This is a genomic window from Pseudomonas sp. MF6396 (assembly GCF_002018915.1).
In the GTDB taxonomy this organism is placed as follows: domain Bacteria; phylum Pseudomonadota; class Gammaproteobacteria; order Pseudomonadales; family Pseudomonadaceae; genus Aquipseudomonas; species Aquipseudomonas palmensis.
Genome location: NZ_MVOK01000009.1, coordinates 1 through 112538, shown reverse-complemented (window position 1 = coordinate 112538; position 112538 = coordinate 1). Strand labels below are relative to the sequence as shown.

111 protein-coding genes and 1 pseudogene (1 of these 112 running past the window's edge) are annotated in these 112538 nt (G+C 63.8%); 44 read left to right on the top strand and 68 right to left on the bottom strand.

Features of this window, described 5'->3' with window-relative positions:
* On the top strand, positions 1–246 hold the 3' end of the coding sequence (locus MF6396_RS11580; protein WP_054914584.1) for an NAD(P)/FAD-dependent oxidoreductase. It extends 999 nt beyond the left edge of the window; only the last 246 of its 1245 coding nucleotides appear in the window; its start codon lies off the left edge, out of view; its stop codon occupies positions 244–246.
* Positions 247–265: 19 nt separating this feature from the next.
* Positions 266–1054 carry an amino acid ABC transporter ATP-binding protein gene (locus tag MF6396_RS11575; protein ID WP_043861496.1) on the top strand — a complete coding sequence of 263 codons (789 nt, stop codon included), beginning with the start codon at positions 266–268 and terminating at the stop codon, positions 1052–1054.
* Positions 1055–1153: 99 nt separating this feature from the next.
* Here MF6396_RS11575 and MF6396_RS11570 read toward each other — a convergent pair whose 3' ends face one another.
* Positions 1154–1447, bottom strand: coding sequence for a hypothetical protein (locus MF6396_RS11570; RefSeq protein ID WP_078480362.1), 294 nt, complete (start codon positions 1445–1447; stop codon positions 1154–1156).
* A gap of 158 nt (positions 1448–1605) precedes the next feature.
* Positions 1606–3336, bottom strand: a complete 1731-nt coding sequence (locus MF6396_RS11565) for a hypothetical protein (RefSeq protein ID WP_078480361.1) — start codon at positions 3334–3336, stop codon at positions 1606–1608.
* 197 nt (positions 3337–3533) lie between these two features.
* On the opposite strand from MF6396_RS11565, the gene MF6396_RS29215 reads away from it, so the two are divergent.
* From MF6396_RS29215 to MF6396_RS11540, 5 genes are all read left to right on the top strand, one after another.
* Positions 3534–4325, top strand: a complete 792-nt coding sequence (locus tag MF6396_RS29215; protein WP_153046083.1) for a hypothetical protein — start codon at positions 3534–3536, stop codon at positions 4323–4325.
* Positions 4326–4327: 2 nt separating this feature from the next.
* On the top strand, positions 4328–5968 hold the full coding sequence (locus tag MF6396_RS11555; protein ID WP_078480359.1) for a hypothetical protein: 1641 nt from the start codon (positions 4328–4330) through the stop codon (positions 5966–5968).
* A gap of 37 nt (positions 5969–6005) precedes the next feature.
* Complete coding sequence (locus MF6396_RS11550; RefSeq protein ID WP_058540130.1) at positions 6006–6644, top strand: glycine zipper domain-containing protein; 639 nt, start codon at positions 6006–6008, stop codon at positions 6642–6644.
* 30 nt (positions 6645–6674) lie between these two features.
* The gene (locus MF6396_RS11545; RefSeq protein WP_054914589.1) at positions 6675–7136 is read left to right on the top strand and encodes a DUF4870 family protein; all 462 of its coding nucleotides are present in this window, start codon (positions 6675–6677) and stop codon (positions 7134–7136) included.
* 306 nt (positions 7137–7442) lie between these two features.
* The gene (locus MF6396_RS11540; RefSeq protein WP_043861344.1) at positions 7443–8258 is read left to right on the top strand and encodes a gamma-glutamyl-gamma-aminobutyrate hydrolase family protein; all 816 of its coding nucleotides are present in this window, start codon (positions 7443–7445) and stop codon (positions 8256–8258) included.
* Here the strand turns inward: MF6396_RS11540 and MF6396_RS11535 are convergent.
* On the bottom strand, positions 8248–9162 hold the full coding sequence (locus MF6396_RS11535; RefSeq protein WP_078480357.1) for a LysR family transcriptional regulator: 915 nt from the start codon (positions 9160–9162) through the stop codon (positions 8248–8250). The genes MF6396_RS11540 and MF6396_RS11535 overlap by 11 nt on opposite strands.
* 112 nt (positions 9163–9274) lie before the next feature.
* On the opposite strand from MF6396_RS11535, the gene araD1 reads away from it, so the two are divergent.
* From araD1 to MF6396_RS11515, 4 genes are all read left to right on the top strand, one after another.
* A complete protein-coding gene (gene araD1 / locus MF6396_RS11530; RefSeq protein ID WP_078480356.1) occupies positions 9275–10273 on the top strand; it encodes an AraD1 family protein in 999 nt (332 codons plus the stop codon).
* A gap of 63 nt (positions 10274–10336) precedes the next feature.
* The gene (locus MF6396_RS11525) at positions 10337–11653 is read left to right on the top strand and encodes an MFS transporter (RefSeq protein ID WP_443217204.1); all 1317 of its coding nucleotides are present in this window, start codon (positions 10337–10339) and stop codon (positions 11651–11653) included.
* A gap of 30 nt (positions 11654–11683) precedes the next feature.
* Positions 11684–13240, top strand: coding sequence for a UxaA family hydrolase (locus tag MF6396_RS11520; RefSeq protein ID WP_054914593.1), 1557 nt, complete (start codon positions 11684–11686; stop codon positions 13238–13240).
* A gap of 31 nt (positions 13241–13271) precedes the next feature.
* Entirely contained in the window at positions 13272–14858 is a 1587-nt protein-coding gene (locus tag MF6396_RS11515; protein WP_078480353.1) for an aldehyde dehydrogenase (NADP(+)), read from the top strand.
* Positions 14859–14925: 67 nt separating this feature from the next.
* Here the strand turns inward: MF6396_RS11515 and MF6396_RS11510 are convergent, their stop codons facing one another.
* Positions 14926–16548, bottom strand: a complete 1623-nt coding sequence (locus MF6396_RS11510; RefSeq protein ID WP_153046082.1) for an ankyrin repeat domain-containing protein — start codon at positions 16546–16548, stop codon at positions 14926–14928.
* Between the two features lie 34 nt (positions 16549–16582).
* Positions 16583–16912: a hypothetical protein gene (locus tag MF6396_RS11505; protein ID WP_043861351.1), complete on the bottom strand. Its 330-nt coding sequence runs from the start codon at positions 16910–16912 to the stop codon at positions 16583–16585.
* 319 nt (positions 16913–17231) lie between these two features.
* On the opposite strand from MF6396_RS11505, the gene MF6396_RS11500 reads away from it, so the two are divergent.
* Positions 17232–18305, top strand: a complete 1074-nt coding sequence (locus tag MF6396_RS11500) for an NAD(P)-dependent alcohol dehydrogenase (RefSeq protein ID WP_043861352.1) — start codon at positions 17232–17234, stop codon at positions 18303–18305.
* A gap of 9 nt (positions 18306–18314) precedes the next feature.
* Here the strand turns inward: MF6396_RS11500 and MF6396_RS11495 are convergent, their stop codons facing one another.
* Positions 18315–19337 carry a hypothetical protein gene (locus MF6396_RS11495; RefSeq protein WP_043861353.1) on the bottom strand — a complete coding sequence of 341 codons (1023 nt, stop codon included), beginning with the start codon at positions 19335–19337 and terminating at the stop codon, positions 18315–18317.
* A gap of 125 nt (positions 19338–19462) precedes the next feature.
* Here MF6396_RS11495 and thpR point away from each other — a divergent pair, with 125 nt between their 5' ends.
* Positions 19463–20005, top strand: a complete 543-nt coding sequence (thpR, locus tag MF6396_RS11490; RefSeq protein WP_043861354.1) for an RNA 2',3'-cyclic phosphodiesterase — start codon at positions 19463–19465, stop codon at positions 20003–20005.
* A gap of 44 nt (positions 20006–20049) precedes the next feature.
* Complete coding sequence (locus tag MF6396_RS11485) at positions 20050–20760, top strand: hypothetical protein (RefSeq protein ID WP_078480350.1); 711 nt, start codon at positions 20050–20052, stop codon at positions 20758–20760.
* A gap of 150 nt (positions 20761–20910) precedes the next feature.
* On the opposite strand, the gene MF6396_RS11480 is transcribed toward MF6396_RS11485, so the two are convergent.
* The 4 genes from MF6396_RS11480 to MF6396_RS11465 all read right to left on the bottom strand — a co-directional run bounded on the left by MF6396_RS11480 (position 20911) and on the right by MF6396_RS11465 (position 24701).
* Positions 20911–21804 carry an AraC family transcriptional regulator gene (locus MF6396_RS11480; protein ID WP_054914598.1) on the bottom strand — a complete coding sequence of 298 codons (894 nt, stop codon included), beginning with the start codon at positions 21802–21804 and terminating at the stop codon, positions 20911–20913.
* Positions 21805–21909: 105 nt separating this feature from the next.
* The gene (locus tag MF6396_RS11475) at positions 21910–22257 is read right to left on the bottom strand and encodes a cupin domain-containing protein (RefSeq protein WP_043861356.1); all 348 of its coding nucleotides are present in this window, start codon (positions 22255–22257) and stop codon (positions 21910–21912) included.
* Positions 22258–22266: 9 nt separating this feature from the next.
* The gene (locus tag MF6396_RS11470) at positions 22267–23673 is read right to left on the bottom strand and encodes an NAD(P)/FAD-dependent oxidoreductase (RefSeq protein WP_078480349.1); all 1407 of its coding nucleotides are present in this window, start codon (positions 23671–23673) and stop codon (positions 22267–22269) included.
* Positions 23670–24701, bottom strand: a complete 1032-nt coding sequence (locus MF6396_RS11465; RefSeq protein ID WP_078480347.1) for an ABC transporter substrate-binding protein — start codon at positions 24699–24701, stop codon at positions 23670–23672. Before MF6396_RS11465 ends, MF6396_RS11470 begins: the two co-directional genes overlap by 4 nt.
* Before the next feature lie 176 nt (positions 24702–24877).
* Between MF6396_RS11465 and MF6396_RS11460 the strand changes: the two genes are divergently transcribed.
* Positions 24878–26359 (top strand): PucR family transcriptional regulator, encoded by a 1482-nt coding sequence (locus MF6396_RS11460; RefSeq protein ID WP_078480346.1) that lies wholly within the window; start codon positions 24878–24880, stop codon positions 26357–26359.
* Between the two features lie 3 nt (positions 26360–26362).
* Here MF6396_RS11460 and MF6396_RS11455 read toward each other — a convergent pair whose 3' ends face one another.
* The 8 genes from MF6396_RS11455 to MF6396_RS11420 all read right to left on the bottom strand — a co-directional run bounded on the left by MF6396_RS11455 (position 26363) and on the right by MF6396_RS11420 (position 33825).
* Positions 26363–27301, bottom strand: a complete 939-nt coding sequence (locus MF6396_RS11455) for a LysR family transcriptional regulator (RefSeq protein ID WP_078480344.1) — start codon at positions 27299–27301, stop codon at positions 26363–26365.
* A gap of 27 nt (positions 27302–27328) precedes the next feature.
* Positions 27329–28303 (bottom strand): quinone oxidoreductase family protein, encoded by a 975-nt coding sequence (locus MF6396_RS11450; protein ID WP_078480343.1) that lies wholly within the window; start codon positions 28301–28303, stop codon positions 27329–27331.
* A gap of 124 nt (positions 28304–28427) precedes the next feature.
* Entirely contained in the window at positions 28428–28736 is a 309-nt protein-coding gene (locus MF6396_RS11445; protein ID WP_043861362.1) for an AzlD domain-containing protein, read from the bottom strand.
* Positions 28726–29442 carry an AzlC family ABC transporter permease gene (locus tag MF6396_RS11440; protein WP_043861363.1) on the bottom strand — a complete coding sequence of 239 codons (717 nt, stop codon included), beginning with the start codon at positions 29440–29442 and terminating at the stop codon, positions 28726–28728. The genes MF6396_RS11445 and MF6396_RS11440 overlap by 11 nt, the downstream gene beginning before the upstream one ends.
* 161 nt (positions 29443–29603) lie before the next feature.
* A complete protein-coding gene (locus MF6396_RS11435; protein WP_078480341.1) occupies positions 29604–30101 on the bottom strand; it encodes a VOC family protein in 498 nt (165 codons plus the stop codon).
* Between the two features lie 37 nt (positions 30102–30138).
* Positions 30139–31077: a DNA-binding transcriptional regulator DsdC gene (gene dsdC, locus MF6396_RS11430; RefSeq protein WP_054914605.1), complete on the bottom strand. Its 939-nt coding sequence runs from the start codon at positions 31075–31077 to the stop codon at positions 30139–30141.
* A gap of 14 nt (positions 31078–31091) precedes the next feature.
* On the bottom strand, positions 31092–32444 hold the full coding sequence (locus tag MF6396_RS11425; protein WP_078480340.1) for a D-serine ammonia-lyase: 1353 nt from the start codon (positions 32442–32444) through the stop codon (positions 31092–31094).
* 37 nt (positions 32445–32481) lie between these two features.
* On the bottom strand, positions 32482–33825 hold the full coding sequence (locus MF6396_RS11420; RefSeq protein WP_078480339.1) for a GntT/GntP/DsdX family permease: 1344 nt from the start codon (positions 33823–33825) through the stop codon (positions 32482–32484).
* 217 nt (positions 33826–34042) lie between these two features.
* On the opposite strand from MF6396_RS11420, the gene MF6396_RS11415 reads away from it, so the two are divergent.
* Positions 34043–35761 carry an amidase gene (locus tag MF6396_RS11415; protein ID WP_058540113.1) on the top strand — a complete coding sequence of 573 codons (1719 nt, stop codon included), beginning with the start codon at positions 34043–34045 and terminating at the stop codon, positions 35759–35761.
* A 145-nt stretch (positions 35762–35906) separates the two neighbouring features.
* On the opposite strand, the gene MF6396_RS11410 is transcribed toward MF6396_RS11415, so the two are convergent.
* From MF6396_RS11410 to MF6396_RS11390, 5 genes are all read right to left on the bottom strand, one after another.
* Positions 35907–37142, bottom strand: coding sequence for a saccharopine dehydrogenase family protein (locus MF6396_RS11410; RefSeq protein WP_043861369.1), 1236 nt, complete (start codon positions 37140–37142; stop codon positions 35907–35909).
* A 26-nt stretch (positions 37143–37168) separates the two neighbouring features.
* Complete coding sequence (gene nspC / locus MF6396_RS11405) at positions 37169–38266, bottom strand: carboxynorspermidine decarboxylase (RefSeq protein WP_043861418.1); 1098 nt, start codon at positions 38264–38266, stop codon at positions 37169–37171.
* A gap of 157 nt (positions 38267–38423) precedes the next feature.
* On the bottom strand, positions 38424–40829 hold the full coding sequence (locus tag MF6396_RS11400; protein WP_078480337.1) for a TonB-dependent siderophore receptor: 2406 nt from the start codon (positions 40827–40829) through the stop codon (positions 38424–38426).
* 110 nt (positions 40830–40939) lie between these two features.
* Entirely contained in the window at positions 40940–41905 is a 966-nt protein-coding gene (locus tag MF6396_RS11395; protein ID WP_078480336.1) for a DUF4880 domain-containing protein, read from the bottom strand.
* Entirely contained in the window at positions 41902–42411 is a 510-nt protein-coding gene (locus tag MF6396_RS11390) for a sigma-70 family RNA polymerase sigma factor (RefSeq protein WP_043861372.1), read from the bottom strand. Before MF6396_RS11390 ends, MF6396_RS11395 begins: the two co-directional genes overlap by 4 nt.
* A gap of 166 nt (positions 42412–42577) precedes the next feature.
* Here MF6396_RS11390 and MF6396_RS11385 point away from each other — a divergent pair, with 166 nt between their 5' ends.
* Complete coding sequence (locus MF6396_RS11385) at positions 42578–43324, top strand: hypothetical protein (RefSeq protein WP_078480335.1); 747 nt, start codon at positions 42578–42580, stop codon at positions 43322–43324.
* A gap of 55 nt (positions 43325–43379) precedes the next feature.
* Here MF6396_RS11385 and MF6396_RS11380 read toward each other — a convergent pair whose 3' ends face one another.
* Positions 43380–43811, bottom strand: coding sequence for a hypothetical protein (locus MF6396_RS11380; protein ID WP_078480334.1), 432 nt, complete (start codon positions 43809–43811; stop codon positions 43380–43382).
* Positions 43812–43861: 50 nt separating this feature from the next.
* Complete coding sequence (locus MF6396_RS11375; protein ID WP_043861375.1) at positions 43862–44158, bottom strand: DUF3144 domain-containing protein; 297 nt, start codon at positions 44156–44158, stop codon at positions 43862–43864.
* Positions 44159–44379: 221 nt separating this feature from the next.
* Here MF6396_RS11375 and MF6396_RS11370 point away from each other — a divergent pair, with 221 nt between their 5' ends.
* On the top strand, positions 44380–46056 hold the full coding sequence (locus MF6396_RS11370) for an MFS transporter (RefSeq protein WP_078480333.1): 1677 nt from the start codon (positions 44380–44382) through the stop codon (positions 46054–46056).
* 41 nt (positions 46057–46097) lie between these two features.
* Here the strand turns inward: MF6396_RS11370 and MF6396_RS11365 are convergent, their stop codons facing one another.
* On the bottom strand, positions 46098–47330 hold the full coding sequence (locus MF6396_RS11365) for a M20/M25/M40 family metallo-hydrolase (RefSeq protein ID WP_078480332.1): 1233 nt from the start codon (positions 47328–47330) through the stop codon (positions 46098–46100).
* Between the two features lie 106 nt (positions 47331–47436).
* Between MF6396_RS11365 and MF6396_RS11360 the strand changes: the two genes are divergently transcribed.
* The 3 genes from MF6396_RS11360 to MF6396_RS11350 all read left to right on the top strand — a co-directional run bounded on the left by MF6396_RS11360 (position 47437) and on the right by MF6396_RS11350 (position 49707).
* Positions 47437–47838, top strand: a complete 402-nt coding sequence (locus MF6396_RS11360) for a GFA family protein (RefSeq protein ID WP_043861378.1) — start codon at positions 47437–47439, stop codon at positions 47836–47838.
* A gap of 137 nt (positions 47839–47975) precedes the next feature.
* Complete coding sequence (locus tag MF6396_RS11355) at positions 47976–49154, top strand: GGDEF domain-containing protein (protein ID WP_177346322.1); 1179 nt, start codon at positions 47976–47978, stop codon at positions 49152–49154.
* Positions 49155–49185: 31 nt separating this feature from the next.
* A complete protein-coding gene (locus tag MF6396_RS11350) occupies positions 49186–49707 on the top strand; it encodes a GNAT family N-acetyltransferase (RefSeq protein WP_078480437.1) in 522 nt (173 codons plus the stop codon).
* A gap of 35 nt (positions 49708–49742) precedes the next feature.
* Here MF6396_RS11350 and MF6396_RS11345 read toward each other — a convergent pair whose 3' ends face one another.
* Entirely contained in the window at positions 49743–50342 is a 600-nt protein-coding gene (locus MF6396_RS11345) for a DMP19 family protein (RefSeq protein WP_058540104.1), read from the bottom strand.
* 184 nt (positions 50343–50526) lie between these two features.
* Between MF6396_RS11345 and MF6396_RS29025 the strand changes: the two are divergent.
* The 7 genes and pseudogenes from MF6396_RS29025 to MF6396_RS11315 all read left to right on the top strand — a co-directional run.
* Positions 50527–51069 (top strand): annotated as a pseudogene (locus tag MF6396_RS29025) (GNAT family N-acetyltransferase); the annotation flags it as partial.
* 36 nt (positions 51070–51105) lie between these two features.
* On the top strand, positions 51106–51438 hold the full coding sequence (locus tag MF6396_RS29020; RefSeq protein WP_443217205.1) for a nuclear transport factor 2 family protein: 333 nt from the start codon (positions 51106–51108) through the stop codon (positions 51436–51438).
* A 90-nt stretch (positions 51439–51528) separates the two neighbouring features.
* Positions 51529–52152, top strand: a complete 624-nt coding sequence (locus tag MF6396_RS11335) for an SMI1/KNR4 family protein (protein WP_054914615.1) — start codon at positions 51529–51531, stop codon at positions 52150–52152.
* 19 nt (positions 52153–52171) lie between these two features.
* Positions 52172–52690, top strand: a complete 519-nt coding sequence (locus tag MF6396_RS11330; RefSeq protein ID WP_043861382.1) for a GrpB family protein — start codon at positions 52172–52174, stop codon at positions 52688–52690.
* A 100-nt stretch (positions 52691–52790) separates the two neighbouring features.
* On the top strand, positions 52791–53372 hold the full coding sequence (locus MF6396_RS11325; RefSeq protein ID WP_078480329.1) for a hypothetical protein: 582 nt from the start codon (positions 52791–52793) through the stop codon (positions 53370–53372).
* Between the two features lie 174 nt (positions 53373–53546).
* A complete protein-coding gene (locus MF6396_RS11320; RefSeq protein ID WP_043861384.1) occupies positions 53547–53843 on the top strand; it encodes a hypothetical protein in 297 nt (98 codons plus the stop codon).
* A gap of 97 nt (positions 53844–53940) precedes the next feature.
* Positions 53941–54465, top strand: coding sequence for a M15 family metallopeptidase (locus MF6396_RS11315; RefSeq protein ID WP_078480328.1), 525 nt, complete (start codon positions 53941–53943; stop codon positions 54463–54465).
* Position 54466: 1 nt separating this feature from the next.
* Here MF6396_RS11315 and MF6396_RS11310 read toward each other — a convergent pair whose 3' ends face one another.
* Complete coding sequence (locus MF6396_RS11310; RefSeq protein WP_078480327.1) at positions 54467–55672, bottom strand: MFS transporter; 1206 nt, start codon at positions 55670–55672, stop codon at positions 54467–54469.
* Positions 55673–55809: 137 nt separating this feature from the next.
* On the opposite strand from MF6396_RS11310, the gene MF6396_RS11305 reads away from it, so the two are divergent.
* Positions 55810–56397: a TetR/AcrR family transcriptional regulator gene (locus MF6396_RS11305; RefSeq protein WP_054914619.1), complete on the top strand. Its 588-nt coding sequence runs from the start codon at positions 55810–55812 to the stop codon at positions 56395–56397.
* Positions 56398–56445: 48 nt separating this feature from the next.
* Here the strand turns inward: MF6396_RS11305 and MF6396_RS11300 are convergent, their stop codons facing one another.
* The 4 genes from MF6396_RS11300 to MF6396_RS11285 are packed head-to-tail and all read right to left on the bottom strand — an operon-like array spanning position 56446 to position 62573.
* Positions 56446–56931 (bottom strand): DUF2165 family protein, encoded by a 486-nt coding sequence (locus MF6396_RS11300; protein ID WP_078480326.1) that lies wholly within the window; start codon positions 56929–56931, stop codon positions 56446–56448.
* A gap of 13 nt (positions 56932–56944) precedes the next feature.
* Complete coding sequence (locus MF6396_RS11295; protein ID WP_078480325.1) at positions 56945–58381, bottom strand: efflux transporter outer membrane subunit; 1437 nt, start codon at positions 58379–58381, stop codon at positions 56945–56947.
* Entirely contained in the window at positions 58378–61479 is a 3102-nt protein-coding gene (locus MF6396_RS11290; protein WP_043861391.1) for a MexW/MexI family multidrug efflux RND transporter permease subunit, read from the bottom strand. Before MF6396_RS11290 ends, MF6396_RS11295 begins: the two co-directional genes overlap by 4 nt.
* A complete protein-coding gene (locus MF6396_RS11285) occupies positions 61476–62573 on the bottom strand; it encodes an efflux RND transporter periplasmic adaptor subunit (RefSeq protein WP_078480324.1) in 1098 nt (365 codons plus the stop codon). The genes MF6396_RS11290 and MF6396_RS11285 overlap by 4 nt, the downstream gene beginning before the upstream one ends.
* Positions 62574–62728: 155 nt before the next feature.
* Here MF6396_RS11285 and soxR point away from each other — a divergent pair, with 155 nt between their 5' ends.
* Together soxR and MF6396_RS28665 are read left to right on the top strand one after the other, a co-directional pair.
* Positions 62729–63181 (top strand): redox-sensitive transcriptional activator SoxR, encoded by a 453-nt coding sequence (soxR, locus tag MF6396_RS11280; RefSeq protein ID WP_054914623.1) that lies wholly within the window; start codon positions 62729–62731, stop codon positions 63179–63181.
* A gap of 288 nt (positions 63182–63469) precedes the next feature.
* On the top strand, positions 63470–63619 hold the full coding sequence (locus tag MF6396_RS28665) for a hypothetical protein (protein WP_161493033.1): 150 nt from the start codon (positions 63470–63472) through the stop codon (positions 63617–63619).
* Here MF6396_RS28665 and MF6396_RS11275 read toward each other — a convergent pair.
* The 6 genes from MF6396_RS11275 to MF6396_RS11255 all read right to left on the bottom strand — a co-directional run bounded on the left by MF6396_RS11275 (position 63603) and on the right by MF6396_RS11255 (position 67970).
* Complete coding sequence (locus MF6396_RS11275) at positions 63603–64823, bottom strand: NYN domain-containing protein (protein WP_161493032.1); 1221 nt, start codon at positions 64821–64823, stop codon at positions 63603–63605. The genes MF6396_RS28665 and MF6396_RS11275 overlap by 17 nt on opposite strands.
* 29 nt (positions 64824–64852) lie before the next feature.
* Positions 64853–64996, bottom strand: a complete 144-nt coding sequence (locus MF6396_RS28790; RefSeq protein WP_167400193.1) for a hypothetical protein — start codon at positions 64994–64996, stop codon at positions 64853–64855.
* The gene (locus tag MF6396_RS11270; RefSeq protein WP_043861395.1) at positions 64993–65811 is read right to left on the bottom strand and encodes a zinc-ribbon domain-containing protein; all 819 of its coding nucleotides are present in this window, start codon (positions 65809–65811) and stop codon (positions 64993–64995) included. The genes MF6396_RS28790 and MF6396_RS11270 overlap by 4 nt, the downstream gene beginning before the upstream one ends.
* A 25-nt stretch (positions 65812–65836) precedes the next feature.
* Positions 65837–66454, bottom strand: coding sequence for a helix-turn-helix domain-containing protein (locus MF6396_RS11265; RefSeq protein ID WP_043861396.1), 618 nt, complete (start codon positions 66452–66454; stop codon positions 65837–65839).
* 108 nt (positions 66455–66562) lie between these two features.
* Positions 66563–67363: an aminoglycoside phosphotransferase family protein gene (locus MF6396_RS11260; protein WP_078480322.1), complete on the bottom strand. Its 801-nt coding sequence runs from the start codon at positions 67361–67363 to the stop codon at positions 66563–66565.
* Entirely contained in the window at positions 67356–67970 is a 615-nt protein-coding gene (locus tag MF6396_RS11255; RefSeq protein WP_078480321.1) for a hypothetical protein, read from the bottom strand. Before MF6396_RS11255 ends, MF6396_RS11260 begins: the two co-directional genes overlap by 8 nt.
* Before the next feature lie 217 nt (positions 67971–68187).
* Between MF6396_RS11255 and MF6396_RS11250 the strand changes: the two genes are divergently transcribed.
* Entirely contained in the window at positions 68188–68877 is a 690-nt protein-coding gene (locus MF6396_RS11250; protein WP_078480320.1) for a B3/B4 domain-containing protein, read from the top strand.
* Positions 68878–68894: 17 nt separating this feature from the next.
* Here MF6396_RS11250 and MF6396_RS11245 read toward each other — a convergent pair whose 3' ends face one another.
* The 4 genes from MF6396_RS11245 to MF6396_RS11230 form a co-directional block, all read right to left on the bottom strand.
* Positions 68895–69380 (bottom strand): AAA family ATPase, encoded by a 486-nt coding sequence (locus MF6396_RS11245; protein WP_078480319.1) that lies wholly within the window; start codon positions 69378–69380, stop codon positions 68895–68897.
* Between the two features lie 69 nt (positions 69381–69449).
* Positions 69450–69881, bottom strand: coding sequence for a carboxymuconolactone decarboxylase family protein (locus MF6396_RS11240; protein WP_043861401.1), 432 nt, complete (start codon positions 69879–69881; stop codon positions 69450–69452).
* A 27-nt stretch (positions 69882–69908) separates the two neighbouring features.
* Entirely contained in the window at positions 69909–70529 is a 621-nt protein-coding gene (locus MF6396_RS11235) for an FMN-dependent NADH-azoreductase (protein ID WP_078480318.1), read from the bottom strand.
* The gene (locus MF6396_RS11230; protein WP_078480317.1) at positions 70526–70972 is read right to left on the bottom strand and encodes a GNAT family N-acetyltransferase; all 447 of its coding nucleotides are present in this window, start codon (positions 70970–70972) and stop codon (positions 70526–70528) included. The genes MF6396_RS11235 and MF6396_RS11230 overlap by 4 nt, the downstream gene beginning before the upstream one ends.
* An 89-nt stretch (positions 70973–71061) precedes the next feature.
* Between MF6396_RS11230 and pdxR the strand changes: the two genes are divergently transcribed.
* Both pdxR and MF6396_RS11220 read left to right on the top strand, forming a co-directional pair.
* Positions 71062–72459, top strand: coding sequence for a MocR-like pyridoxine biosynthesis transcription factor PdxR (gene pdxR, locus MF6396_RS11225; protein ID WP_058540087.1), 1398 nt, complete (start codon positions 71062–71064; stop codon positions 72457–72459).
* 95 nt (positions 72460–72554) lie between these two features.
* On the top strand, positions 72555–73424 hold the full coding sequence (locus MF6396_RS11220; RefSeq protein ID WP_078480316.1) for an AraC family transcriptional regulator: 870 nt from the start codon (positions 72555–72557) through the stop codon (positions 73422–73424).
* Between the two features lie 124 nt (positions 73425–73548).
* Here the strand turns inward: MF6396_RS11220 and MF6396_RS11215 are convergent, their stop codons facing one another.
* Together MF6396_RS11215 and MF6396_RS11210 are read right to left on the bottom strand one after the other, a co-directional pair.
* The gene (locus MF6396_RS11215) at positions 73549–74496 is read right to left on the bottom strand and encodes a FecR domain-containing protein (protein ID WP_078480436.1); all 948 of its coding nucleotides are present in this window, start codon (positions 74494–74496) and stop codon (positions 73549–73551) included.
* Positions 74493–75008, bottom strand: coding sequence for a sigma-70 family RNA polymerase sigma factor (locus MF6396_RS11210; protein WP_054914633.1), 516 nt, complete (start codon positions 75006–75008; stop codon positions 74493–74495). The genes MF6396_RS11215 and MF6396_RS11210 overlap by 4 nt, the downstream gene beginning before the upstream one ends.
* Positions 75009–75195: 187 nt before the next feature.
* Here MF6396_RS11210 and MF6396_RS11205 point away from each other — a divergent pair, with 187 nt between their 5' ends.
* Positions 75196–77643, top strand: coding sequence for a TonB-dependent siderophore receptor (locus MF6396_RS11205; protein WP_078480315.1), 2448 nt, complete (start codon positions 75196–75198; stop codon positions 77641–77643).
* A gap of 173 nt (positions 77644–77816) precedes the next feature.
* Here the strand turns inward: MF6396_RS11205 and MF6396_RS11200 are convergent, their stop codons facing one another.
* The 4 genes from MF6396_RS11200 to MF6396_RS11185 all read right to left on the bottom strand — a co-directional run bounded on the left by MF6396_RS11200 (position 77817) and on the right by MF6396_RS11185 (position 80560).
* Complete coding sequence (locus MF6396_RS11200) at positions 77817–79040, bottom strand: amidohydrolase family protein (RefSeq protein ID WP_078480314.1); 1224 nt, start codon at positions 79038–79040, stop codon at positions 77817–77819.
* Positions 79041–79101: 61 nt separating this feature from the next.
* The gene (locus MF6396_RS11195; RefSeq protein WP_078480313.1) at positions 79102–79341 is read right to left on the bottom strand and encodes a DUF2790 domain-containing protein; all 240 of its coding nucleotides are present in this window, start codon (positions 79339–79341) and stop codon (positions 79102–79104) included.
* Positions 79342–79418: 77 nt separating this feature from the next.
* Positions 79419–79889 (bottom strand): cyanase, encoded by a 471-nt coding sequence (gene cynS / locus MF6396_RS11190; RefSeq protein WP_043861410.1) that lies wholly within the window; start codon positions 79887–79889, stop codon positions 79419–79421.
* A 29-nt stretch (positions 79890–79918) separates the two neighbouring features.
* Positions 79919–80560 carry a carbonic anhydrase gene (locus MF6396_RS11185; protein ID WP_054914637.1) on the bottom strand — a complete coding sequence of 214 codons (642 nt, stop codon included), beginning with the start codon at positions 80558–80560 and terminating at the stop codon, positions 79919–79921.
* Positions 80561–80671: 111 nt separating this feature from the next.
* On the opposite strand from MF6396_RS11185, the gene cynR reads away from it, so the two are divergent.
* The 3 genes from cynR (at position 80672) to MF6396_RS11170 (ending at position 83291) form a co-directional block, all read left to right on the top strand.
* Complete coding sequence (gene cynR, locus MF6396_RS11180; protein WP_078480312.1) at positions 80672–81571, top strand: transcriptional regulator CynR; 900 nt, start codon at positions 80672–80674, stop codon at positions 81569–81571.
* A 136-nt stretch (positions 81572–81707) separates the two neighbouring features.
* Entirely contained in the window at positions 81708–82712 is a 1005-nt protein-coding gene (locus MF6396_RS11175) for a GGDEF domain-containing protein (protein WP_078480311.1), read from the top strand.
* Positions 82713–82922: 210 nt separating this feature from the next.
* Positions 82923–83291 (top strand): hypothetical protein, encoded by a 369-nt coding sequence (locus MF6396_RS11170; protein WP_078480310.1) that lies wholly within the window; start codon positions 82923–82925, stop codon positions 83289–83291.
* Between the two features lie 534 nt (positions 83292–83825).
* Here MF6396_RS11170 and MF6396_RS11165 read toward each other — a convergent pair.
* Positions 83826–84464 carry a poly-gamma-glutamate hydrolase family protein gene (locus MF6396_RS11165; protein ID WP_238596432.1) on the bottom strand — a complete coding sequence of 213 codons (639 nt, stop codon included), beginning with the start codon at positions 84462–84464 and terminating at the stop codon, positions 83826–83828.
* 496 nt (positions 84465–84960) lie between these two features.
* Here MF6396_RS11165 and MF6396_RS11160 point away from each other — a divergent pair, with 496 nt between their 5' ends.
* A complete protein-coding gene (locus MF6396_RS11160) occupies positions 84961–85269 on the top strand; it encodes a DUF3077 domain-containing protein (RefSeq protein ID WP_078480308.1) in 309 nt (102 codons plus the stop codon).
* 344 nt (positions 85270–85613) lie between these two features.
* On the top strand, positions 85614–88049 hold the full coding sequence (locus MF6396_RS11155) for a membrane-bound PQQ-dependent dehydrogenase, glucose/quinate/shikimate family (protein ID WP_078480307.1): 2436 nt from the start codon (positions 85614–85616) through the stop codon (positions 88047–88049).
* Between the two features lie 65 nt (positions 88050–88114).
* On the opposite strand, the gene MF6396_RS11150 is transcribed toward MF6396_RS11155, so the two are convergent.
* The 5 genes from MF6396_RS11150 to MF6396_RS11130 all read right to left on the bottom strand — a co-directional run bounded on the left by MF6396_RS11150 (position 88115) and on the right by MF6396_RS11130 (position 95969).
* Positions 88115–89569, bottom strand: a complete 1455-nt coding sequence (locus tag MF6396_RS11150; RefSeq protein ID WP_078480306.1) for an efflux transporter outer membrane subunit — start codon at positions 89567–89569, stop codon at positions 88115–88117.
* Positions 89566–92742 carry an efflux RND transporter permease subunit gene (locus MF6396_RS11145; RefSeq protein ID WP_078480305.1) on the bottom strand — a complete coding sequence of 1059 codons (3177 nt, stop codon included), beginning with the start codon at positions 92740–92742 and terminating at the stop codon, positions 89566–89568. The genes MF6396_RS11150 and MF6396_RS11145 overlap by 4 nt, the downstream gene beginning before the upstream one ends.
* A complete protein-coding gene (locus tag MF6396_RS11140) occupies positions 92739–93896 on the bottom strand; it encodes an efflux RND transporter periplasmic adaptor subunit (RefSeq protein ID WP_078480304.1) in 1158 nt (385 codons plus the stop codon). Before MF6396_RS11140 ends, MF6396_RS11145 begins: the two co-directional genes overlap by 4 nt.
* Before the next feature lie 120 nt (positions 93897–94016).
* Positions 94017–94919 (bottom strand): GGDEF domain-containing protein, encoded by a 903-nt coding sequence (locus MF6396_RS11135; protein ID WP_078480303.1) that lies wholly within the window; start codon positions 94917–94919, stop codon positions 94017–94019.
* Between the two features lie 177 nt (positions 94920–95096).
* Entirely contained in the window at positions 95097–95969 is an 873-nt protein-coding gene (locus MF6396_RS11130) for a universal stress protein (RefSeq protein WP_058540078.1), read from the bottom strand.
* Between the two features lie 333 nt (positions 95970–96302).
* On the opposite strand from MF6396_RS11130, the gene MF6396_RS11125 reads away from it, so the two are divergent.
* The 3 genes from MF6396_RS11125 (at position 96303) to MF6396_RS11115 (ending at position 98260) form a co-directional block, all read left to right on the top strand.
* Positions 96303–96725 (top strand): NUDIX hydrolase, encoded by a 423-nt coding sequence (locus tag MF6396_RS11125; protein WP_078480302.1) that lies wholly within the window; start codon positions 96303–96305, stop codon positions 96723–96725.
* 310 nt (positions 96726–97035) lie between these two features.
* Positions 97036–97683 carry a hypothetical protein gene (locus tag MF6396_RS11120; protein WP_196932420.1) on the top strand — a complete coding sequence of 216 codons (648 nt, stop codon included), beginning with the start codon at positions 97036–97038 and terminating at the stop codon, positions 97681–97683.
* Complete coding sequence (locus MF6396_RS11115; protein ID WP_143516649.1) at positions 97676–98260, top strand: hypothetical protein; 585 nt, start codon at positions 97676–97678, stop codon at positions 98258–98260. Before MF6396_RS11120 ends, MF6396_RS11115 begins: the two co-directional genes overlap by 8 nt.
* Before the next feature lie 100 nt (positions 98261–98360).
* Here MF6396_RS11115 and MF6396_RS11110 read toward each other — a convergent pair whose 3' ends face one another.
* Complete coding sequence (locus MF6396_RS11110) at positions 98361–99587, bottom strand: MFS transporter (RefSeq protein WP_043859956.1); 1227 nt, start codon at positions 99585–99587, stop codon at positions 98361–98363.
* Positions 99588–99940: 353 nt separating this feature from the next.
* On the opposite strand from MF6396_RS11110, the gene MF6396_RS11105 reads away from it, so the two are divergent.
* Complete coding sequence (locus MF6396_RS11105) at positions 99941–100189, top strand: hypothetical protein (protein ID WP_231390615.1); 249 nt, start codon at positions 99941–99943, stop codon at positions 100187–100189.
* A 59-nt stretch (positions 100190–100248) separates the two neighbouring features.
* On the opposite strand, the gene MF6396_RS11100 is transcribed toward MF6396_RS11105, so the two are convergent.
* The 13 genes from MF6396_RS11100 to MF6396_RS29015 form a co-directional block, all read right to left on the bottom strand.
* Positions 100249–100818, bottom strand: coding sequence for a DJ-1/PfpI family protein (locus tag MF6396_RS11100; RefSeq protein WP_078480301.1), 570 nt, complete (start codon positions 100816–100818; stop codon positions 100249–100251).
* A gap of 86 nt (positions 100819–100904) precedes the next feature.
* The gene (locus MF6396_RS11095) at positions 100905–102239 is read right to left on the bottom strand and encodes a di-heme oxidoreductase family protein (RefSeq protein WP_202971262.1); all 1335 of its coding nucleotides are present in this window, start codon (positions 102237–102239) and stop codon (positions 100905–100907) included.
* Positions 102236–103537: an ABC transporter substrate-binding protein gene (locus MF6396_RS11090; protein ID WP_078480300.1), complete on the bottom strand. Its 1302-nt coding sequence runs from the start codon at positions 103535–103537 to the stop codon at positions 102236–102238. The genes MF6396_RS11095 and MF6396_RS11090 overlap by 4 nt, the downstream gene beginning before the upstream one ends.
* Positions 103524–105566, bottom strand: a complete 2043-nt coding sequence (locus tag MF6396_RS11085; protein WP_078480299.1) for a TonB-dependent receptor plug domain-containing protein — start codon at positions 105564–105566, stop codon at positions 103524–103526. Before MF6396_RS11085 ends, MF6396_RS11090 begins: the two co-directional genes overlap by 14 nt.
* Before the next feature lie 320 nt (positions 105567–105886).
* The gene (locus tag MF6396_RS11080) at positions 105887–106402 is read right to left on the bottom strand and encodes a hypothetical protein (RefSeq protein WP_153046079.1); all 516 of its coding nucleotides are present in this window, start codon (positions 106400–106402) and stop codon (positions 105887–105889) included.
* 60 nt (positions 106403–106462) lie between these two features.
* Positions 106463–106759 carry an RHS repeat domain-containing protein gene (locus MF6396_RS11075; RefSeq protein ID WP_196932416.1) on the bottom strand — a complete coding sequence of 99 codons (297 nt, stop codon included), beginning with the start codon at positions 106757–106759 and terminating at the stop codon, positions 106463–106465.
* A gap of 198 nt (positions 106760–106957) precedes the next feature.
* The gene (locus tag MF6396_RS11070) at positions 106958–107407 is read right to left on the bottom strand and encodes a hypothetical protein (protein WP_078480297.1); all 450 of its coding nucleotides are present in this window, start codon (positions 107405–107407) and stop codon (positions 106958–106960) included.
* A gap of 352 nt (positions 107408–107759) precedes the next feature.
* Positions 107760–108377, bottom strand: a complete 618-nt coding sequence (locus MF6396_RS28440) for a hypothetical protein (protein WP_153046078.1) — start codon at positions 108375–108377, stop codon at positions 107760–107762.
* Between the two features lie 1107 nt (positions 108378–109484).
* Complete coding sequence (locus MF6396_RS28435) at positions 109485–109796, bottom strand: hypothetical protein (protein ID WP_153046077.1); 312 nt, start codon at positions 109794–109796, stop codon at positions 109485–109487.
* Between the two features lie 157 nt (positions 109797–109953).
* Positions 109954–110175, bottom strand: coding sequence for a hypothetical protein (locus MF6396_RS11060; RefSeq protein ID WP_196932413.1), 222 nt, complete (start codon positions 110173–110175; stop codon positions 109954–109956).
* Positions 110176–110242: 67 nt separating this feature from the next.
* The gene (locus MF6396_RS11055; RefSeq protein WP_202971261.1) at positions 110243–110746 is read right to left on the bottom strand and encodes a hypothetical protein; all 504 of its coding nucleotides are present in this window, start codon (positions 110744–110746) and stop codon (positions 110243–110245) included.
* Between the two features lie 555 nt (positions 110747–111301).
* A complete protein-coding gene (locus MF6396_RS28430; RefSeq protein ID WP_153046076.1) occupies positions 111302–111727 on the bottom strand; it encodes a hypothetical protein in 426 nt (141 codons plus the stop codon).
* A 5-nt stretch (positions 111728–111732) separates the two neighbouring features.
* Positions 111733–112538 (bottom strand): RHS repeat domain-containing protein (locus MF6396_RS29015; protein ID WP_238596431.1); only part of this gene is annotated, 806 nt, incomplete at its 5' end.

Here is a 112538-nt window from a genome sequence, read left to right as displayed (position 1 = left end):
CAGCTGTTCCCGCTGGGCGAGCGCACCCAGGACGCGCCGTGGCTGGGCCGACGCCCCTGCCTGCCGGACATGCGCCCGGTGATCGGCCCGGCGCCGCGGCACAAGGGCCTGTGGTTCAACTTCGGCCACGCCCACCACGGCCTCACCCTGGGCCCGGTATGCGGGCGCCTGCTGGCAGAAATGATTACCGGCGAGAACACCTTTACCGACCCGACGCCCTATGGCGCCGACCGCTTCGAACACTGAGATCGCGGAGAACAACAACATGACCGCACCACTGAGCCTTGCCGCTGCACGCCCCGACACGCACCCCGACCCGCGCAAGGTCGTGGTGAGCATCGACGGGCTGAACAAGTTCTATGGCGACTTTCACGTACTGCGCGACGTCGACCTCAAGGTGCGTGAAGGTGAGCGCATCGTGCTGTGCGGGCCGTCCGGCTCGGGCAAGTCGACGCTGATCCGCTGCATCAACCGCCTGGAGATCGCCGAAAAAGGCACCCTGCTGGTCAACGACACCGACCTGGCGCTGACCACGCGCCAGGCCGCCGAGGTGCGCAGCGAGATCGGCATGGTGTTCCAGCACTTCAACCTGTTCCCGCACATGAGCGTGCTCGACAACTGCACCCTGGCGCCGATGAGCGTGCGCGGCCTGTCGCGCAAGGAGGCCGAGGAGCGGGCACGGTTCTACCTGAACAAGGTGGGCATCGAGAGCCAGGCGGGCAAGTACCCCAGCCAGCTGTCGGGCGGGCAGCAGCAGCGCGTGGCAATCGCCCGGGCGCTGTGCATGAAGCCAAAGATCATGCTGTTCGACGAGCCGACCTCGGCACTGGACCCGGAGATGGTCGCCGAAGTGCTGGATGTGCTGGTCAAGCTTGCCGACACCGGCATGACCATGCTGTGTGTGACCCACGAAATGGGCTTTGCGCGACAGGTGGCCGAGCGCGTGCTGTTTCTGGACGGCGGGCAGATCATCGAGGATGCCCCGCCCGAGGCGTTCTTCAACAACCCGCAGAGTGATCGGGCCAAGGGCTTCCTGGCGCAGATTCTGCACTGAAGCCGCTGACCTTTCGCGGGTCACGCCCGCTCCCACAGGGGCTCACGCCGGCCTTGTAGGAGCGGGCTTGCCCCGCGAAGAGCCCACCACGTACTACGCCTAGCGCGCCTGCATCTTCGACTTGATGAACCCGGCCACGAACGTCAGCACTGCGCCGCCGGCACCACCGCCGACAATGCTGCTGATGATCGCCGCCATGTCCAGCGACCCGCCAGCCCCCATGGTGGCCCCTGGCTCACCGGTGATCGCGGCCAGTATCTGGCCCACGATCACCCCGCCCACCCCGCCAAAGATCGAATTGAGCAACGGCCCCATGCTCTGCTTGCTCATGCCGGCGGCATTGCCGCCTACCACACCACTGATGACCTGAATGACCAGACTCACGATGTCCATGGCTATACCCCTGCGCAGCGCTGATTGAGTGACGGCTCAGCTGCGACTACGACTACAGGCACTACCGGCGGCATCGAGACGTCTCGATCCGATCAACGACAGCCAGCTGTTGCGGATACGCGAAGTATAGGACAGGTACACGCCCTGCCCTTGCCCCCTCACACGTCGAAGTTCATGCGCCGCAGCCGCGCATCGATGGCCGGCGCGTTGAGCGCGCGGTTGAACACCAGGGCCAGCAGCAGCGACAGCGGCACCAGCGTGGGCAAGGCCCCCAGCATGCCGACCAGCGCATTGGGCAGCATGTGCTGCAGGCGTGGCCCGTCCCGCAGCAGGGCGATCGGCGTGTCCGGGAACAACGCCAGCAGCGGCATCAGGCAGAAGGCCAGCACCACGGCGGCCAGCAGCCGATTGCCCGGGCCCTTGCCCATGAAGCGGTTCATGCGGTGCCACAGCATGTCCTTGAACAGCCAGGTGCACAGCAGCCCCACGCCCACCAGCATCACCCCGTTGATCGGGCTGGTGAACGGCAGCACCAGGTAATGCTTGAACATGGCCCACACCGTGGCCGGGCCATCGGACCTGAACAGCACCTGCGGCCCGCCGAACTTCACCTCCAGAAGCTTGCCCGCGCTGAAAAAGAACAGCACCAGCATCAGCAGGCTCAGCCGCCAGAAGTAACCCAGCGCACGGCGCAGCACCAGCCTGGGCTCCAATTTGCTGCGCAGGGCCGTCTGCTGGTCCGAGGCGTTCTTGCGCAGCGCGAAGAAGCGATTGGCCTGCTCGGGGCTGACCGTGCCGTTTTTCACGTCCGACAGCTGGCTGACGTAATTCACGTGTCCAGACTCCTCGATCATGCGCCGGGCCACCGAACGCTCACTGGCCAGGGCCACCTGTTCGATGTCTGCCGGGTTTTCCAACTGCTCGATCACCCTGTCGAAGTAGCTGGCGGCCAGCCCGTCATCGAACACCACATGCCGGTAGCGGCCAAGCATGTTGCAACGGATGCTGCGCCGTCCGGCACGCACCTGGGCCTGGCTGTAATAGCAGGTGCCGTCCACGCTCAGTACCAGGTCGCCCTTCTCGGGTGTGTTGTCCGGGTAATAGGGCGCGGCGAACCCTTCGGCAGCCCGCTCGATGGTTTCGGGCTCATCCCCCCACTCGTCGACGTAAGGCTTGAGCCAGGTATCGTTGGACTTCAGGTGTACCGAATTGCCGACTGCCTTGGCCGACACCTCCAGGGTGTAGCGGGTGCAGATGAACTTGTCGCCCAAACAGCCGCCGCAGGTCACCTGCCCCCCCATGCAGCCGCACGCCACAGAGCCGCCCACACAACTGGGGCAGTTGTCGCCGCCTGCGCCCATGCAGTAGGCACAACTGCCACTGCCGGTGCGGCCGGAGCCGCCACAGCCCCAGCACTGCGTGCGGCCCTTGCCGCTGCAACTGCTGCATCTTAGCTTGCAACTGCCGTTGCACGCGGTGCAGCGCTGCTTGCCGTAACCGCTGCAGGTGCCGCAGGTATGGCTGGTGTAGAGCGGGTCCAGGGCAAACAGCTTCACCTGCTGGCTGCGCAGAAAATGCGCGGGATTGCTGCCCAGCCCCTTGAGCACACGGTTCTTGTAATGCGCCGCGCCCCTGCCCAGCAGCACTTGACGCTGCTCGGCCATCGACTGCTCGAGCTGGTGTTCGCTCACCGAATTGATCCGCAGCCCCACCGAAGCCGACTCGCGGCGCACTTCGGTCACCAGGCTCCAGCGCCGGCTCACGCTCACCGCGCGCCCCTTGTCCTCGCCCTGCTGCACGGTCAGCTCGAGATCGGAGGTGTCATAGCCGCACCCCTGCAGGCGGCTGCGCAGTGCTTGCTCCACGGTGCGGGTGAATGCCTGGGTCATCGTCTACTCCGTCTCAATGCGCGCGTCCTGTTTTCGCCTGCTGGCGTAATGCCACAGAATGCCACGCCGCCCCTGGCGTGCGCTACGCGTCACGTTTCGGTTGTCAGCAATTCTTGTATGAAACTGCCCAATATGTAGCCCTGTGCTACCATCCCGCGCAGCGGGTCACGCGCGCCATCAGTACAGGGAAGCACTCTTTGAAACACCACACCCCCTCACGTTTCAGCGCACTCGCCCTGGCCTGCTGGCTAATGGCCGGGCTCGCCTTCCAGGCATCCGGCGCGCTGGCCGACCAGTTGATCGGCACCCACCCCTCGGCTGCCGGCCCGATCAACCACATGGAAACCCCGCAGGGGCACGCCTACCTCACGCTGCCCCAGCGCAAGCTGCAATTGCAGCTGCCAGCGCAGTGGCGCGAAACCAATGTGGAGGGCACCTACGACCTGCAGGGCGAAACCGCCGTGGTGCTCAGCTACCGCACGCCGCAATGCGACTCGCAAAGCGCGCTGGTGGTGTTGTCCGGCACCTCGGCGTGGGGGCCTTACCGCCTGGGCGGCTGTTCCGACATGCTGGCCTTGCAGCGCGCCGAAGACGGCAAAAGCCTGGTGGCGATGCAGCTCAACGGCACGCAGTCGGCGGCCTGGACCTACTCGTCGCTCGACCGGCAGTTCCGCGGCCCGCTGCGGGTCGACCTGCCGAACCTGCTCAAGGGCCTGGCCAAGGCGACACCAGCCCCTGCCAGGGCCGCAGCGCCACGCCCTGCACCCGTCCAGCACGCCGTGGCCCCGACGCCCCCGCCGCAACCCAGGCCCGCGCCCGCGGTGGCCAGGGTCGAAGCCAAACCGCCAAAGCCTGCCCCGGCAGCAGCGCCATCGGCCGCGCCGCAGGTCACGCCCCAGGTCGCCACTGAAGTGGTCGACCGCGCCAAAACCGCGGCGCCGGCCCAGCGCCGGGTGACGCTCGACCTGACCTCCGAGCTGGAACACTAGCCGTGAACAGCCGCCTGTCGCCCGACCTGACGGGCCGGCCATGGCGCGAGTGGCTGCGCCGGCCTGTCGTGGCACGTGCGTCAACGCCCCGCCAGCAGCAACGCTTCGTGGCCCGCCTGATGCTGGGGCTGACGCTGTGTTACCTGCTCGTCGAGATGGGCTTCAACGCACGCCTGCTGGATGTGGTGGGCGGGCTGGCCAGCCCCGCCCAGGTCGAGTCGATCGAATTCTACGGACGCCTGATCGCCGGCACCGCCGTGGCCCTGCTGGGCCTGGGCTGGGTACTGAAAAGGGCCTGCAGCCAGTACTGGAGCCTGGGCCGCACGCTGGCCTGGTCTGCGCTGACGGTGGGCAGCTGCCTGCTGGTGGTGTTTTATGCGCAGCTGGCCCTGATCAACCACCTGGTCGCCACCTCCACCCCGCAGGAGCGTGCCCGCGCCGTGCTGGGCGTGCCCATCAGCTACCTGTTGGTGCATCGCGAGTTCGGCCTGAAGGGGCTGGAGCTGGGCACCGACGACTACAAGCGCCCCGAGGGCAAGACCCTGCTGGCCACCCTGCCGATTCTGTTGCAGTCGGTCGATCGCCTCGAAGAGCGGGTGCGCCAGCAGGGCCTGGCCTTCTTCGAACTGTTCGCCGAAACCCGCCGCGGCCCGCTGGCCGACAACTACCAGCGTTACCGCGAGGCCCTGGCCGAGCTGGACGAGCTGTACGGCAACTACCGCCAGGGCAGCCAGCGCTACCTGGACGCCACCAGCCCGGCCGCCATCGCCCGGCATCAGCAGCAGGCCTGGGACGATTACGTGCAGACCCTCAAGCAGCGCAATCGCCGCCTGACCCCAGGCAACGTGCCGCGCCGGCACTGGCCGCAGGTGCGCCGCATGCTGGATGACAAGGGCATTCAGGTGAGTGACAACTGGCAACCCGGCGACCGCGCCGGCTTCAACCTGGCCGTGGCCAAGCGCGTGCAGGGCCATGCCAGCGGCGCCTACGGCACCGAGCTGTTCAAGCATATCCAGGGCGACTGGATCAAACCCGGCCTGTCGCGCCAGGGGTTCTTCGCCGACCCGGCGATCCAGCAGCGCTGGCGTAGCGCGCTGTACCTGCCCGACAGCCTGTCACTCAAGCCCGACTGGTCGCTCGACGCCTATGAACAGGCGATCTACCGCCCGACCCTGCGCCTGGATGCCCAGCAACTGCTCGAAGAACGCCTGGTCGAGCCGGCCCGCTATGGCGAGCGCAACGACAAGGCCGACATCGGCCGCGACAGCTACCGCGCCCTGATCGTGCCGATGATCGCCCTGCTGTTCTCGTTGCTGGGGGCCTTCACCCACCTGTTCAAATGCACCCTGTTCGCCCTGCGCGCCGTGCGCCCGGTGCCGCGCCGCGCCTACTGGGGTGCGCTGGCGGTGTACGCGGTGGTGGTGCTGGCGCTGCCGATGCCGTTCAGCAACAAGGTCACCGAACAGCCGCTGTTTCTCACCCTCAAGCAGCGAGGCGCCAGCACCCTGGGCGCCATGGGCTGGGTGATCGCCCACGGTGCGCAGTGGACCGCCCAGGTGCAGCCGCTGTTCTACCCGCTCAACGAAGCGATACGCCTGCACCTGCTGCAAGGCCTGAGCTACGGCTACCACGACAACGACTGATGACAGCGCCCCGCCACGGCCTGAGAGGAGCCCCACCTTGACCCGCTCGACCACCCTTACCCTTGTACTTCTGGCTGGCAGCGTGCTGCTCGGCGGCTGCCAGAACTCGCAGATGGGCAGCACCGCACTGGGCGGTGCTGCCGGCTGCCTGGGCGGCGCGATCATTGCGGTCGGCACCGGCGGCAAGCCCGGTGTGGGCTGCGCCATTGGTGCCGCGCTGGGCGCCCCCAGTGGCTACTACATCGGCCGCCAGAAAGACCTGCAGCAGGCCCGGCAGGTGCAGGCCGACATCGAGCGCCAGTCTGCCGACGTAGCCGCCGTGCAGGTCAGTACCCGCCAGGTCGCGGTGCCGGCCGACGAGCGCAATGCGGTGGGCGCCGCCAGCATCGATGCCGTCGACTCCATGCAGGTGAACGTACCCCAGGCCCTGGTCAACAAGCGCGACAAGCGCCTCAAGGAGCCCCTGGGCCGTGTCGGCAGCTACGTGTCCGGTGCCCGCAGCAAGGCCAATGTGGTGGTCACCACCCGCAGCAAGGGCGACTTCAACTACATCGTCAGAACCATCAAGAGCGGCTACAACGGCAAGGTCGCCACCGACAAGGTCACCTACCAGTACCGCGAGCAGACCCGCGGCACCCAGTCGGCGATTCAGGTCATGCACGACGCCCAGGCTTAAGCCTTCCAACTCCAGTGGAGAACAGCAAGCATGCAGGATTTCAAGATTCAACGCCCCGACCCGGATGGCCGCGCAAAGCCGCAGAGCAAGCCGCAAAGCCAACCGCAGCAGCCCGACAGCACCGACCACACGGCCTACTACAAGCCGCGCCACCGCCAGGCGCAGCAGAACCAGAGCACCTACACCCGCAGCAGCGACAACGGCCCGATGCTGGTCTACGTGCTGTACCTCATCAGCCTGCTGGTGGTGGTCACCGCGCCTGCCGGGCTGGTCTACGCCTACCAGAGCCGCGCTGGCGCAAATGACCTGGACCGCAGCCACTACACCTTCCAGATCCGCATGTTCTGGATCGGCCTGTTGCTGCTGGGGGTGGGCGTCATCGGCATACCCTTCGTGTTCGGCTGGTTCGTGCTGGTCGGCTGGGCTGTCTGGTTGCTGTACGCAATCACCACCGGCATGCGGCGCTGGCGCAAGGGCCAGCCGGCCAGCTGAGGCCTGGTTGCCTACGCCGAAAGTCGTACGTTAAATATAATGAACTACCAAGCACGCTAACAATTGACATTAATCCTTATAAAACAAGGTGTTGGGTTATATTCCTAGAAACAACATAAGGAAATTAGCCTGCCACAGGGTAAAGCCGTTTGACATATTTAACGGCTCTGGCAAGCTATGTCACAGGTTTCGACCGGGAGTCGTCCTTCCAGGCGCTCTCGGCAGTGCTCGAAACCTCAGGTAGCGTCAGCGGTTCCCGATGCGCCTGCACAACAATGACAGGCCGAGCCTGTCCCAAGGTGACATATGCCCAACAGCAACATTGGCAATAAGAATCAGACCCTGCGCAAGCCTGTCGTGCTCATGACCATGGGTGCCCAGGAACGCAAGGGCCATGCCTACCAGGTAATGACCCACAAATACATCCAACCCCTGGTCGACCATGCCGGATGCGTGCCGGTTCTGGTTCCGACCTGCTGCGGTACCGAAGACCTCGAGCAGTACCTGGACATGGCCGACGGCGTGTACCTGACCGGTGCCGGCAGCAACATCGACCCGGCGCTGTATGGCCAGGAGAACGAAACCCCGGGCAAGGCCCAGGACCGCGACCGCGACCTGTTCGACCTGCCGCTGGTGCAACTGGCCATCGCCCGTGGCCTGCCTATCTTCGGTATCTGCCGCGGCATGCAGGAAATCAACGTGGCACTGGGCGGCGACATCTACCAGAAGGTCTATGCCGAGCCAGGCTTCAACGATCACCGGGAGAACCCCGACGATCCGGTTGATGTGCAGTACAGCCAGGTTCACAGCGTGCGCCTGGAAGCCGGCAGTTGGCTGCGCGAACTGCTGCAGAGCGATGAAATCCGCGTCAACTCGCTGCATGGCCAGGGCCTGAAGACCCTGGGTGAAGGCCTCGAGCCACTGGCACGTGCCGAAGACGGGCTGGTGGAAGCGATCCATGCACCAAGCCTGTCGCCGTTCCTGTTCGCGGTGCAATGGCACCCGGAATGGCAGGCGGCGCAGAACCCGGACTCGGTGAAGATGTTCGAAGCCTTCGGCCAGGCCTGCCGCCAGCAGGCAGCCAAGGGTCAGGCGGCGAAGAAGGTCGGCTCTACGGCCTGATTCGCGCCAACCGTTTCGCCGGCACCGGCAGTTCCACCCCCTTGCGCGTGACCACCTCATAGGGCTCGCTGCGCGAGTTCAATTCCAGCGGCAGTTGCGCCAGCATCCCATGCTCGAGCGCGATCCTGGCCGAGTCCCACGGCATCACCGCCACCAGCCCACGGTCCTGCAACAGCAACGTGAGCGTGGTAAAAGTTGATGAAGTTTCAATGGGATACAGCGGAAAGCTCAAACCCGCCTCACGAAATTCACGCTCCAGCGTCAAGCGCATCGGCATGTTCACCGGAAACACCACCCAGCGTGAATCGGCCAACGCCTCGAGCCTCAACTCGGCACACCCCACCAGCGGGTGCTGCAGATTGGCCACCACCACCAACTGCTCCTGATGCCTGGCCCGGCTCACATAGGCGCCCGGTCGCGGGCTCACGCTGGTTCGGCAGATCACCACATCCAGACGGCCCTGATCGAGCAAGCTGAGCAGGCGGTCGCTGGTGTCCTCGACGATCGATACCGACAGGTCCGGCTGGCTCTCGCGCAGACGCGCCAGGCCCTCCACCAGCATCGGTACCGCCCCCATGATCGACCCCACCGACAGCCGCCCGCCGTGGCCCTGCAGAATACCGATCATCTCTTCGCGCAGGTGCGCCAGGTCGGTATTGATCAGGCGCGCATAACGCACCACGCAGCGCCCCAGGTCATTGGCCTCCAGCCCCTTGCTGGTGCGCTCGAACAGCACCGCGCCCAGGGTCGATTCGATTTCATTGAGGGCCTTGGTCGCGCCCGGCTGGGTAATCGACAGGGCCTGGGCGGCCTTGTGGATCGAGCCCAGCTCGTCGAGGCTGATCAGCAGGCGCAACTGGCGCATGCGCAGGCGCGAAGCCATGGTAGTCAGGGGTGGCAGCATAGGTGATTACTTTTGGTTATCCCTCGGTCAACAGCTGTCATTAGGCAGCAAAGCCACGCAAATTTAAAGTGTCGGACAACAGCCCTCCCCACAAGAACAATCAGGAGTCAGCATGCGTCTGATCCAATTCGAAACCCCTGCAGCCGCGCGTCACGTCGGCGTCATCGAAGGCGACCTGATCCAGGTGGTACGCAATACCCGCACCATGCGTGAACTGGCCCTGGCCGCGATTCGCAACACCCGCAGCCTGTGCGACGAAGTGCTCGCCCGCGGCCTGGACGCCACCGCCCACAGTTACGCCCAGGCCCTGGCCGACTGCCGGGTGCTGCCGCCGCTGGACCACGACGACCCCGCCCACTGCCTGATCAGCGGCACCGGCCTGACCCACCTGGGCAGCGCCTCGACCCGCGACAAGATGCACCAGCAGAAAATCGACGACAGCACCGCCCTGACCGACACCGCCCGCATCTTCCAGTGGGGCATCGAAGGCGGCCGCCCGCCCTCCGGCACCGCCGGTGTGCAGCCGGAATGGTTCTACAAGGGCGACGGCTCGATCGTGGTACGCCCCGGCCAGCCGTTCCAGAGCCCCGCCTTTGCCGAAGACAGCGGCGAAGAGCCCGAGCTGGCCGGCCTGTACGTGATCGGCGATGACGGCCAGCCCTACCGGGTAGGCTTCGCCATCGGCAACGAGTTCTCCGACCATGTGATGGAGCGGCGCAACTACCTGTACCTGGCCCACTCCAAGCTGCGCAACTGCTCCTACGGCCCCGAGTTGCGGGTCGGCGAGCTGCCCGGTCACCTGGGCGGCGTCAGCCGTATCCACCGCGGTGATAACCTGCTGTGGGAAAAGGAATTCCTCAGCGGCGAGGACAACATGTGCCATTCGCTGGAGAACCTGGAGTACCACCACTTCAAGTACACCCAGTTCCTGCGTCCGGGCGATGTGCACGTGCACTTCTTCGGCACCGCGACCCTGTCGTTCGCCGACCAGGTCAAGGCCGCGCCCGGCGACGTGTTCGAAATCAGCCTGCCCGAGTTCGGCGCCCCGCTGCGCAATGGCATCAGCGTGACGCCTTCGGCCATCTCACCCGGCGAGGTGAAAGCGCTCTGAACCGCAGGCGGCGCCCCGCGCGCCGCCGCGGCATTTCATAACAACCATAAGAGTGAGATGAGCATGAAAGACACCTCCTTGCAGGCCGCCCCGGCACCTGCCCTGGCTGCCACCGATGCCCAGCGGCCCACCACCGTGCGCTGGCGCATCTTCCTGATCCTGCTGTTGCTGGCCGCGATCAACTACATCGACCGCGCCTCGCTGTCGGTGGCGCTGCCGCTGATCTCGGCGGAATTCGAACTGACCCCGGCCATGGAAGGCCTGATTCTCAGCGCGTTCTTCTGGTCGTACGCACTGATGCAGATCCCCAGCGGCATGCTGCTGGACCGTTTCCAGGTGCGCAACATCATCGGCGCCGCCACCATCGGCTGGGGGGCCTTCCAGGCACTGGCCGGCGGCGCGCACAACTGGATCACCCTGCTGATCACCCGCGTCGGCCTGGGTGTGGCCGAATCGCCGATCATGCCGGCCGGGGCCAAGCTCAACGGCGCCTGGCTGACCCCCAACGAGCGTGGGCGTGGCGCCACCCTGGTGGACGGCGGCGCACCGCTGGGCACCGCATTCGGCGCGATCATCATCGCCGGCCTGATCACCTGGTTCGACTCCTGGCGCATCGCCTTCGTGATCGCCGGGGTGGGCACCATCGTGGTCGGCATCTGGGCCTGGTGGTACATCCGCAACCACCCTTCCGAGCACCCCAAGGTCAACGCCGCCGAGCTGGACTACATCAACCAGGCCAACGCGGTGGCCAGCGACGGCAACGGGCGCAAGGCGATCCTCAAGGAGTTGCTCAAGAGCCGCTCGGTACTGGCCATGTTCGCCGGCTATGCCTGCTACAACAGCGTGTTCTACGGCCTGCTGACCTGGATGCCGAGCTACCTGCACCAGGCCCACAACCTGGACATCAAGGCCATGGGCGGCGCCACCTTCCTGATCTTCATGTGCGGCTTCGTCGGCGAGCTGATCGGCGGCTGGATCGCCGACAAGTGGAAAGCCAGCGGCGGCCAGCCCAACACCGTGATGCGCAGCATGTTCGCAGGCGCCGCCGCCGTGGCTGCCCTGTGCAGCCTGCTGGTGGCCTACACCCCGGATGCCGCGCGGGTCATCGCCCTGCTGTGCGTCGCGCTGTTCTTCATCCGTTGGTGCGGCATGTACTGGTGCCTGCCGGCGATCCTGGGCGGCAAGTCCAAGGCCGGCATCCTGGGCGGCAGCATGAACTTCTGCGGCAACATGGTCGGCGTACTGGTGCCGATCCTGATCGGCCTGATCGTGCAGTTCACCGGCTCCTACTTCCTGGCCCTGATCTTCTTCGTGGTCATGGCCTTCGGCCTGATGCTGTTCTCCGGCCTGATCGACTATCGCGAGCGCGGCCTGGCGTAAGCCCGGCCCACGCCTCTGGAGATGACTGAGATGCAACTCATTACAACAACAGGCAGCGACAGCGCCGCCAATGCCGTGATCCGCCTCAACCCGCTGGACGACGTGCTCATCGCCCGCCAGCCCCTGCCCAAGGGCCTGCACCTGCAGGCCGAGCACATCGAGGTGCTGCAGGCCATCCCGGCCGGGCACAAGGTGGCGGTGCGCGCCATCGCCCCCGGCCAGCCGCTGCGCCGCTACGGGCAGATCATCGGCTTTGCCAGCCAGCCCATCGCCGCCGGCGAGCATGTGCACGTGCACAACCTGGCCATGGGCGACTTTGCCCGCGACTACGCCTTCGGCGTGGACGCCAGGGGTACACCGGCCAGCACCGACGATACCTTCATGGGCATCGTGCGCGCCGACGGCCGGGTGGCCACGCGCAACTACATCGGCATCCTCACCTCGGTGAACTGCTCGGCCACCGTGGCACGCGCCATCGCCGACCATTTTCGCCGCGACATCCACCCCGAGGCGCTCGCGCCCTACCCCAACGTGGACGGCGTGGTGGCCCTGACCCACGGCGTGGGCTGCGCGGTCGACCCCGGCGGCGAGGCACTGGCGATGCTGCAGCGCACCCTGGGCGGGTACGCGGTGCATGCCAACTTCGCCTCGGTGCTGATGATCGGCCTGGGCTGCGAGACCAACCAGATCCCCGACCTGCTGGCTGCCCAGGGCCTGAACAGCAGCCACACCCTGCGCACCTTCACCATCCAGGGCACCGGCGGCACCACGCGCACCATTGCCAGCGGCATCGCCCAGGTCAAGTCGCTGCTGGCCGAAGCCGATCAGGTGCGTCGCGAGCCGGTCAGCGTCAGGCACCTGACCGTCGGCCTGCAATGTGGCGGCTCCGACGGCTATTCGGGCATCACCGCCAACCCGGCACTGGGCAATGCGGTGGATCGCCTGGTGGCGGCCGGTGGCACCGCGATACTGTCCGAAACCCCGGAAATCTATGGCGCCGAGCACCTGCTCACGCGCCGTGCGGTCAGCCGCGAAGTGGGCGAAAAGCTGATCGCGCGCATCCACTGGTGGGAAGCCTACTGCGAGCGCATGGGCGCCGAACTGAACAACAACCCCTCGGCCGGCAACAAGGCCGGCGGGCTCACCACCATTCTCGAAAAATCCCTGGGCGCCGTGGCCAAGGCCGGCTCCAGCGACCTGATGGACGTCTACGAATACGCCGAACCGGTGCGTGCCCACGGCCTGGTGTTCATGGACACCCCCGGCTACGACCCGATCTCGGCCACCGGCCAGGTCGCCGGCGGCGCCAACCTGATCGCCTTCACCACCGGGCGCGGTTCGGCCTACGGCTGCGCACCGTCGCCCTCGATCAAGCTGGCCACCAACACCCGCCTGTGGGAAACCCAGGAAGACGACATGGACGTGAACTGCGGCGGCATCGCCGACGCCAGCACCACCATCGAGGAACGCGGCGAACACATCTACCGCCTGATGCTGCGCATTGCCTCGGGCGAGCGCAGCAAGAGCGAACAACATGGCTACGGCCAGAACGAATTCGTGCCCTGGCAGATCGGCGCCATCACCTGAGCCCCTGCCCTCAACCGACAAGGACCCCGCAATGACCTCTGTTCTCGGCCACAACTACATCGCCGGCCAGCGCAGCGCTGCCGGCACCACCGTACTGCAGAGCCTGGATGCGAGCACCGGCGAAGCGCTGGCGTGCACCTTCATCCAGGCCACTGCCGAAGAAGTGGACGCCGCCGCCAAGGCTGCCGCCAGCGCCTACCCGCAGTTCCGTACGCTGCCTGCGACGCGGCGCGCCGAATTTCTTGATGCCATCGCCGACGAGCTGGACGGACTGGGCGATGACTTCATCGCCACGGTATGCCGCGAAACCGCCCTGCCCGCTGCACGCATCCAGGGCGAACGCGGGCGCACCAGCGGGCAGCTGCGCCTGTTCGCCAACGTGCTGCGCCGTGGCGACTTCCACGGGGCACGCATCGACCGCGCGCTGCCAGAGCGCCAGCCACTGCCGCGCCCGGACCTGCGCCAGTACCGCATCGGCCTGGGGCCGGTGGCGGTGTTCGGCGCCAGCAACTTTCCGCTGGCCTTCTCCACGGCCGGCGGCGATACCGCCTCGGCGCTGGCCGCTGGCTGCCCGGTGGTGTTCAAGGCTCACAGCGGGCACATGGCCACCGCCGAATGGGTGGCCGATGCGATCCTGCGCGCTGCACAGCGCACCGGCATGCCGGCGGGGGTATTCAACATGATCTATGGCGCAGGCGTGGGGGAATGGCTGGTGCGCCACCCGGCGATCCAGGCGGTGGGCTTCACCGGCTCGCTCAAGGGCGGCAACGCCCTGTGCAAAATGGCCGCCGAGCGCCCGCAGCCGATCCCGGTGTTCGCCGAGATGTCGAGCATCAACCCCGTCATCCTGCTGCCACAGGCGCTGCAGGTGCGTGGGGCGGCCATCGCCCGCGAGCTGACCGGTTCGGTGACCCTGGGCTGCGGGCAGTTCTGCACCAACCCCGGCCTGATCATCGGCGTGCGCTCGCCGGCGTTCAGTGACTTTGTGCACGCCTTCGTCGCACAGATGGCCGAACAGCCTGCACAGACCATGCTCAATGCCGGGGCACTGGCCAGTTATGCCAAGGGGCTGGAGCACCTGCACCGCCATCCTGGCCTCACGCACCTGGCAGGGGCCGCGCAGAACGGGCGCCAGGCGCAACCCCAGCTGTTCAAGGCCGATGTGAACTTGTTGCTGCAAGGTGATGATTTGCTTCAGGAAGAAGTGTTCGGCCCAGCCACCATCGTTATCGAGGTAGAGGACGATGCGCAGCTGGCGCTGGCATTGCAAGGGCTGCGCGGACAACTGACCGCCACCCTGATCGGCGAGCAGGCCGAGTTGCTCGAATACCGCTGGCTGGGTGAGTTGCTGGTGGAAAAGGTCGGGCGGGTTCTGCTCAATGGCTATCCGACGGGGGTCGAGGTGTGCGATGCGATGGTGCATGGCGGACCGTACCCGGCCACGTCCGATGCCCGGGGCACCTCGGTGGGTTCACTGGCGATCGATCGGTTCCTGCGCCCGGTGTGCTTGCAGAACTACCCCGATGCACTGCTGCCCGAAGCGTTGCAGAATGCCAATCCGCTGGGAATCCAGCGGCTGGTCGATGGCGTCATGAGCCGCGAGGCTGTCGGCGCCTGATGCGGGCGCCTTCGCCGGCAAGGCCGGCTCCTGCACCTGCAGGGGCCAGCCTTCCCGGCAACTGGGGTCAACCCTTGTTGGCAGCCAGGCTGTCAACCAGCATTGCGCTCTGCGCATCGCTGGCTTCGATCATCAGCTGCTTCAGGCTCTTGTCGAAGCCCGGGAACGGCGCTTCGAAGTTGAACGTGGACTTGCCCAGCAGCCCGCCCACGTACTGGATACGCGCCGCGTCCCAGCTCACCTGCTTCTGACGGCCCAGGCGCGGGTCGCGCAGGAACACCAGTTGCACCGGGGTAACGCCCGAATAGTCCGCCTTGTCCAGATCGGCACCGGCCGCGATCAGCGCATTGGCCACGGTCTTGTCACGCTGCGTGATGCAGTAGTGCAAAGCAGTCTGGCCCGCGTAGTTCACCGCGTTGATGTCCTGGCTGGCGATCAGGCGCTGGCCCAGTTCCGGGCGCTCCTTGGTCAGGCTGTTGCTCTTGCACAGCTCGTGCAGCGGCGTGTTGCCGAACAGGTTGGCCGTCTTGGCATTGGACAAGGCCAGCAGCTGGTCGAAGTGCGCGTCCGAGCAATCGCGCCACGCGTTCTTCAGGCACATCATCAGCCGGGTATTGCCCTCTGCGGTGGTCTTGAGCGGGTCGGCGCCCAGGCTCACCAGCATGTCGTAGGCATTCTCGGCCACATAGTGGACCGGCAGCTCGGCTTCGGCGACCAGCGGCTTGTTCAGGTCGATGTCAGAGGCCTGCAGCAGGTACTTGAGCGACTCCACATCGGCCACGTAGCCGTCACGGGTAGACTTGCCGGCCAGCGCTTCCTTGAGCTTGTAGTGGTTGGGCGGCACGTCCTGGTACGGCACCAGCACCTGTACATCCAGCTCGCGGTAGATCACGGTCTTGCCGGTGTCCTGCCCCGCCGCGTAGGTTTCGCGTTTTTCGACGGTCTTTTCCGGCCAGTCGGGCGAGACGAAGTACTGGATCGAATCGCCATCGCGCTGGCCATCCTTGTAGGCAGTGACCTTACGCAGACGGTAGGTGCCGTCGTCGAGCAGCACGAACTCCTCCTGCAGGCCCTCCAGCTTGCCCTGGTTGTAGTGCTTGCGCTCCTGCAACTGGCCGGTCGGGTAGAAGGTTTCCTGCACGCCATCGAGCTGGCCGCTGCCGTCCTTGTCATAGTTGGCGACCACGGCCGGCACCTGCTCGCCATTGACCACGCGCCAGGCCGATTGGGCCAGGGTGCGACCGTTCTGCTTGCTGCCCTCTTCGTGCACCGTGACCTGTTCGCGGGTCTGCAGGCCGCTGGCGCAGTCGAACTGGCTCTCGGTCTGCTTCTTGCCGGCGATGACGATGCGCTGCTGCGGCTTTTTCTCGCCGCCGCTGCAATACACGGTCGTGGTGCCGGTCAGCTGGCCGTCATCGAGTTGCGCCTCGATGGCCACCGAGCCGTCGGCATTGTGGGTAACCCAGTCGCCCTGGACCTTGCCGTTCTTGACCTTGAACTCGGAGATCAGCGTGTCGCCTTCCTTCCAGATGATGGTGCCGGACACCGGCTCCTTGGTCTTCTTGTCCACATAGATGGCAGTGGGCTTGCCCTTGCTGCCCTTGGAGGTGGTGACCTCGTCCCACTGGTAACTCGACCCGCAGCCAGCCAGCAACGCGGCAATGCCTGATACAGCCAGTACTTTTTTCACAGAACGTCCTTGGAGTTGAATGTGGCGTGGGGAGTTACTTGATGCGGGTCAGGGTCATGCTGACCAGCTCACCGCCGTCCAGCACCACCAGGCGGTTGCCGTTGTCTTCGACGCGCGCGTTCATCACCGCGGTGCCGTTCTTGTCGCGGGCGACGACGGTGTCACCGTCACGCTTCCACTCGTCGATCTCGTACTTGTCGCCCAGCAGGGTGATGTAGTCCTCGTCCAATTCTGCGGTACCCACGTTGCTCTTGAAGCCCATCACGCTGGCCTGCACGTTGAACTTGCCTTCGATGGCATCGCTGCCGCAGCCGGCCAGGGCGGCGAACAGCGAGGTGAGCACCAGCGTCTTGATGATTTTCATTAACCGAGTCCTTAGCACGTATCTGTCTTGTGGGTTGCACGCTGGCACTTTCATATCAACCTGCCAGCATGAGCAACCTATGACCCTGTCCTACAATTTAAGTTCACCTCACAAACAACTTTAGATTATTTGAATAACTATCTGTTTTAAAACAAATGATGATGAAAATAGCCTGGGAACCCGGTGATTTGTTTTCTACGCAGATGAGCCCCGCCATGGCCTATGCTCATCAGCTTGACCCGGATCAACAGCCCGCCGCCCGTGCAGGCGCACCCTGCCCCATGAAGTTGCGCGTGTACCCCCTTGAGGAGAAACGACCATGGCCCGCATGAAAGCTGCAATCTTTGTCGAAAAGAACCGCATCGTGCTCGATGAAAAACCGATCCCCGAGGTCGGCCCCTCGGACGCCCTGATCCGCATCACCACCACCACCCTGTGCGGCACCGACGTGCATATCCTGCGCGGCGAGTACCCGGTGGAAAAGGGCCTGACCATCGGCCATGAACCGGTCGGCATCATCGAAAAGCTCGGCGCCCAGGTTAAGGGCTTCACCGAGGGCCAGCGCGTCATCGCCGGCGCCATCACCCCCAGCGGCCACAGCTATGCCTGCCTGTGTGGCTGTTCGTCCCAGGACGGCCCCGGCACGCCGCACGGTTTCAAGCCGGCCGGCGGCTGGAAGTTCGGCAACACCATCGACGGCTGCCAGGCCGAATACGTGCTGGTGCCGGACGCCATGGCCAACCTCTCGCCGATCCCGGACGGGCTGAGTGACGAACAGGTACTGATGTGCCCCGACATCATGTCCACCGGGTTCTCCGGGGCCGAGCGCGGCGGCGTGCGTATCGGCGACACGGTGGCAGTGTTCGCCCTGGGCCCGATCGGCCTGTGCGCGGTGGCCGGGGCCAAGCTGATGGGCGCCACCACCATCATCGGCGTCGACACCGTGCCCGCGCGTCTTTCGGTAGCCCGCCAGCTGGGCGCCACCCACGTGGTGGACTTCAAGCAGGGCAACGTGGTGGACCAGATCATGGCCCTCACCCACGGCCGTGGCGTAGACGTGAGCATCGAGGCGCTGGGCACCCAGTCGACCTTCGAGTCGGCGCTGCGCATCCTGCGCCCGGGCGGCACGCTGTCGAGCCTGGGGGTGTATTCCTCGGACCTGACCATTCCGCTGTCGGCCTTTGGCGCCGGGCTTGGCGACTACAGCATCGTCAGCACCCTGTGCCCCGGCGGCAAGGAGCGCATGCGCCGCCTGATGGAGGTGGTGGCCAGCGGCAGCGTCGACCTCAAGCCGCTGGTGACCCACCGCTACAAGCTCGACGACATCGAGGCGGCCTACGAACTGTTCGCGCACCAGCGCGACGGCGTGATGAAAGTCGCGATCACTCCATGAGCACCGCCATCAGGGCTGCATCGCCGGCAAGCCGCTGCTGAGCACCAGGCTGTCGCGGATCTGCCCCGACAGCGCATTGACCCCCGCCATCACCCCGGTGGCGGGGTTCTGCATCAGGCCCTGCCATTCCTCGTTGAGCGCCACATTGAGGATCACCCGCAGCTGCTCGACCATGGCCGGGCGCTCGCTTTCGTGCATCATCGCGCCGATGCCCGCCGAGGCCACCGAGATCAGCGCCCCCACCGCCTTGCCCACCGCAGCCGCCACCGCGCTGGCCGCGCCGCGCGGCACCAGCGTTGCTTCGAGCTGGGCGCTGGCGCGCTTGGCCACCGACGACAGGCCCGTGTCGGACGGCGCCTGGCCTGCCGCCACCGCAGCCTTCTGGATCTGCTCGTTCAACGCCAGGTAGGCCGGCAGGGTCAGCAGTGGCTGGGCTGTGATCAGCTGATGCACCGAGGCGTCGCGTGCGGCCGGCGGGCCGAGGGCGATGGCGGGAATGCGGTTCAGGTGCAGGGCGAACTGGTCGGGGGCGGCGCGGTAGCGCTGGCCGATACCTTGCAGCTGCTGGCCGAGCAGTTGCACGTACAGTTGGGTGGCGCGCTCGCGGATCAGCTGCGGGTTGATTTCCCTGGCCACCGGCTCCAGCACCCGTTCGCGGTACTGCTCCTGCAGGTAGAGCGCCAGGCGGTCCTCGCCGGGCGCGGTCTGCTGGTTCTTGCTGACCTTGTACCAGGCCACCTTGAGGGTCAGCCACTGCTGGGTCCAGTAGCCGGTGAACCACGGAATGAAGTCCGCCTCGGTACGCGCGTGCACTGCGTCTTTCCATACCTTCATGGAGCGTCGCGCATAGTCCTGGGCGGAACGGCTGGCGCCCTCGGAGGCGTCGATGATGTCCCAGTCGACACGTTGCCAGGCGGCCTGGGACAGCACCACCGGGGGTTGCGGCGCTGGTGTCGGCCGGGACCGGGCGCAACCGCCGATGGCCAGCAACAGTGCAAGGGTGCACAGGGCGAGCAGGATGCGCTGGTTCAAGGTCGGCCCCCCGGTGCAGTGAAGCGCTTGCCTGGAGTATAGCGAGCGGCGCGGGAACCACGGCTGGCCTTGGTCGGCGCTGCTCGGTACCCTGTCGGCACCTGCACACATTCAAGGGAGCTTCCATGCGAGGTGAACTGCGAACCCCGGGCGAGCCGTTCAAGCGCCTGTTCATCGCCCTGCCCTGTACCGAGCAGCAATGCCGGGCCATCGGCAAATGGCGCAGCACACTGGGGATCACCCGTGGTCGTCCGGTGCCTGCGGCCAATTTTCACCTGACGCTGATGTTCCTTGGGGAAGTCGGCGTCTCGCGCCTGCCTGCGCTGTGCGACGCCATGGCGGCGGTGCCGCGCCCCGAAGGCCCGCTGCGCCTGGAGCTGGACCGGCTGGTCGCATGGCACCGCGCTGATGCACTGGTGCTGGAGCCCACGCAGACGCCGGTGGCCTTGCGTCAATGGGTGTATGCCCTGCAGCAGGCGTTGCTGCCGCTGGGCGTGGAAGACAGCGTGCGTGAGTTTCGTGCGCACCTGACGCTGGTGCGCGACTACCCGGGTGATGTACCGGAGACGCCGGAGCCACCGGCGTTCAGATTGAACATCGACGATTTCGTGTTGTTCGAGTCCAGTGGCGGCCGCTACAAGCCGATAGCGCAGTGGCCGCTGGCGTGAACCCCTGCCGACCGTGGTGTCGGCGCTGACTGGCAAGGAAGAGCATGTATTACTGGAACAAGGACAATTTCGAAGGCCTCAGGCGCATTGGCGAGGTCTATGCCTCCCGTGAAGGCTTTGCCGGTTTCTCGCGGTATTGCCTGCTGCGCGAACAGGGCCTGAAAAAGCCGGCGCTCAAGGCGCTGGACGAGTTTCTCGACGGTGCGCGTCAGCGGGAGGTGGGCCAGCAGCGGGCGATTGTCTGCGAGATTGCCGACCTTGCCTTCAGCAACAGTGGCGCGCATCAGTTGTTGTCGCATGCCTTGACCCGCTACCTCAGGCAGGTGCTGCGAGCCTGGTGCGACGAGGGTCCGGCGTTGGCCGAGCCTTATCGCTGGATGGGCAAGCTGACGGGCGAGTCGGCGTGGCTCCAGGCGGCACTGGCGCACGACCCGCAGGATCAGGTGGCGTTGCGGCAGTTGGCGCTGGATGAGCTGGGCGAGGTTGATTTCATGGTTCATCACCTGCATGAGTCGGTGTTTCTGGGTGACATTACCGTTGCGGCGACGAAGCTTGCGCGTGCCAGTGCGCTGGCGCGGCTGATCGAGGCCGAGACGACCCGCAGTTACATTGATGGTGAAGTGTGCAGCCTGCGTGAAATGCTCGAAGCCTGGGCGCAGTATCAGGCGGGTGATCGGGCGGTGGGGTTTGCCCAGTGGTGCGAGGCGCAGGCGCATGAGTTCCGGTTCCTGAAGAGCTACTACTACACCGAATGAGCGGTGGCCCACCGTCGCCCTCAAGATCCCGCGCCGCCCGCGCGGCGCTTCGCCGGCAAGGCCGGCTCCTACATCGGTTGCAACGCAGCCTTGCTCGCCCCCCTGTAGGAGCCGGCCTTGCCGGCGAACGAGCGCCACGCGCTCGCCTCCCTAGAGATAAGCCTGCTCCCGCCCCGGGCTGCGTTCGAAATGCCGCTTGTACTCGCGGCTGAACTGCGACGTGCTCTGATACCCCACCCGATGCGCCACCTGCGCCACACCCAACCCCTCGCCTATCAACATCTGCTGCGCCTTGAGCAAACGCAACCGCTTGAGGTACTGGATCGGCGACAGCAACGTGCAGCGCTTGAAGTGCTCATGAAACGTCGAGGTACTCATGTTCGCCCGCCCCGCCAACGCCTCCACGCTCAACGGCTCGGCGTAATGCTCGCGCAAATGGCTGAGGGCTGCAGCGATGCGCGCAAAATGCCCCTGCTGCTCCACCAGCGCCCGCAGCACCCCGGCCTGCGGCCCACGCAAGGCCACGTACAACACCTCGCGCACCCGCGCCGCCCCCATCACCCGGCTTTCCAGCGGGTCGTGCAGGCAACGCAGCAGCCGCTCCACGCTCTCGCGCATCGGCGCATCCAGCGCCGCTGATGTCATGGACTCGGGCGTCTGCGCCGCCACCACCTGGCCAGCCCCCAACCCCATGCTCTGCACCAGCTCGCTCAGCACCGTGCGGTCGATCGCCACCGACACGCCCAGCAGGGGTTCATCTTCGGTGGCGAAGGTTTCGCACATGAACGGCACCGACAGTGCCTGCACCAGGTAGTGGCCAGCCCCATATTCCAGGGTGCGCGGCCCCAGCCGGGCCAGTTTGCTGCCCTGGGCCAGGATCATCAGGCTCGGTTCGTAGATCTGCGGGCTGCTCGCCACGTAGTGGCTCCAGGACAACACCTGCACCTGCGGCAGGTGGGTGTCGACCGGGCCCGGGCGGGTGGCAAGGGGTTGGATCAGGGCGCAAAGCGTGGCATTGGCATCGGCGTGGCAGGTGAGCTGCATGGGGTACCGCATCAGAGGATCAGACACGCGCATCATCGCAGATTCGCTGCCCACCGCCACTACCGCACGCCCGATCCCGGAGGATCAGGCAGGACTATCGGAGCATTAACCCAGGATCAGGTAGGTCTTGCGTACCGTCTGGCGCACGTCCCAGGTGCCCTGGCTGTTGGCGGCAAAGTACAGCGCATCGCCGGCACCGAACGGGATCGGTTCGCCACCCTCGGGGGTGAAGCTGCCCTCGCCGCTGATGATATAGCTGTACTCGGCCTGCACCACCTGGCGCCGGAAGCGCCCCGGCGTGCATTCCCACAAGCCGGTGCTGGCGCCCTGCCCAGCCAGCTCCTGGTGCAACGCGGTACGCGCCATGGCCACCGGCTCGCCCAGGGGGGCGCCGACTGCCGCGCTGGGGCCGAAGGCGGTGTCGTCTTCAAGGTGAATCAGTACAGGGTTCATGTGCAGTCCTCAGGATTTGTCTTCAAGCCCGGCCGGAGCCAGGCGGGCCAGCATGCAGTCGAGACGGCCGGCGGTGTGGCCGGCCATTTCGGCGCGCTCCTTGCGTATCACGGCGTTGCGCACCAGCGAACCGCCCACATACCGCAGCGGCTCCGGCGGGAAAGCCTTGCAGCGGCGCCCCACCAGCGCACAGGTGCTCCAGGCATCCTTGCGCCCCAGGGCCAGGCTGGCCAGGATGCGCCCGCCCAGGCGGCTGGGGCCCACGCCGTTGCCGCTCCAGCCGATGCCGTAGTGGATGTTGCCCTGCTCGCCCAGGCCGCCGAAGGTCGGCAGGCTGTCGTAGGTGCGGTCGATGGGCCCCGACCAGGTATGGGTGATGCGCACGTCATCGAGCATCGGGTAGGTACGGCGCAGGTCGGCCTCGGTCAGCGCGATGCTGCCCGGGTCGTGGCTGAACACCGGCCCGATCCTGCCGCCGTAGGCTATCGCCCCGGTGCCCTTGCCGAAGGCGATACGGCCATCCACGGTGGTGCGGTAGTAGTCGACCATCAGTTGCGAATCGGTGATCGACTCGGCGCCGGTCCAGCCCATCTGTTCCAGGCGGGTCGCCACCGGCTCGGTGAGCACGATGGAACTGTTGACCGGGGTGATCAGGCGCGCCAGTTGCGGCAAGGCAGCCGCCCAGGCATTGGTGGCCAGCACCACCGAGCCGGCACGGATGCGCGCCTGCGGGGTCAGCACCTGCACCGGTGTGCCGGGCTGGATATCGCTGACCGCAGTACCCTCGGCAATCACCACCCCCGCCTCCAGCGCCACCCGGCGCATGCCGCGCACCAGGGCGCCGGGTTGCACGGTGGCGTTGCTGCGCTCGAACACGCCGGCCAGGTGCACCTTCGAGCCACAACGGCGCGCCACCTCGGCAGCCGGCACCCGCTCGAACGGCGTTACCCCAAGGCGGGCACAGGCGGCCAGCGTGGCGTTCCAGGTGTCGATGTGCGCGGGGCTGGTGGCCGTCCACAGCCAGCCCTTCTGGCGAAAGTGCGCGTCGATCTGGTGCTGCTGGCAGAACTCGCCCAGCTCGCTGATCGCGCGCTCGGCGCTGTGCCCCAGAAACAGCGCCTGCTCCGGGGTGCAGAAGCTCGCCAGGGTGCCCACCTTGGGCCACCACGACATCACGAAGCCGCCGTTGCGCCCCGAGGCGCCCCCGCCGCACACGTCCTGTTCCAGCACCATCACGCGGATATCCGGCTCATGCTCCTTGAGGGTCAGGGCGGTCCACAGGCCGACGAAGCCGCCACCGACGATCACCACATCGACGTCGTGCTCACCCTGCAGCGCCGGGCCGGGTTTGAGGCTGGGCTCGGCGCTTTCCAGCCAGTAGCTGCGTTTGAGCGGTGCGCTGGGGGTCAGTTTCATGAGCGTGCCGCCCAGGCGTTGAAGCGCTGTTCGAGCAGTTCGCCGTGGTCGGCCCAGAAGCTTGCGTTCATCGGCAACTGGCCTTGCAGGTTGGGGCTGCCGGTGGGCAGCTCGCTGACCCGCTGCTCGCTCAGCAGGACCAAGGCCTCGCGGTTGACCGGCCCGTAGGCGATCTGTTCGGCGTAGCCCTTCTGCTGCTCGGCCTTGAGGGTGTGGTTGATGAACTTCAGTGCTTCGTCGCGCTTCTTGGCCCCACGCGGGATGGCCCAGGCGTCCATGTCATAGATGCCGCCATTCCACACGATGCGCAGCGGGGTCTGGCTCTGCACCGCGCTGATCCGGCCGCTGTAGGCCGAGCTCATCACCACATCGCCCGAGGCCAGGTATTGCGGCGGCTGGGCGCCGGCCTCCCACCACTGGATGCTCGACTTGATCTGGTCGAGCTTGGCGAAGGCGCGGTCCTGGCCTTCACGGGTGGCCAGCAGGGTGTAGACATCGGCCGCCGGCACGCCGTCGGCCAGCAGGGCGAATTCCAGGGTATACATGGCGCCCTTGCGCAGCCCGCGCTTGCCGGGGAATTTCTCCAGGTTCCAGAAGTCGTCCCAGCTGGTGGGGGCCACCTTGAGCTTGTCGGCGTTGTAGGCGATCACCGTCGACCACACGAAAAAGCCCACGCCGCACGGCTGTACCGCACCGGGCAGCAGTTGCGCGGCCACGGCCGGGTCCGGGGCGAACTCTTCGAGCAGGCCTTCTTCACAGGCGCGTGCCAGCTCGGGCATCTCCATCTCGACCACGTCCCACGAGACGCTGCCGGTATCGACCATCACCTTGACCTTGGCCATCTCGCCATTGAACTCGCCGGCCGCGATGCGGGTGCCGGTCTGTGCCTGGTAGGTGTCATAGAAGGCCGCCACCTGTGCGGCCTTGTTGGCCCCGCCGTGGGACACCACGGTGAGGTCGGCCAGCGCCGATGTGCTGCACGCAGCGGCAGCGATCAGGGTGAGCGAAAAGGCCAGATTCTTGTGCATTGTTATGTTCTCCGGGTCGGGATGGCTCAGTAGGCCAAGTGTCGAGCCGCAGCCGGGTCGCCACAATCAGACGCAAACAAGATTCAGCCGCGCACCTTCATACGTTCGTACAAAGCCGTTCAAAGGCGCGCCATGCCCGGTTACACTGGCCGTCACCCTGCCCCGGAAGCTGCCCCATGGCCCTGTCTGTCAGCGACATCATCGCCCTGCCCGAACTGCGCACCCGCGTCATCAGCGGTGCCGCAGGGCTGGGCAAGCCGGTACGCTGGGCCCACGTGTGCGAACTGGCCGACCCCAGCGAATGGCTGGGCGACGCCGACCTGCTGATGACCACCGGCATCGGCATACCCGCCGATGCCGATGCCCAGCGCGCGTACGTGGAAAACCTCGCGGCCGCTGGCCTGGCGGGCATGATGATCGGCGAGAACATGCAGGCCCCGGCCAACCTCGAGGCCTTGATGGAGCGGGCCGACGCCCTGGACTTTGCGGTGATGTTCACCCACTACGGCGTGCCCTTCGCCGCCGTCACGCGGGCCATCGTCGATGCCGGCCAGCAGGAGGAGCAGGCGCGCCGCAATGCCATCACCCGGGTCTACGAAAGTGCCCGCATGAGCATCCAGGGGCTGGGCCTGGGCGCACTGCTCAAGCGCCTGGAAAAGGACGTGCAGGCGCGCCTGACCCTGCTCGACGCCGCCTCGCTCGCGCCCTGGCGCGACGCACTGGGCGGCCTGCCGGCAAGCCAGCGCCAATGGCTGGCAGCCCGCCAGCGCGACACCTCGGGCAACCGACCGGTGGTGCAGCGCCATGCGCTGGAGGCGGGCGAGCTGCTGGTGATGGCGCTGCCGTCCCAGGCCGACTGCCTGCTGGTGGCCGAAGGTGACGGGCTGCTCGACTACGGCCTGTTGCACCATGTGGTGGCGGTGCTGGGCATCGAGCTGGAGCGCCTGCGGGTCGACAACGAGCGCAACCTGCGCCTGGGCTCCGAGCTGCTGGACGACCTGTTGCAGCAGCGTCTGCCGGCGCATCAGGCACAACAGCGCCTGGCCGCCTTCGACATCGGCGCTGAACAGGCCTGCCTGCTGCTCGGCCGCGCCGCCGGGGTGTCACCGGCGGCCTGCGACGAAGCCCTGCAACGCGAGGGTCGTCGCGTGCTGATTCGGGTTCAGGGCGATGACCTGATCGTGCTCGGCGCCGCCGAGTGCATCCCGCAGTTGCAGGCGCAACTGCAGGCGCCGCGGGGGGTGAGCAACCCGCTGGGCCACGCCGGGCGCAGTGTCGAGGCGCTGCGCGAGGCGCGCCTGGCACTGGCCCACACCAGCGCCGCGCAACCGCTGGTGACCTACGCCCAGGCCGGCGCCAGCGTACCGTGGCTGGCGCAGAGCCTGGATGAAGCCGAACGTACCTTCCGCAACGTACTGGGCCCGCTGGCCGACTACGACAGCCAGCAGAACACCCAGCTGCTGCACACCCTGCAGGTGTTTCTGCAACACAACCGCTCGTGGCTGGCGGCGGCCGCGCAGCTGCACGTGCACAAGCAGACGCTGGTGTACCGCATGCGCCGCATCGAAGAGATCACCGGCCGCTCGCTGGACAGTACCGAGGACGTGGCCACGCTGTGGTTCGCCTTGCGCGCGGCGCGCATGGCGGGGCTGGCCTGAGGGCTAGGCGGCAGACGCCCCAGCGTGCTGCCATGGCGCCCCCTTGGCAAAGGCCGCCTCCATCCAGTGCTTGAACGCCAGGGTAGTGGCCGTGGTGAAGCGCGCCGAAGGCCGCATCAGGTAGATGCCCGACGCCGAGTCCAGCTGCCACTGGGGCAGCACGCGCACCAGGCGCCCCTCGGCCAGGTCCTGGTGCATCATCCAGTCGCCACCGGCCAGAATCCCCACGCCGCAGCGCGCCGCCGCCAGCAGTGCCTCGTTGTCATTGCTGATCAGGCTGCCCTGCACCCGCACCGTCTGCTGCCCGCCCTGCCCGTTCAGGCGCCAGTCGGGGAACGAACGCAAGCCGCTGAAACCCAGGCAATTGTGCCTGGCCAGGTCGGATGGCCGTTGCGGTGCGCCGTGACGATGCAGATAGGCCGGCGCAGCACACAGGATGCGCGTGTGCTCGCACAGCTTGCGCGCCACCAGCCGGTTGTCGGCCAGCTCGCCGACGCGCACGGCCACGTCGAAGCCTTCGCCCACGATATCGACGAAGCGGTCGGCATAGTCGACGTCGACGGTCACCTCGGGGTAGGCCAGGGAAAACCCGGCCACCAGCGGGCTCAGCCAGCGCCGGCCCATCGCCCCCGGCAGCGCCACGCGTAGACGCCCGCGCACCTGCGCCGCACCGTTGCAGGCCTCGAGTTCGGCCGTGCTGATCAGGCTGGCGGCATGCTGCAGGCGCTCCACCAGCCGCGTGCCCTCGTCGGTGAAGCGCAGTTGCCGGGTGGTTCGCTCCACCAGGCGGATACCCAGGCGCTGCTCCAGAGCCGCCAGGCGCTTGGACAGCACCGAGGCATGGCGTTGCAGCACCCGGCCGGCGGCAGCGAACGAGCCGTGCTCGTGCAGCGCCAGCAAGGTGGCAAATTCATCGGCCTGACGGCTGTCGAAAGGGTCCATCGGTGAGTTCGGCCTCGTGCGCGTCGGTCAGGGGATCAGCACGACCGCCCCCTGGGACCGGCCTTGCTCGATGGCAGCATGGGCGCTGGCCACGTCGGCCAGGGGGTAGCGTTGCCATATGTGCGGCTGGATGATACCCGCCGCCAGTGCATCCAGCACATCCTGTGCGCGCTGCTGGTACTCCTGGGGGCTGGCGGTATGTGCCGCCAGTGACGGCCGGGTGAGGAACAGCGAGCCCTTGGCGTTCAGCGTGCCCACCTCGACCGCAGGGGGCGCGCCGCTGGTGGCGCCGAACGACACCAGCGTGCCGCGCGGGCGCAGGCTGTCCAGCGACGCCTCCCAGCTCACCCGGCCGACCGAGTCGTAGACCACATCGACCTTGTGGCCCTGGGTCAGCTCGCTCACCTGGGCCGCCAACGTGGCTGCGTCGAACACCAGCACCGCATTGCAGCCGGCCGCCTTGGCGCGCTCGACGCTTTGCGCCCTGGACACCACACCAATCACATGGGCGCCCAGGTGCCTGGCCCACGGCACCATGATCTGCCCTACCGCCCCCGCCGCACCGTAGATCAGCACACGCGTGCCGGGGCCTACCGGGTAGCTCGCCTTGAGCAGGTACTGGGCGGTGATGCCCTTGAACAGCACGGCAGCCGCGTCTTCGAACGACACGGCAGCGGGCAGCCTGACCAGGCGCTCGGCCGGGTACAGGCGTGCACTGGCATAGCCACCCAGCGGCCCGGTGGCATAGGCCACACGGTCGCCCACGGCCACCTCGGTCACGCCCGCCCCCAGCGCCAGCACGGTGCCGGCACCTTCCAGGCCCAGCGCGGACGGCAAGGCAATCGGCACGGTGCCCTTGCGCTGGTTGATGTCCAGCGGGTTGACGCCGATCGCGGCCTGTTCAAGCCACACCTGGCCCGGGCCTGGCGCTTGCACGGCGCCGGCCTGAAGCTGCATCACCTCGGGGGCGCCTACCGCCTGGAGCGTGATTGAAGTCACCATGATGTTGCCTCTTGCAGTGGTTGAAGGTCTGCAAAGGCTAATTAGCGCACCCGTAAACGACAATACAGCGCCATTGCCGAACATATGTGCACCTGATGCAGCAATGCCAGGTGCCCTTCGCCCCCTACAGCGCCCGCACCAGCGCCGCTGCCACAATGCCTGCCGCAATCGCCGGCAGCGGCTTTTTCACCAGCAGCATCACCACCGCCGTGCTCAGCAGCGCCAGGCGTGCGCCGTTGTCGCCGTTCACCGCCAACGGCGTCAGCACCGCCACCAGCACCGAGCCGGACATCGCGCTGATGAACTGCTGCACGCGGTAGTTGATGGGCACGAACGACATCACGAACACACCCCCCCAACGGGTGGCCAGGGTCACCAGGCCCATGATCACCACCAGCAGCAGCGTGCCGGCGCCCGCAGTTTCAACGTTCATGCTTGTTCTCCATCCACACCACACCCAGAATGCCGCCCGCCAGCGCGCCCACCACCACGTGGCTGTTCTCCGGCAGGTACCAGTAGGCCAGCAGCGATGAACCGGCCGCCACGATCCAGATCATCAGCATGCGCAGGCTCTTGTGCCCGCCCAGCACCATCGCCAGCAGAAAGCAGCCCATCACCATGTCCAGGCCCAGGCTGACCGGGTCGTGGATCGCATTGCCGAAATGCAGCCCCAGCCAACTGCCCAGGCACCACGCCGACCACAGCGCGATACCGCCGCCCAGCACCAGGCCCAGGCCCGGCTTGCCGGCGTTCAATGCCTGCATGGCCATCGCCCAGTTGGCGTCGGACACCACCAGCATCACGCCGTAGCGCCGGGCAGTGGGCAGCTCGCGCAGCCAGGGGTACAGCGTGGCGCCCATCAGCAGGTGACGGGCATTGATGGCGAACACGGTGATAATCAGCGGCACCAGCGGTACCTGCTCGCCCCACAGTTCCAGCGCGGCGAACTGCGAAGCGCCGGCGAACACCAGTGCGCTCATCAGCAGGGTCGCCGCGTCCCCCAGCCCGGTCTGGGCTGCAGCGAGGCCGAAGGCCACACCGAATACCACGACGAACAGGGAAATCGGCAAGAGTTGCTTGAAGCCAGCCCAGACGTCGCTCCACGCAAGCCTGGATAGATGCTTCTCTACGGTTGACAAGGCACAGCCTCCTTCGTGTGGCGATCTTGTCATGCACCGGCCCGAAGGGGCGCATGCCGAACCGCTCGTTTTATAGTGACGCACGCGCGCGCTGGCGTGCGGGCGCTACTATGCCCGCACACACGCGCGTCACAAAGCCTGTTGTGCAGTTGTCGGCGAATTTACTCTCGCGTCGGTGCCTGGGGTCGCAAGGCGGCCTCGATGGCGGCGATGTCTATCTTGTCCATCTGCATCATCGCGTCGAAGGCACGCTTGGCCGCAGCCGGGTCGGGGTGGCTGATCGCGGCGGTCAGCGTGCGCGGGGTGATCTGCCACGACAGCCCCCACTTGTCCTTGCACCAGCCGCACACGCTGGCCTGGCCGCCGTTGCCGATGATCGCCTGCCACAGGCGGTCGGTCTCGGCCTGGTCGTCGGTGGCCACCTGGAACGAGAACGCCTCGCTGTGATGGAAGGCCGAGCCGCCATTGAGGCCCAGGCACGGGATGCCCATGACCGTGAATTCCACGGTCAGCACATCGCCCTGCTTGCCGGCAGGGAAGTCGCCGGGGGCACGGTGCACGGCGCCCACCGCGCTGTCGGGAAAGATGCTGGCGTAAAAGGTGGCAGCCTCCAGCGCCGCGCCATCGTACCAGAGGCAGATCGTGTTCTTGCTGTTCATCGTGGTTCTCCACAGAAAAGCGACAGACCTCTGCAGTCTAGTCGCCCGCGGCGCAACCCTTGAGCCAGTCGATCAGTACCTGCACCCGCCGGGGCAACGGGTCGCGCGGCGGGTGAACCAGAAAGTAGTCATAGCGCCCCGGCTGGGAAAACCCGCCGAACGGCAGCACCAGCTCGCCCTGGTCGATACGCGCCTGCACCAGGCGCTGGCGGCCGATGGCGATACCGGCGTGGTGGATGGCCGCCGTCACGCACAGGTCCGACCGATCGAAGGTCAGGCCGCGCTGCGGCAAGGCGTCCAGCAGCCCCTGCTGGCCAGCCCACAATTGCCACTCGGCATCGAACACCGCGTTCTCCCAGGCCAGTGCATCGTGCAGCAAAGTGCACTGGCGCAGATTGGCGGGGTTGTCGAACAGCTGGTGCAGCTCGGCATAGCGCGGGCTGCACACCGGGGCGATGGTCTCGCTCATCAGCGCATGGCTGACCAGGCCGGGAAACTCGCCATTGGCGTACAGCAGCGCCAGGTCGATGTTGTGCGTGCGAAAGTCGACCGCATCGTTGCCCACCCGCACGTCCAGCGCGATATTCGGGTAGCGCTGGTGGAAGTCGGCCAGGCGCGGCACCAGCCAGCATTGCGCTGCGGACGGGCGCGCGTACAACGCCACCGCCCCGCGCAGCTCGGCCTCGGGCGATGGCTCCAGGGCATCGCCCAGCTGCTCCATCACCCCCTGCAGTATCGCGAACACCCGCTCGCCCTCGGCTGTCAGGCGTATGCGCCGGGTCAGCCGCTCGAACAGGCGCAGCGCCAGGGCCTGCTCCAGGCGGGCGATACGGTGGCTCACCGCGCTGGGGGTCAGGCACAGCTCCTCGGCTGCCTGGGCAAAGCTCAGGTGCCGCGCCGCCACCAGAAAGGTGTGCAGGTTGGCAAATTGCGAGCTGTTCAGGCGTGCGCTCAAACGCGGGGGCAGGTTCAGCATCGGGGCAGGTTCCGCTAGTGTCCGGCCAGCAGTGTACGGCCCTGCGCCAGATACGCCTGCATTTCATCGTCCGGCACCATGCTGCCGCCGGTGCCCCACACCAGGTGCGTGGCATTGGCCAGGCGCTGCGCGCTCAGGCCCAGGCGCTGGCGATAGCCCTGCCGTTCCCCGGTCACCCGCAGGAACCCCGGCAGCCCGGCCAGCGCCGAGGGTTCCAGGCGATGGCCCTCGATGGCTTCAAGTTGCGCCAGTTGCCGATACAGCTGCTCGTCGGGAACGGTGTAATAGCCGTCGATCAGGCGCTGCATGGAGCGCCCGACAAACCCGGACGGGCGCCCCACCGCCAGGCCGTCGGCGGCCGTGCGGTTGTCGATGCCGAAGTCGTACACGCTGACCTGCTCGTGCAGCCCGGTGTACACCCCCAGCAGCATGCAGGGCGAATGGGTCGGCTCGGCGAACACGCAGTGCACCGCGTCGGCGAAGATCTGCTTCAGACCGAATGCCACCCCGCCAGGGCCACCACCAACGCCGCATGGCAGGTAGACGAACAGCGGGTGCTCGGCATCCACCCTGATGCCCGCCGCCTCGAGCTGGCGTTGCAGGCGACGCGCCGCCACCGCGTAGCCGAGGAACAGGTTGATGGAGTTTTCGTCATCGACGAAATGGCAGCGCGGGTCGGCCTCGGCCTGCTGGCGCCCCTGCTCCACCGCCACGCTGTAGTCGGACGCATACTCGATCACCTCCACCCCGCAACTGCGCAGGCGGTCCTTCTTCCACTGCCGGGCGTCGGCCGACATGTGCACGCTGGCCTTGAAGCCCAGGCGCGCACTCATGATGCCGATGGACAGGCCCAGGTTGCCGGTGGAGCCGACCGCCACGCTGTACTGGCCGAAAAATGCCCGCGCGCGGTCGCTGTCGAGGCTGGCGTAGTCATCCCCAGGCTGCAGGATGCCCGCCGCCAATGCGAGGTCTTCGGCGTGCTTGAGCACCTCGTAGATACCGCCGCGCGCCTTGATCGAGCCGGAGATCGGCAGCAGGTTGTCGGCCTTGAGCCACAGCGCGCCCTGCACGGGTACCTGCGCTTCGGCGCACAGCGCGGCCTGCACCTGCGCCAACGGCAGCAGGGGCGACTCGATGATGCCCTTGCTCACCGCCGTCTGCGGGAAGGCCGAGGCAATGTAGCTGGCAAAACGCTCCAGCCGCGCGCTGGCGTCGTCCACATCGGCCAGGGTCAGCGGCACGTCGCCCAGCGCCTGCGCTGTCGGGGCCAGGCCCGGGTTGAACCAGGTGGTCGGTTGCAGGCTCACCAGGTCGGTGATCAAGGGGTGGCTGTGTTGCCACTGGTCCAGGGTCTTGTCGTGAATCATGCGGTTCTCCAGAAAAGTGACGGTAGTACGGGCAGGCTCATACCCAGTGCGACAGCAACAGGGTCATGCCCAGGGCCACGACCGAAGCCAGCAGTGTCGCGGCGGTGAATTTTTTGAGCGCCTCGCCCAGCGACACGCCCAGGTATTCCTTGACCACCCAGAACGCCGAGTCGGTGACGGTAGTCCAGCCAATCGCGCCGGCGCCAATGGCAATGATCACGATCTCGCGGTTCTGCCCCGGCATCGCGTCCAGCAGCGGCAGCACCATGCCGGCGGCGCTGACCATTGCCACGGTGGCCGAGCCGACCGCCAGGTGCATCAGCCCGGCGACGAACCAGGCCAGCAGGATCGGGTTCAGGTCCCACTGCGACAGGGTGCTGGCCAGCACCTTGCCGACCCCGCTGTCGATCAGTACGCCATTGAAGGCACCGCCGGCACCGATGATCAACAGGATACTGGCCAGCGGGGTGAAGGAGCCGGCAGTCAGCGCCTGCAACCGCGCCATGCCCAGGCCACGGCGCAGGCCCAGTGCCCAGTAGGCGAAGCACACCGCGATGGCCAGGGCAGTGAGCGGGTTGCCGAGGAACATCATCAGCCGGTACAGCCCGGCCTCGGGCGCCAGGGTCATGCTGGCCAGGGTCTTGCCCACCATCAGCAGCAGCGGCAGCAGAATCACCAGCAGGGTCAGGCCCAGGCCCGGCATCGACTGGCCAGCGGCTGGCGTGGCGGCAGGCTCTGGCGCGGCCTGCGCGTCGGGCGCCGCGTGCCGCGGGCACACCAGCGTGGCCCATACCGGGCCGGCAATCACCGCGGTCGGCAGGCCGACGATCAGCCCGTACAGGATCACCTTGCCCACGTCGCCCCCCAGCAGCTGGGTGATGGCCATTGCCGCCGGGTGCGGCGGCAGCATGCAGTGCACGGTCATCAGCGATACGGCCAGTGGCAGGCCGACGTAGAGGATGTTGAGCCGGGTCTGGCGGGCCACCACGTAGATCAGTGGTATCAGCAACACGAAACCGACTTCGAAAAACACCGGTATGCCCACCACGAAGCCCACCAGCATCATGGCCCACGCCGTGCGCTGTTCACCCAGGGCGTCGAGCAGCGAGCGCGCAATGCGTTCGGCGCCGCCCGACACCTCCAGCAGTTTGCCCAGGATGCTGCCCAGGCCGATCACCGCCGCAAGAAAACCCAGGGTGCCGCCCATGCCCTTCTCGAACGAATCGGCGATGGCCGGCAGCGGCATGCCGGCCCCGGCGCCCACCACAAAACTGGCCAGCATCAGGGCCAGGAACGAGTGCACCCGAAACCTGACCACCAGCACCACGATCAGGCCGATGGCCGCCATCAATATCAGTAACAAACCTGCGTCTTCGTGCATGACTTCGCCTTTATTTGTTTTAGTGAGCGATTGCCGCGCAGGGCGCGGTCGGAGGCGATTAGGCGGCACGCAGGCAGGCCTTTACAAAGGATGGTTTTTCAGCGCACAGGTGATCTGAGGTCATCTGCCAGGGCCCTCGCCGGGCGGACACCTGAACCTTAAACCGCTATGATTCCCGCCATCACTCATGACCCCTTTGGCCGCTGGTAACCACCGCATGATCGAAGTCACCGAAGTTTCCATTGCGCAGCTGCGCGCCGCCCTCGAATCGGGCCAGACCACCTCGGTCGAGCTGGTGAAGGCCTACCTCGCCCGCATCGATGCCTACGACGGCGCAGACACGCCCACCGCGCTCAATGCGGTGGTGGTACGCAACCCCGAAGCCCTGCGCGAAGCCCAGGCATCCGACGAGCGTCGTGCCCAGGGCAAGCCCCTCGGCCCGCTCGACGGCATCCCCTACACCGCCAAGGACAGTTACCTGGTCAAGGGCATGACCGCCGCCTCCGGCAGCCCGGCCTTCGCCAACCTGGTGGCCTACCGCGACGCCTTCACCATCGAGCGCCTGCGCGGCGCCGGGGCGATCTGCCTGGGCAAGACCAACATGCCGCCCATGGCCAACGGCGGCATGCAGCGCGGCGTGTATGGCCGGGCCGAAAGCCCGTACAACGCCGCCTACCTCACCGCACCCTTCGCCTCGGGCTCGTCCAACGGCGCGGGCACGGCCACGGCGGCCAGCTTCGCCGCGTTCGGCCTGGCCGAGGAAACCTGGTCCAGCGGCCGCGGCCCGGCCTCCAACAATGGCCTGTGCGCCTACACCCCTTCGCGCGGGGTGATCTCGGTGCGCGGCAACTGGCCGCTGACGCCGACCATGGACGTGGTGGTGCCCTTCGCCCGCACCATGGCCGACCTGCTCGAAGTGCTCGACGTGGTGGTGGCCGAAGACCCCGACACCCGTGGCGACCTGTGGCGCCTGCAGCCCTGGGTGCCGATCCCCAGCGTGGCCTCGGTGCGCCCCGCCGCCTACCCGCAACTGGCGGCGGACAGCGCGGCGCTGGCCGGCAAGCGCTTCGGCATCCCGCGCATGTACATCAACAAGGACCCGGATGCCGGCACCTCGGACAGCCCCGGCATCGGCGGCCCGACCGGCCAGCGCATCAACACGCGGCCTTCGGTGATCGCACTGTGGGAGGCGGCGCGCAAGGCACTGGAAGCGGCCGGCGCCGAGGTGCTCGAAGTGGATTTCCCGCTGGTATCGAACTGCGAGGGCGACCGCCCAGGTGCGCCCACCGTGTTCAATCGCGGCCTGGTGTCCAAGGCATTCCTGCACCATGAACTGTGGGACCTGACGGCCTGGGCCTTCGACGACTTCCTGCAGGCCAACGGCGACCCGCAGCTCAACCGCCTGGTGGACGTGGACGGGCCGAAGATCTTCCCCCACGACCCCGGCACCCTGCCCAACCGCGAGGGCGACCTGGCGGCGGGCATGGACGAGTATGTGCGCATGGCCGAGCGCGGCATCACGCCGTGGGACCAGATCGCTACCCTGCCCGATGGCCTGCGCGGGCTGGAGCAGACGCGGCGCATCGACCTGGAAGACTGGATGGACAGGCTGGGGCTGGATGCGGTGCTGTTCCCGACGGTGGCCGATGTGGCCCCGGCCGATGCCGATGTGAACCCGGCCTCGGCGGATATTGCCTGGAGCAACGGGGTGTGGGTGGCCAACGGCAACCTGGCGATCCGTCACCTTGGGGTGCCGACGGTGACGGTGCCGATGGGGGTGATGGCGGACATCGGCATGCCGGTGGGGCTGACCTTCGCCGGGCGGGCGTATGATGACTCGGCGTTGCTGCGCCTGGCCTCGGCGTTCGAGGCTACGGGTTCAAAGCGCTTGATACCGCCGCGAACCCCGATGCTGGTGGGTGGCCGTTTATCTTGAGTTGATTGGTCTGGCCTCTTCGCCAGCAACGCTGGCTCCTACGGGTTTGGTAGGTCTGTAGGAGCCAGCCTTGCTGGCGAAGGGCACAACACAAAAAAGGGGGACGCCATCACGGCGCCCCCCTTTTTTTGTCAGCCTGAACCCATCAGTTCCAGGGACGATCGCCGTTCTCGTCCTTGATGCGGGTCGGCAGGCCCATCACGTCCAACGCCTTCAGGAACGGCTCGGCCGGCAGTTCCTCGACGTTGGCCATGCGCTGCACGTCCCACTCGCCACGGGCCACCAGCAGGGCCGCCGCCACCGGCGGCACGCCCGCGGTGTAGGAGATGCCCTGGCTGTCGGTCTCGGCATAGGCCTCTTCGTGATCAGCCACGTTGTAGATGAACACTTCGCGTGGCTGGCCGTCCTTGGTGCCCTTGACCAGGTCGCCAATGCAGGTCTTGCCGGTGTAGCCCGGCGCCAGCGAAGACGGATCCGGCAGCACGGCCTTGACCACCTTGAGCGGCACCACTTCCAGGCCCTCGGCGGTCTTCACCGGTTGCTCGGACAGCAGGCCCAGGTTCTTCAGTACGGTGAACACATTGATGTAGTGCTCGCCGAAGCTCATCCAGAAACGCACGTTCGGCACGTCGAGGTTCTTGGACAGCGAGTGCACTTCGTCATGGCCGGTCAGGTACAGGTTCTGCGAACCCACCACCGGCAGGTCGTCGGTACGCTTGACTTCGAACATGGTGTTGCTGGTCCACTGGCTGTTCTGCCAGCTCCACACCTGTCCGGTGAATTCACGGAAATTGATTTCCGGGTCGAAATTGGTGGCGAAGTACTTGCCATGGGAGCCGGCATTGACGTCGAGAATGTCGATCGAATCAATGCGGTCGAAATACTGTTGTTGCGCCAGTGCTGCATAGGCATTGACCACACCCGGGTCGAAGCCCACGCCAAGAATGGCGGTGATGTTCTTCTGCTGGCATTCCTCGAGGTGCTTCCACTCGTAGTTGCCATACCAGGGCGGCGTCTCGCAGATCTTGCCCGGTTCTTCGTGAATGGCGGTGTCCAGGTAGGCCACGCCGGTATCGATGCAGGCACGCAGCACCGACATGTTGAGGAAGGCGGAACCGACGTTGATCACGATCTGCGATTCGGTTTCGCGGATCAGCGCCTTGGTTGCCTCGACATCCAGAGCATTGAGCGAAAAGGCCGTGATGTCGGCGGGTACCTTCAGGCTACCCTTGGCCTTGACGCTGTCGATGATGGCCTGGCATTTGGAGATGTTGCGTGACGCGATGGCAATACGACCGAGTTCGTCGTTGTGCTGCGCGCACTTGTGGGCCACCACCTTGGCGACACCTCCTGCACCAATGATAAGAACGTTTTTCTTCAATTTCTTTATCTCTCCTTTCCGCCAGCTTACGAGAGGCTGGACAGGTAGTCGTCAAAACCAAATTCGCGAACCACCTCGACAGTACCGTCAAGTTGTTTCACTACGATGGATGGCATCTTCAAACCGTTGAACCAGTTTTTCTTGACCATGGTGTAGCCTGCCGCGTCGATGAACGACAGCCGATCGCCGATGGCCAGCGGACGATCGAATTGATACTCGCCGAAGATGTCCCCGGCCAGGCAGGATTTGCCGCATACCATGTAGGTGTGCTCACCCTCGCTGGGCGCCAGCTTGGCGTTGAGGCGATAGATCAGCAGGTCGAGCATGTGCGCCTCGATGGAGCTGTCGACCACGGCCAGGTGCTTGCCGTTGTACAGGGTGTCGAGCACGGTCACTTCCAGCGAAGCGCTCTGGGTGATCGCCGCTTCGCCCGGCTCCAGGTACACCTGCACGCCGTACTTCTGCGAGAACGCCTTCAGGCGCGCGCAGAATGCATCCAGTGCATAGTCTTCGCCGGTGAAGTGGATACCGCCGCCCAGGCTCACCCACTCGACCTTGTGCAGCAGCTCGCCGAAGCGCTCTTCGATGGTGTTGAGCATCTGGTCGAACAGGCCGAAATCGCCGTTCTCGCAGTTGTTGTGGAACATGAAGCCGGAGATCTGCGACATGACCGCATCGATCTTGACCGGGTCCCATTCGCCCAGGCGGCTGAACGGGCGCGCCGGGTCGGCCAGCAGGTAGTCCGAGCTGCTCACCTGCGGGTTGACGCGCAGGCCGCGCACCTTGCCTTCGGTAGCCTGGGCATAGCGCTGCAGCTGGCCGATGGAGTTGAAGATGATCTTGTCGCAGTTCTCGATCATCTCGTCGATTTCATCGTCGGCCCAGGCCACGCTGTAGGCGTGGGTCTCGCCTTCGAACTTCTGGCGGCCGAGCTTGAGCTCGTAGAGCGAGGACGAGGTGGTGCCGTCCATGTACTGCTGCATCAGGTCGAACACCGACCAGGTGGCGAAGCACTTGAGCGCCAGCAGGGCCTTGGCCCCGGACTGTTCGCGCACATAGGCGATCTTCTGCATGTTGTGCAGCAGCTTGGTTTTGTCGATGAGGTAGTACGGCGTCTTGATCATTTCGAGGCCCCCGGCAAGGCCGGCCAAAAAAAGGACACGCATTGTGCCTTCACTGCACGGGAATCGAAAGCTCGGAAGTGATTTTTGCCCGACGCGGATTTTTCGGGTGCACCCATCGCAGGTCGAACCCGCCCCCACACGGGAGCGGGCCTGGACGTCAGAAGTCCCAGCGAGTGCTGAACATCACGTTGCGCGGGTCACCGTAGTACGAGGAGTTATAGAAGCCGATGTTGGTGTAGTAGTACTTGTCGAACAGGTTGTAGACGTTGACCGACGCCGACAGGTGCTCGGTGAACTGGTAGCGCGCCATCAGGTCGACCAGCCAGTACGGAGTCTGGGTGAAAGTGTCATTGGTGCCCTTGGCGTAGTTGTTGAGGACCTGCCAGCCCTTGCCCTGCCAACGTGCCCCACCGCCCACGGTGAGCTTGTCGAGGCGCCCGCCAAGTTTGTAGGTGGTGTAGAGGTTGAGCTGATCTTCGGGCTCCCAGGTAGCTACCTTGGCCCCGCCCTGGTCGCGGCTGACCTTGTGCGTGTAGCCGGCCTGCACCTGCCAGCCGGGTGCCAGCTCCCCGGACACCTCTGCCTCGTAGCCCTTGGTTCTGGACTTGATGCCCATGTAGGCGTAGTCGATGTCGGGGTTGGTTGGCCTGGCGTTGTAGAACGTGTCGGCCTGCGGGCGGTTATCTTCGTGCACTTCGAAGTAGGCCAGGCTGGTGTTCAGGCGACCGTCGTAGAACTCACCCTTGATGCCCACCTCGTAGTTCTGGCCCTCGTTGGGCTCGAGCATCCTGTTGCGGCTGTCACGGTAGGCCGTCTGCGGCAGGAAGATATCGGTGTAGCTGGCATACGCAGAGAAGTTGCTGTTGAGGTCGTACACCACCCCGGCATAGGGCACCAGCCGTCCGCTCTCCTGGCTGTCGCTGGTGCCGGTGACCTGAAAGTTTGCCAGGCGGCTGCCCAGCAGCAGCGAAAGGTCATCGGTGACACTGAAGCGCGCAGTCAGGTAGCCGCCACTTTGCCGGGTGGTTTCGTCGTTGCGCTTTGTCACCGAGCCCCAGTCCGGCTCGATGGCCTGGCCGTGCCAGCTCTCCAGATCGTATTCGTTGTCGAAGTAGGTGACGTTGTTGTAGTTGTCGCCCTTCCAGTGCGAGCTGGACACCGAGCCACCCACCACCAGTTGGTGTTCGCGCCCGAACAGGCTGAACGGCCCGGTGGCGTAGAGGTCGCCGCTGTCGCTGGTGGTTTCGCCGGTGTACTTGCGCGAATAGATCGACGACACGGTCGGGGTGTCGGGCGACACCGAGCCCAGTGGCGCGTCATAACCATTGATCTGGTGGTTGTACTGACCCTTGATGACCCAGTCATTGGCCAGGCGATGCTCCAGGGTGGCGAACAGCGTGCGCGAGTACTGCTCCCAACTGCTCCACTTGGCGCCATTGTTGAACGAACGCGGCAGGCTGATGGGGTTGCCCTGGGAGTCGTACACCGGACGGCTGCCCGACCAGCCCGAGCCCCTGGGGTCGCTGTCCTGGTAGTCGGCGCCCAGGGTCAGCAGGGTGTCTTCGTCCAGGTCCACTTCCAGGATGCCGTAGTACACGCTGGTCTTGCGCTCGTAATGGTCCATGAACGAGTGCTTGTCCTGATAGGCGGCCACCGCCCGGCCCCGCACGTTGCCACTGTCGGTCAGCGGGCCGCTGAGGTCGATCTCCGAGCGGTAGTTGTCCCAGGAGCCGGCGCCCAGGTCCACATGCCCCCTGAAGTCGGCCGTCGGCTTCTTGCGGATCAGGTTGATCGTGCCACCGGGGCCGCCCGCGCCGGTGAGCAGGCCGGTGGCGCCCTTGAGCACCTCGACCCGGTCATAGATCGCCATGTCGGTAAGGGTCTGCCCGGCCGAGTACTGCGCGTCACGCAGGGTCGGGATGCCGTCGTACTGGAAGTTGACGATGGAGAAGCCGCGCGAATAGTAGTTGGTACGTTCACTGTCGTAGGTCGACACGGTGATGCCGGGGGTGTGGCGCATCACATCGTCGATGGCGTTCAGGCCGAAATCGTCCATGGCCTGGCGCGTGACCACCGAGATCGATTGCGGGGTTTCCCGCGGGGTCAGCACCATGCGCGTGGCGGTGGCGATGGTGCCCGGCGTGTAGGAGCCGGTGCCTTCGGTGATGGTGCCCAGCTGGTTGGCGCTGACTTCGGTGGCCTGCAGCTCCAGCTGCGCACTGCCGGTGGCCAGCCTTGGCATTACCCGGTAGCCCTCGCCTTCGGGCATCGCCTGCAGGCCCTGGGGCGCGAGCAGTCGCTCAAGGCCCTCGGCGATGGCGTAGCTGCCGTCCAGGCCGCTGCTGTGGATGCCTTGGGTCAGGGCCGAGTCGACCGCGATCATCACCCCGGCCTGCTGGCCGAATGCGCCGAGCACGCGATCGAGGTTGCCGGCGCCGATATGGAAGGCGTGGGTGGCGTGGGCATCGGCGCCGGCCAGTACGCCCTGGCTGGCGCACACGAGGGAAAGCCCGAGGATGGCCGTGCGCAAGGCACCGGCAAGCGGAGTGAGGCGGCTGTGCATAAACAATTCCATGGGTTGAGGGTGTTGGCGATGCGCTGTTTTTCAGCGTCTTCCCTGGTCTTGATGCATGAGATGGAAAAAACTGCCGCCGCTGTTAAAAATAATCGTTCTCAGGCCACGACCACGTTTGCCCAGTAGCCGAACACACGCTGTACCCGTATCGGCAACACACTGGCCAGCAGGTCGAGGCTGGCATCGGGCCGATCGAGGGAGAACGAACCCGACACCTGCAAGGCCGCCACCGCCGGATCGCAGCGCAGTACGCCGCGCCGGTAGCGGTCGAGCTGGGCCAACACCTGGCCCAGTGGCATGCGCTCGGCAATCAGCAGTCCGTCAACCCAGGCCTGGGCGCCCGCGTCGAGGGGTTCGACACTGCCGACCTGCTGCCCGAACGCCACCTGCTGGCCGGCGCTCAAGGTCATGCGGGTGCTGCCGGGCCAGGCGATCGAGGCACTGCCTGCCAGCACCTGCACCTGGGTACCCGACACCCCGGGCAGGCCCTGGCTGACCACCAGCCGCGAGGCGGGCTCGGGGCGTACCCAGCCATTGGCGGTGCGCACCGCCAGCGAAGCACCTTGCCCCAGGGTGAGCATGATCCGCCCCAGGTTGAGCGCCAGCACGTCTGCGTGAGCATCCACGCCGGTGCGGGTATCCAGGGTCAGCTCCACCTCGCCAGACAACGCCACGTGATGACGCTCGCCGGTGGTGGTGCGGTAGTCACTGAACAGTTCCGGCAGCAGCACCCGCTCACGCACGCTAAGGCCAGCCGCCAGTACCACCCCCAGCCCGGCGAAGCCCTTGAGCACATTGCGCCGCGACGCAGTGCCACGTGCCTGCAGCAATCCGCGCGCGCCGGCGGCCGGTAACGTCCTGGTGCCCTGGCGCAGGTCATGGGTGAGCCCGGCAAGACGCTGCCAGGCCAGTTCATGCTGGGGGTTTTCATTGCGCCAGTGCTGGCAGGCCTGCTGCTCGGCCAGGCTGCTGACACCCGACTGCAGGGTGACCATCCACAGCATGGCCTGCTCTACCACGCCGGGGTCCAGCGGCTGGTTGTCGATCCGGGCGAAGCGGCTCATGCGCCGTAGACCGCCGCATAGCAGTGTCGGTAGGCCTTGAGCATGGCCTTTTGCACCACGTTAACCGTCAGCCCCTGGTGTTCGGCGATCTGCGCGTAGGTCAGACCGTCAAGCTGTGACAGCAGGAAGATCTCGCGCACCTTGCTGCCCAGCCCATCGAGCACCTGGCCCACCGCATCCAGCGCCTCGAGCACCAGCAGGCGAGTTTCCGGGGACGGCACCAGCGCCGGTTCAAGATGCGCCAGCGACTCCATGTAGGCCTTCTCCAGCGCATGGCGCCGAAAGTACTGGATGCACAGGCGGCTGGCCACGGTGGTTAGGTAGGCACGCGGCTCGCGGTACACCGGCGGTGCTTCGCTGCGCAGGATGCGCACGAAGGTGTCCTGCGCCAGGTCCAGCGCCTGCTCCCGGTTGCCCAGCTTGCGGCGCAGCATCTGCGTCAACCAGCTGTGGTGTTGAACGTAGAGTTCGCCCACCGCATGGTGGGTGCTGGAAAGTGGATGCATCGGCAGGGTTCCGGGACGCAGGCTGACGGGAGTCGTGCATGGTAATACTTCTCATTAGCTTGCGGTGGATTTTTATGATTGCCGCCGAAACAACCTGCTTCACCGACACTGGCAGGCCGGCGCTCAGGTGCAGTACTGTGCGAGGCAGCCAAAGGGAGGGCTGCATATGGATCAAGCGACACTCACCACCTTGTTGACCAAGCTCCGCAATTGCGACCTCGAGGGCGCGGCCGCCGACCTGCAGGCCCAGGCAGTGGCACTGGCGGCCCGGGGGGAAGAGGCACTGTCCGACTTCCTCGCCCGCTATGCCTTCCGCTCGTTGCAGGGCAAGCACAGCCCGGACAAGACATCGCCGGCGCTGGCCCAGGCACTGCACGACAGCGAACAGCACCTGCAGCAGCTTCACGACGAGCGCAAGGCGCTGCTCGACGACATCCACACCTACTTTCTGGAGTTCGAGAAGATTGCCGTCAACCTGACCCCGGCACTGATCGAACCGGCGACCTTCAGTGAGCAGAACCGCGACAACCTGCCGTTCATCGAGGACTACCTGAGCGGCCGTCGCGAGGTGGTGGACGACCTCAACCTGCAGAGCGTGCTGAAAAAGCAGATCAAGTTCTACCTCAACCTCAACCTGCACGATGAACGCCCCACGTTGCAGGTCAGCTATCGCAAGACCCACATCCAGCCGGGCAAATCCTGGCGGTTCGTGGAGCTGAGCCAGCAGGCCGGGCAACGCAGCGAACAGTTGAACCGGCTGGTGCAACTGGATACCGAGTGCGATGCGGTGCAGCGCCAGGTATCACGCCTGAAATGGGAGCTGCGCTGCAACGAGGACACCGGCAACCAGCAGGTGGCCGACTTCCAGAAAAAACTGGGGTTGTTCATGGCCAGTGTGGCTGCACAGGCCTGAGGCCGACCGGGTGGAGGCACCGGCGGCCCAGCGCCCCCGCCCGGCCATTCGCGGATCAGCCCAGGCGGCCCCAGACCTGCACCAGCCCCACCAGGTGCACCACCCCGAACCCCAGGCACACCAGCGAGCTCACCACGATGAAGCGCTGGCTGCGCCCGGTATTGGCCAGCACGAAGGGCCCGGCGATACCGCGCAGCAGGTACACCAGCGTGATCGCGCACAACGCCGGCAGCAGCAACGGCAGCGGCGCGATCACGCCCGCCCCCGACAATGCAAAGGCCGCCCAGCTCAGCAGCACCAGCGTAATCGCTGCCGTGACCACCGCCGGAAAGGTCCGGCCCGCCTCCGCCGCCCGGATGAAGCGCTCACCCGCCCCGAACAGGCGATACCAGGACGGCCCCGCGATGATCGTACCCACGTGCAGCACGGCCGCCAGCGCGCTGAGCGCCGCGGCAATCACCAGCGCCAGATTGTATTCACCTGCCATAACGGTTCTTCCTTGTAGGAGCCGGCGTTGCCGGCGAAGCGGGCAACGCGTTACTTGGCCGAACCCTGCATGTACGTCGCAAAGTTGTTGATATGGTCGTCCAGGTTGTCTTCGAGCATCATCCGGTACTGGTCGCAGAAGTACGTGAGCATCGCCTCGCGTGCCTGCGCCATTTCTTCCCCCGACTTGAAGTTGCGCGCACTCACCCAGGCATTGAACCGGGTGGTGCCGAACATCATCGAGGCACTCACCTTGCCCAGGTCCTGGACCTGCCCGAGCTGCTCGTTGGACAGCTCTATATGGGCGTCGGCGCGGTCGTAGAACGAGTCGTCAGCATTTTGCGGCATTGCGTGTCCCTTTCTCATCACGTCTGGTTATTGCAGCCCCCTCCTGCCGTCCGGCCAACCGCCGGCGAGTGGATATCTGCGCGAAGCTGATTATGCTTCAAACGAGCGGGCAGCGCTGCGAGGTGTCTGTGCGCATTGCGTAGTCCGATGACATCAGCCCCAGGGCTTGGGTGAAGTGGCAGTGGGTGTTCCGGCCTACAACAACAATCCGGAGAAAACTCATGGCGACAATCGACAGCACTTCCACAGGCAGTGCGCCCAGGCGCGGGATCACCAAAGAGGAACGCAAGGTCATCTTTGCCTCGTCCCTGGGCACCGTGTTCGAGTGGTACGACTTCTATCTGTATGGCTCCCTGGCGGCGATCATCGCCAAGCACTTCTTTGCCGGGGTCAACGAAACCACTGCCTTCATCTTCGCCCTGCTCGCCTTCGCCGCCGGGTTTGCGGTAAGGCCGTTCGGCGCCATTGTGTTCGGCCGCCTGGGCGACATGATCGGGCGCAAGCACACCTTCCTCATCACCATCGTGATCATGGGCGTGTCCACCGCGGTGGTGGGCCTGTTGCCCAGCTACTCGAGCATCGGCGTGGCGGCCCCGGTGATCCTGATCACCCTGCGCCTGCTGCAAGGCCTGGCGCTGGGCGGTGAATACGGCGGCGCCGCCACCTACGTGGCCGAGCACGCACCGCCCGGCAAGCGCGGCTTTTTCACCTCGTGGATCCAGACCACCGCCACGCTGGGGCTGTTTCTGTCGCTGCTGGTGATCCTGGCGTGCCGTACCGTGCTGGGCACCGAGGCGTTCGAGGCGTGGGGCTGGCGCATACCATTCCTGCTGTCGATTCTGCTGCTGATCGTGTCGGTGTACATCCGCCTGCAACTGAGCGAGTCGCCGGTATTCAACCGGATGAAGGCCGAAGGCAAGGCATCCAGGGCGCCGCTGACCGAGTCGTTCGCCCGCTGGGACAACCTCAAGGTGGTGATCATGTCGCTGCTCGGCGGTACCGCCGGCCAGGCGGTGGTGTGGTACACCGGGCAGTTCTATGCGCTGTTCTTTCTGTTGCAGACGCTCAAGATCGACCCGCAGACCGCCAACCTGCTGATTGCCGGTTCGCTGCTGATCGGCACGCCGTTCTTCGTCATCTTCGGCAGCCTGTCCGACCGCATCGGGCGCAAGGGCATCATCATGGCCGGCTGCATCCTGGCGGCGCTGACCTACTTCCCGATCTTTCATGCGCTGACCCAGTACGGCAACCCCGACGTGTTCAGTGCCCAGGAACGCAACCCGGTGACGGTGGTCGCCGACCCGGCGCAGTGTTCGTTCCAGTTCGACCCGGTGGGCAAGGCGCGCTTCACCAGTTCGTGCGACGTGGCCAAGAGCGTGCTGGCCAAGCGCGCGATCCCCTACGTGAACGAAAAGGCCGAGCCCGGCAGCGTGGCGCAGGTGCGCATCGGCAGCACGGTGGTGCCCAGCTTCGACGGCAGCCGCCTGCCGGCCGCCGACTTCAAGACGCAGAACGATGCCTTCGCCGCCACCCTGGGCGCGGCCCTGAAGGACGCCGGCTACCCGGAAAAGGCCGACCCGAACAAGACCAACTACCCCATGGTGCTGTTGCTGCTGACCATCCTGGTGATCTACGTGACCATGGTCTACGGGCCGATCGCCGCGTGGCTGGTGGAGCTTTTCCCGGCGCGTATCCGCTACACCTCGATGTCGCTGCCCTACCATATCGGCAACGGCTGGTTCGGCGGCTTCCTGCCCACGGTGGCGTTCGCCATGGTCGCGGCCACGGGGGATATCTACTACGGGCTGTGGTACCCGATCGTGATCGCGGTGATGACCGCCATCCTGGGTACCTTCTTCCTGCCCGAGACCAAGGACCGCGACATCAACCACAGCTGAAGCCGCCCGCCCTCCCGGGTGCCGGGAGGGCGCGGTGCAGCCTACTGCGAGAGGTGCCGGATCATCGCCACCGTCAGGTACAGGCGCGGCGCGATGCTGGACAGTTCGATGTATTCATCGTCGGCGTGCAACCCGGCCCCGACCACGCCCATGGTTTCGAGCACCGCCGGCGTGGCGCTGCCGGGCACATAGGCATAGCCGGCGTCGGTGCCAAAACGCATGGCGATGGGTTCCAGGCTGCGATCGATCTGGCCATACAACTGCTGGGCAGTGCTGGCCAGGGCGGCGGAGCCTTCATTTCTGGCCAGCGGCGGGCGCCCCTTGCGCAGGGTCAGCGTGACCTGCGTGTCGGCGATTAGCCGGGCCTGGCTGATACGTTGCGCGTCGGCCAGCACGCGGTCGCTTTCGGACAGGTCGGCATAGCGCATGTCGGCTTCGGCGGTGGCCAGCGCCGGGATGATGTTGGCTTTCTCGCCGGCCTTGGCCAGGGTCCAGTTGACCGTGGTGCCTTTGGCCGGGTCGCCCAGGTCCTTGAGCTGCACCACCTGGTGCGCCAGCTCGGTCAAGGCGTTGCGCCCGTCTTCAGGGGCGGAGCCGGCGTGTGCCGAGCGACCGCGCACTTCCAGCAGCAGCTGGTTGATGCCGTTGGTGGCCACCGTCACCGCGTCCTTGTTCGGGGGCTCGTAGGAGAAGACGTAGTCATGCTTGCGCGCAAGCTCGGCAATGATCTGCCGGGAGCCGAGCGAGCCCATTTCTTCATCGGGGTTGAACAGCACGGTCAGGGTGGCGTAGTCGTTGAAGCGCACATCCTGCAGCAGCTTGATCGCATGCAGGATCATCGCCACCCCGCCCTTCGCGTCGGCCACCCCGGGGCCATAGGCACGCTCGCCCTCGATGCGAAACGGGCGCCTGGCGGCGGTGCCGGGGCCGAACACGGTGTCGTAATGCACCATCAGCATGAAGCGCTTGCTGCCGCTGCCCTTGAAGGTGCCGACGATGTTGTTGCCCACCGAGGGCGTGGCGGCGCTGGTCTGCACCGTGGCGCCCAGGGCCTCCAGGCGCTTGACCAGCAATGCGCCGATGTCGGTGAGGCCTTGCTGGGTGCCGGTACCGGTGTCCACCGATACCAGGGTTTTGAGGGTATCCAGGTAGCTCGACTGCTCGGCCTTGGCTTTTTCCAGCAGGTCCTGGGCGGGGGAAGCGATGGCGCCGGTACAGGCGAAGGACAGGCAGAGCGCCAGGGCGCTGGCGTAGGGAGGGCGAAACAACGGCATAGGGCGGGGCCTCGGTGCAGGGTGGCAAAAGGGTGTGTTGCATGACGGGCAAGGGATCAGCTTAGACTGTCGGCCCTGTATTGCGAGCAACCGGGTTGGACCTTCCATGACACACCAGTACCAGGGCAGCTGCCTGTGCGGCGCCATCCGTTATCAGCTCAGCGCGCCCCTCAAGGCGGTTTCGCACTGCCATTGCAGCCAGTGCCGCAAGGGCCACGGGGCGGCGTTCGCCAGCTACGCCAGCGTCAGGCGCGACGACCTGCAACTGCTGCAGGGAGGCGAGCGGCTCAAGTCGTACGCATCGTCCGAGTCGGTGGCGCGCCAGTTCTGTGGCGACTGCGGTTCATCGCTGTTCTGGTCGCGCTCACAGGGGGACCATGCCGACTGGATCTCGATTGCGCTGGGCACCCTGGACTCACCCCTGACGTTCGACAGGCAGCGCCATGTGGAGGTGGCTTCGAAGGCGCCGTGGTACGTAATCGAGGACCATTGGCCACAGGGTCGATAGGGTCTTTTGCACTGCCCGCGACAGGCTGGCCCAGGTTTGCGACAGCCGGCTGAAACGCTTCGCGCAAGCACTGCGAAAAACCGATTCAAACGCTTACAATCGCCGCTTTCCGTGCACTTCATGCAGGCCCGCTCGCCATGGCGCTAGACCCACCCACGATGCTCACCATCACGATCGCCCTCGCCGCGGCCGCCGCGCTGTACCTGGCGATCGAGTGGCGCAGCGTGCGTGAACCCTCGCTGCTGTTCTGGAGCGCCGGGTTCGCCACCATCACCGTGGGCTGTACCCTCGCGCTGCTGCGCAGCAGCGGCCTGCTGCTGATCGGTATCTGGTTCGCCAATGGCCTGCTGGTGACGGCGCACTGGCTGTTCCTGCTGGGTGTCGGGCGTTTCACGCAAACCCAGCTGTCGCGGGGCTGGTACCTGGTCTTCGTGGTATGGCTCGCGCTGCTGGTGGTACCCGAGGAGCCGCAATGGTCCAAGCTGATGCTGCTGGTCAACTCGCTGCTGGTGGCGCTGCTGGCGCTCAAGGCCAGTGCACTGCTGCGCCCGCATGGCAAGTCGCTGAGCGTGGGGGCGGTGCAACTGCGCTACGTGCTGCTGATGCACGGCCTGTTCTACGTGGCAAAGGCGATCACGGCGGTGGTGCCCGGCACGCTGATCGACCTGGCGGCGTTCCGCGGCCAGATCATCCAGATCTCGCTGGTGGAAGGCGCCATGGCAATCATGCTGATTGCGCTGTCGATGACCGGCACCGAGCGCTACCGGCGAGAAAAACGCATCGCCCGCCTGGCCGCCCGCGACCCGCTGACGGCCCTGTACAACCGCCGCGCCCTGGAAGTCCGTGCGCCGCGCCTGCTCGAAGACGTGTCGGCCACGCGGCCCGGAGCGTTGCTGCTGATCGATATCGACAACTTCAAGCTGGTCAACGACCTGTTCGGGCATAGCGCCGGTGACCGCCTGCTGGTCGACCTGAGCGAGATGATCCGCGCGGTGCTGCCCACCGGCGCCCTGGCGGCGCGACTGGGTGGCGATGAGTTCGTGATTCTGCTCAACAACGCCCCCACCGAACGTATCCTGGCGCTGGGCGGCGCCTTGCGCGAGCAGTTCCGGCAGGCCGCCGCGCAGCTGTTCCCCACGCCTGCGCCGGTGACCCTGAGCATCGGCGCCAACCTGTTCGACCAGCCGCCGGGCAGCCTCACGGCCCTGATCGAACAAAGCGACAGCGCGCTCTACGCCTCCAAGCGCGGTGGACGTGACAGTATTCGCGTGGTGGACCGCACCGCAGCCGCTGGCGACCCCCTGCACACGCCTTGAGGCAGTACCAATGGACAAGGTGAACAGCAGCATGATCGCCACAACAGCACTCGAACCCTCGCACTGGCCGCTGTACCGCGACCTGCGCCTGCAGTCACTGCAGGACTCGCCGGATGCGTTCGGCAGCACCTACGGCTCGGAGGCCACGCGCACCGATGAAGACTGGTCGGCGCGCTTGCGGGCGGCGGCAAGCTCCGGCCAGGGCCGTGCGTTTGTTGCGCTGGAGGGCGAAGCGCCCTGTGGGCTGGTGTGGTGCAAGCTGGCCGGTGCAGGGCCCGGCGTTGCCGAGATCTTCCAGATGTGGGTCGACCCGGCCTGCCGCGGGCGCGGCGCCGGACGAGCACTGCTGCAGGCAGCGCTGGACTGGGCCCGCCGCCACGACATGCAGCGGGTACGGCTGGGGGTCACGATTCAGGACAGCCCTGCCATGCACCTGTACACCGCGCTGGGCTTCAAGCCGATTGGGCCACCCGAACCGCTGCGCGCGGGCAGCGCGCTGATGTCCCAGGGCATGGAGCTGGTACTGGATACCGTGCATGCCCGCAACGACTGACACCCCGCGCCCCTGGCAGAACAGGACCCCGAAACCTAATCGGCGGCAAACAGCTGCTGTTGCCGCGCATACGCCACCAGGCGCTCCTCCAGCTGGTCGGGGTCGAGGTAGAAGCGAGTGTCCAGTGCATCCAGCGCGGCCTCGCAGGCCAGGTCGGGCTCATCGGCATAGGTGGGCATGCGCAACTGACGCTCGCCCTGCTCGGCAGGCACTGCCTGGGCGCCGAACAACAGGCCCTTGGCCTCCTCCAGCAGCGCGAGGGTCTGCAACGCGCCGAGTTCGCGCAGCCCCGCGCACGCGCTGGCGTAGTGATCGCCCGAGGAGTTGCCGAAGTACTGGTCGAAACCGCCGTTGTACACCTCGCCCTGCAGCACGTTGACCGCGTAATAGTGCTGCTCGGCCAGTGCCAGCCCGGCAAACCCCTGGGGCGTGCGGAACACCCGGTCGACCAGTGCAGACCAGTACAGCGCCTGCGGGCTGGCCAGGTACTGCTTGCGCTCCTGGGCGTAGCGCTTGCCGTTCTCGATGTTCTCCCGGTAGCCGCCCTTGCAGGGCATGCACAACCCGCCGGTGCGCGCTGCGGTGCTTGCCAGGATCACGTTGCCGCAGACGCGGCAGGGTTGGTTGTCGCTCATGCGCCCCCCATGGTCATTGCGTGGTGAGGGCGCGCCCCTTGCGCGTCGCGCCCAACGTGGCGCACATGCTACAGCGTGCCGGCCTGCGCGATCCAATCGCCTTGGCGCATGGGTTTGGTTTACCCTCGGTGCCGACACCTTGCCCACCCTCGCCCACCCCATGCATTACCGCTTCGAGGCCAAGATGAACCGCATCCCTACCTTCACCACCGCGCGCCTGCAGCTCACGCCCCTGCAATTGAGCGACGCTGCGGCGATCCAGCAACTGTTCCCGCAGTGGGAGGTGGTGCGTTATCTCGACAGCCGCGTGCCTTGGCCGTACCCGGACGACGGCGCACTGACGTATGTGCGCGACCTGGCGCTGCCCGCCATGGCGCGTGGCGAGGAATGGCACTGGATGATCCGCCTGGTGCAGAACCCGCTGCAGTGCATCGGCAGCGTGTCGCTGCACGATACCCCCGGTAACCACCGCGGTTTCTGGCTGGCGCCGCAGTGGCAAGGCAAGGGCTACATGCGCGAGGTGTGCGAGGTGATCAACCGCTTCTGGTTCGACACCTTGAATCGCCCGACCCTGCAGGTGCCCAAGGCCGTGAGCAACCTGGCGTCACGGCGCATATCGCTGCGCGAGGGCATGCACCTGCTGCACGTGCAGCCCGGCAATTTCGTCAGTGGGCCGATGCCCCAGGAAACCTGGGAGCTGACGCAGGATGAATGGCGCAAGCGCCGCGGCGACGCCAGCCCCGCAACGCAACCCGCTGGCGAGCTGGAAGCCACCCTGCACTACCTGGAGCAACGCCTGCTGCAGCAGGACGTACGCCGCAACACGGCCTTGCTGTCGACGCTGCTGGCCGATGACTTCATGGAGATTGGCGCCAGCGGCAAGGCCTGGCACAAGGCGGATGTGCTCTCCAGCCTGCCCGTCCAGGCATTCAGGGTGCGCACGATCAGCGATTTTCAGGTACGCCCCCTGGCGCCGGACGTTGCGCTGGTGACCTATACCTGCCACAGCGGCACCGCGTCGCTGCGCAGCTCGGTATGGCGCAGGCTCGATGGCCATTGGCAGATGACCTTTCATCAAGGCACCCCGGCCGCGTAATGCCGCAAACGGTGCGGCCCCACCCGCGCCGTTTGCCTGCGGCGCCCATGCGCGGCATCATCTGCCGCCCCTGTACAGCGAGCCACCTCGATGACCGATTACCGCGGGCTGATGCTCGAAGACACCCGGCAAGGCGCCAGCGACGCTGCGCTTGCACAGCTGGAGGCCAGCCTTGGCGCGCCCCTGCCGGCTGACTACCGTGAATTTCTCACGACCTGCAACGGCGCCTACCTCGAGTACGACGTAGCGGTCACCCTGGCCAGCGGCGAACGCGAGCTGATGAGCTTCTCGCTGTACGGGCTGGACCTGGACGGCGAATGGGAGTCGAACCCCTATGAGCTGGAACGCGCACGCCAGCGCCCCGGCTACCCTGCCCACGGCCTGCTGCCGATCGGGCGTGACGGCGGCGCCAGCCTGTTGCTGCTGGACCTGCGCGAGGGGCGCCAGCAGGTGGCCGCGATGGTCGCCGCCCTGCCCGCCTGGACCGGCCGCCGCCAGCAAGGCGACGAATACGTGGTGCTGGCCGAAAGCTTCAACGACTACCTGGCCCTGCTGCATGTGGCCGAAGAGACCATCGTCAACCATATCGACAGCTTCATCATCAGCCAGGACAGTGTGCAGGCCACCCTCGCCTGGCTCGATTCCGGCAGCCGCGGCTGGCGCGAACGCCACCGTGAGCGCTGGAACGCGCGGGTAAGCGACTGGCCAATATGACTCCCAGGGAAACACCGCAATGAAGCTGACCAGCCAGATCCGCCCCTACGACAACCAATGGCCCGAGCGCTACCTGGCCGCCAGGGCAGGCATCGCCCAGGGTTTTGGCAGTGAACTGATCGACATCCATCATGTGGGCAGCACGGGCGTACCCGGCCTTGCCGCCAAGCCGGAGATCGACGTGCTGGTGGTGGTCCAGGCGCATCGGGAAACCGCAGCACGCCACGCCCACATGCAGGCTCTGGGGTACGTGCGCGGCTCCGACCTGTCGCCGGGCCACCACTTCTACCGTCGTGATGTCGACGGTATCCGTACCCACAAGGTGCACGTGTGTGCCCAGGGCCACCCACAGATTGCCTGGATGCTGCGCTTTCGCGACCTGCTGCGCAGCGATGACGACCTTCGCCAGCGCTACCAGGCGTTGAAGCTTGAGCTTGAAGCAACCAATCGTGACGGTATCGGCGAGTACCTGGCCGGCAAGGCGCCATTCATCGAGGCCGCGATGCGTGGCCAGGTGCAGTCGCAGGGCGGCGTCTAACGGGCATATCCGCAATCAGTGGCTATGCTTTGCGCGTGATCCACGCACGTTGCGTCATGCGTTGTTCCGCTCATTCAGCCATTACATGGAATGCAGGCTTATGAAATCGATTCGCTCCCTCGCCCACGCCGTTGCCCTCGCCTCACTCATGACCACTGCCAGCTTTGCGGCCCACGCCGCCGAACTGCCGCTGGGCAGCGAAGCGCTGCAAGACCACATCAGCACCCAGGTGCTGGCAGTGGACCCGAGCAACTACCGGGTCACGATCGAAGGCCCGAACAACAGCCAGGTGCCTATCCAGCTGAGCGACCAGGCCAAGGACCTGCACAACCTGAAGGTGGGCGACAAGGTCGACATCACGGTGACCCGTGCCGTGGCCTATGTGCTCAACACCAGTGAGGGCGGCGCGCCGAAGGTCACCGACGAGGCCGGCACCGTGCGCGCCACCAAGGACAACCCCAACCCGGGCGGCGAAGCTTTCCGCCAGGTGCGCGTCACCTCCAAGATCACCGCCATCGACCTCGACGCCCATGAAGTGACCCTGCTGCCGCCCCAGGGCAAGGTGAAGGTGGTGAAGGTCGAGGACCCCGAACTGCAGGCGCGCATGAAGAACCTCAAGGTCGGCCAGACGGTCGACGTGGTGTACACCGAAGTGCTGACCGTGAAAACCTCGCGCCCGTGAGGTATGCTCGCCGAGTCGACTGACTCGAACGGCTCTGGCGCGCCGTTCCCGGCCGGATTTCCCCGGCCAGGAACGCACCGCCCACCACCCGATGGCCAGCCGCGCCTGCCACGGGTATTCCATTGGAACACCCCCCTTTTTCACGTCGCTTGACCGTTGCACAGGGGAACCGGGATGAACGCAAAAACAGTGCCTGGCCGCTTGTCATGGGGCCTGCCCTGCCTGCTTGCATTCGCCCTGCTGCTGACCGGCGGCTGCGCCGGCAAGACGGCCGCCAATCGCTATGCCGCCCAGGGTTCCAACTGCTACGCAAAGGCGGTGCCCAGCGCTGGCGAAGGCGGCCTGGCCTGGGGCTCGACCCTGGGCCAGGCCCGCAAGAAATCCATGGACAACTGCATGCGCTACGCCAGCCGCTCCGGTGGCACGCCCAGGACCTGCCAGGTGGTACTGGCCCAGTGCAAGGGCCAGTAACGCATCGGCAAGGCGAACCTGTTTGAACGGACGACGCCCCATCGCACCACGTCTTCACTGCTAGGCTGGATTGATACCCACTGCCCAGGTCAGCCCCATGCCCTACTCCCCCGCCGCATTGCAGATGCTCGAACAGCTCGGCATACCGTTGAACGCGGTGATCGAGCGCCATCTGCAGGAGTTCGTCGAAGCCAGCCTGCTGCAGTGGGCCGAGACCGGCCAGGACAACCGAAAGCACGAACTGATCGCCGTGGCCGCTCAGGCCTGGCGCCAGTTGAAAGCGGCTGCCGGTGCCGAGGGCGTGGCGCTTTACCTGGTGTCGGCCTTCAGAAGCGTCGAACGGCAGAAGACCATCATCCAGCGCAAGCTGGACAAGGGGCAGAGCATCGAGCAGATCCTTGCGGTCTCGGCCCCGCCGTTCTTCAGCGAGCATCACACCGGGCGTGCCGTCGACATAGGCACCCCCGGCTGCACCGACCTGGAGCCCGAATTCGAAGCGACACCGGCATTCAGATGGTTGACCCGCAACGCAGCGACCTATGGCTTCGAGCTGTCGTACCCGCCCGACAATGGCGCAGGCTACGTGTATGAGCCCTGGCACTGGCGCCATGTAGCCAGCTGATTCAGGCGGGCTGCGACGTCGCCGCCCGTGCAACCAGGCGCCGGTGGGCCCACACAGCCACCAGCAGCACCAGGGCACCGGCCACCAGCGCCACACCGAAGCCGGCCCGTGCACCGCTGCCATCCACCACCGGCCCCGATACCGCCGCCCCCACGGCCACACCGATGTTCAAGCCGGCCAGCAGCCAGGTCATGCCCTCGGTCAGACGATGTTCGGGCACCAGCCGCTCGACCAGGGTCATGGCCACGATCAGGGTCGGCGCAAAGAACAGCCCCGCCACCAGCACCGCCACACCCAGGCCCGGCAGGCTGGCGACCAGCAACAGCGGCAGGGTCGTGGCAGCGGTTGCCAGCCCACCCAGCAACAGCAGGCGCGGCAAGGGCACCTGCAGCTTGAGCGCACCGAACAGCAGCCCCGCCACGCACGACCCCACGGCATAGGCCGACAGCACCAGGCTGGCCGCCGCCGGCTGGCCGCGTTGCTCGGCAAAGGCCACGCTGACGATATCCACGGTGCCGACGATCATGCCCATCGCCACCATCAGCAGGGTCAGCAGGCGCACGTTGGCCAGGCGGATCACCGAGCCCGAACGGTCCCCGGCAGCTTCCCGGGGCTGGATCGGCGGCTCGGTATTGCGCTGGATGACCAGTGCGAACACACCCAGCACCAGCAACAGTGCGGCCGCAAGCAGGCCCGCCTGGGGCAGTACCACCACCGCAAGGCCCACCGACAGCGGCGGCCCGGCAATGAAGCTGACCTCATCGAACACCGTCTCCAGCGAATACGCCGTTTGCAACTGCGGCTGGCCACGGTACAGGGCCGTCCAGCGCGCACGCACCATCGCCGACACGCTCGGCATGCACCCTGCCAGCACCGCCCCGATGAACAGCGCCCAGTCGCCAGCCCGTTGCCAGGTGCTGGCCAGCACCAGCAGCAGCCCAAGGAGGCTGATGGCGGTGGCCGCAGGCAACACGCGGCGTTGCCCGAGGCGATCCACCAGGCGCGATACCTGTGGCGACAACAGCGCATAGCTCAGCACGAAGACCGCCGCCACTGCCCCGGCCAGTGCGTAGCTGCCACGCAATTGCGACAGCAAGGTGATGATGCCGATGCCTGTCATCGGCAGTGCGGTACGCGCCAGCAGCCCGGCCAAGGCAAAGCCCAGGGCGCCCGGCGCGGCAAAAAGGTCTCGATAAGGGTTGGCCATCTGATGCTCCAGGGCGGTGAATTGGCCGCTGACACGGCAGCGCGACAAGTTACATACGGCATGTATGTATAAAAAGCGTATATTCATACGCACCGAATGTAAATAATCATACGCACCGTATGTAAGGAGACACGCCCATGGCTCGCCGCACCCGTGCCGAAATGGAAGAAACCCGCGCCACCTTGCTCGCCACCGCCCGCAGCGTGTTCAGCGAACGCGGCTATGCCGATACCTCGATGGATGACCTGACCGCCCAGGCCGGGCTGACCCGCGGCGCGTTGTATCACCACTTCGGCGACAAGCAGGGGCTGCTGGCGGCCGTGGTGGCGTCGATCGACGCCGAGATGGATGCACGCCTGCAGGCGCTCTCCGACACTGCCCAGACGCCCTGGGAAGGCTTTCGCCAGCGGTGCCGGGCGTATCTGGAAATGGCGCTGGAGCCGGATTACCAGCGCATCGTGTTGCGCGATGCCCCAGCCGTGCTGGGGGGCACCTCGACGGACGCGCAACGCCATTGCATCGCGTCGATCCAGGCACTGCTGGAACGGTTGATCGAACAAGGCGTGGTGGCCGAGGCCGACCCGCAGGCCCTGGCCTCGCTGGTCTACGGCAGCCTGGCCGAGGCTGCGGTGTGGATCGCCCAGGGTGATGACGGCGATGCGCGACTGGCGCGCAGCACCGGCGCACTGGAACTGCTGCTGCGCGGGCTGCTGGCCAAACCATAGGGCATCAAGGCCACGCGAGGGTGGCCCGATTGGGGTGACAGCGGCGCACTAGCCCCACTGCAGGTTGAACACCATGAAGCTCAGCACCACCCACACCACCAGCGCCAGGTGAGTGAGCTGCAGGCCCTCCTGGCGTATCCAGTAGCCGAACCACAGCCCCCCGAGCAGCATGGCGAAAAAAAAGCCCAGGGCTGCGCTAAGCGCCAGGTTCAACCAGGGCCGGGCTGCGTCCAGGCCGCTGCCCAGCAGCAGGTGGTAGCAGCCCGCCCAGGCGGCCAGCACCGCCCCCGCCTGCAGCAGCACGACGACCATCAATGCCGCCCGGTGCACAGCGGGCGAGTGGATGGCCCGCGAGCACAGGGGCAGGTCGATCGCCGGTGCCTGGCGCAGGGGCGCCATCGACAGCGTGCCCCCGACGGCCGCCGCCGAACTGGCAAAGGCCTGCAGGTTGTTGACCAGGGCGATGCTCAACCACAGGGTGAACCCTGCGGCCAGTACCATCTGAAACATCAGCAGTGAAGTTGCAGTATCCACGAAGCGGTCCTCATCAGTTGTTCAGGGTGTTTGCGCTAAGCGTCCTGCCGGCAGGCGCGCGCCAGGCCAGGGCCTTGTACAGGTCCACGGCGTTGCCATAGGAGGCGGCCTGTGCCCGCGCGATGTCCTGGCGCAGACGCAACAGGTCGCGCTGGCTGTCCTTGACCGCCAGGTAGCTGCCCGAACCTGCGCCATAGCGCTGCTGGGCGATGGCGAACGCCGCCTCGCCATGCCGCGCCGCCTGCACCAGGCCGAGCAGGTGGCGCTGGTGCTCGGCCAACTGCGTGACTGCGCCCTCCACCTCTTCCACCGCCACCAGCAGCACCTGTTCGAAGTGCGCCGCCTCGCCCTGGGCCAGCGCCTGGGTACCGCGCAGGCGCGCCCGCACCGAGCCCAGGTTGAACGCTGGCCAGGTCAGGCCGGGCGTCAGCTCGAACGCCCGCGCCGCACTGCCCAGGTCGCCGTCACGCAAGGCAAAGAAGCCGATGAACCCACCCAGGTTCAAACGTGGGTACAGGTCGGCAGTGGCAGCGCCCACATCCTGCACACGGGCAGCCAGCAGCCGTTCGGCCTGGACCACATCGGGCCGGTTGCGGATCAGCTGATCCACATCCCCCAGTGGCAGCTGGCGCGCCAATGGCATCGGCGGCATGTCACCCAGCGCGATGGCAAAGCTGCCGGGGCGCTGGCCTGTGAGCACCTGCAGCCGGTACAGGCGCCGCTGCAACTGGCTGCGCAGTGGCGCCACAGTCGATTGCGCCAGCAGCAGGTTGCTCTGCGCGCTCTCCAGCGCTTCGGGCAGGCCGGCGCCGGCGGGCAACTGCGCCGGGGTCGACGGCACGGTCTCCTGCCAGCTGCGCACCGCTTCTTCGGCCAGCAGCCCTGGCTGGCGTAGCCCCTGGGCCTGGAAGTAGGCCTGGGCCACCTGGGCCGCGATGCTCAACTGCACCTGTTCCAGGTCGGCCGCGGAGGCCTGCGCACGGGATTGGGCGGCGCGCTCCAGGTGATCGAGGCGGCCGAACAGGTCAAGCTCCCACTGCAGGTCCAGCCCCGCCCGCCACGATTCGGACAGGCTGCGGGCCGGCGGCTGCCCCTGCCTGGCCTGCTGCGCCAGGCTGCGCTGGTAGCTCGCGCTGCTGGTCACCGTCGGCAGGCGCTCCAGCGCCTGTTCATCCACATGGGCACGGGCCAGCAGCAGGCTGGCATGCGCCTGCTCGATGGCGTGGTTGTGGGCCAGGGCGTTGGCGATCAGGCGTTCCAGCTGCGGGTCGTCGAAAAAGGTCCACCAGGCTGACGTCGGCTGCACCGGCGTCGCAGCGAAGGCCTGCGCCTGCGGGCTGACCACATGAATGGGCGCCACCTCGGGGGCGTGATATTGCGGCCCGACGCTGCAGGCGGCCTGCAACGCCACGGCGCCCAGCAACAGCGGATAACGGCTGAACCCCTTCATGGCCTTGCCTCCCTGTGCCCAAGCGCAAGGCCCTGCTCGGCCTCCTCCAGTTGCTGCTTGCGCGGGCTGTGCACGCGATGGTCACGGGCCAGCCAGGCATACACCGTGGGCAGCACGAACAAGGTGAACAGCGTGCCTATCAACATGCCGCAGACAATGACCACACCCAGGCCGAAACGGCTGTTGGCACCGGCGCCGCTGGCGAACAGCAGCGGCATCACGCCGAAGGTCATCGCGGCGGTGGTCATCAGTACCGGGCGCAGGCGAATCTGCGCGGCGCGGATGATCGCCCCGGCACGATCGAGGTTCTCGCGCAGCTGGATCTCGTTGGCGAACTCCACCATCAGAATGCCGTGCTTGCTGATCAGCCCGATCAGGGTCACCAGCCCGATCTGCGTGTAGATATTGAGGGTGGCCCAGCCCAGTGCGAGCGGCAACAGTGCGCCGCAGATCGACAGCGGCACGGTGACCAGGATGATCAGCGGGTCCACCAGGCTTTCGTACTGGGCCGCGAGCACCAGGTAGATGACCACCATCGCGGCGAGAAACGCCAGCACCAGCGCATTGCCTTCCTGCACGTACTGGCGCGACTCGGACTGCCAGTCATGGCTGAACTCCGGCGGCAGTTCGCTGGCCAGTTGCTGCAGAAACGCCACCGCCTGCCCCTGGGAAACCCCCGGTGCCGGGATGGCCTGCAGCGTGCTCGCATTCTGCTGGTCGAACTGCAGCAGCCGGTTGGGCTCGACCGTCATCTGCAGCCGCACCACGGCAGACAACGGCACCAGTTGCCCCGCTTCGCTGCGCACATACTGGCGCTCTAGCGCCTGGGGCGTCAGGCGCTGATCCTGGGTGCTCTGCGGGATCACGTCATACGAGCGGCCATACAGCGCGAAGCGGTTGATGTACTGCTCGCCCACCAGCACGGCCAGGGAGTCGCCGAGGGCCTGCATGCCGATGCCCAGGCTGGCGGCCTTGGCGCGGTCGACCGTCACCTTGACCACCGGGTTGTTGTAGTCCAGGTCGCTGTCCACCACCGCGAACAGGCCGCTGTCGCGGGCACGCTGCTTGAGGGTTTCCATGGTCTGGTACAGCACCGGGTAGTCCTGCGCGCTGCGCAGCACCATCTGCACCGGCAGGCCACCGCTGGAGCCTGGCAGCGAGGCCACCTGGAAGGCAAAGATGCTGCTGCCCTCCACTTCGCTCACGGCCTGCTGCAGGTCGGCCTGGACCTGATCGGCCGAGCGCTCGCGGGCCTGCCACAGGCTGAGGTTGATGCCGCCGAAGCTGCTGGCCGGCCCGTCGGTGCCGTTGATGATCCAGGTGTCGGTGGTTTCCGGCAGGCTGTGCATCACCTGGTCGAGCTTGCTGGCGAAGCGCTCGGCATAGTCGAGGCTGGCGTACTGCGGCGACTTGATGGCGGTGAGCACGGCGGCCTGGTCCTCGGGTGGCGCCAGCTCGCGTTGCGGCTGCAGGTACAGCCACGGCAGGCTCAGGCACACCAGCAAGGCGACGCCGCCGCTGACCCAGCGACGCGACAGCGAGTGCGCCAGTGCCCGCCCGTAGGCGCTGGCCAGCCCGCCGAACACCTTCTCGGCAAGCCTGGCCATGCGCCCCTCCTGCTGGCCGGGCTTGAGCAGCAGCGAGCTCATCACCGGCGACAGGGTCAGGGCCACCACCCCCGAGACGATCACCGCCCCGGCCAGGGTCAGGGCGAACTCGCGAAACAGCGTGCCGGTGAGCCCGCCGATCAGGCCGATAGGGGCATACACGGCGGCCAGCGTGAGGGTCATGGCGATCACCGGCCCGGCGATCTCGCGGGCACCGACCAGCGCGGCGGCCACCGGCGTCTGGCCCTCCTCGATATGGCGGTGCACGTTCTCCACCACCACGATCGCGTCGTCCACCACCAGCCCGATGGCCAGCACCATCGCCAGCAGGGTCAGCAGGTTGAGGCTGAAGCCGAACGCCAGCATCAGCCCGGCCGCGCCGAGCATCGACAGCGGGATCGCCAGCACCGGGATGGCCACGCTGCGCAACGAGCCCAGGCACAGCCAGATCACCAGCACCACGATCACGATCGCCTCGACCAGCGTGTGCAGCACTTCCTGGATCGAGGCCTCGATAAAGCGTGCAGTCTCGTAGGCCAGCGCCACGTTGACCCCTGGCGGCAGGGTCTGCTGGATCTGCGGCAGCAGCTTGCGAATGCCGTCGACGATCACCAGCGGGTTGCCCGCAGGCGTCGGGAACAGGCCCAGGTGCACCGCCGGGCGGCCATCCATGGTGGCGCTGGTCTGGGTGGCCGCGGCGCCCAGTTCGACCGTGCCCACATCGCGCAGGCGCACCAGCGCCGTGCCGTCATTGCGAATCACCAGGTCGCGAAAGGCCTCGACACTGGTCAGGTCGGTATCGATGCGTATGTCGGCCAGCACGAACTGGCCGCGTACCTGCCCGGGCGTGGCCTGGTAGTTGTTGCTGCGCACGGCATCGGCCACCTCGGCGGCGGTCACGCCGCGCCCGGCCATGCGTTCGCTGTCCAGCCACAGGCGCATGGCCAGGGTCTGGCCACCGAAGGTCTGGATCTTGGCCACGCCGTCGATGCCGGAAAGCTGCGGCTCGACCACCCGCGACAGGTAGTCGCTGAGTTCGGGAATCGACAGCGTGTCGCTGGCAAAGCCCACATAGGCCACGGCGGTGGAATCCCCGGCCGACAGCTCGACCACCGGGTCGTAGGCCTTGTCCGGCAGGCGGTAGCGCACCTGGTTGACCTTGGCCATGGTCTCGCTCAGCGCCTGGGTCGAGTCGCGGTTCAGCTCCATGCGCAGGGTCACCAGGCTGCGGCCCTGCACCGACGACGAAGACAGGTAGTCGATGCCTTCCACCGACGACACCGCCTGGGTGATCGGCTGGGTCACGAAGCCCTGCATCAGTTCGGCCGATGCACCCGGGTATTCGGTGCTGACGGTAATGGTGGCGGTTTCCAGCAACGGGTACTGGCGGATGGGCAGCTTGCCCAGGGCGAACAGGCCGGCCAGCACGATCAGGCTGCTGACCACCAGGGCCAGCACCGGGCGACGCACAAAACTGTCGGTGAACCTCATGAGGCGTCGCCCCCGTCGGCGTTGTGCAGCGTGTCATTGGCCACCTGCTCCACCTGCATGCCGTCACTGAGCTTGAGCTGGCCCGAGACCACCACGCGGTCGCCCGCCTTGAGCCCGGAGGTGACTTCCACCTGGCCCTTCCAGCGCTCGCCGGTGGTCACCTGCACGCGGTGCACGCTCAGGCCGCGTTCCGGGTCGTGGGTGGCGATGAACACGGTCTGGCCGTAGGCGGTGTAGGTGATGGCGGTTTCCGGCACGGCCATCACCCGGGTCGGCTGCGCCGCCGCGAGCTGCACGCTGGCGTACATGCCGGCCTGCAACTGCCCGTCCGGGTTGGCCAGGGTGGCCTGCACCCATACTGCGCGCGCCTTGCCCACCATCGGGTCGATGGCGTTGATACGCGCCGCAAAGGTCTTTTGCGGCAGTGCATCCACCGCCAGGGCTGCGGTCTGCCCCACCTGCAAGCCCGGGGCGGCATGCTCGGCCAGCGAGAAGTTCACCCGCAGTTGCGTGGCGTCCACCAGGCTGGCCACGGCGTCACCGGCATTCAGGTACTGGCCTTGATGCACGCGGCGGATGCCCAGCTTGCCGGCAAAGGGGGCCCGGATCGCCTTCTGCGCAATCCGTGCATCGACCTGCTGCAGTTCGCCCTCGGCCATCTGCACGGCGGCGGTGGCGTTGTCGAGTTGCTCCTGGGTAGTGACATTGGCGGTGCGCAGCTTGCCGATGCGCTGATGCAGGGTGCGGGCATTGCGCAGCTGTGCGCTCAGGCGCACCCGGTCGGCCTGCTCGGGGGCATCGTTGAGCTGCACCAGCAGTTGCCCGGCCTTGACCCTTTGCCCCGACTCGAAGGCGATGCGCGTGATGCGCCCGGTGGTTTCCGCGGCCACCTGCACCTGGTGGGCGGCTTCCAGCTCGCCGGCGGCGAAGGTCTGGCGGGGCGCCTCACGCGAGGTGACGGTGGCCAGCGCGACCTTGGTCACCGGCCACGCCGCAGTGGCGTGCGCCGTCGAGTCCTTTCTGGTCAGCAGCATGACGACGGCCAGCACGCACACAACAGCGGCGCCCCCTCCCAACAGCATCCTCTTGCCCATCTTTGCTCCGCTCATCGGTGTGGTGTGTTCGCTGCACAGCGCATCCCGTGCCGACGGCTGGCATCGGCACGGCAAAGCGGTTGCAGGAAAGATCGGGCCGGACTATAAAACCTCAACTTAACTTGAGGTCAACACACGTGGCGGCAGAAAAGAAGATGGATGGTGCGCGCTCGCTCACCATCGGCGAGGTGGCCAGACGCAGTGGCGTGCCGATTTCCACCTTGCACTTCTACGAGTCTAAGGGGTTGATCGCCAGCACGCGCAATGCCGGCAACCAGCGGCGATTTCCGGCGTTGGTGCTGCGCAGCATCGCGATCATCAAGGTGGCGCAGCGCACCGGGATTCCGCTGGAAGAGATCAAGCATGCGATGAGCCGCTACCCGCCCAACAGCAAATTGACGGCGGCGCAGTGGGGTGAGATGTCATCGGCCTGGCGCGAGAACCTGAATGCGCGCATCCGGACGCTGGAGGCATTGAGGGATAGCCTGGACAACTGCATCGGTTGTGGCTGCCTGTCGCTGGATGATTGCCCGTTGCGCAACCCGGGGGATGCGCTGGGGCAGGATGGACCGGGGCCGAGGATTCTGGAAGGGGCTGCCGAGGGTTAGGCGCGAGGGTTGCGGGTGGTCTGGCTGATGCACCGTGCACGCAGGTTCTGCGACCGCTTCGCGCTCGTTCGCCAGCAATGCTGGCTCCTACAGCCGTGTGGCTTCTGCCCGGAGGGCGTAGGAGCGGGCCTTGCCCCGCGAACTGGCGCGCAGCGCCAGCAAAACCTGCGAACGCGATCTGGCTGATGCACCGTGCACGCAGGTTCTACGACCGCTTCGCGCTCGTTCGCCAGCAATGCTGGCTCCTACAGCCCTGTGGCTTCTGCCCGAAGGGCGTAGGAGCGGGCCTTGCCCCGCGAACTGGCGCGCAGCGCCAGCAAAACCTGCGAACGCGATCTGGCTGATGCACCGCGCACGATCGTCGGCCAGCAGCAGCCCACCTGCACGCATGTGGTTGAGCTACCGCTTGAGCCCAGCCAGGTCAGTAAGGCACGTTGACCTGCAACTGCTGGATCTGTACCGAATGCGGGTGGATCAGGTGGGTCAACACGCGTCGCTCCTTGACCGCGGATTTTTCCGCGTAGTCGGCGAACCGGTCATTGCTGACGATGTAGGCGGCCTGGTCGAACTCGGCAGCGGCCAGCAGGGCCTCGTCCGCTTTCACATCGCGGGGCATCACCACCACCTTGGCCCCGGGGAACAGCGCCTGAAGCCCGGCATGGTTGCTCGACACCCGTGCATAGATGCCCGGGTCGAATATCACCGTCACCTTGTACCCCTGGCACAGGACCGGCACCAAGGCAATCAGTGCACCAAGCCCGATGAAGGTGCCCTTGCCGTTCTCCGAAGGCAGGTAGCACAGGTTGTTGCCATCGAGGATGAGCGTTTCGATGTGGTTTTCCATCAGCCGTGTGATGTCGCGCAGGCGTTCCTGGATTTTCTCGATATCCCGCTCGAGCTTGCGCCGCTTGGCATTCAACCCGCTCAGTACCATGCCCGGCTTGCTGTTTTCGAAGAAGCTCTCGCACTCTTGATGTATGAGCGCTTTTTCCCTGCCGCTCGACGCATTCGAGAGCGCCCACTCAAACCCTTGCGCCTTGGCGATGTCGTTGTCGATCTGCTGCAGTTGGCGCTGCTGGCGTTCCCATTGGCGCGACACGTCGCCGGCCATGGCTTCCCATTTTTCGCTGGCACTGCGGGTATGCTCGATCAACTGGTGCAGGTGCGCCAGTTCCTCGTTCAAGCCGGCGATGGTGGCCGTTGCTTCCAGCGGATTGAACTGGCGATACCGGCGCAAGTTCGCCGCCAGCCGGCGCTCTTCGGGCTCATGGCTGGCCAGCTCGGCCTGGGCCTCCTTGCGCGACAGCTCAAGCATCGCAAGGCGCTTGTCCAGTTCACTGGCCTGGTGCTGCGCCACCTTCTGCTCGGTGGAGCGCCACAGGCCCGACAGCCAGCCACCGGCCACGCCCTGGCAGGCCTGCTTGCTCTGGCTGGTGCTCTGCAGGGTGGCGCTGAGCTGATTGAGCCGTTGCTTGATATCCAGGGTGATGCGGTTGCGCTGGGCCAGTTGAGCGCTGGCGTGCTCGCAGTCGAATGCGTCGTACCACTGCATGTCGAGGGTCAACTTCTGGATACCCAGGTTGATCGATGCGGTCTTCTGGGTCAGGGCGACCACCCGGGCCGCGTGTTCATTCCTATACATGATCGTTCCTTGTAATCGACAGGCCAGGGTTACACGGGGTCTTGCGCATTGCGCTGCCCGCTGCGGTAGGCCGCCCTGCCCGCCCATTGCAATGCCAGTACGGTAACGGCACCGGCAGCAACGCAGATGGCATTGGTCAGCAGAAATTCGAGCGGCGAGATCGTGGTGTTCATGCCAGCCCCCTTTCACCCAGGCGTACGCCGCAGTGGCCGCAGAACCGGCTCGATGCCTCAACCGCTGTACCGCAGGCGGGGCACATCTTGGCAACCAGCATTTTCTGGCGCATATGGCCGATCTGGATAACGCAGGGCACGGTTACGCGGTAGGCCGGGCTGGCCAGGTCGAACGCGGTCCACAGACCCGTGATGGCCCAGCCGACCGGGCCTGCGAGCACGGCCAGCCCCCTGCCCAGGCCCGCACTGCCTGCCAGCATCACGCCACGTCCCACCAGGCTGCTCATGGTCGCGCTGGCCACTACCGCGGCCAGGCGGTAGGAGGTCAGCCCGGAGGCGCTGAGGCTGGCGATCAAGCTTGCCAGTGCAGTGGGCCCCATGCCCGGCCGGTAACCCGCCCCGACCGATTCGAAGAAGGTCTTCTTGTCGTCCTCGCTCATGCGCCCCACCGACTGCTCGACCACCTTGGCGATGATCGCCATCTCCATACTGGCGCAGTCTCCGAGGCCGCTCTTGGCAACCCCGACGTGAGAGGCCACGTCGGTGAGCAGTTCCTTGTAGGGCACGCCGCTGCCGCCGCGAAACACGTTCATCAGCGAGTTGCCGCCAAAGCGCGTGAGTTCCTCGACCACCAGGCCGCGATCAAGGTCGGTGATCTCACGCTCCTTGGCAGCGCTCAACTGGCGGCAGACCGAGGACGACAACGAGATGCGTCCCTTGCCGCTGTCGGTGATCACATCGATGAGCAGCCCGATATCGTCGCTGCTCGCGCTCATCATTACGTCTGCCAGGTCGGCATCTTGAATCATTGACATGGGGGGTTCCTTTGATGACCAGGGGTCAGTCGATGATGGTCGGGGCATGCGGGGTGCTGCGGCTGACGAAGGCCCCCGCAATGGCTGTCAGCCAGGCCCGGGGCTGGTCGGAGCGCACCTGGCGCAGCATCAGTGCGTCCAGTTTCAGGCAACTGCGCCGGCGCCATTCGTCACGGGCATTGACACGGCTGACTTCGGGCGACGCACCCACGCCGATGGGACGCACGTCGGGATGCACCTTGCATTCGCGCAGCACCTTCTCGACCGGGTTGCCCTGCTCGAGCTTGCCTTCGCTCTGCAGCTTGACTGCTGCTGCCAGGTAATCGCGACTGCCACCCACCGCCTGCCCCAGCGCCAGCCAGTCTTGCGGGCGCATCAGCAGGAACGCAGGGGGTACCCCCAGTGCATCGGCAATGCGGCTGAGCGTGTGCAGGTCCGGGTTGGGGTCGAGCTGTTCGCGGGGTGACTTCAATGCCCTCAGCGTGCTGCGAGCGATGCCGGTTTCGCGTTGAATGCAGGCGGCAGTGACAGGGCCTGGCCGGCCGTCCTCGCGCTGCTTGCCACCGATGGCAAGTACCGCGCTGAGGTTGTCACTGAAGTGCGCTCCCAAACTTTTCGGTGGTACGGAGACAGGACTGTTCATGGGGGCCTCTTGCGTGTGGCGATGACGGCAAGACTATCCATGGCAATGTGCCATATCAACCGCAAACGGAGCGACAGCGCTCCATCAATCGACCCGCATGGAGCGTAGTCAATCCATATAACCAAGCCCCGCTGCGGCCAGTTTCGCCACCTCAAGGGTGCTGCCCGGCGGTTGATGGTCTTCGAGCAGCCAGCTGACCGACAGGCCCGTCCACGCAAGCACCCACTGCAACAACCGACGAGGTTCCATGCCGCTGGCCTTGGCGACGATCTCGACCCGGTGCGCGAAGCGCCCCGGTACCAGCGCCTGCTCACCATCGGGATTGCAGAAAATGTTCGCGTAATCGAAGCCCCGCTCGCCATACAGCCCCTTGGGGTCGATGGCGAGCCAGCCGGCTGCGCCGAAATCGAGCACGTTGCCGTGGTGGATGTCGCCATGCAGTACCCCCACATCGCGCGGCGCAGCCAGCAGTTCGCGGGCGGTGCTGGCGCAGTGCAGCAGAACACCGCCGTGCCTGTCGGCCCCGTGCCACAACCCCTCGAACCACTGCTCCAGTGGCACCAGGGCGGGCATGGGCGTGGCGCGCGGTGCATGCAGGCGGGCGGCAACCGCGCAAAGAATGCGCGTGGCCTGCTCGTCGTGCCCGTCCTTGACCATCTGCGTCAGTGCATCCGTACCTTGCGCGCGCACCATAAGAAGGGCTTGGCCGTCGTGAGCCAGTACCGGCGCTGCCCCCTCGCCCTGCCACCACGCCATGAGCAGGCTGCCCGCCTGTTCTTCGGCAACGTGCGAAATCTTCAGCATGGCTGGCCTGCCCTGCTGGCGCACCGGCAGCAGGGTGCCGTTCAGCGAGTCGAACGGCTCGCCATCGACAGTCAGTTGCCAGCGCTTGAGATAGTCGTCAAACATGCCGTGGCCTGGGTAGCGAGGCGATCATCTGGTCAAAGGCCTCCAGCGCATAGCGCCCTTCCAGGCGCTGCAACGTGGGCAACTGCGCGGGCAAACCGAATTGCACCCTGCCGGGCAGTACATGCTCGATGGCGCCGTACCAGTTCAGCACTGCTTCCTGCAGGCGCACGTGCAGCTCGAACCTGCTGCGCCGACGCGTGCTGTCGGCCCGGGCCCGCTCCCGTGCCAGCTGCGGGTCGATGCGCGCAACCAGGTAGGCGTCGGCAAAGCCGATGCGCCCTTGCGCGAAGGTCTGGCGGGTGGCGTCCAGTTCCACCTGCCAGTCGCGCTCACTGGCCTCGCCGATCTGCCAAAGGCTCCAGATGTAATGCAGCTTGAGCGGGTCGCTGTCGCATACGGCCCGCGAATGGCGCTGCTCCATGGCCAGCGCCGCCTGCCAGCGATCGACGTTGCGTTCGGCCCAGAACGCAGCCGCCCCGAACGGATCTGCCGCGCGATCGGGCTCGTTCTCAAAACGCCCGTTTTCGGCAATCAACTGTTGCTCGGCGTGACTTGTGCACCAGGTGGTCTTGCCACTGGCGCTGATACCTTCGACTACCACAATCATTGCAACTGCCACTCCGTTGAACAGGGCTTGCTGCAAAGCCCAAAACCGGCCGACATCATACAAGCCGCCGAGCGTGTGCAATACACAGGTGCGTGCACCACCCCATCTGCAGGATAAGAAGAACTGATAAGGCATGAGGCCTAATCATTGGATCTGATACGGCTCACCGTTCAAGAATGCGCACCTGTTCTGCTCCCCCTGCCTTCTGGAGAAATACATGTCGTTTGTCGTGCCTGTTCTTGACCCGCAGATTGCAGAGATAGCACCTGGGTTCCGTGCCATGAGCATCTGCGTCAAAGCCACGCCGATCACCCGGCCCGAGGTGGCGACCAACGCCCTGAGGCAGGCCTGTGAGGCGGTCACGGCCGGCGCCCCGGACTGGGCAGAGGCGCACCTTGCGGCATGGGCACACACCTTCCGGCTGTTCGGCGCCAAGCCGCAGCGCACGCCGTGCTCGGCCGAGGCACTGCGCAAGCGCGTGCTGCGCGACGCCGTGCTGCCGAGCATCGACCCCATTGTCGACCTGTACAACGCCATCAGCCTCAGGTTCGCCGTGCCGGTCGGCGGCGAGAATTTCGCTGCCTACATAGGTGTGCCGCGTTTGACCGTTGCCACCGGTACGGAGCTGTTCGACACCATCAAGGACGGCAGCGCCGCCAACGAATCGCCCGACAAGGGTGAAGTGATCTGGCGCGACGACCTGGGTGTGACGTGTCGGCGCTGGAACTGGCGCCAGGGAACCCGAACGCGCCTGGACGCCGATGCAGAACAGATGTGGTTCATCCTCGAAAGCCTGCCTGCAATGCCCCTGGAGGCACTGCAAGCCGCGGCTGACGAACTGGGCACCGGGCTTGAGCAGATGATGCCGGGTGCCACGATCGACCGGCAGTTGATCGAACTCTACTGAGTTGTGCGCGCCGAGGGTCAGAGCCGGTGAACGCTGATCTCGACCCCCTCCTCGGGGTCGGGCACCCGAAAGTGGCTGGTGATCAGATCGAACTCGGCGTCGGTCGCGGCGAACTCATGCTCGGCGCGGCCGTTGCGAAGGTGCAGCCTGGCCCGGCAAGTCTCATCGCTTGCCTCGATGTAGTGAACGCAGTGCGGCACCTGTGCGGCGTCGGCCAGGGCGCGCAGCCATTGGCGATCGGCAGGCGTGTTGGCCGGAAAGTCCAGCACCACGCTGGTGCCCGCCCTGAGCATGTCGGTAACCAGCGGCCCCATCACCGCCCGCACCTGGCGGGCAAGGCGCACGTAGTCGGCCACCGAGTGGATCTGCTGCGGGTACAGCCTGGAGAGCCAGTGATCCTCGCTCAGCAAGATCGCCGCGTGTTCGGTTGCCAGGGCCTTGGCCAGTGTCGACTTGCCGGAGGCGATCTTGCCGCACATCAGATGAAGCGTCGGGGTGACCATGGCGCTGTCCTGATTGATGAACCGCCATGATGCCGTGCCGGCGCTTGCACCCACAACAGTAGAACGCGCTCAGAGGTTCATGCCGATGGCCAGCCGGTTGAACGCATTCATCAACGCCACCGCCAAGGTCAGGTCGGAAATCTCGACGTCGGAAAAATGGGCTTTCAAGGGCTCGTACAACGCATCGGGGGCGCCCTTTTCGCTGACGTGGGTCAGCGTCTCGGCCCAGGCCAGTGCGGCGCGCTCGCGCTCGTTGAACAGCCCACTGATGCGCCAGCCGGCCAGGCAATCGAGCTTGGCTTGCGCCACCTCGCTGTCACGCAGGGTTTGCGAATGCTTGCCCAGGCAGAAGGCGCAGCCGTTGATCTGCGAAATGCGCAGGTACACCAGTTCGATCAATGGCAGGCCCAGGGAACTGGCGGCCAGTGCGTTGTTGGTGGCGAGCAGGCCTTGGTAGGCCTCAGGCGACAGGGAAGCGAACGGCAGTCTGAGTTGGCTCATGGTGAAACTCCAGTGAAGTGAAAGGGATCAGGCGCAAACCTGTGGGTTGAACAAGGGCTCCAGCGCCAGGCGCGCGCGGCCGGCGTCGATTGCGCTACGCACCGCCTCCTCGCTGCCCACCAGGCCCTGCAGGTAGGTGAAGTGCAGGTCGAACAGCCCGAGGGTGTTGAGTACATGGCGCAGGTACGGCGTGAGAAAGTCCGGTTGGCGCGCCGCCTCGCCCTGGTGAATGCCGCCGGAGCCCACCAGCACGTACACCGGGCGGTCGCGCAGCAAACCGACCTTGCCCTGCGGGCCGGCACTGAAGGTACGGTGAATGCGCAGCACGTAGTCGATCCACAGCTTGAGCGCGGCCGGCAGCATGAAGTTGTGCATGGGCGTTGCAATCAGCAGCACATCGCTGCGCTCCAGTTCCTGGATCAACGCCTCGGACACCGCGAAAGTGGGTGCGTCGAATGGCGTGCGGGTGGTCAGGGCGCGGGCGTAATCGGTATCGAGCGGGGGCAGCGGGCTCGCGCCCAGATCACGCTCGATCAGTTGCAGCTCGGGGTGGCGCCGGCGCAAGGTGGCGACCAGCTCCAGCGCCAGTTGATTGGCATGGGACACCGCCCCCTGCGGGCTGGCGTTGAGCAGCAGTACGTTGTTCATTGCGGGCTCCCCGGCTTAAGGCTCTGGGTGAAGTGCATGCCACGGGCCAGCAGCCCCTGGCGAAAATAGAAGCGCTGGGCCAGCGGCATGTGCAGGCCGGTATCCAGCACGAAGTGATCGCAACCGCGCTGCAGCGCCTCGTCACGCACGGCGTTCAGCAACTGCGCGCCCAGGCCGCCGCGTTGCAGGTCGGGGCTTACCACCAGGTCATCGACATAGATGAAGCGCCCGTACAACAGGTTTTCCAGCGGACGGTAGCCTGCCAGGCCCACCACCTGTTCACCCTCCCATGCTGCCAGCAAGCGATAGCCTTGGGCGGCCTGGCGCTGCAGTTGCGCCACATAGGCGGCCAGGTCAGTGAGGTGCGGGCGCAGTACACGCATCAGTTCAAAGCTGGCTTCAAAGGCTGCGTGGCTTTCGAGGTGTTGAAGGGTGTAGGCCATGGTCGTTGTCCGCTTTTCAAGAGCGCCCACTTTAAGCAAGCAATGGCTTAAGCTACAGGGCCGAAAAATGAATAAACGACTAGGCCAAGATGCTTTCCTTCGAACTGGACCGCAGCCAGCAGGCGCCGATCTATCGCCAGCTCTACCAGCGCTTTCGCGAATCCATCGCCGACGGCCGCCTGCGCCCGGGTGATCGCGTGCCGGCCGTTCGTGCCCTGGCCGCCGAGCTGAACCTGGCGCGGGGCACCGTGGAGGCGGCCTACCAGTTGTTGATCGGCGAAGGCTACCTGATGGCGCGCGGCGCCGCCGGCACGGTGGTCACCCCGCAACTGACCCCGGTTGCCCCACCCCAGCTAGGCCCTGGCGTATCCGCCAGCACCTACCCGACCACCCATTCCGGCGAGCTGCCACTGCCCTTGCAGATGGGCCTGCCGGCCCTGGACGCCTTCCCGCGCAAGCTGTGGACGCGGCTGGCCGGCCGGCAACTGCGTCAAGGCGGCCTGGAAAGCCTGGTGTACCCGGACCCACGCGGCCACGCACCGCTACGGGCGGCGATTGCCACTTACCTGGGCATCTCGCGGGGCATCACCTGCCGCCCCGAGCAGGTGTTCGTGTGCGCCGGCTATCGCGCCTGCCTCGACCTGATTTGCCATACGCTGATGCAGCCGGGCGACCGCTGCTGGCTCGAGGAACCCGGCTACTTCATGGCCCGCAACGCCCTGCAGGAAGCCGGCGCGCAGCTGGTGCCCGTCAGCGTGGACGACCAGGGCCTGGATGTGGAACAGGGCATCGCCCGCGCGGTGGATGCGCGCTTTGCCGTGGTCACCCCCACCCACCAGAGCCCGCTGGGCGTGTCGCTGTCGCTGCCGCGCCGGCTGGCGCTGCTGGCGTGGGCCAACCGGCAAGGCAGCTGGATCATCGAGGACGACTACGACAGCGAATACCGTTACCGCGGCAAGCCCCTGCCCGCCCTCAAGAGCCTCGACCAGCAGGGCCGCGTGCTCTACACCGGCACCTTCAGCAAGGTGCTGTTCCCCGGCTTGCGTCTGGCCTACCTGGTGGTGCCGGCGCAGCAGTGCGAGGCCTTCGCCCGCCAGGCCGACCGGCTGCACAACCACTGCCCTCACCTGCTGCAGGCCACCGTGGCGGCGTTTATCAACGAAGGCCACTTTGCGCGGCACCTGAACAAGATGCGCAATCTGTACGCCCGGCGCCGGCAATGGCTGATCGAGGCATTGCAGCAGCAGTTGGGCGAGCGTTTGCTGATCGATACCCAGGCAGGCGGCATGCACCTGGTAGCCGGTTTGCCCGGCGTGGACGATGTAAAACTGGCCAAGCGCGCGCGGGCCGCCGGGCTGGCGGTGGAGCCGCTATCGCAGTGGTACCTGGCAGGTGCGCCCAGGCACGGGCTGGTAATGGGGTTTACCAATGTTGCCAGTGCACAGCAGGCGGCGATGGTGGCGCGGGAACTGGCTCGGCTTGCATAGGGGCAGCAACCCCTATCAGAGCAAACCCGGCTAGGCACGACGAGGGGGCAAAGGCGGATGCTATTGCTCACCGCATCTTCAGGAGGTTTTGTTCGGTGACCGACTCAAGCAACAGCCATGCCTACGCAAAACGGTTCGACGCCGTACTCGCCTATATCGATACCTGCCTCGAGGGCGATCTCTCGGTGAGTGCACTGAGCCGCGTCGCCAACTTCTCGGTGTTTCATTTTCACCGGCAATTCACGGCGTATGTAGGCGTGCCGGTTGCACAGTATGTGCAGTTGATGAGGCTTCGGCGCGCTGCGCATCAATTGGTCGGTTCACCGGGTCAGTCCGTGCTGGAGACAGCACGGGGTGCTGGCTTCGAAAGCCCCGAGGCCTTTTCAAGGGCGTTCAGGCGCGCCTTTGGCATGGCGCCGAGTGCGTTCGCCAAGGCACCGAGCTGGCAGGTCTGGAATGCGGTCTTCGTTGTCCCTCACTTTTCCAGGAGTATCACCATGCAGATCCGTATCGTGACGTTCGCCGAAACCCGCGTGGCGGCGCTTGAACATTGCGGGGCGCCCGGCCTCGTCAGTCAAAGCGTCAGTCGTTTTCGTCAGTGGCGCATGCAGAGCGGTCAGTCGCCAGTGGCCGTGAGCCGCTCGTTTGGCATCCCCTATGACAATCCCGATACCACGCCCGCAGAGGCCTTCAGGTTCGCGATTTGCGGCGAGATAGACGAGGCCGTGCTGCCCAACGAATTCGGCGTGCATGAACGGGTCATCCCGGCAGGGCGTTGCGCCGTGATTCGCCATACGGGGTCGCCTGACTACATCGGAGAATCCATCTACCCGCTTTACCGCGACTGGCTACCCTCCAGTAACGAAGAGCTTCGGGATCACCCATTGTTCTTCCATTACCTGAGCGTGTTTCCCGAAACACCGCAGGATCAATGGCAGACGGATATCTACGTTCCGTTGAAATAGGCGAAGCTGGCGTGTGAAACGGGTTGCCGCTCGGTGGGTGAGTTGCCGGCCGAGCGGCAGTGGTGCCAAAAGCGGACCGTGCGAGCCGATGTCTGAGCCACCGGCCTTCGAAAGTCGTAAATCATCAAACCGGCAGGATGCGCGTCCAGTAACGGGTAATCTGCTGGATTCGGATGGGTAACGAACGGGCGATAGTGTTCAATGTCAGCTCGATGTTGCCAAGCGAATACGAGCCCGACACCCGCAAGTGGCTGACCTCCGAGGCGCAGCCCAGATAGCCGGGGCAATAGCGCTGCAACTCGTTGATGAGTGTATCCAGCCTCCAGCCCTCCACTACCAGCCGCCCCTGAGCCCAGGCCTCTTCGCCTTTTTTCAATGGCTGCGTGGCAAACAGTCGCTGACGATCAAATGTCACCGATTGCTCTTGCTCGATCACGACCTCGCTTTCAGCCTGCTCAGGACGGACCGCAACGGCATGCTGGTAGACGCTGAGGCGTGTCAGCCCGTCGAGTTGGCGCACGGCGAAGCGAGTGCCCAATGCGCGCAGATCACCCTGTGCACTGCGCACCAGCAACGGACGTGAGTCCTTGCCGGTGGTTACATGGACCTCCCCCGCCCGAAGCACCAGCAAGCGCGTGCTGGCATTGAACATGACATCCAGCGCGGTATCGGTATCCAACACCAGCAGGGTGCCGTCGGCAAGAGCCGCTTGGCGCTGTTCTCCGGTGCGCGTTCTGAGGTCGGCCATCCATCTGGGCGCAACGTCATATCCCTGCCATGCCAATGAACTGGCGCCGGCGCCCAGCAACAGCCCCTTGAGTAGCGTGCGGCGATTCGGGCCGCTTTCGCGCAGCGTGGACTTTTCCATGACGTTCCAGGCCAAATGCTGCGGCATGCCGCCCAGGCGCGCCTGCAATTCGGTCAACTGCTGCCATGCCCATTCATGCTCCGCCCTCCGGCAGTGCCAGCGTTGCCACTGCGCGCGCAGCGCCGCGTCTTCAGGGTTCGCGCACAGCTGCGCGAACCACTGCGCCGCATGGCGAAGTGCTTGGCGCTGGGCGTCGGTGGTCACCACGGATTGTCCACCAGGTACAGGAGGCAGCGTTCGGTGGCCCGGGCCATGTACTTGGTTACCGAGCTGGCGGACACCTGCAGGTGCTCGGCGATTTGAGGGTAGGTAAGCCCTTGCACTTGCGACATCAGGAACGCCGTTTTGGCCTTCACGCCCAGGCCGTCAAGCATGCGATCCAGCTCCAGAAGTGTCTGGAGCAACGAAAGCTGTTCTTCGGCAGAAATCTCGAACGACTCGGGCTGCGCGGCGAGCACTTCCAGATAGGCACGCTCCACCGACTGACGGCGAAAACTGTCGATCATTACCCGCTTGGCGATGGTTACCAGAAAATGCCGAGGCTCATTGAGCATGGCCGCCCGGGGTTCACGGCGCTCGGCGAGCAGCACGCGAACAAAGGTGTCCTGGGCGAAGTCTGCCGCCGCCTGGGAACACCCGGTGCGCTTGCGCAGCCAACTGATGAGCCAGGGTTGATGGTCGTTGTAGAGGGTCGCGATAAGGTTGCCAGACGGCATATCCAGGCCAAACAGTGAATAAGAATTAATCGCAATATAGTGAAATGATGGCCTGAGAGCAATCGACTTCTGGCCGTGAAAATCAGGCCAGGAAAAAATTTCGAAACGCGTTGTCACTTTCCTCTCGGCTACGCGACTCCTTTTGCAGACACCTCACAAAATGCCAACAACCGCATCAGGAGTAAGCATGCAGCATCCCCTTCCAGGCTTCTGCACCGCCACGTTGAACACCCCAAGCGCGCTATGCCTTGCCCTACTTGGCGCATCGTTGTTGATGGCCACTCCAGCACTTGGCCACGCGGCTGAAGGCCAGGTAACAGCCCGTACGCTGCATCAGCAGGAATTTGCCATTGAAGCCGGGGCGCTGGCCACTGTGCTGAACAGCTTTGCCACCGAAGCAGGCGTGGTGCTGTCGTTCGACAACGGGCTGACCGAAGGCAAGCAGAGCCGGGGCATCAATGGCCGCTACAGCATCGACCAGGGCTTTGCCGTGTTGCTGAGCGGGTCCGGGTTGCAGGCGGTTGCAGGTGGGGACAACAGCTATGTGCTGCTGCCGGCTGCACCGTCGGGTTCATTGCAATTGGACGCGACCAACGTGACAGGCTCGGGGCTGGGCGCCATCACCGAGGATTCGGGGTCGTACACCACAGGTAGCACCACCACAGCGACGCGGATGAATCTCTCGCTGCGCGAAACGCCGCAGTCGATCAGCGTCGTCACGCGTCAGCAGATGGACGACCAGAACATGCAGTCCCTGGAAGACGTTGCAAGGGCAGCCACGGGCATCAGCACGGTCAAGGGGTTCGGCACTGAGCGTCCGCTTTACTACTCGCGAGGGTTCCAGGTCGACGACCTGCAATTCGATGGCCTGCCGAGCAGCGTCACGGAAAGCTTCTCGATGGACGTCATGTCGGTGAACAACATGGCCATGTATGACCGGGTGGAGATTGTCCGAGGCGCAAACGGCCTGATGCAAGGGGCAGGTAATCCGTCTGCGGCCATCAACATGGTTCGCAAGCGACCGACACGTGAATACCGGCTCAAGGCAGAGATCGGTGCTGGCTCGTGGGACAACTACCGCACGCAACTCGACGTTGGCGGCCCCTTGAACGCAGAGGGCACCGTGCGTGGCCGTACGGTCCTGATGTACAACAGTCGAAACAGCTATCAGGACTACGCTGACAAGGACAACCAACTGTTCTACGCCATCGGCGAAGTCGACCTGAATGACTCGACCACGGTTGCAGTGGGGGCGTCCTTCCAGCAGGACAACAGTGGCGGCTACGATTGGGGCGGTTTGCCTACCCACCTGGATGGCAGCTCATACAACTTCTCGCGGTCGAAGTCGTTCGCTGGAAAGTGGGCGTACCTGGACAAGATCAACCGCAACGTCTTTGCCGATATCAAGCACAGCTTCAATGAGGACTGGAACCTCACCGTCGCCACCAACCTGATTTGGTCCAATTCGGATTTTCTCGCTCAGGTTGGGTACCACACCAGGGACACCGACTCGACGATGCAGTACTGGCCGAACAGCGCCCGCTACGATGATGAACAGATCAATCTCGACGCGGCGCTCAACGGTGCGTTCAACCTGCTGGGGCGCAAGCATGAGGTGGTGATCGGTACCAACTTGCGGCGTGACAGGCTGCAATACGTCACAGGCTCGTCCAGCGTGAACCCTATCGTCGACATTCTGGACTTCGATACCTCCACATTCCCGAAACCGCAGATAGTCGGCAGCCTGACGCCCAGTCGACATGTGCGCAAGGACAAGGGGATCTATGCAGCCACTCGCCTGAACCCATTCGATGATCTGCACGTGATTCTGGGCAGCCGCTTGAGTTGGGTCGACTACGACACCCAGGGCCCGTGGGAGACGGACCGCTTCAGGGAAAACCGCAAGATCATCCCCTACGGCGGCATCGTCTACGACGTCAATGACACTACCTCGGTGTATGCCAGCTATACCGAGATCTACAAGATGCAGAGCAACTACAGCGTCGACAACAAACTGCTCGAACCCACAACGGGCAGCAACTACGAAGTGGGCGTAAAAAACGAACTGTTCGATGGCAGGCTCAATACCTCCCTGGCGCTGTTCCAGGTGGATCAGACAGGCCTTGCGCAGGTCGTGCCCGAGGCTGGGCGCGTGTGTGGGCCCACGCGCGATTCGCGGTGCTACACCGAGGGCGCCAAAGTACGAAACCGCGGGTTCGATGCCGAGGTCTCGGGCGAGTTGATGCCCGGGTGGAATGCCTCCATGGGCTACACCTACAGCCATCCAGAATACGTGGCGGGTAGCAGGAAGGGTGACACCTATGGCACAGAGAACTCGCCACAGCGACTGTTCAAGGCCGCCACCACCTACCAGTTGCCAGGTAGCCTGGACCAATGGCGAGTCGGAACCAGCGTGTACCATCAGAGCAAGCTGTACCTGAACAGTATTTCGCAGAGTGCCTACAACCTTGTGGACTTGAATGCCAACTTCCGGATCGACCAGAACCTGAGCGTTCAGTTGAACCTCAACAACGTTTTCGACGAGAAGTACTACACCGCGATTTTCAGCCAGGACACCGGAAACTATTACGGCGAACCCCGCAACTTTGCCGTCACGCTGCGCTACGAGAACTAGCCGTGAGCAGTGGTCGATAGGGCGATTTCAAGCGGCTGTAACGGCCGCTTGGACGGACCCTGTGCTCACCAGTATCTTCATGTTGAACGGCCAGGGAGTTCGTGCGGGGTGAGCCGGGTGGTGGGCGAGCGAAGTAACAGCTCCCCACGACCAGTCGCTTGCATCGAACTGGATCAGAAAGCCACCGAACGCTGACAGGCCGACGTCGCCACGATCTTCCCGCGCTTTAGCACCATCAACCGTGTGGGCAGGTCGAGAATCACGTCACCCACCGAATGCGTCTCCAGCAACACCACGTCAGCAGGCGCACCCGGCACCAACCCATAATCCTTCAACCCCAGCGCTTTCGCCGGATGGGTAGTGAGCATCGACAGTACCGTGGCCTGGTCATCCGCCCCGCCCAGGTGACAGGCCGGAATCGCCAATTGCGCGATGTTGAGCAAGTCGCCGGTGCCAAACGGGGTGAATGCGTTGCGAATATTGTTGGTGGCAAGGCACACATTCACGCCCCCATCACGCAGGGCCCGCACCGGCGTCAGGGTACGGCGCACGTCATGGCTGTCACCGCGCGCACCGAGGTGCAAGTCGGTGGCGGGCAGGCACATGACGCTGATGCCAGCCTCGCGAATCAAGGCAATGATCTCCCGCTGTTTGTGCGGTGCCACGGCACCCAGGCTGGTCAGGTGACCGACGCATACGCGCCCTTGATAGCCTTGCTCGATGGTCTTGCGCGCCAGGTACTCAATGGTCATGTGCTCGGCGTTGTCGGCGAAGTCCTGATGGAAGTCGATGTCCTTGCCGTAGCGCCTGGCCAGGTTGAATACATAGTCGATGTGGTCATGGGCCGAGTCGTCGTTGTAGGGAATGCCGCCCACTACATCTGCGCCCTTCTCCATGGCCTCAACCATCATTGCCTGCATGCCCGGCAGTTTCAGTATTCCCTCCTGCGGGAAGGCCACCACCTGGATGTCGATGACGTCGCGCAGCTTGTCGCGCAGTTCCAGCACCACATCAAAGCCGGTGAAGCCTTGCACCGGGTCGAATTCGGCGTGGGCGCGTACGTGGGTAGTGCCGGACTGCACCAACGCACGTAGTGCTTGAGTGGAGCGCGCGAGAATGTCGTCGCGAGTCAACGTGGGTTTGAGCTCGGCGGTAACCGCTATCGCCTCCTTCAACGTGCCGGAGCGATTGGCCTTGCGGTGCATAATGTTGGCTTTTTCCAGGTGCAGGTGCCCTTCGACAAAGCCCGGGATCAGTACGTTGCCGTGGCCCTGGATTTCCTGCACGGCCTGCACTGAAATTGTCGGCGCGATCTCGACAATCTTGCCGTGGTGCACCGCTACGTCCATCAGCGGTTTTGTATCGTCGATGCGCACATTGCGAAAGATCAGATCCATGACGTTGGCCCTCTATGATGCTGCCCCAGGGCGCATCGGTAAAAAACGAACCATGGGCAGTTCAACCGTTGGAACAGCCGTTACCCATCACTCGGTATTCAAGAATGTGTTTCTGGCCCTTGGAGTCTTCATACGTCATGAGCACAGGTACCACGGCGCAGACGTGCGCGACTTCGCTGATGGAAATGACGCGGGCGATGTCCAGGTGCTGGGCATAGCTGTATTGCTCAACCGGTATCGGTTCGTCGGCCATCGCCGCAGAACAGAAAAAACTCGCTATCAGTACAGGTAACGCGTTCATGTTCAGAGGCCCTCCTCCACATTTTCAAGAACATGGAGCCCGGCAGCCATGCAGCGCCGGGCCCCTGGGTGGGGTGATCAGAACGGTTTGGTCGGCAGGTACTTGCCATCCAGGGTGATCACCGCGCGGGAGCCGCCGTCTGGGTCATCGACCTTCTTGACGTCCAGTTTGAAGTTGATGGCGCTGATGATGCCGTCGCCGAACTTCTCGTGAACCAGCGCCTTGAGCGTGGTGCCGTAGACCTGAATCATTTCGTAGAAGCGGTAGATGGTTGGGTCGGTAGGAATGCCATTGCCGATGCTGCCGCGCAGCGGGATGCTTTGCAGCAGGAGCACGGCATCGGCGTCGAGGCCCAGGGTGTCGGCAACCACCTGGGCTGCGTTGGCCGGCAGCGGGTGCTGACCAAGCAAAGCGGCGGTGACAAAAGCTTCGTGCAGGCCGGTGCCTTCGGCAATCTGAGCGAACGACAGGTCTTTGCGGGCCTTGGCCAACAGGATGACGTCGGTCAGGGCAAGGCGAGTGTCTTGGCTGATTTGTGATTGGATCATGGGGATATCTCCGTGGGTAGAAACGAGGGTTAGTGGGTAGCAACGCAAGCGGTAGGGCTTTCGGCCAGCGACACGAACTTGCCGGTGCGGCTGTCGAAGGCCTGGATGCAGCCGCTCTCGATGTCGTAGACCCAGCCATGCAACGTCACGCGCTTTTCTTCCAGCGCGAGGCGTACCGAGGGGTGTGTCTGGATGTTGGCCAACTGCGCGATGACGTTTTCGCGCACCATCGAGGCGACCTTGGCGTGCTGGTCGACATGCTGGCGGGCCTCGTTGACCACCCGACCGGAATCGGCGTAGCGCAACCAGCCGGCCACGGCGGGCATGTTGTCCAGGCATTTGCAGGTGGCGATGGCGGTCATGGCGCCGCAGTCGGAATGCCCACAGATCACGATGTCGCTGACTTTCAAGGCTGCGACCGCGTACTCCACCGAGGCGGACACACCGCCTGGCTCAGGGCCGTAGGACGGCACGATGTTGCCCGCATTGCGGATGACGAACAGGTCGCCCGGCTCACGCTGTGTGACCAGCTCCGGCACCAGCCGGCTGTCGGAGCAGGAGATGAACAGCGCCCGTGGGCTCTGCTGGTTGGCCAGGTCTTTGAACAGGCCGGCACGTTCAGGAAAGGCATTGCGCTGGAATTTAAGGAAACCGTCGATGATGTCTTGCATGGTTGACTCCGTTGGTTCGCGATGCGATGAGGCAAAGGTTACGGAGGCCGTTCAATAAGGTAAAAGTCTCATATATGATTATCTTCATCAGATAAACTTATAGGTACAGGCATGCTGGCGCGCCATATTCAGTATTTTCTTGCGGTCGCCGAACATCAGGGCTTTACCAGTGCCGCGGCGGCACTGCATGTTTCGCAGCCCGCGCTGTCGCAGCAAGTGCGCCAGCTGGAGGAAAGCCTCGGGGCGCAGTTGTTCGATCGCTCAGGGCGCAAAACACGCCTGACCGATGCCGGGCAGGTGTACCTGCGTTATGCATTGCGGGCGGCGCAGGAGCTGCGCGAAGGCAAGCGGGCGATCCATGATGTGGGCGATCTCAGTCGAGGAACGCTGCGCATAGCGGTGACGCCAACCTTCACGACCTACCTGGTCGGGCCGTTGGTGGAAGCCTTTCACAGCCGTTACCCGAACATCACGCTGAACGTGCATGAACTGGCCCAGGAGCAGATGGAGAACCTGCTGCTGAGGGACGAACTGGATGTGGGGATTGCGTTTGATGAGGTGCATGCGCCAGACATCGAAGCCTATCCGCTGCTGGTTGAAACGCTTGCCCTGGTCGTTGGTAGCCGACACCCGCTGGCCGGGGCGCGGGCTGTCGGCCTGGAGACGCTGAATGCGCAGTCGCTGATTCTGCTCAGCAAAGCGTTCGCCACCCGCGAACAGATCGACCGCTATTGCAACCAGCACGGCATTCGCCCGCGCTTGGTGATGGAGGCCAATGTAATTGGTGCGTTGATTGAGGTAGTGCGCAGAACCACGCTGTCGACCTTGCTGCCCGCCGCCCTAGCGCAGGAGCACCCAGAGTTGGTGTCTGTCGAGTTGGGGCCGCATCGGCTAGAGCGTACAGCGGTCTTGATGCAGCGCAAGAATGTCTATCAATCCGCGGCTGCCCGGGCGTTTATGGCGCTGGCCAAGGAAGTGGCCAGTGATCTGACGACCAAGACAGATGAGTAGCAGAATACGAAGGGCTTTCAGCGTGCCCGCAACCTCTTCCATGTCGCCATGTACCGACCCATGGCTCGGTACGCAGTACTTGCCCTGCCAGGGCTGCTAAAGTGGCTTATCCATAGGGTTCCGAGGGCTATCGTGTATGTCCGATGCAAGCGAGCTTATCAATGACAGTGAGGTGTACAGAACCCTTCTGGAGTCGACCAAGGCGATTCCCTGGAAGATTGACTGGGCCTCGATGAAGTTCACCTACATCGGCCCTCAGATCGAGGCGTTGCTGGGCTGGAGCCCTGAAAGCTGGGTGAGCGTGGAAGACTGGGCCATGCGCATGCATGCAGAAGATCGCGAGCATGTGGTGAACTTCTGCGTGACGCAATCCAAGGCTGGCGTGGACCACGAGGCAGACTACCGAGCGCTGACCAAGGACAACGGCTATGTGTGGATCCGCGACGTTGTGCACGTGGTGCGCAATGACAGGGGCGAAGTCGAAGCACTGATCGGCTTCATGTTCGACATCAGCGAACGCAAGAAGACCGAAGACCAGTTGCTGAGTTTGCAGAAGGAACTGGAGGTGCTCTCGTTCAAGGACGGCCTGACGAGTATCGCCAACCGTCGTCGCTTCGACAGCTGTTTCGAGTTGGAGTGGGAACGTGCGCGCCGCGAGCGCCGGCCATTGTCGCTGCTGTTGCTGGACGTCGATTTTTTCAAGCAGTACAACGATTTGTACGGCCATATTCAAGGCGACAAATGTTTGATAGCGATTGCCCAGACCCTGAGTTTGGCGTTGGATGGCCCACACGACCTTGTGGCTCGCTATGGCGGCGAAGAATTTATCGTGCTGCTGCCCGAAGCCGATGCCGAGGTGGCGCGTAAAGTGGCTGAGCGCTGCCAGCGGTTGATCCACAAGCAGTCCATCGTGCATGCGCTATCGCCACATGACCACCGCCTGACTGTCAGCATAGGCGCAGGCTCGGTGGTGCCAGGCGAGCGGGACAGGCCTACAGACTTCATCAAAGCCGTGGACCAGCAGCTCTATGCGGCTAAAAACAACGGACGGCACCGCATTGAGTATGTGCAGTTGGAGGGGTTGTCGGGCTGTTCAGCAGTTGAAGGTGCAGAAGAACAAACAACTGCCCGTCCTTCATAGAGGGTCATCAACAGCCACGGTGATGCTGGAGAAAACGCAGCGGCGAGTGCGATTCGAGATTACTGGGCAAACACGGTTTCGGCCGTCGCTAACGGACCCAATGCTGCCGGTGGTTAACGGCCGCAATCGGCCAGAAGCGGACTGTAGACAGATAGCTGGCATTCCTACGCTGGCATTCTAGTAATCTCACAACGCTAAAAAGGAACATTCATGTTGGTCATTCAAATTGATCGGGATAGCGTGCATGCAGGGGATGATCTGGAAAGTCACAGGACATCAATCAGGCTTGATCCTGCAGTAACACTGCGCGCTTTGTTCGAAGCGATCCAAGGTATGGGTTACCTGCCTGACATCAGTGGAGGCAAGGCGACGTGGATTATTTGTTCGTCTGGCAAACACATAGGTGTTTTAGCTCAGCAATGGCCAGAAACTAAATTGTTAATCCCCGCCGAGAGCCTCCTGAGTCAGTATTTTGGGGATACCGAACCTCGCCTTCTGTTCAGATATTGGTGCCAGGCAGATCCAGACCATGTCTTTTCACAGATCAAAGCTGGAAATGAACCGCCGTCTCGATTTTAGGACTGGCGGGGGCTACCTACTGATCCAGAAGCCAATATGCCTGCTTTGGGTTGTGGCGGCCTGTTGCAAAGGTGGGCTACCGATCTATAGCTGCATCCTTTCGTTATCAGAATCAGGTCGAAGGCTCACACCGATGTTCAAACGCATTGCACTCTTTACGCCCTAAGCCATTGATCTTAAACGCAGCATAGGTCGGGACAGCGGGTGCACCAACGCCGAGATGGAAGCCCCCACTTCCCCCCATTCAAAACCTTGAATGCTCACCCAAGCCCCGTTACCCTTTCCGGGCCGCTGTAAATCCAGCAACCAGGTTTGCTAGCCCGAGTACCTTAGGACGTGCAAGCGTCCATCCGTCTCAGCTGACACCTTTTTGCACCCGCTGTTTCGTTTTATGACGGCTGTACGCAGGGCGCATTCGTGCGCGCTGGATTCCTAGAGTCCCGGTCTACCAACCTGCGTACAGCCGTCGCCATCTTTTGGTAGCAATAATGCGGCTTCGCTACTTTAGGAGCATGCTGAGATAACGATTCGAGGTTAAGTGAATTGTTCAACCTCATCTAACGCCGACCTAATTGCGGAAGAGAAACGACTCATGGCGCTTTTATCCGATGTCAACACATCTCTCAACCCGCGGGAAATTTCTAACTGGAGACCTTGGCCTTTACTCCCACGATTACAAATATTATTTTTGTCGCGCCCCTGAAGATTCGGATCGTCATGTTGACTGGCTTTGAAACCTGCGGTTTGAAGGTGGCAGATAACAGACGCACAGACCCGGGTTGCCAAACCTCCTACATTAACGAAAAGTTCACTCGCATTTTGTCCATGAAAAGCCACAACCACCTGAGCCGACCGGGCGACATCGATCCCTTGTGGCTCGTCAAAGCGTGAGCTTGTGATATGGAGATTTCGATTTTTATTCGACTTGCAACCCTCAAACAGATAATACGTCAGATCCTCCCCAGCGACACTCCTGCATATTTCCGATGTTCCAGGCTCGATCTTTCCACCATGAGGAGCGATTAAAGCTACCGCACTTTCTTTCCGCCTCACCTCGATGCGAAAAGCGCCATCAGGTTCAGATGATGAGAGTTCTGCAAAATTTACATATTTATCGCGCATAGGCTCTGTTACCAAATTGGTGAAGATCGATCCAGCAGTATAGCCACTCAAGCTTTCTTCCGGGGCGCTGCTAGCCGTAAGCGGTCTTGACCATGGAGCGTCTACAACCAGCATTTCCACTGCCGAAACAAACCGCAACATACGTCGGAGTTCTAGACACAGCCCACCCCTCTATGCCTTAACCCTTTGATCTCAAAAACAACAGAGACCGCTACCGCGAATACACCAGCGCCGAGATGGAAGCCCCTCCACTTCCCCCGATTCAAAACCTTGAATGCCCACCCAAACCCCGTTACCCTTTCCGAGCCGCTGTAAATCCAGCGGTCGGGTTTAGCAGCCTGTCAAAAAATTCAAGGTGCACAAAGCGCCCGTTTCTCGTTCAACTGGCGCTTTTTTATCGCCCGTTGTCTCGTGTTATGGCGGTTGTGCGTGGGGCGCACTCGTGCGCGCCGGGTTCCTTGATCCCTGGTCTGCTAACCCGCGTACAGCTGCCACCCTTTCGTTTAGCAGCGATGAGTGACAGCTCCACTGATCAAGGAGCAGCACAATGACAAAAATCGTCCCCGATCCCCCACTAACCACCACCCGCCGCAAACCCGTCTACACCGCCTTCGGCTGTTGCAACGGCAATCACCCTCCCCTGTTTTCCGTGTGCGAAGGCATCGAGCTGGAAGACGCGCTGGTCCACCTGTCGCTACAGATCCAATGCGCCAAGGACACCACCGCCCAAGCCTGCGAACGCGCCGATGAGCAGTTCAAGACGCTGCTGATTGCCGCACAACAATCGCTGGAAATGAGCAACGTGCTGATCGACAGCGTGCTGGACGCCATGGAAGCAAACGCGGCACCGCAGTAACGACGCAACACACGGGCCGCACACGCGGCCTACCGACCGTCCCCATTGTTACTGTTTCCCCAACAATGCTTTTCGACCTTGAGCATTTATCCGCCCCGCCTCGCCCGCCTAAACTGGCCACCGTTTTCAGGCAGCCCTACCGCGCCGACTCCGCAAAGGCCATCCCAACGCCAACACCCTTTCCCAGAGCCTTCGGCGCCCCCCGTATCGAATGATCGCGCACGCCCTTGCGCGCTGATCGCCACGCCCCACGGGTTCGACCTTTACCGCTGCCGACTGAATGCCTTGACCCCTGCGCAGAGCCTGCGTGCACTTTCCATTGACTAACGGAACGTATGAAAAAAATGACGGATGACCATCAACCGCAAACTCGGAAGTTTGCACTCGGCACCACCGCAAGGGTGCTGTTTGCCTTGCTGGTGCTGCTCGTATCGCTGGCGATGATCTACGGCGGCTTCAAACTGGTAGCACTCGATGGCTCGCCGTACTACCTGATCGCAGGCGTTGCATACCTGCTGCTGGCAGCGCTGATGTTCCTGCGCAAAAGCGCCAGCATCGCCCTTTCGGTAGCCATCGCCCTGGCAACCTGTGTGTGGGCATTCTACGAAGTCGGCCAGTTCAGCTACTGGGAACTGCTGCCACGCCTGGTGGTACCGGCAATCATCCTGACCCTCAGCCTGTGGGTCGGCGCAGCCTTGCCCGGCACTTCGGCAAGCACCCGACGCCTGGCCAACCGCTTCGGCTTTGCGGTGTTCGCGGGGCTGATCGCGACCTTCGTGGCGGCGTTCTACCCGCACGGTGCAATCTCCACCCCGCTCGCCTCCACGGCCAAGCCTGCGCCAACCGAAGCCCCCGCCGCGCCGGAAAACTGGGAGTTCTTCGGCCGTAACGCCTCGGGCACGCGCTTTGCGCCGTTCAGCCAGATCACCCCGGCGAACGTCAAGGACCTGCAAGTGGCCTGGATCTACCGCACCGGCCGCAGAACCACGGGCGCCGGTGCCGGCGTGGACGAGAACACCCCGCTGCAGATCGGCAACGTGCTGTATTCATGCACGCCAGAAAACCTGATCACCGCCCTCGACGCCGACACGGGCAAGCCGATCTGGAAGTTCGACCCGCACGCGCGCAGCGCCGAGCACGTGACGTGCCGCGGCGTGGGCTACCACGACATCGACAAGGACGACAGCCTGAGCGCCGAGGTCAAGGCCTCGTATGGCGAGCAGCAGTGCCGCCAGCGCATCCTGGTGTCGTCGGTCGACGCCCGCCTGTTTGCCCTGGACGCACACACCGGCACCCTGTGCCCGAGCTTTGGCGACAACGGTTATGTCGACCTGAAAAAAGGCATGGGCCCCACCGAGAACAGCAAGCGCTACCACCCCACCTCCCTGCCCGTGGTAATGGGCCACCTCACCGTGGTCGGCGGCTGGGTGCGCGACATCGTCGCCAAGGAGCCGTCGGGCGCCGTGCGTGCCTTCGACGTGCTGACCGGTGCGCTGGTGTGGGCCTGGGACATCGGTGCGCCTGAAGGCCAGGACGCAACCGCCAGCGACCACCAGTTCACCCTGGAAACCCCCAACGTGTGGACCGTGCCCACCTACGACAAGGCACTGAACCTGGTGTACCTGCCCACCGGCAACGGCCCGCCCGACTACTGGGGTGGCGACCGCAACCAGGCCAAGGAAAAGTACGGCTCGGCCGTGGTGGCCGTCGATGCCTCGACCGGCAAGGCCAAGTGGGTGTACCAGACTGTGCACCACGACGTGTGGGACTACGACCTGCCCTCGCAACCGGTGCTGTACGACATCAAGAACGCCCAGGGCGAGAAGACCCCGGTGCTGATCCAGACCACCAAGACCGGCAACATCTTCGTGCTGGACCGCCGCACCGGCCAGCCGGTGACTGAAGTTCAGGAGCTGCCCGTACCGACATCCCCCGCCGCCGAAGGCGAACACCTGGCACCGACCCAACCGCACTCGGTGGGCATGCCGGTGATTGGTGCCGAGCCCCTGACCGAGAAGTCCATGTGGGGCGTGAGCACCTTCGACCAGCTGTACTGCCGCATCATGTTCAAGGACTCGGTGTATGTGGGCCCCTTCACCCCGCCGACCGAAAAGCCCTACATCGAATGGCCGGGCCTGCTGGGTGGCATGAACTGGGGTGGCATCTCCATCGACGAAAACACCGGCATGATGTTCGTCAACGACATGCGCGTACCGCTGCGCATGGCGCTGGTCACCAAGGAAAACACCAGCAAGTTCAAGGTTTCCACCGATGAGGTGCCGGGCTTCATGGGCACGATTCGCCCACAAGTGGCGGGCATCTATGGCGGGGTAAAAATCGACATCCTGCAATCCCCCCTGGGCGTGCCGTGCAACACCCCGCCGTTCGGCAGCATGAGCGCCATCGACTTGAACACCCAGAAACTGGTGTGGCAGGTACCGCTGGGCACCGTGCAGGACACCGGCCCCCTGGGCCTCAAGACCCACCTGCCGATCCCGCTGGGCATGCCGACGCTGGGCGGCCCTACCTCGACCGCCTCGGGGCTGGTGTTCTTTGCCGGCACCCAGGACTACTACCTGCGGGCCCTGGACTCGGCCACCGGCAAGGAGGTGTGGAAAGCCCGCCTGCCGGTAGGTGCAGTGGCAGCGCCGCTGATCTACCAGTCGCCGGCGACCGGCAAGCAGTATGTGGTGATCTCGGCGGGCGGCATGAGCCATTCGCCTGATGTGGGCGACTACATCATTGCCTATGCGTTGCCCGACGGTACTGGACAGCAGTAACACGCTGGTGGAAGCCGTATGAAAATAATCCCCGGTTTCGGGGATTATTTTTGCCCGATGGAACGCTAGAGAGAGGCGCCGTCGCACGGCTGCCGGGCCTGCGCGCAGACTTCCCAGCCACCGCCCAACGCCTTGTAGATGCCCACAACCGCCAGGCGTTGTCGGGTACGTGCGGCGGTCAGGGCGCGTCTGCTGGCGTAATCGGCGCGCTCGGCCTCAAGCACATCCAGATAGACGCCCTCGCCCTCCGAGAACCGCGCCCGGGCAAGCCGCGCCGCCTCGCCGTTGGCCGCCGATTCGAGCAATCGCAGCCTCAGGGTATTGCTCGCAGCCCCGTGGGCCTTGAAGGCATCATCGGTTTCCTGCAACGCGCGCACTACCGTCTGGTCGTACACGATCAACGCCTCCCTGGCGCGTGCCTCGCTGGCGGCGATCCGGGCACGTACACGCCCGGTGTCCAGCAGCGACCAGCGAATCATCGGGCCGATAAAGCTCGACAGCGCGCCCGCGCCACTCATCCCGTCGAGGCTTCCGGTGACCACACCGATGGAGCCCTGCACCTGCACCTCGGGATAGAGGCCCGCCGTCTCGACCCCGATTTGCGCCGTGGCGGCCGCAAGGGCGCGTTCTGCGGCGGCAATGTCGGAGCGTCTCCAGAGTAACGCCGTGGGCTCACCGACGGCGATCGGGCGCTGGGCCAGCGCCTGATCCCCAGGCTCGGCGGCCGGTGGTGTGAACCGCTGCGGCGGCTCGCCCAGCAGGATCGCCAGGGCGTTGACCGAGGCATCCCGCCGACGTTCCAGCTCGCGCACGCTCACCTCGACCGAGCGCAACAGGGCCTCGGCCCGCAGCCGGTCGAACTCGGTGGCCGCCCCGGCGTTCACCTGGCGTTCGACCATGCTCAGGCTGTCGCGCTGGCTTTGGCGGGTATCGGCGGCAACCGCCAACTCGGCCTCGATGCCCCGCAGCTCGAACCAGGTGGCCGCCACCTCGGCCGCCACACTCGCCTGCACCCCGCGCAGCAACGCCTCGCGCGAACCGGCCTGGGCGCGTGCGGCCTCCACCGAGCGGCGCACGCGGCCGAACAGGTCGATTTCCCAGGACGCATCGACCGCCCCCCGATAGGTTTCGTTCTGCCGCGACTGGCCAGCCGGTGTCTGCACTTCGCTCCAGCGGCGGTTCTCGTAGCTGAGCGCAGGGCCGCCACGCGGAAGGAAACCCTGGCGGCTTTCGCGCAACATCGCCCTGGCCTCTTCGAGCCGCACGGCAGCAATCGCGATGTCATGGTTGGCGGCAAGCGCCCGCTGAACCAGCCCGGTCAACGCCGGCTCGTCAAAGGCACCCCACCACCGGGCCTCGACGCTGCCGGGGCCAAGCCCGGCAGGCAGCTCATCGAAGCGCGCGGGAAGCTGCGTTGCCGGCAGCGACGGCGCAACGTAGTCGGGGCCCACTGCAGCACACCCGGCCAGCAGCATGAGGGTGGCCAGGGGCGCCAGAACAGCTCGATAGCAAAGGCTCATGAACGGCGCTCCTCCAGGGCAGGCTGGGCTGTGGGCGTGTGCCGCTCGAAGCGGGCCGCCAGGCCACGGATCACCACATAGAAAACCGGGGTCAGGAACAACCCGAACAGCGTCACCCCGAGCATGCCGGCAAACACCGCCACCCCCATGGCCTGGCGCATCTCGGCACCTGCGCCGCTGGCAAGCACCAGCGGCACGACGCCGGCGACGAAGGCCAGGGACGTCATCACGATCGGGCGCAGGCGCAACCGGCATGCCTCCACAACCGCCTCCAGCACACTCGCCCCCCGCGCTTCCAGGGTGCGGGCGAACTCGACGATGAGGATCGCGTTCTTGGCGGCCAGGCCCACCAGCACGATCAGCCCGATCTGCACGAACACGTTGTTGTCGCCCTCCATCAGCCACACCCCGATGATCGCGCTCAACAGGCACATCGGCACAATCAGCAGCACCGCCAGGGGCAGCAGCCAGCTGTTGTACTGCGCCGCCAGAATCAGGTAGGCCAGCAACACGCACAGCGGGAAGATGAACAGCGCCGAATCGCCGGCCAGCTTCTGCTGGTAGGTCAGGTCCGTCCATTCGAAGGTCATGCCTTCAGGCAGCATGTCCCCGGCCAGATGCTCCATCAGCGCAACCGCCTGCCCTGAACTCACGCCCGGCATTGCCCCCCCCGAAATGTCCGCCGAGGGGTAGCCGTTGTAGTGAATCACCCGGTCCGGGCCGGAGCTTGGCGTAACGCTGACAAACGCCGACAACGGCAGCATGGCCCCGGCCGCATTGCGCACCTGCAGGCGGCCGATGGCTTCGGCCTGCATGCGGTGGTCCGTGTCGGCCTGCGCCGTGACCTTGTAGGTGCGGCCAAAGCGGTTGAAGTCGTTGACGTACAGCGAACCCAGGTACACCTGCAGCGCCTCGAACACATCGGTCAGGCGCACGCCCTGGCTCTTGACCTGGGCCCGGTCGATGACCACGTCGAGCTGCGGTGCATTGATATCGAGGCTGGTCATCAGCCCGGCCAACTGCCCCGACTCGGTGGCCTTCATCATCAGGATGCGGGTGTGCTGCACCAGGGCCTCCAGCCCCGCGCCGCTGCGGTCCTCGACCTGCATCTTGAAGCCGCCGGTGGCACCCAGGCCGGGCACCGGGGGTGGCGGAAACACCCCAAGAAAACCATCGGGAATGCCCGCGAACCTGGCCTGCAGGCGCCCGGCGATGGCGATTGCAGCCAGGTCCGGCGAGGCACGCTCCTTGAACGGGTCGAGCATGATGAACATCACCGCGGCGTTGGGCACGTTGACGAAACCGTTGATTGAAAGCCCCGGGAACGCCACCACGCTTTCGACGCCCGGCTCGGCCAGGGCCAGCTGTGACATCTGCCTGGCCACCGCTTCGGTGCGGTCCAGCGACGACGCGTTGGGCAACTGGGCGATGGCCACCAGGTAGTACTTGTCCTGCATCGGTACAAAGCCCGGTGGCACGGCATTGAAGCCGAACGCGGTCAACCCCAGCAGGCCGACGTACACCACAAGCACCAGGCCGCTGAGCCGGACCACCTTGCGCACTGTGTTGCCATAGGCCTGCGGTGCACGCTGGAACGGCCGGCCAAGGGTGCCGAGCAACCGCCGGGCACGCCCGCGCAGGCTGCGGGGGTCGGGGGTGTTGCCGTGCTGGCGTGGCTGCAGCAGCAACCCGGCGAGTGCGGGGCTGAGGGTCAGCGAATTGACCGCCGACAGAATCGTCGAGATGGCAATGGTGAGCGCGAACTGGCGATAGAACTCGCCCTGCAGGCCGCTGAGGAACGCCGTGGGGATGAACACCGCAGCCAGCACCGAGGTGATCGCGATGATGGGCCCGGTCACCTCGTCCATGGCAAGCCTGGCGGCCTGGGCCGGCGCCTCGCCGTTCTCGATATGACGCTCGACGTTCTCCACCACCACGATCGCATCGTCCACCACGATTCCGATCGACAGCACCAGGCCGAACAACGACAGGGTGTTGAGCGAAAAGCCCATCAGGTGCATGACCGCAAAGGTGCCCACCAGCGACACCGGCACCGCCATCAGCGGGATGAGCGACGCGCGCCAGTTGTGCAGAAACAGCACCACCACGATCACCACCAGCATGATCGCCTCCAGCAAGGTGATGGCCACCGACTCCAGCGAGGCCTGCACGAACACCGTGGGGTCGTAGGCAATGCGCGAGGTGAGCCCCGCCGGGAAGTTCGCCTCCAGCCGCTGCATGGTTTCGCGCACCGCCTGGGCAACGTCCAGGGCATTGGCGCCCGGGCTCTGGATGATCTGCAGCGCAACGGCCGGTTCGCCATCGAGCAGGCTGCGTAGTGCGTAAGAGTCGGCGCCCATCTCGATACGGGCCACATCGCGCAGGCGCGTGACCTGACCGTCGTCGCCGGTGCGAATGATGATGTCGCCAAACTGCTGCTCATCGGTCAGCCGCCCCAGGGTGTTCACGGTTACCTGGAACGCGGCGGTGGCGTTGGGCGCCTGGCCGACCGACCCCGCTGCCACCTGCACGTTCTGCTCGCGCACCGCTTCGATCACCTCGCCTGCGGTGAGCCCGCGCGCGGCGATCAGGTCCGGGTCGAGCCACAGCCGCATGCTGTACTCCCCGGCGCCCCACACCAGCACATCGCTGATGCCGGGCAGGCGCGACAGTTCATCGCGCACCTGAAGGTAGGCGTAGTTGGACATGTAGAGCGGGTCGTAGCGTTTGTCGGGAGACAGCAGGTGAACCACCATCAGCATGTCCGGCGAGGTCTTCTGGGTGACCACGCCCTGGTGCTGCACCTCTGCCGGCAGGCGCGGCAGAACCCGCGAAACGCGGTTTTGCACCTGGATCTGCGCAATATCGGCATTGGTGCCCTGGGCGAAAGTGATGGTCAGTACCATCCGGCCATCGGTGGCAGACTGCGACGCCATGTACAGCATGCCCTCGACCCCGGTAATCGCCTGCTCCAGTGGCGCGGCCACGGTTTGTGCGATTACCTGGGGGTTGGCCCCCGGATAGGACGCCGTCACCTGCACGGTCGGCGGCGTGACCGCCGGGTACTCACTCAGCGGCAGCTGGAAGAAGGCGACGATGCCGGCAATCATCATCAGTATCGAGAGGACGATGGCAAAAATGGGACGATCGATGAAGAAGCGCGGGAATGTCATTGCGCCGCCCCCAGGGTTTGCTGCGCCTTGACGGGCGAACCCTCGATCGAGGTGGGCTGCGGCGTAACCTGCATGTCCGGGCGCACCAGGCCCTTGACCACGATGCGCTCGCCGGGCTGCAGGCCTTTTTCGATCACGCGCAAGCCCTCCACCATCGGGCCGAGTTCGACCGGGCGGTACTGGGTCTTGTCGTCCTTGCCCACCACCAGTACGTAGCGGCTGCCCTGGTCGGTCGAAATCGATTGGTCCGAGATCAGCACCCTGGCCTGTGGCGTGCCGGTCTCAAGCTTCACCTTGGCAAACAAACCGGGCGTCAGCTGCCCGTCGGGGTTGTCGACCACCGCGCGAACACGCAGCGTGCCGGTGTTGCGATCGGCGGCGTTGGCCAGAAAATCGACGCGGCCGGGCCGCGCGTACTGCTTGTCGGTGGCCAGCGCCACGCTCACCTTCGCCGCCTGCGCGCCCGCGCCAGGGCGGCTTGATGCGAGTGAGCGCAGGTACGTGCGCTCGTCCACATCGAAGTACACATGCAGGGGGTCGACAGAGACGATGGTGGTCAGTGGCGTCACCCCATTGGTGACGTAGTTGCCTTCGGTGACCAGGGTTTGCCCTACACGCCCACTGATCGGTGCGGTGACCCGCGTGAAGCTCAGGTCGAGCTTTGCAGCGTCCAGCGCGGCCTTTGCGGCATCGACCTGGGCCTGGCCCGCATCGAGCGCCGCAATCGCGCTGTCGAGCCGGTCCCGCGCAACGACCTTTTGCGCATACAGTTGCCGGGCTCGGGCATGGTCTGCCTGGGCCAGCAGCCACGCCGCCCGGGCCTCCTGCAGGCGTGCGGTGGCGGCGTCGAGCGCGGCCTGGAAGGGCCGCGGATCGATGACAAAGAGCTGGCTGCCCTTCTCTACCATACGGCCCTCGGGCACGCTCACCGCCTGAATGTAGCCGGCCACCCGCGGGCGCAGTTCGACCCGCTTGATCGCGGTCAACGACCCGGTGAATTCGGCATGGGGCGTTACCGGGCGCACGATCACCTCGGCTACCGGAACACTGGGAGGCTTGGCGGGTTCAGTCGCGGGTGCCGTCTCCTTGCACCCGACGCTGGTGAGCGCGACGCTTAGCGCCGCAGTGAAAAGGGTTACGCGTTTGACGTTCATCACATGGCCTTTCGCACGAGTGTCGACCTGCTTTGCGGGGGCAAAGCAACGTTCGCGTACTTATCCGACTTGCCACGTCTGGAAGGTCAAGGGTTTTCTGACATTGGCCATACCCTGGCGTCAGAGCCACACAATCCGGTCCTTGCCCATGCTCTTGGCCACGTACAGGGCACGATCGGCCCGTTTCAAGGTGTCCTCGTAAGCGTGGTCCTCGGGCAGCATGGCCGTTGCGCCAATGCTCACGGTGACCACCGTGTCGCCTGCCCAATAGCGGCTCAGCTCTTTGCGAAAGCGCTCATGCAGACGCTCGGCAAGCTGCAGCGCCTGCTCGCGCTCGGTATTGGGCAGGCCCACCACAAACTCGTCGCCACCCAGGCGGCAGGCGAAATCCGTTGTGCGCAGCGCGCAACGACAGATCTCGGCCACCGCCTGGATGATCTGATCGCCGGCGTGGTGCCCCTGGGTATCATTGATTTTCTTGAGGTTGTCCAGATCGAACAGGAACACCGACGTCGGCACGCGATAGCGTGTCAGGGACTCGTGGTGCAGTTTCAGGTCATGTTCGAGCTTTCTGCGGTTGAACAGACCGGTGAGCTGGTCGGTATCGCTCAGTTCCCTGAGCCTGACTTCCAGTGTGTGCCGTTCGGAGATATTGCTGGCGACCCACAGCACGACCTCCTCTTCGTCCACCCTGAAGTTCAGGGCCTGGATGCGCCCCTCGAACCAGATGGGGTCCTTGGGGCCCTCATCGGGCAGGCCCTTCACGTCCCTGTTGCTCAGCTCGTACTCGGCGACCAGCAGGTTTCCCGTGGCCAGTGCCCGGGCAATCTGCTCCAGAAACCAGTTCGCCTTGTCGGCATTGATCAGGTCTGAAATATACAGGCCGATCAGGCCGGACCCATCGTGGTAATAACGCGCGTCGCGGCCACCAAACACCGCAACGTACTTGCCACTGCGCGACAGAATGAAGGCAGGGTCGGGCAGCGCATCAAGAATCAGGGCCATCTGTGCGGTGTCGATCATGAAGCACTTCTTCTGTGCCGATTGATGAATGGCGTAACGGTAGCCAACAATACCATTACGCCATCATCCGCAACATGGGCCTTGCGGATGCCACCAACGCCGCACGGCGCTTGCGACAGAAACGTTATCGCGTGTGCTGTGCCAAGCGTTTCCGGCCCCCTGCCCTACCTACAGGCCCTAGATCGACACCAACACATCGCACTGCGATTCGCTCAGCACGTGCTTGGTGACGCTGCCCACCAGCAGCTCTTCCAGCGCGCTTTCGCCCTGCTTGCCGACCACGATCAGGTCGCAGTCCAGCTCCTGCTCGGTTTCCACGATCCGCCAGGCTGCGTCGCCGTGTGCCACGATCTGCCGAGCATTGGGCAGGCCGGCGGCTTCGCTCAGGGCCGCAAGTTGCTCCACGGCATCCTTCTTGATGGCGTTGCGGTAGTGCGTGAGGGTGTCCTGGTCGATGTAGGCAAAACGCATGCTGCCCTCGAAGGGCGCTTCGAACGCGTGCATCAGAATGATTTCGGCCTGCGGGGCCACGGCTTTTGCCAGGGTGATGGCACGCAGCGACGAAGGCGAAAAATCAACCGGCACCAGCACGCGGCGGTACGCCTCGCGCGGGGCCTGTTTGACCACCAGCATCGGGCAGTGCATGCGGCTCAGCATGCGCTGCACGGTGGAGCCCAGCAGGCGGCGCGCCAGGTTCTGCCCCTTGGCCCCGCATACCAGCAGGTTGGTGTGTTTGTCTTGCACCACACGGGTGATTTCGGTAGCCACCGAACCGGGCGCGACCTGTGTGCCAGCGGAGATGGCGTAGCGGTGGAACAGCATGGCAGCCACTGCACGCAGGTTTTCGCCGGCACTTTCCAGCACGCGATTCAACAGGTTGTCATCGGGTACCACAACCTGCTTGAGGCGCTCGTAAGGCGCGGGGTTGGCAACGTAGAGAAGGTCCAGCGCGGCATGCTGCGCCTGGCTCAGGAGTGCGGCCCGCTCTGCTGCGTTGCGCGCAGAAGTGGACAAATCGGTGGCAACCAGTACGTGCTTCAACGGGCTCATGTGGGGCTCCTTATGCAATGTGGCGCATGCGGATCGAGGCGTTGGCCTGCTGTCGGTCCGCTCCTTTCGTGCCGCCATGGTCTCCCGAACGCTATAGGCGGCGGCTTGATTTGCGTCAACCTCAAGGCCAGGCATCTGGCTGCGGCAACAAACTGCAACATGTGGGCAGGGCTCATCAGTGTGCTGCCTGGTTTGTCCTGAACGTGGGAGGGAGGCAAAAACCCGGCAGAGCCGGATGGATGCTTTAAGATCGTGCAGTGTTGAAGGCAGCTGACATCGTTCAGCTTTCGACGCGCTCAACACTCAACAGCAATGAGCCAAGGGGAGAACAACATGGCAGTGGATAAAGCTTGCCCAGTGGTGCTGCGCAGCCGTGAAACGTTGGAGATTCTGGCGTTCGCGCATCCGTTGGCGGGCCTGCAGTTGGTCAAGGGAAGTGTGGAGCCAGGTGAGCCGAGTGAAGACGCTGCTGTACGAGAACTGTTCGAGGAAGCCGGAATTAATGGCACGGTGGGACGAAATCTTGGCGTGTGGCGCGCTGAGGTAACCGGGCATGTGTGGGCATTTCATGAGTGTCACGTCACCCACGAGCTTCCCGACACCTGGGTTCACTTTACCCAGGATGACGGAGGGCACGCGTTCAGGTTTTTCTGGCATCCACTCCATAGCGAGCCATCCGACGCATGGCACCCACTCTACAAGGATGCATTGAGCTTCCTTCGACTTGGCCTCACTGAAGCACGCGTGCCCGGCTAGGCGCCATGTCGGCTATTGGCCAAGCACAAACGGGCGGTAGACACGCTGATGGCAAAGTAAACAACGTCAACTACGCTGCTCGCAGTTGCCGCGTAATAGCCGGATCGAGTCCATCTTGTGGCGCCCTGCTACTTCAAACGTCGGCACCTTGGGAGGATTGATGAGTTGCTTACCCCGTCACGGCAGAGTCTCCTGCTCGCGTTGCCACACCGAGAGTGCGCCAGCATTCGATGTAGCCACTCGCACCGAGGGCGAGTGGCGTATTACGGCAAACCCGCTGGCATGGGGCAGTACTACGCCAGAGGTGGTTGTGCTGGGCTTCTCCAAGGGCCCCACTCAGGCGGGGGCACTTGCCAGCACACCTCACGACGACATCGCCTACAAGGGCAGTCGTCTCAATGTGGGCAAGATTCTGGCCCACGTGGGCCTTATCCCCGCCGCCCCGCCTGACAGGCTCAAGCAACAGGTGGACCGCCTTATTGCGGACAACAACGGGCGCTTTCATTTCGCATCGCTCATCCGTTGCACCGTAGAGCGCCACGACCGCAAGGCTGGTACCTGGAAAGGATCAGGCGGCGGGATGCTGGACAAGTTCATTGCCAGCCCGTTCGGCAAGTCGGTGGCCAGCAACTGTACAACGGCCTTTCTTCGCGACCTGCCGCAAGAGACCCGACTGATCGTGATGTTCGGCCTGGGCACGGGGATGAACTATGTCGCGTCTGCCTACGCGCTGTTGCGCCATGCCCGCCCCGGCGCATGGAAGATGATCAACGCCGTGGCCTACACAGACGGCAGAATCACCGTGGTGCATGTCGAGCACTTTGCGGCGCAAGGCGCCTTGATCCCCAACTGGCTTGGGGAAAGGGATCACCCGAGAAGCAGGCTTGGCCTGCTCTCGAAAGCGGCTGTTCAAGCATCAGGGGTCGGCAACTTCAGCGGGGGGAATGGGCATGGCTGATCAACCGGTGCTGGCGGGCAAACACTTCCAGGCGATTCTGGCAAGCGCACCGCTGAACCAGGCGACGTTCCTTTGCCAGGGTTCGAGCAGCATGCTGTTCGAGCACGGTACCAGGCTCTATCGCCTCACGCTCGAAGGTTGCGGCCACAATTTTCTTGCCCGGCAGTGGGCCCAGGGCAACCGTAATGTCGTCGAGGTCATTCACGACTATGGCGCCGTGGGTCCCTCTGACGCTTCACTCAGGGGAAGCGAAAACGAGTTCTACTGGCTGGCCGAAGTGGAAAGGTTGATAAGCGTGGATGAGGCCAGCGAGCCGTTACTTGCCAGCCTGCTGTCGGGGTTGCTCGACGACAATGATGATCTGCCGGCCAACGCCGTGCTTGCTGAACAGTGCCTGGCCTTGGCCGGTGAGCATCCCGCGCTGGCGGGGGTGTTGATCACACTCGCCAGGGCGGCGGAATTTGCGCAGCGCCATGAATGTGACGTGGATGCCAAGCTCGACAACCTGATGCGCCGCCCCGCTACCGGGGAGCTGGTGTGGACTGACCCGCTGGGCGGGTGTTTCTATGCGCCGTAGATCAGCAATGAAGTGCTGATTTGGGCTATCGAATCTCAGCGATCTGCAAGGCCGCACACGCGGCCCCCTCAAGATTGACGTCAGCCCATGCGCCGGGCTGCTAGCAAGGCTGAACCGCCATTCGGTTACTGACCTTGCGCCCCAGCACCAGCACCGTGACAAACCCGCAGCCCACCAGTGCCGTGGCCAGGCTCAGCAGCACCGAGCTGCCCATCTGGTCGACGATGCGCCCGCCAAAGAACGACCCCAGCGCAATGATCACCTGAAACAAAGCCACGAACAGCGGCATGCCGCGCTCGACATCCTTGGGCGCTACCACGAACATCCAGATACTGGCGCAGGCCGGAAAGGCACCGAAGGCAAAGCCCCACAGCGCGATCAGCATCACCGCACCGGTCATGCCGGTGGCGAAGTAAGGGAACAGCGCCGTGCTGACGGCAATCATCAGCGCCACCAGCATCAGCGTGTAACGCACGCTGCGGTTGGCGGCAAACCCGGCGAAGACATTCCCCAGCACCCCGGCCACGCCATACAGCAACAGCAGCGAGCCAATGGTCGGCCCATCGAAGCCGGCGCTTTGCTTGAAAAACGGTGCCACGTAGGTGTACGCGGCAAAGTGCGCCAGGCCGATCAGCAACACCGCAATCAGGCCGACCCGGGCTTGCGGATTGATGAACAGTGCCGGCAGGTCACTGATGCGAATGGCCTTGTCGGGGTTGAGCCGCGGCAGCAGGAACACCTGGGCCAGCAGCACCGGTACACCCACCAGCGCGGTCACCAGGAAGGTCATGCGCCAGCCCATCAGGCCGCTGAGCCAGGTGCCGACGGGCACGCCCAGCACGGTGGCCAGGGTCACACCCACCATGATGATCGAGGTGGCCTGGGCTACCCCAACACCCTTGGGGGCCAGGCGGCCGCTGAGGGCGATGGCCGTGGCCCAGAACCCGCCGATGCTCACCCCCAGCAGCACACGGCCGAACAGCAGCAGGCTGAAGTCGGTGGCGTAGGCCACCACCGCATTGGCGATGATCATGATCAGGGTCAGGCCGATCAGCAGGTAGCGCCGGTCCATCGCGCCGATGCCCACCGACAGCAAGGGCGCGGCGAGTGCGGCCATGATGCCGGGCAGCGTCACCATCAGGCCGGCATGACCGGCACTGATGCCCAGGTCGCTGGCGACATCGTTGAGTACGCCCACCGGCAGAAACTCGCTGGTCACCAGGGCAAAGGCGCCCACCGCGACCGAGAGAATCGCCAGCCACTGCTGTTTGACGCTCTGTTGATTGTGTTCGGGAAGGCCGCTAGGGGCCTGGCTTGCGCTTGGCATGGTGCTGGGTTCCATGGGGGAAATGACGCCTTGAGCAGGCGCGGAAAGCGGGGAAAAATCGAAGGCGATTATACAAGCGGGTTTTACCGCGCCGACAGGCGGGCCCTTTGATAGTAATCATCAGCGCTATCGATGAAAGGCCCGTAGTAGAGCAACTGCTGCAGGCCCATGCAAGCTTGGCCCAGCTTGCCGGGCATGCCAAGCCCCGGTACCTGACGCAACATCCGCCAAGGCCCTGCCCAGCGCCTCAAATAATTTGAACCGCCTCTGGGCGAACTCGCCTAATGATCAGCATGTGGATGATCCCACAGGCAACGTGCCAATACCGGCAAGCGCTATCAGAGGTGGTCAACGTGGCTAAGGACGAGAAGAAAAGCAAAGACGGGTCTTCAAAAGCCAGCAAGGATTTGAAAGACAAGAAGTCATCATCGGCAAAGAAATCAGCTGCGGCATCGGCTCTTTCCAAAGCCTCTGAAAAGAAAGAAAAGAAAGACAAGAAAAAAGATGCCGAACCCAAGAAATCTGCAAAAAAATCGGACAGCAAGCCCGAGAAGGCCAAGAAGTCGGACAAGGCAGATAAACCTGCGAAAAAGAAAAAGTGACTGCTGCTGTTGGCTAGGGCTTCATGCCCTAGCCTTCTCATGCTGAATTACGCTGCGGGTCAACCGTGTTCCGCTGCCAGCATTGCCCTGAACTGAGTGACAGCCTCTGCAGACAGCCCGGCGCCTTCGAACACGGCGCAGGTGAAGCTGACGGGCGCAGGGCCTGGGGCAGTAATGATGCGGTCTGCAATCACCGCTACCGGGCTGTTTCTATAGTGTGCTTGCCCTTCATACCCTGCGGCGTTCTGTTGCAGGAAGCCCGCGCTGTTCGAGGTATGCGCAACCGTGTTCAGAAGCCCGGCCCTCGCAAGCGCCAGTGTTCCCCCGCAGATACCGGCAATGGTCGCCCCACTTGCACGACTTGCCCGAAGAAAGCCCGAAATATCCGGTGCCTGTTCGCCTTCCCAGGCCGTGCCGCCAATAACGACTACAACGTCCGGCTTCCAATCAAGGCAGTCCTGCAGCGTGCTGTCGACCCTTGCAGCCAGCCCGCCCTGCGAGCTTAGCTGCCCGGCAACTGGGGTGAAAAATCGGGTGTCTATTCCATAAAACGGGGATGCGGTCCCGGCAATAAAGGCATATTCCCAGTCCGCAAAACCGGGTGTCAGTATCAAACCTATCCGTGCCATCAGTCAGAACTCTCCCTATTTCGCGAGACCATAAAGGGGCAGCCCGCAGATTTCAAGGATCGCTTTCGTTGCGCAGGCACAGGCCCCTACAACGATTCAAGAAACGCCCGAATCGCCGCCCGTTCCTTCGCCCCCAGCGTTACATAGCGCTGCCGGGCCACTTGCGCTTCACCGCCATGCCACACGATGGCTTCCTCCAGCGTGCGCGCTCGGCCGTCGTGCAGGTAGCCACTGCCGGGGTTGATCCGCTCACCCAACCCAAGCCCCCACAGCGCAGGGGTGCGCCACTCGCGGCCGTTGGCGAGAAAGTCCTCACGGCCATCGGCCAACCCCTCGCCCATGTCGTGCAACAACAAATCGGTGTACGGCGCGATCCGTTGCTGGCTCAGCGCCGGGTACAGCGGGTGTGTGCCCGTGACCAGTTCGGGCCGGTGACAGGCCGTGCAGCCAATCGCGGCAAACAGTTTTTCACCCTGCACAACCGCAGGCTCGGCCTGCTGCCGGCGCGCAGGCACGGCCAGGTGGGCGAGGTAGAAATGCAGGTCACCAAGCTGCATCGCGTCCAGCTCCGGCTCGCCGCCGTGGGGCGCCTGCGCGCAGGCCTGTTGGGCAGGGGTGCAGTTCTGCTCAGGAGCCAGCGAGGAGGTGATGCCCAGGTCGCCCAGCATGGCGTGGGCGATCTGTTGGCGCAGGTCGGGCTGGTTGGCCTTGAGGCCAAAGCGGCCCGCCTCGGCACGCTGTCGCTCCACACTCCACACCTGATTGACGCGCCCGGTCACGCCGTCGGGCTTGGCTTCAGCCGCCATGGCCTGCAGCGTGCTGGCCTCGATGGCCTCCAGCAAACCGAGGCCGAATACCGGCGAGCCCACCCGCGCCGAGGTCAACACCCCGTCCAGTGGCCCATAGGCCAGCTCCCGCAGTTCTACACGCGGCATGCGCAGCATCACGGTTTCGCCATCGCCCAGCGGCACCGCGTGTTCCTGCCAGTACACATGGGCCCGCCCCTCCCCCGGCACGCCGGGCACACCTTGGTCGTTGAGCTGGTCGCCATACACAGGATGAGGCTTCGGCCCGCCGTGGGCATCGCGGCCCGGCACGGACAGGCGCAGCAACAGGCTGCGCATCGCCTCCCCCTGCTGCGGCGCCTGGCCACGACCGTTCTTGGGGTGGCAGGCGATGCACGACACCCGGTTGTACAACGGCCCGAGCCCATCCACCGCTTCATCGCGAGACGGTGCGACCACCCACGCCTGCCGGAACAGGCTGCGCCCGCGAAAGAAGCGCTCCAACTGGCCTTCGTCCAGCCCGGCGAAGGGCTGGGCGTAGGCCTCACGGTTGACTGCGGTGTGGGTGACATCGGCGCTGGCGAGCGCGCTCACCAGCAAACCGATCGACAGCCCGGCGATGCGCACAACGGTCACTGACCCAGCCCCTCCAGCAACCGCGCCGCCTCTGCCCGCTGCAGCGCGGCCTGGAATTGCCAGGTGATCTCGGTGCGGCCCAGTGCATCCTGGTCGGTTGCCGGCTCGTGGGCCATGCCCTTGTCCTGACGTGCCGCGAACAGGCCCAGCAACGGCTTGGCCTCGGCTTGCCCGGCAGTCAGTGGCGGCGCGGTCAACAACTGACGTATGGCGGCTACGTCATGCCCCGCCGCTTCGGCCGCGTGCAGCCGCGTCCAGAGTTCGTTCAGCGCCTCGTGGGGCAGGCCCAGCCATTGGGTGAACAGCGAACTGATCAGCGCCAGGCGTTCGCGCGAGCTGCCGTTGCCGTAGTCATAGGCGCCGTGCCCTGCGGCAACGAACGGGTCGTGGTACTGCGCGGGCAGCTGCGCATACACGCTCGGGCGCACCGGCAGCTTGCGAATGTCGGCATCGGCCAGCAGCGCCTGCCCGGCGTCGGACAACACGTACCGTGCGAACGCCCGGGCACCGGCCGGCGCCTGGGTGCTTGCGGTAATGGCGATGAATGCCGGGTTGAGCCCACCGTGGGCCGGGTACACGAAGTCCACCGGCTCGCCGTTGGCCTTGGCCGAAGCGACGAAGAAGTCGATCGACAAGCCAACCGCTGCCCGCCCGCTGGTGACCTCGTCACTCACCAGCGTACCGCCGCGCGTGACCAGCCGCGCCTGCCCGGCCAGTTCGCTCCACAGCGCCCAGCCGCGCTCCCAGCCATAGGCGCGCAGCACGATATCCAGCAGCACCGGGGCAAACCCGACCCGGCCCGGGTCGGGCAGCGCCACCCGCCCGCGCAAGCGAGCGTCGAGCAGGTCGGGCCAGTCCTTGGGCGTGGGCACGCCCAGCTCGGCCAGCGACGCGGTGTTGATGGCAAAGCCGTAACCTGCCAGCTCGGTCGCCTGGTACAGGTTTTTTTGATCACGCAACGCCAGGCCGCCGATCTGCGCCGGCAGGCCCTCCAGGCTGATACCCAGCGGCTGCCAACTGCCCGCCTTCGCCAGCCGGGTGAAGTTGCCCGGCGACGGCGCCCAGTACACATCCACCCCGCCCTGTCTGGCTTGCAGCAGGTAGGGCAAGGCATCGAAGCCCTGGCGCCAGAGGACCTGCAGGCGATACTCCGGGTGGGCCTGGGCAAAGCCATCCTCCACCCGCGTCATCACCTCCTCGGGGTAGCTGGTCATCACCACCACGCTTTGCGGGGCCGCGCTCAGCAGGCCGCTGAACGCCAGCAGCAGGCCCGCCAGCCAGCGGTTACAGCGGCACATTGAATTGCACGAAATATTGACGGCCCATTTCCGGGTAGCCCTCGCTGTACTCGTACAGGCGGTCGAACAGGTTGCGCACGCCGCCCTCGATCAGCACGTCGTTGCTGAAGCGGTAGCCGGTCTTGAGGTTGTACACCGCGTAGCCCGGTGCCATCTGGGTGGCGTCGGAGGTGTTGTAGCGACGCGAGGCCGCCTCCACGCTGGCGGTGTGCTTCCAGGCGTCGAGGTTCCACGAGGCCGAGCCGAACAGGCTGTGGCGCGGGGTGTCGGTGGGGTGCAGGTCGCGGTCGCTGCGGTTCTCGCGGTCGAGGAAGGTGTAGTTGGCTGCCAGCTCCCACTCGCCCAGGTCGCCGTTGAGGCCCAGCTCCACCCCCTGGTTGCGCGCCTTGGCGATGTTCTGGAACTGGCCGCAGGGCGCGGCGCAGTTGTCCTGCGCGGGCACGGTGACCTTCTGGATGGAGTCTTCGATATTGGCCACGAACAGCGCCGCGTCCAGCTGCCATTGCGGGGCAACCTGGCCGCTGTAGCCGAGCTCGTAGTGCGTGGCGCGTTCGGACTTCAGGTCCGGGCTGGGGATGACCGTACCGAAGCGGGTCGAGTAGCGGTCCTTGATGGTCGCAAAGCGGCTTTTGCGCGCCACGGTGAGGCGCAGTTGGCCGTTGTCATCGGTGCCCAGCAGCGGGTTGGTGTTGGCGAACAGGCCGAGCTGCGCGTTGACCGCGTCGTTGCTGCCGGTGGGTTCGTCGTACAGCACGGCCTGCTTGGGCGAGCTGGCGGTGGTGCCGTAGTTTTCGGCATCCAGGCTCTTGCGGTAGTTGTAGGAAACACCGCCCACGACGCTGAAAATCTCGTTCAGGCGCAGGGTGTCTTCCAGGGCAATCGACTGGGTCTGGTCGCGAAAGTGGGTTTGCGGGCTGTCGCCATCGCGGGAGCGGTGCACGTCGTCCTTGAAGTGGTAGGCGATGCCCAGGCGGTTGTTCTCGGTCAGGGCCAGGTCGCCTTCCACCGAGAAGCCGGTGCTCTCGTCGTCGTACTTGCTCGGGAAGCCCTTCTGCAGGTTACCCACCACGCCGTTGCGGTAGGCGAAGCTTTCCAGCGAGTTCTTGAAGGTGTCGTGGTACACGCGGGTTTTCAGAAAGTGCTCGCCAAAGCCGGTTTTGGTGGCGATGAACACACTGGTGTTGTCCGAGCGCGGCCACTCCCACCAGCGTGCGCGCTGGCCGGTCGGCGGCAGCTTGCCGGCATAGGTGGGCTGGCCCTTGCTGCCCTCCTGCTGAACGTAGCCGAGCACGTATTCATCGGTTTCGTTGGGGGTGAAGCCCAGCTTGAAGCTGAACTTGGTGTCGCGGTGGTCGCTGTTCTCGCGCCGGCCGGTGCCTTGCTGGTTGTTGGTGGGTTTGAAGTCGTCGGGCAGCAGGGTGTAGTCGTAATCCACATACGACACCCCGCCCTGCATCCACCACGCGCCCTGGTTGGAACCCACGTTGGCGTAGGTGCGGTAGGCGTTCACGTTGCCGTGATCGGTCAGCTCAAGCCCCCCGCCCACTTCGCCTTCGAATTCCTGCACCGGGCGCCGGGTAACCAGGTTGATCGCCCCGCCCAGGGTGTTGGGGCCGTACAGCAGCGAGGCAAAGCCCTTGTCCACCTGAATGCGCGACAGGTCGTAGGTGGTGAAGCGGCCCAGGTCGATGTTGCCGTCGTAGGGCACGTAGGTGGGGATGCCGTCGATATACACCGGCACCTGCAGGCGATCGAAGCCGCGCACGAACACCACCTGCTCGGCGCGACCGCCGATATAGCCCAGGTTGACGCCGGGGGCCAGGGTGAGCGCGCTGGCGACGGTTTCGCGGTCGTGCAGGCGGATGTCCTTCAGGTCGATGACCGAGCCGCCGGTGGACAGGGTTTCGTCCTGGGGCGCGGAGATCTGGATTTCGCCGAGGGTGAAGGTGTTTTTCTGCTCCGCGAGGGCGGATTCAGCGCCCAGGGCTGCGACGGCAACCATCAGGGCGTGCGGTGTTAGCGGCTTCATTGCTGCTCCTGTGTCGGCCTTGACGTAGGCGGCGCCCGGGCGACGTTGTGTATTATTTTATATAGCGACCGACGGTTTTTCTGGTCACGACCTCCCCAGGAGGTGATCAGCCGGTGGTTGCTTTAGGGGGGAAAGCGGGATGGCGCAGGGCCAAACGGCAGGAATGCTAGCGTTGTTCACAGGACGTTACAACGCTGTACACAAAAATATATAGCGAATTGACCAACCCAGAAACGGGGCTTCTAGCGGCTTTGCGCTCGATGGCAAGGTGTCAGCGGAGTGCCGGCAAGCGCATCGAACCCCTACCCCTCAGGCACGCGCTACATCGTCTGTCGAGGGATGGCATAAATACGTACAAGTTCCTCGTTGCAGGCGTGGTCAAAGAACCTGCTCTCTAGAAAAACGAAGCTCTCAACGAAGCCGCAGGTCGTGAACAGCTGCTTGACCTTGGTCATTTCCATTGAGTCCGTTTCAGGTTGATTCTTGATAAGCGTTTGGCGAAGTGCGCCGGCTGCAGTACTTGGGTATATGAAGAGTTGGGGCACCAACGTGGAGCCACCGCTGGCATCGAAGCGTGTGAAGGTGATGGCAGTCAGCTCTAACTGCCTTTGATTGCTGCGGGCGAGTGCACGTACGGTATTCAATACGAAAACAGCAAGCCCCAACAGAAAATCCGAGATGTCTTTTTTCTCAAGTTTCCTTTGTAATTTTTTTAATCTGCTGCCCCGTGAAATGATGGGGTATTCTTCTAAATCGTCGAACGCGCCTGCCAGGCAACGCAGATCATTGTAGGCTTCTTTTTTTATTATCTTTGCGTACAACCCATGTAACTTCATCTATTTGAATCTCAGCATACGTATTTTTAATGTAAAACACCGGGGCGCGGCATTGCATATTCAATCCACGCGAACAACTAATCGAGCCCTGTCCACTAAATCGCCCTCCCCCGGATCATAGTACCGATACCGGTTGTAATGCAGCCTGGTCTCACGGTTGTGATACTGCCCCTGAAACCGTGGCGCATTACCCAGCCCTACCTTCCTCGCCCAAGCCGAGCGCTCTTCATGCACCTCACCCCACGCCTTGTACTGCACCGCCCACGCCACCTCACCCTTGTTGTCAGTCAGTTCCTTCGTCGGGCCCAGGTGGTCGCACTGGTACCACGCAATCGCATCAAACGCCTGCGGCTGCATGTGCGTTTACCACAACGGGTCCTGGTCTAAGCTGCAGATGCAAATCTACAGGAGCAGTTGCTGGGAATCATCGACACTGGTCGCGCCCTCAAGGACGCGTCTCGAGTGCCCCAAAGAATGCAAGTAATATAGAGTTCTGCTCTCATGACATATACTGCAAGTAAAGCCATCCAAAGACAGGCAATATCTACTTAACAATCAGGATCGAGAGCCGATAGTAACGAAGACCTCTCCATACTCTTCATCATATATACGTCGCGCCACTGCATACTCCGCACCAAATTCTTTAAATATTTTAGAGTTCCAACTTTCAGAAATTATTAGGGCAACTTCCATGGCTTGCTCCGTGGGAAGCTCATCAAAAACCCCCGTTATCTCTAGCAGGTTCATCCAGAACTGAGTCTCATCTAGACTTTTGCTCAAACTCAAGTGACGCTCAAACATCTCAGGATCGAACAGCTCAGCAACAAAAACCTTATCATTCAAAATATTGAAACTTGGCCATAAAAATCTTGCAAAGCAAACAATAAAGTCCGATGCCAGCTCGTGATTCACATAAATTGCCCTTACATAATCAATGCCTGTTACAGCGTGATCCTTATTGGCATTCACAAAAGAAGAGAAGTCAAATGATTTAATACTATCCAAGTTATTCACCTTTGGGATATTCGTCAGGTACTGGATGGCGCACGCGCCATTTATCTATGAATACACGACCGTCTGGCCTAGTATTTCCGTTGCTTCTTTTATGTTCGGCCTAGCAATATTTCCGTGATTTTTCCCGACCCACGGTACTGCTTCCACGTTCCAGTAATGCGCGGTGGATTGCCCACCTCGTCATGGAACCACTGCAGCGTGCTCGCCGCATTGAGCGCCTGGTTCAGCTTGCCATTGTCGGCATAGGCAAAGCGCTCGTTCTGCGACTGGTCACCCTGACTGGCGGTATGCGCGCCAGCCGTCCCATGGGGTCAAGACGCGGGTCATCACAACACTGGCCACCCTACCAACAGGGCATTTCTCGCATATTTTCGATGAACACTAGGCGCCCTTCATCGCCTACTAAGCTTTCTAACTTAGTCAAGAAACCATCCATGTCTTGGGAGATCAAATAAAATGCCCCCCAGCCATGCTCTTGCGCACGTTGAGAAATCCCAAAATATGCGCAAGAAGATAGCAGACTTTCATACAATGGTTCTTCAATCCGGCTGTCATCTTGCAGGAAGCGCGACAACTCAGAAGGCTCTGGCTTTTCAGTGTGCCTATAGCGGGAAAGAATGCTGTATTTTTTCATGGCTAGCACATAACGCTCATGCGAGGCAACTAAACTGCTAAATGCGCCACCTTTATCTTTGAAGAAAAAATTCGGCATGCCTCCCTTGGGGAATACTCCTGGATGATCAACACTGCCTGAGCCGCGTAAGCAGTAACACTCTCCTAACAATTCATCTAAAATACTTTCAGCTATCTGATTCACATCGAACCCCAGCTTACCATTCGGATCACGCGCCATTACAGCAGAAAGCTCATCATTACCATTTGCCGGTAGTGAAGATATACGCTCATTGGCGTATTTTTTTAGATACTTAAATTCCGACCTGCAAATCAAAACTTCGAACATCCCAGCTACCCCGGATAAGTAAATACTATGACTTCGCCTTTCTTGTTTTTCGCGTGCACATGCGGCCCGTCGTGATGAGCAGGAAATCCTTCGCCTACCATATGAGGGTGCCCGTCTGGGTGATCAAAAACTAGCGGCTTAGCGCCTTCTTCCTTCCGTCCTAGCGTACTTCCTCTAGCGCACAGACATGCGTAATTTTTCCCCCTGCTTTCAGAATTAAGCTCGGCAACTAGAATATCCTGCCTATCGAGGCAAACATAAAATTCACCTGAAAACTCATGCGCCTTGTAGATTTAACACAAAACCCGTCACGGCATAATCATTATTAGCGAGCGCGAATGATTCATTTCCTGTTCTAGTTCACTTCATCCCTACTGGTTATTCAGCTACGGCCCCCATTGAAATTTCACCCTCGACATACTCCACCCGACTAGCCCTATTTCTGTCTTTTTAACCACTCAGACATCTTCTCATGGATTCTACGAAGAATATCTGTGCTGCCAAAAATACAAAAACTTTGTGAGTTGTCGGATTTTCTATCCAGCAAGGTAGTTTCGACTATCTCGCTTGCAGTGCCTTTAACCAGAAATGTTTTTTTGCTGTCTCCCTGAACGCCGCATGGGCATGCTTTGTCTATAAATTTTTCGGCTCGTTTGAATGTGTCCTCCCTAACTTTGAGATCCCTCTTTGCTTAGCTTGTCTTTCAATTCTCTGATTTTCAACTTTGCGCCCTCTGCTGTGAGTGGATTTTCTTGGTTCCAACTCACCGACTCTTCAAGGTTTTTTCCTTGTGCTTGAATACGTCCCCTGTGTGCGGCCAAGCCTAAAGGATCAATCCATCCGACTGGGCTAACGACGTAACTATAGAGGTTCAGGCCGCCGTAATAGCTAATATCCAGAATGTGTCGCTTTGAGTATTTTTCTCGTTACGACCTCATTAAATAGGCCGAAATATCCTAAGCTCAACCACTAAATATAAATACACCTCAACTATAAACTCCCCCCTCTACAAACCAAGATCTCACCATGATCATTGCCAGCCAACATACAAGAAATATTTTCATCGACCACGTAATACTCAAAAAAACGACAAATTTCAATAATATCCTAAACTTTATTCAATGGAATAAAAAATACAAATTTTTCCTTGTTATCATCATCCACTACAAACCAAACTTTATCATTATCTGCGGGAAATATTTCAAGCAAGTGTTGATAGCCAGAATTGTCCGCAAAGCTATACACTTCCGGCTTACTGACCAGTGATAACCACCAAGCCCTAGGGGTTCCTGAGATAAATCTCTTTTCAATCAAAGAAGTAACTCTTTCTTTATCTTCGATTTCGTTAGGACTCAGCCCCTCTGAAATCAATGCAGCAGACAACTCTGACCTCAAATTTACTTCTTCACTCTCACACATAACTTTACCTACTTCTTATCAGGCCGGTGAGGATGTAGCTCCAGCCGGACAACAAATTTTGCAAATCCTCAAAAATGCTGTATTGCAGCGCACTCAAAACACCAGATGCTATATGCATGCACTTTTAACCGAGTCTAATCGCCCCCCAATAAACGCCTTAGCCCAACCAATCAACAACCCAACCCGACTCTGCAAAGTACTTTATCAAACTCTCTTTCGACTCAATCCAGTCATCAAACCCCACGCTGAAATCATATTTATTTGAGGTTAATACATAATAACCGCCCGTATCACCCAAATCAAAAATCACCTTAACATACAACCCCGCATCGTGACCGCTGACAACTTTACCAACTACACCTAGAGGTGGTATCTTCATCATCACTCGCAAGTAAGTAACTTGCCCTCATTACACATAACGGGCGAGCAGGATCATCCCTGCCTGCCTAGTGCGGTTTTAGACTGAAATCTACTTGAGGCTCGTTATTTTCTTCGGATGAAAGCCCTATGGTAACGAATATCTCCCCCGTATCTTCATCCAATATATATCGTGCCAAGGCATGCTCCGCACCAAATTCTTTCAAAATCTTAGAGTTCCAGCTTTCAGATACTATTACAGCAACCTCCATGGCCTGATCAAACGAAAGCTTGTCGAATACGCCCGTTATCTCTAGCAGGTTCACCCAGAACTGAGTTTTACCAGGCGTGCTTTTCACATCTAAATGCTGTTGGTATAGCTCGGCATCAAACAACTCAACAACAAAAACCTTGCCATCTAGCATTTTTAACGCCGGCCATATAAGTCTAGCGAACCAAAGAATAAAATCGCCTGCAAGCTCGTGCGACTTATAAATTGAACACAAATAATCAACGCCCGTCACAACATGATCATTATTCGCTAAAGCAAATGATTTATAATCATATGATTTGAAATGGCTTGACTCATTCACCTTTTGGAGCCTCATGTGGGAGAGGTGCTAATACACGCCTCTGATGGATAAGAACCCTACCATCTGGCGTGGACTATTTTTTGCTTATTTAATATTCGGCCTAGGATATTTCCGTGGTCTTTTCCCGACACACGGTACTGCTTCCACGTACCATCCCCAAAGTGTGTCGTTTACTGGCCATCACTCCGCAACTTGACTAACTCCATGATCAACATCAGGGCATAACTATCTCAACGTTGCACGCGGTGTTTTTTCGTTTACTGCAACCGCCCGACTAACTATTGGATGCTCGTTGCGCTACAACTTGATTAGCACCTCTCTCCCGACGTCTTCATTGCAATGCCATGTCTCGTATTGCAATGTTTACTGGCGGAGAAAAAACCCAATAACATCATGAGAAATTGTATTGCTTTGCGTGATGTAGTTGTCATGATTTATCCTTTCGGCCCTTTGTGCTTCTCCTTCATTACATCGCCATATTCATTGAGGATTGCTCACCTGGCGGCTGCATTTCTTTTAGAAAATGCCAACTCCCAATGGAAACTTCCACACGCTCTATTTAGTATTGATTGAAGATTTGATTTTTTTCCTAGAAGCCTCCATATCATCAAAAACCGAATCGACAATAGAAATTCCTTCTTCAGCAAGGAACCTATCGACTTCACGATCAATAATCCCTAAAAAAACACGATAACTAGCTTCTGCAAAAAAACGACCCTGATAAAAAATAGAAAGCCTTTCTCCTTTAATCTTAAATAATAACGCAAAAGATGAATCAACTCCGATAAATTCAAAAGATTTTGTGCTTTTCAATTTCACCAAGCCATCAATTAAGGAGGTAATTGACAAATATATCATCATCCGAAGTCTTGAATCATCCTTGGAGTCTATACCTTGATCGCCAGAGGAAAGCCTCATATCCCCCAAGTCAAATCCTTCTGGCTCACCGCCCTCTTCGGATCTCGAAATGTAGAACTCCATAACTATTAGCCTCCTCTAACAGGGAAAACCGTAATTGTCCTATTTCCATCATGAGAGTCGAATACACCTCGAACCCGGTCGGTGCGACCATTTATTTTTATGCGCTTCTCATAGATTTGCATTCTGCTACTAGGATCAGAAACTCTATTACCCTTTTTCACAAGACACTCACATGCCGTCTGAATTTGTTCTTGCGTTGTCCCCTCAGGAAACAGGTCACCATGGCCCCCTGGATGGGTGCCACTCACATGCCGCTCATCAATATGTTGCCAGCCTTCTTTTCGATTGCCAGGATCAATACGAGGTTTAGCTACTTTTCGCCCCGCCAAACCCAATGGATCAACGCAATCCGTCGGATTTAGTGCGTATTGGTACAGGTTCAACCCACCCGAATAACTAATCGGATCCTGCCCAACAAACCGCCCAACCCCCGGATCATAGTACCGGTACCGGTTGTAATGCAGCCCAGTCTCCCGGTCGTGATACTGGCCCTGAAACCGTAGCGGGTTACTCAGCCCTACCTGCCTTGCCCAGCCCGACCGCTCCTCACGCACCTCCCCCCACGCCTTGTACTGCCCCGCCCACGCCACCGCCCCATGGTGGTCGGTCAGCTCCATTGGCATGCCCAGGTGATCGCACTGGTACCACGCAAGCGCGTCAAACGCCTGCGGCGGCATGTGCGTGTGCCACAACGGGTCCTGGTCGAAGTCGTAACTGCGCTGGCTCCAGTCCGGCTGCTTGTGCAGCCGCACCGGCCCCCTGCGCAGGGCCTGGGCCACCGGCACAAAGCTGCCCGGCTCATACAGGTAAT

Excerpts from the sequence above, each read along its gene's own strand:
- MF6396_RS11425 (WP_078480340.1), bottom strand. The coding sequence starts at position 32,444 with ATGATTCACGACAAGACCCTGGACCAGTGGCAACACAGCCACCCCTTG.
- MF6396_RS11150 (WP_078480306.1), bottom strand. The coding sequence starts at position 89,569 with ATGAGCCTTTGCTATCGAGCTGTTCTGGCGCCCCTGGCCACCCTCATG.
- MF6396_RS11500 (WP_043861352.1), top strand. The coding sequence starts at position 17,232 with ATGGCCCGCATGAAAGCTGCAATCTTTGTCGAAAAGAACCGCATCGTG.
- MF6396_RS11195 (WP_078480313.1), bottom strand. The coding sequence starts at position 79,341 with ATGAACGCGTTACCTGTACTGATAGCGAGTTTTTTCTGTTCTGCGGCG.
- MF6396_RS11385 (WP_078480335.1), top strand. The coding sequence starts at position 42,578 with ATGGATCAAGCGACACTCACCACCTTGTTGACCAAGCTCCGCAATTGC.
- cynR (WP_078480312.1), top strand. The coding sequence starts at position 80,672 with ATGCTGGCGCGCCATATTCAGTATTTTCTTGCGGTCGCCGAACATCAG.
- MF6396_RS11540 (WP_043861344.1), top strand. The coding sequence starts at position 7,443 with ATGCCCAACAGCAACATTGGCAATAAGAATCAGACCCTGCGCAAGCCT.
- MF6396_RS28430 (WP_153046076.1), bottom strand. The coding sequence starts at position 111,727 with ATGGAGTTCTACATTTCGAGATCCGAAGAGGGCGGTGAGCCAGAAGGA.
- MF6396_RS11330 (WP_043861382.1), top strand. The coding sequence starts at position 52,172 with ATGAAGCTGACCAGCCAGATCCGCCCCTACGACAACCAATGGCCCGAG.
- MF6396_RS11470 (WP_078480349.1), bottom strand. The coding sequence starts at position 23,673 with ATGAAACTGACCCCCAGCGCACCGCTCAAACGCAGCTACTGGCTGGAA.
- MF6396_RS11460 (WP_078480346.1), top strand. The coding sequence starts at position 24,878 with ATGGCCCTGTCTGTCAGCGACATCATCGCCCTGCCCGAACTGCGCACC.
- MF6396_RS11110 (WP_043859956.1), bottom strand. The coding sequence starts at position 99,587 with ATGCCAAGCGCAAGCCAGGCCCCTAGCGGCCTTCCCGAACACAATCAA.
- MF6396_RS11380 (WP_078480334.1), bottom strand. The coding sequence starts at position 43,811 with ATGGCAGGTGAATACAATCTGGCGCTGGTGATTGCCGCGGCGCTCAGC.
- MF6396_RS11210 (WP_054914633.1), bottom strand. The coding sequence starts at position 75,008 with ATGCCGTCTGGCAACCTTATCGCGACCCTCTACAACGACCATCAACCC.
- MF6396_RS28790 (WP_167400193.1), bottom strand. The coding sequence starts at position 64,996 with ATGAACACCACGATCTCGCCGCTCGAATTTCTGCTGACCAATGCCATC.
- MF6396_RS11465 (WP_078480347.1), bottom strand. The coding sequence starts at position 24,701 with ATGCACAAGAATCTGGCCTTTTCGCTCACCCTGATCGCTGCCGCTGCG.
- MF6396_RS11390 (WP_043861372.1), bottom strand. The coding sequence starts at position 42,411 with ATGCATCCACTTTCCAGCACCCACCATGCGGTGGGCGAACTCTACGTT.
- cynS (WP_043861410.1), bottom strand. The coding sequence starts at position 79,889 with ATGATCCAATCACAAATCAGCCAAGACACTCGCCTTGCCCTGACCGAC.
- MF6396_RS11155 (WP_078480307.1), top strand. The coding sequence starts at position 85,614 with ATGACGGATGACCATCAACCGCAAACTCGGAAGTTTGCACTCGGCACC.
- MF6396_RS28440 (WP_153046078.1), bottom strand. The coding sequence starts at position 108,377 with ATGTTCGAAGTTTTGATTTGCAGGTCGGAATTTAAGTATCTAAAAAAA.
- MF6396_RS11270 (WP_043861395.1), bottom strand. The coding sequence starts at position 65,811 with ATGTCAATGATTCAAGATGCCGACCTGGCAGACGTAATGATGAGCGCG.
- MF6396_RS11075 (WP_196932416.1), bottom strand. The coding sequence starts at position 106,759 with ATGCAGCCGCAGGCGTTTGATGCGATTGCGTGGTACCAGTGCGACCAC.
- dsdC (WP_054914605.1), bottom strand. The coding sequence starts at position 31,077 with ATGCTGAACCTGCCCCCGCGTTTGAGCGCACGCCTGAACAGCTCGCAA.
- MF6396_RS11435 (WP_078480341.1), bottom strand. The coding sequence starts at position 30,101 with ATGAACAGCAAGAACACGATCTGCCTCTGGTACGATGGCGCGGCGCTG.
- MF6396_RS11320 (WP_043861384.1), top strand. The coding sequence starts at position 53,547 with ATGAACGCAAAAACAGTGCCTGGCCGCTTGTCATGGGGCCTGCCCTGC.
- MF6396_RS11375 (WP_043861375.1), bottom strand. The coding sequence starts at position 44,158 with ATGCCGCAAAATGCTGACGACTCGTTCTACGACCGCGCCGACGCCCAT.
- MF6396_RS11535 (WP_078480357.1), bottom strand. The coding sequence starts at position 9,162 with ATGCTGCCACCCCTGACTACCATGGCTTCGCGCCTGCGCATGCGCCAG.
- MF6396_RS11235 (WP_078480318.1), bottom strand. The coding sequence starts at position 70,529 with ATGAACAACGTACTGCTGCTCAACGCCAGCCCGCAGGGGGCGGTGTCC.
- MF6396_RS11415 (WP_058540113.1), top strand. The coding sequence starts at position 34,043 with ATGATCGAAGTCACCGAAGTTTCCATTGCGCAGCTGCGCGCCGCCCTC.
- MF6396_RS11520 (WP_054914593.1), top strand. The coding sequence starts at position 11,684 with ATGCAACTCATTACAACAACAGGCAGCGACAGCGCCGCCAATGCCGTG.
- MF6396_RS11245 (WP_078480319.1), bottom strand. The coding sequence starts at position 69,380 with ATGGTCACCCCGACGCTTCATCTGATGTGCGGCAAGATCGCCTCCGGC.
- MF6396_RS11265 (WP_043861396.1), bottom strand. The coding sequence starts at position 66,454 with ATGAACAGTCCTGTCTCCGTACCACCGAAAAGTTTGGGAGCGCACTTC.
- MF6396_RS11400 (WP_078480337.1), bottom strand. The coding sequence starts at position 40,829 with ATGCACAGCCGCCTCACTCCGCTTGCCGGTGCCTTGCGCACGGCCATC.
- MF6396_RS11365 (WP_078480332.1), bottom strand. The coding sequence starts at position 47,330 with ATGCCGTTGTTTCGCCCTCCCTACGCCAGCGCCCTGGCGCTCTGCCTG.
- MF6396_RS11475 (WP_043861356.1), bottom strand. The coding sequence starts at position 22,257 with ATGAACCCTGTACTGATTCACCTTGAAGACGACACCGCCTTCGGCCCC.
- MF6396_RS11085 (WP_078480299.1), bottom strand. The coding sequence starts at position 105,566 with ATGAAGCCGCTAACACCGCACGCCCTGATGGTTGCCGTCGCAGCCCTG.
- MF6396_RS11505 (WP_043861351.1), bottom strand. The coding sequence starts at position 16,912 with ATGAAAATCATCAAGACGCTGGTGCTCACCTCGCTGTTCGCCGCCCTG.
- MF6396_RS11310 (WP_078480327.1), bottom strand. The coding sequence starts at position 55,672 with ATGGCCAACCCTTATCGAGACCTTTTTGCCGCGCCGGGCGCCCTGGGC.
- MF6396_RS11140 (WP_078480304.1), bottom strand. The coding sequence starts at position 93,896 with ATGAACGTCAAACGCGTAACCCTTTTCACTGCGGCGCTAAGCGTCGCG.
- MF6396_RS11355 (WP_177346322.1), top strand. The coding sequence starts at position 47,976 with ATGGCGCTAGACCCACCCACGATGCTCACCATCACGATCGCCCTCGCC.
- araD1 (WP_078480356.1), top strand. The coding sequence starts at position 9,275 with ATGCGTCTGATCCAATTCGAAACCCCTGCAGCCGCGCGTCACGTCGGC.
- MF6396_RS11575 (WP_043861496.1), top strand. The coding sequence starts at position 266 with ATGACCGCACCACTGAGCCTTGCCGCTGCACGCCCCGACACGCACCCC.
- soxR (WP_054914623.1), top strand. The coding sequence starts at position 62,729 with ATGGATGGTGCGCGCTCGCTCACCATCGGCGAGGTGGCCAGACGCAGT.
- MF6396_RS11230 (WP_078480317.1), bottom strand. The coding sequence starts at position 70,972 with ATGGCCTACACCCTTCAACACCTCGAAAGCCACGCAGCCTTTGAAGCC.
- MF6396_RS11360 (WP_043861378.1), top strand. The coding sequence starts at position 47,437 with ATGACACACCAGTACCAGGGCAGCTGCCTGTGCGGCGCCATCCGTTAT.
- MF6396_RS11160 (WP_078480308.1), top strand. The coding sequence starts at position 84,961 with ATGACAAAAATCGTCCCCGATCCCCCACTAACCACCACCCGCCGCAAA.
- MF6396_RS11275 (WP_161493032.1), bottom strand. The coding sequence starts at position 64,823 with ATGTATAGGAATGAACACGCGGCCCGGGTGGTCGCCCTGACCCAGAAG.
- MF6396_RS11290 (WP_043861391.1), bottom strand. The coding sequence starts at position 61,479 with ATGAGGTTCACCGACAGTTTTGTGCGTCGCCCGGTGCTGGCCCTGGTG.
- MF6396_RS11080 (WP_153046079.1), bottom strand. The coding sequence starts at position 106,402 with ATGAAGTTACATGGGTTGTACGCAAAGATAATAAAAAAAGAAGCCTAC.
- MF6396_RS11455 (WP_078480344.1), bottom strand. The coding sequence starts at position 27,301 with ATGGACCCTTTCGACAGCCGTCAGGCCGATGAATTTGCCACCTTGCTG.
- MF6396_RS11060 (WP_196932413.1), bottom strand. The coding sequence starts at position 110,175 with ATGAAGATACCACCTCTAGGTGTAGTTGGTAAAGTTGTCAGCGGTCAC.
- MF6396_RS11205 (WP_078480315.1), top strand. The coding sequence starts at position 75,196 with ATGCAGCATCCCCTTCCAGGCTTCTGCACCGCCACGTTGAACACCCCA.
- MF6396_RS11315 (WP_078480328.1), top strand. The coding sequence starts at position 53,941 with ATGCCCTACTCCCCCGCCGCATTGCAGATGCTCGAACAGCTCGGCATA.
- MF6396_RS11185 (WP_054914637.1), bottom strand. The coding sequence starts at position 80,560 with ATGCAAGACATCATCGACGGTTTCCTTAAATTCCAGCGCAATGCCTTT.
- MF6396_RS11450 (WP_078480343.1), bottom strand. The coding sequence starts at position 28,303 with ATGGTGACTTCAATCACGCTCCAGGCGGTAGGCGCCCCCGAGGTGATG.
- MF6396_RS11135 (WP_078480303.1), bottom strand. The coding sequence starts at position 94,919 with ATGATCGACACCGCACAGATGGCCCTGATTCTTGATGCGCTGCCCGAC.
- MF6396_RS11170 (WP_078480310.1), top strand. The coding sequence starts at position 82,923 with ATGTTGGTCATTCAAATTGATCGGGATAGCGTGCATGCAGGGGATGAT.
- MF6396_RS11115 (WP_143516649.1), top strand. The coding sequence starts at position 97,676 with ATGGCTGATCAACCGGTGCTGGCGGGCAAACACTTCCAGGCGATTCTG.
- MF6396_RS11345 (WP_058540104.1), bottom strand. The coding sequence starts at position 50,342 with ATGAGCGACAACCAACCCTGCCGCGTCTGCGGCAACGTGATCCTGGCA.
- MF6396_RS11370 (WP_078480333.1), top strand. The coding sequence starts at position 44,380 with ATGGCGACAATCGACAGCACTTCCACAGGCAGTGCGCCCAGGCGCGGG.
- MF6396_RS11285 (WP_078480324.1), bottom strand. The coding sequence starts at position 62,573 with ATGGGCAAGAGGATGCTGTTGGGAGGGGGCGCCGCTGTTGTGTGCGTG.
- thpR (WP_043861354.1), top strand. The coding sequence starts at position 19,463 with ATGCGAGGTGAACTGCGAACCCCGGGCGAGCCGTTCAAGCGCCTGTTC.
- MF6396_RS11240 (WP_043861401.1), bottom strand. The coding sequence starts at position 69,881 with ATGAGCCAACTCAGACTGCCGTTCGCTTCCCTGTCGCCTGAGGCCTAC.
- MF6396_RS11255 (WP_078480321.1), bottom strand. The coding sequence starts at position 67,970 with ATGATTGTGGTAGTCGAAGGTATCAGCGCCAGTGGCAAGACCACCTGG.
- MF6396_RS11090 (WP_078480300.1), bottom strand. The coding sequence starts at position 103,537 with ATGTGCCGCTGTAACCGCTGGCTGGCGGGCCTGCTGCTGGCGTTCAGC.
- MF6396_RS11130 (WP_058540078.1), bottom strand. The coding sequence starts at position 95,969 with ATGAGCCCGTTGAAGCACGTACTGGTTGCCACCGATTTGTCCACTTCT.
- MF6396_RS11200 (WP_078480314.1), bottom strand. The coding sequence starts at position 79,040 with ATGGATCTGATCTTTCGCAATGTGCGCATCGACGATACAAAACCGCTG.
- MF6396_RS11325 (WP_078480329.1), top strand. The coding sequence starts at position 52,791 with ATGAAATCGATTCGCTCCCTCGCCCACGCCGTTGCCCTCGCCTCACTC.
- MF6396_RS28435 (WP_153046077.1), bottom strand. The coding sequence starts at position 109,796 with ATGTGTGAGAGTGAAGAAGTAAATTTGAGGTCAGAGTTGTCTGCTGCA.
- MF6396_RS11395 (WP_078480336.1), bottom strand. The coding sequence starts at position 41,905 with ATGAGCCGCTTCGCCCGGATCGACAACCAGCCGCTGGACCCCGGCGTG.
- nspC (WP_043861418.1), bottom strand. The coding sequence starts at position 38,266 with ATGATCAAGACGCCGTACTACCTCATCGACAAAACCAAGCTGCTGCAC.
- MF6396_RS11305 (WP_054914619.1), top strand. The coding sequence starts at position 55,810 with ATGGCTCGCCGCACCCGTGCCGAAATGGAAGAAACCCGCGCCACCTTG.
- MF6396_RS11485 (WP_078480350.1), top strand. The coding sequence starts at position 20,050 with ATGTATTACTGGAACAAGGACAATTTCGAAGGCCTCAGGCGCATTGGC.
- MF6396_RS11295 (WP_078480325.1), bottom strand. The coding sequence starts at position 58,381 with ATGAAGGGGTTCAGCCGTTATCCGCTGTTGCTGGGCGCCGTGGCGTTG.
- MF6396_RS11480 (WP_054914598.1), bottom strand. The coding sequence starts at position 21,804 with ATGCAGCTCACCTGCCACGCCGATGCCAATGCCACGCTTTGCGCCCTG.
- MF6396_RS11145 (WP_078480305.1), bottom strand. The coding sequence starts at position 92,742 with ATGACATTCCCGCGCTTCTTCATCGATCGTCCCATTTTTGCCATCGTC.
- MF6396_RS11570 (WP_078480362.1), bottom strand. The coding sequence starts at position 1,447 with ATGGACATCGTGAGTCTGGTCATTCAGGTCATCAGTGGTGTGGTAGGC.
- MF6396_RS11420 (WP_078480339.1), bottom strand. The coding sequence starts at position 33,825 with ATGCACGAAGACGCAGGTTTGTTACTGATATTGATGGCGGCCATCGGC.
- MF6396_RS11260 (WP_078480322.1), bottom strand. The coding sequence starts at position 67,363 with ATGTTTGACGACTATCTCAAGCGCTGGCAACTGACTGTCGATGGCGAG.
- MF6396_RS11545 (WP_054914589.1), top strand. The coding sequence starts at position 6,675 with ATGCAGGATTTCAAGATTCAACGCCCCGACCCGGATGGCCGCGCAAAG.
- MF6396_RS11515 (WP_078480353.1), top strand. The coding sequence starts at position 13,272 with ATGACCTCTGTTCTCGGCCACAACTACATCGCCGGCCAGCGCAGCGCT.
- MF6396_RS11125 (WP_078480302.1), top strand. The coding sequence starts at position 96,303 with ATGGCAGTGGATAAAGCTTGCCCAGTGGTGCTGCGCAGCCGTGAAACG.
- pdxR (WP_058540087.1), top strand. The coding sequence starts at position 71,062 with ATGCTTTCCTTCGAACTGGACCGCAGCCAGCAGGCGCCGATCTATCGC.
- MF6396_RS11175 (WP_078480311.1), top strand. The coding sequence starts at position 81,708 with ATGTCCGATGCAAGCGAGCTTATCAATGACAGTGAGGTGTACAGAACC.
- MF6396_RS11250 (WP_078480320.1), top strand. The coding sequence starts at position 68,188 with ATGTCGTTTGTCGTGCCTGTTCTTGACCCGCAGATTGCAGAGATAGCA.
- MF6396_RS11100 (WP_078480301.1), bottom strand. The coding sequence starts at position 100,818 with ATGGCACGGATAGGTTTGATACTGACACCCGGTTTTGCGGACTGGGAA.
- MF6396_RS11525 (WP_443217204.1), top strand. The coding sequence starts at position 10,337 with ATGAAAGACACCTCCTTGCAGGCCGCCCCGGCACCTGCCCTGGCTGCC.
- MF6396_RS11565 (WP_078480361.1), bottom strand. The coding sequence starts at position 3,336 with ATGACCCAGGCATTCACCCGCACCGTGGAGCAAGCACTGCGCAGCCGC.
- MF6396_RS11445 (WP_043861362.1), bottom strand. The coding sequence starts at position 28,736 with ATGAACGTTGAAACTGCGGGCGCCGGCACGCTGCTGCTGGTGGTGATC.
- MF6396_RS11335 (WP_054914615.1), top strand. The coding sequence starts at position 51,529 with ATGACCGATTACCGCGGGCTGATGCTCGAAGACACCCGGCAAGGCGCC.
- MF6396_RS11350 (WP_078480437.1), top strand. The coding sequence starts at position 49,186 with ATGATCGCCACAACAGCACTCGAACCCTCGCACTGGCCGCTGTACCGC.